94 protein-coding genes (1 of these 94 running past the window's edge) are annotated in these 88,286 nt (G+C 71.9%); 65 read left to right on the forward strand and 29 right to left on the reverse strand.

The window, feature by feature from the left end:
• The 5 genes in view from aceB to BLA60_RS23785 are tightly spaced (at most 42 nt apart) and all read left to right on the forward strand, a layout consistent with a single transcriptional unit that may run on beyond the window.
• On the forward strand, positions 1 to 838 hold the 3' portion of the coding sequence (gene aceB / locus BLA60_RS23765; RefSeq protein WP_075135172.1) for a malate synthase A. Its footprint begins 740 nt before the window's first position; only the last 838 of its 1,578 coding nucleotides appear in the window; its start codon lies beyond the left edge, outside the window; the stop codon is at positions 836 to 838.
• Between the two features lie 3 nt (positions 839 to 841).
• On the forward strand, positions 842 to 2,077 hold the full coding sequence (locus BLA60_RS23770) for a DUF6986 family protein (RefSeq protein WP_075135173.1): 1,236 nt from the start codon (positions 842 to 844) through the stop codon (positions 2,075 to 2,077).
• Positions 2,074 to 3,387, forward strand: a complete 1,314-nt coding sequence (gene allB, locus BLA60_RS23775) for an allantoinase AllB (RefSeq protein WP_075135174.1) — start codon at positions 2,074 to 2,076, stop codon at positions 3,385 to 3,387. Before BLA60_RS23770 ends, allB begins: the two co-directional genes overlap by 4 nt.
• A complete protein-coding gene (alc, locus tag BLA60_RS23780) occupies positions 3,384 to 4,469 on the forward strand; it encodes an allantoicase (RefSeq protein WP_075135175.1) in 1,086 nt (361 codons plus the stop codon). The genes allB and alc overlap by 4 nt, the downstream gene beginning before the upstream one ends.
• Positions 4,470 to 4,511: 42 nt before the next feature.
• Positions 4,512 to 6,002 carry a bifunctional phosphatase PAP2/diacylglycerol kinase family protein gene (locus BLA60_RS23785; RefSeq protein ID WP_075135176.1) on the forward strand — a complete coding sequence of 497 codons (1,491 nt, stop codon included), beginning with the start codon at positions 4,512 to 4,514 and terminating at the stop codon, positions 6,000 to 6,002.
• On the opposite strand, the gene BLA60_RS23790 is transcribed toward BLA60_RS23785, so the two are convergent.
• Positions 5,981 to 6,514 carry a (2Fe-2S)-binding protein gene (locus BLA60_RS23790; protein ID WP_245812111.1) on the reverse strand — a complete coding sequence of 178 codons (534 nt, stop codon included), beginning with the start codon at positions 6,512 to 6,514 and terminating at the stop codon, positions 5,981 to 5,983. The genes BLA60_RS23785 and BLA60_RS23790 overlap by 22 nt on opposite strands.
• A 289-nt stretch (positions 6,515 to 6,803) precedes the next feature.
• On the opposite strand from BLA60_RS23790, the gene BLA60_RS23795 reads away from it, so the two are divergent.
• From BLA60_RS23795 to BLA60_RS23890, 20 genes are all read left to right on the forward strand, one after another.
• Positions 6,804 to 8,141, forward strand: a complete 1,338-nt coding sequence (locus tag BLA60_RS23795) for an ammonium transporter (protein WP_075135178.1) — start codon at positions 6,804 to 6,806, stop codon at positions 8,139 to 8,141.
• The gene (locus tag BLA60_RS23800) at positions 8,138 to 8,476 is read left to right on the forward strand and encodes a P-II family nitrogen regulator (RefSeq protein ID WP_075135179.1); all 339 of its coding nucleotides are present in this window, start codon (positions 8,138 to 8,140) and stop codon (positions 8,474 to 8,476) included. Before BLA60_RS23795 ends, BLA60_RS23800 begins: the two co-directional genes overlap by 4 nt.
• A complete protein-coding gene (locus BLA60_RS23805) occupies positions 8,476 to 10,845 on the forward strand; it encodes a [protein-PII] uridylyltransferase (protein WP_075135180.1) in 2,370 nt (789 codons plus the stop codon). The genes BLA60_RS23800 and BLA60_RS23805 overlap by 1 nt, the downstream gene beginning before the upstream one ends.
• Positions 10,846 to 11,047: 202 nt before the next feature.
• Complete coding sequence (ffh, locus tag BLA60_RS23810) at positions 11,048 to 12,619, forward strand: signal recognition particle protein (RefSeq protein ID WP_075135181.1); 1,572 nt, start codon at positions 11,048 to 11,050, stop codon at positions 12,617 to 12,619.
• Between the two features lie 6 nt (positions 12,620 to 12,625).
• Positions 12,626 to 13,687: an amidohydrolase family protein gene (locus tag BLA60_RS23815; RefSeq protein WP_075135182.1), complete on the forward strand. Its 1,062-nt coding sequence runs from the start codon at positions 12,626 to 12,628 to the stop codon at positions 13,685 to 13,687.
• A 73-nt stretch (positions 13,688 to 13,760) separates the two neighbouring features.
• Complete coding sequence (locus BLA60_RS23820; protein ID WP_084735214.1) at positions 13,761 to 14,516, forward strand: CPBP family intramembrane glutamic endopeptidase; 756 nt, start codon at positions 13,761 to 13,763, stop codon at positions 14,514 to 14,516.
• A 149-nt stretch (positions 14,517 to 14,665) separates the two neighbouring features.
• Positions 14,666 to 15,121, forward strand: coding sequence for a 30S ribosomal protein S16 (gene rpsP, locus BLA60_RS23825; RefSeq protein WP_075135184.1), 456 nt, complete (start codon positions 14,666 to 14,668; stop codon positions 15,119 to 15,121).
• A complete protein-coding gene (locus tag BLA60_RS23830) occupies positions 15,118 to 15,357 on the forward strand; it encodes an RNA-binding protein (RefSeq protein ID WP_075128707.1) in 240 nt (79 codons plus the stop codon). Before rpsP ends, BLA60_RS23830 begins: the two co-directional genes overlap by 4 nt.
• The gene (gene rimM, locus BLA60_RS23835) at positions 15,358 to 15,876 is read left to right on the forward strand and encodes a ribosome maturation factor RimM (protein WP_075135185.1); all 519 of its coding nucleotides are present in this window, start codon (positions 15,358 to 15,360) and stop codon (positions 15,874 to 15,876) included. It begins immediately after the preceding gene.
• The gene (trmD, locus tag BLA60_RS23840; RefSeq protein WP_075135186.1) at positions 15,877 to 16,653 is read left to right on the forward strand and encodes a tRNA (guanosine(37)-N1)-methyltransferase TrmD; all 777 of its coding nucleotides are present in this window, start codon (positions 15,877 to 15,879) and stop codon (positions 16,651 to 16,653) included. It abuts the gene before it with no gap.
• 130 nt (positions 16,654 to 16,783) lie between these two features.
• Entirely contained in the window at positions 16,784 to 17,143 is a 360-nt protein-coding gene (rplS, locus tag BLA60_RS23845; RefSeq protein WP_075135187.1) for a 50S ribosomal protein L19, read from the forward strand.
• Positions 17,144 to 17,190: 47 nt separating this feature from the next.
• The gene (gene lepB, locus BLA60_RS23850) at positions 17,191 to 18,189 is read left to right on the forward strand and encodes a signal peptidase I (RefSeq protein WP_154814542.1); all 999 of its coding nucleotides are present in this window, start codon (positions 17,191 to 17,193) and stop codon (positions 18,187 to 18,189) included.
• A gap of 85 nt (positions 18,190 to 18,274) precedes the next feature.
• Positions 18,275 to 19,201, forward strand: coding sequence for a signal peptidase I (lepB, locus tag BLA60_RS23855; RefSeq protein ID WP_245812112.1), 927 nt, complete (start codon positions 18,275 to 18,277; stop codon positions 19,199 to 19,201).
• A gap of 47 nt (positions 19,202 to 19,248) precedes the next feature.
• On the forward strand, positions 19,249 to 19,980 hold the full coding sequence (locus BLA60_RS23860) for a ribonuclease HII (protein ID WP_075135269.1): 732 nt from the start codon (positions 19,249 to 19,251) through the stop codon (positions 19,978 to 19,980).
• Positions 19,977 to 20,300, forward strand: a complete 324-nt coding sequence (locus tag BLA60_RS23865) for a DUF2469 domain-containing protein (RefSeq protein WP_075135190.1) — start codon at positions 19,977 to 19,979, stop codon at positions 20,298 to 20,300. The genes BLA60_RS23860 and BLA60_RS23865 overlap by 4 nt, the downstream gene beginning before the upstream one ends.
• Before the next feature lie 119 nt (positions 20,301 to 20,419).
• Positions 20,420 to 20,800: a YraN family protein gene (locus BLA60_RS23870; protein ID WP_075135191.1), complete on the forward strand. Its 381-nt coding sequence runs from the start codon at positions 20,420 to 20,422 to the stop codon at positions 20,798 to 20,800.
• 85 nt (positions 20,801 to 20,885) lie between these two features.
• Entirely contained in the window at positions 20,886 to 22,400 is a 1,515-nt protein-coding gene (locus tag BLA60_RS23875; RefSeq protein WP_075135192.1) for a YifB family Mg chelatase-like AAA ATPase, read from the forward strand.
• A 458-nt stretch (positions 22,401 to 22,858) separates the two neighbouring features.
• Positions 22,859 to 23,956, forward strand: coding sequence for a DNA-processing protein DprA (gene dprA / locus BLA60_RS23880; protein WP_075135193.1), 1,098 nt, complete (start codon positions 22,859 to 22,861; stop codon positions 23,954 to 23,956).
• Positions 23,957 to 24,032: 76 nt separating this feature from the next.
• Positions 24,033 to 25,139 (forward strand): tyrosine recombinase XerC, encoded by a 1,107-nt coding sequence (locus BLA60_RS23885; protein WP_075135194.1) that lies wholly within the window; start codon positions 24,033 to 24,035, stop codon positions 25,137 to 25,139.
• Positions 25,111 to 26,034: a FliA/WhiG family RNA polymerase sigma factor gene (locus BLA60_RS23890; RefSeq protein WP_075135195.1), complete on the forward strand. Its 924-nt coding sequence runs from the start codon at positions 25,111 to 25,113 to the stop codon at positions 26,032 to 26,034. Before BLA60_RS23885 ends, BLA60_RS23890 begins: the two co-directional genes overlap by 29 nt.
• Positions 26,035 to 26,158: 124 nt before the next feature.
• On the opposite strand, the gene BLA60_RS46440 is transcribed toward BLA60_RS23890, so the two are convergent.
• Positions 26,159 to 26,947 carry a peptidoglycan DD-metalloendopeptidase family protein gene (locus BLA60_RS46440; protein WP_170108409.1) on the reverse strand — a complete coding sequence of 263 codons (789 nt, stop codon included), beginning with the start codon at positions 26,945 to 26,947 and terminating at the stop codon, positions 26,159 to 26,161.
• 347 nt (positions 26,948 to 27,294) lie between these two features.
• Here BLA60_RS46440 and rpsB point away from each other — a divergent pair, with 347 nt between their 5' ends.
• From rpsB to BLA60_RS23925, 6 genes are all read left to right on the forward strand, one after another.
• Positions 27,295 to 28,146: a 30S ribosomal protein S2 gene (rpsB, locus tag BLA60_RS23900; RefSeq protein WP_075135196.1), complete on the forward strand. Its 852-nt coding sequence runs from the start codon at positions 27,295 to 27,297 to the stop codon at positions 28,144 to 28,146.
• A gap of 45 nt (positions 28,147 to 28,191) precedes the next feature.
• Positions 28,192 to 29,007 carry a translation elongation factor Ts gene (gene tsf / locus BLA60_RS23905; RefSeq protein ID WP_075135197.1) on the forward strand — a complete coding sequence of 272 codons (816 nt, stop codon included), beginning with the start codon at positions 28,192 to 28,194 and terminating at the stop codon, positions 29,005 to 29,007.
• Between the two features lie 96 nt (positions 29,008 to 29,103).
• Positions 29,104 to 29,835: a UMP kinase gene (gene pyrH, locus BLA60_RS23910; RefSeq protein ID WP_075135198.1), complete on the forward strand. Its 732-nt coding sequence runs from the start codon at positions 29,104 to 29,106 to the stop codon at positions 29,833 to 29,835.
• Between the two features lie 34 nt (positions 29,836 to 29,869).
• Positions 29,870 to 30,427 (forward strand): ribosome recycling factor, encoded by a 558-nt coding sequence (gene frr / locus BLA60_RS23915; protein ID WP_075135199.1) that lies wholly within the window; start codon positions 29,870 to 29,872, stop codon positions 30,425 to 30,427.
• Between the two features lie 357 nt (positions 30,428 to 30,784).
• Entirely contained in the window at positions 30,785 to 31,576 is a 792-nt protein-coding gene (locus BLA60_RS23920; RefSeq protein WP_425427085.1) for a phosphatidate cytidylyltransferase, read from the forward strand.
• Between the two features lie 28 nt (positions 31,577 to 31,604).
• Positions 31,605 to 32,351: a class I SAM-dependent methyltransferase gene (locus tag BLA60_RS23925; protein ID WP_075135200.1), complete on the forward strand. Its 747-nt coding sequence runs from the start codon at positions 31,605 to 31,607 to the stop codon at positions 32,349 to 32,351.
• A 28-nt stretch (positions 32,352 to 32,379) separates the two neighbouring features.
• Here BLA60_RS23925 and BLA60_RS23930 read toward each other — a convergent pair whose 3' ends face one another.
• The 3 genes from BLA60_RS23930 to BLA60_RS23940 all read right to left on the reverse strand — a co-directional run bounded on the left by BLA60_RS23930 (position 32,380) and on the right by BLA60_RS23940 (position 34,455).
• Positions 32,380 to 32,874 (reverse strand): hypothetical protein, encoded by a 495-nt coding sequence (locus BLA60_RS23930; protein ID WP_245812113.1) that lies wholly within the window; start codon positions 32,872 to 32,874, stop codon positions 32,380 to 32,382.
• 235 nt (positions 32,875 to 33,109) lie between these two features.
• The gene (locus tag BLA60_RS23935; RefSeq protein ID WP_084735215.1) at positions 33,110 to 33,862 is read right to left on the reverse strand and encodes a PadR family transcriptional regulator; all 753 of its coding nucleotides are present in this window, start codon (positions 33,860 to 33,862) and stop codon (positions 33,110 to 33,112) included.
• 173 nt (positions 33,863 to 34,035) lie between these two features.
• On the reverse strand, positions 34,036 to 34,455 hold the full coding sequence (locus BLA60_RS23940) for a cold-shock protein (protein WP_342744773.1): 420 nt from the start codon (positions 34,453 to 34,455) through the stop codon (positions 34,036 to 34,038).
• A 220-nt stretch (positions 34,456 to 34,675) separates the two neighbouring features.
• On the opposite strand from BLA60_RS23940, the gene rlmN reads away from it, so the two are divergent.
• A complete protein-coding gene (gene rlmN, locus BLA60_RS23945; RefSeq protein WP_075135202.1) occupies positions 34,676 to 35,782 on the forward strand; it encodes a dual-specificity RNA methyltransferase RlmN in 1,107 nt (368 codons plus the stop codon).
• A gap of 34 nt (positions 35,783 to 35,816) precedes the next feature.
• Here rlmN and BLA60_RS23950 read toward each other — a convergent pair whose 3' ends face one another.
• Complete coding sequence (locus tag BLA60_RS23950; protein ID WP_075135203.1) at positions 35,817 to 36,863, reverse strand: S1C family serine protease; 1,047 nt, start codon at positions 36,861 to 36,863, stop codon at positions 35,817 to 35,819.
• Between the two features lie 119 nt (positions 36,864 to 36,982).
• Between BLA60_RS23950 and BLA60_RS23955 the strand changes: the two genes are divergently transcribed.
• A complete protein-coding gene (locus BLA60_RS23955; protein ID WP_245812114.1) occupies positions 36,983 to 37,576 on the forward strand; it encodes a TetR/AcrR family transcriptional regulator in 594 nt (197 codons plus the stop codon).
• Here the strand turns inward: BLA60_RS23955 and BLA60_RS23960 are convergent.
• The 4 genes from BLA60_RS23960 to BLA60_RS23975 all read right to left on the reverse strand — a co-directional run bounded on the left by BLA60_RS23960 (position 37,552) and on the right by BLA60_RS23975 (position 41,158).
• Positions 37,552 to 38,658 (reverse strand): Gfo/Idh/MocA family protein, encoded by a 1,107-nt coding sequence (locus BLA60_RS23960; protein WP_075135204.1) that lies wholly within the window; start codon positions 38,656 to 38,658, stop codon positions 37,552 to 37,554. The two genes, BLA60_RS23955 and BLA60_RS23960, sit on opposite strands and share 25 nt — an antisense overlap.
• Complete coding sequence (locus BLA60_RS23965; protein WP_075135205.1) at positions 38,655 to 39,389, reverse strand: sugar phosphate isomerase/epimerase family protein; 735 nt, start codon at positions 39,387 to 39,389, stop codon at positions 38,655 to 38,657. The genes BLA60_RS23960 and BLA60_RS23965 overlap by 4 nt, the downstream gene beginning before the upstream one ends.
• Positions 39,390 to 39,503: 114 nt before the next feature.
• Entirely contained in the window at positions 39,504 to 40,772 is a 1,269-nt protein-coding gene (locus BLA60_RS23970) for a multidrug effflux MFS transporter (RefSeq protein WP_075135206.1), read from the reverse strand.
• 122 nt (positions 40,773 to 40,894) lie between these two features.
• Entirely contained in the window at positions 40,895 to 41,158 is a 264-nt protein-coding gene (locus BLA60_RS23975; RefSeq protein WP_075135207.1) for a DUF2631 domain-containing protein, read from the reverse strand.
• A gap of 103 nt (positions 41,159 to 41,261) precedes the next feature.
• Between BLA60_RS23975 and dxr the strand changes: the two genes are divergently transcribed.
• The 5 genes from dxr (at position 41,262) to BLA60_RS46280 (ending at position 47,694) form a co-directional block, all read left to right on the forward strand.
• On the forward strand, positions 41,262 to 42,503 hold the full coding sequence (gene dxr, locus BLA60_RS23980; protein WP_075135208.1) for a 1-deoxy-D-xylulose-5-phosphate reductoisomerase: 1,242 nt from the start codon (positions 41,262 to 41,264) through the stop codon (positions 42,501 to 42,503).
• A gap of 6 nt (positions 42,504 to 42,509) precedes the next feature.
• The gene (locus tag BLA60_RS23985; protein ID WP_075135209.1) at positions 42,510 to 43,718 is read left to right on the forward strand and encodes a M50 family metallopeptidase; all 1,209 of its coding nucleotides are present in this window, start codon (positions 42,510 to 42,512) and stop codon (positions 43,716 to 43,718) included.
• A 40-nt stretch (positions 43,719 to 43,758) separates the two neighbouring features.
• Positions 43,759 to 44,916: a flavodoxin-dependent (E)-4-hydroxy-3-methylbut-2-enyl-diphosphate synthase gene (gene ispG, locus BLA60_RS23990; RefSeq protein WP_075135210.1), complete on the forward strand. Its 1,158-nt coding sequence runs from the start codon at positions 43,759 to 43,761 to the stop codon at positions 44,914 to 44,916.
• Between the two features lie 83 nt (positions 44,917 to 44,999).
• A complete protein-coding gene (locus BLA60_RS23995) occupies positions 45,000 to 45,854 on the forward strand; it encodes a GNAT family N-acetyltransferase (RefSeq protein WP_075135211.1) in 855 nt (284 codons plus the stop codon).
• A 43-nt stretch (positions 45,855 to 45,897) separates the two neighbouring features.
• Positions 45,898 to 47,694: a penicillin-binding transpeptidase domain-containing protein gene (locus BLA60_RS46280; protein ID WP_211288828.1), complete on the forward strand. Its 1,797-nt coding sequence runs from the start codon at positions 45,898 to 45,900 to the stop codon at positions 47,692 to 47,694.
• Here the strand turns inward: BLA60_RS46280 and BLA60_RS24005 are convergent.
• The 4 genes from BLA60_RS24005 to BLA60_RS24020 are packed head-to-tail and all read right to left on the reverse strand — an operon-like array spanning position 47,678 to position 49,060.
• Positions 47,678 to 47,851: a DUF397 domain-containing protein gene (locus BLA60_RS24005; RefSeq protein ID WP_075135212.1), complete on the reverse strand. Its 174-nt coding sequence runs from the start codon at positions 47,849 to 47,851 to the stop codon at positions 47,678 to 47,680. The two genes, BLA60_RS46280 and BLA60_RS24005, sit on opposite strands and share 17 nt — an antisense overlap.
• On the reverse strand, positions 47,844 to 48,023 hold the full coding sequence (locus tag BLA60_RS24010) for a DUF397 domain-containing protein (RefSeq protein ID WP_075135213.1): 180 nt from the start codon (positions 48,021 to 48,023) through the stop codon (positions 47,844 to 47,846). The genes BLA60_RS24005 and BLA60_RS24010 overlap by 8 nt, the downstream gene beginning before the upstream one ends.
• A complete protein-coding gene (locus BLA60_RS24015) occupies positions 48,016 to 48,195 on the reverse strand; it encodes a DUF397 domain-containing protein (RefSeq protein WP_075135214.1) in 180 nt (59 codons plus the stop codon). Before BLA60_RS24015 ends, BLA60_RS24010 begins: the two co-directional genes overlap by 8 nt.
• A 1-nt stretch (position 48,196) precedes the next feature.
• Positions 48,197 to 49,060, reverse strand: a complete 864-nt coding sequence (locus tag BLA60_RS24020; protein ID WP_075135215.1) for a helix-turn-helix domain-containing protein — start codon at positions 49,058 to 49,060, stop codon at positions 48,197 to 48,199.
• A gap of 167 nt (positions 49,061 to 49,227) precedes the next feature.
• Between BLA60_RS24020 and BLA60_RS24025 the strand changes: the two genes are divergently transcribed.
• Both BLA60_RS24025 and map read left to right on the forward strand, forming a co-directional pair.
• Positions 49,228 to 49,425 carry a hypothetical protein gene (locus BLA60_RS24025; protein WP_154814543.1) on the forward strand — a complete coding sequence of 66 codons (198 nt, stop codon included), beginning with the start codon at positions 49,228 to 49,230 and terminating at the stop codon, positions 49,423 to 49,425.
• 43 nt (positions 49,426 to 49,468) lie between these two features.
• Complete coding sequence (map, locus tag BLA60_RS24030; RefSeq protein WP_075135217.1) at positions 49,469 to 50,326, forward strand: type I methionyl aminopeptidase; 858 nt, start codon at positions 49,469 to 49,471, stop codon at positions 50,324 to 50,326.
• Here map and BLA60_RS24035 read toward each other — a convergent pair.
• The gene (locus BLA60_RS24035) at positions 50,313 to 51,026 is read right to left on the reverse strand and encodes an alpha/beta fold hydrolase (RefSeq protein ID WP_075135276.1); all 714 of its coding nucleotides are present in this window, start codon (positions 51,024 to 51,026) and stop codon (positions 50,313 to 50,315) included. The two genes, map and BLA60_RS24035, sit on opposite strands and share 14 nt — an antisense overlap.
• A 262-nt stretch (positions 51,027 to 51,288) precedes the next feature.
• Here BLA60_RS24035 and BLA60_RS43540 point away from each other — a divergent pair, with 262 nt between their 5' ends.
• A complete protein-coding gene (locus tag BLA60_RS43540; RefSeq protein WP_154814544.1) occupies positions 51,289 to 51,435 on the forward strand; it encodes a hypothetical protein in 147 nt (48 codons plus the stop codon).
• A 475-nt stretch (positions 51,436 to 51,910) separates the two neighbouring features.
• Positions 51,911 to 53,476: a cobyric acid synthase gene (locus BLA60_RS24040; protein ID WP_075135277.1), complete on the forward strand. Its 1,566-nt coding sequence runs from the start codon at positions 51,911 to 51,913 to the stop codon at positions 53,474 to 53,476.
• On the opposite strand, the gene BLA60_RS24045 is transcribed toward BLA60_RS24040, so the two are convergent.
• Positions 53,427 to 54,815: a mycothione reductase gene (locus BLA60_RS24045; RefSeq protein WP_075135218.1), complete on the reverse strand. Its 1,389-nt coding sequence runs from the start codon at positions 54,813 to 54,815 to the stop codon at positions 53,427 to 53,429. The two genes, BLA60_RS24040 and BLA60_RS24045, sit on opposite strands and share 50 nt — an antisense overlap.
• Before the next feature lie 44 nt (positions 54,816 to 54,859).
• Positions 54,860 to 55,396, reverse strand: coding sequence for a YbhB/YbcL family Raf kinase inhibitor-like protein (locus BLA60_RS24050; RefSeq protein WP_075135219.1), 537 nt, complete (start codon positions 55,394 to 55,396; stop codon positions 54,860 to 54,862).
• A gap of 114 nt (positions 55,397 to 55,510) precedes the next feature.
• Between BLA60_RS24050 and BLA60_RS24055 the strand changes: the two genes are divergently transcribed.
• Positions 55,511 to 56,584 (forward strand): M48 family metallopeptidase, encoded by a 1,074-nt coding sequence (locus BLA60_RS24055; protein ID WP_245812115.1) that lies wholly within the window; start codon positions 55,511 to 55,513, stop codon positions 56,582 to 56,584.
• On the opposite strand, the gene BLA60_RS24060 is transcribed toward BLA60_RS24055, so the two are convergent.
• Both BLA60_RS24060 and BLA60_RS24065 read right to left on the reverse strand, forming a co-directional pair.
• Positions 56,581 to 57,174: a YHS domain-containing protein gene (locus BLA60_RS24060; RefSeq protein WP_075135220.1), complete on the reverse strand. Its 594-nt coding sequence runs from the start codon at positions 57,172 to 57,174 to the stop codon at positions 56,581 to 56,583. The two genes, BLA60_RS24055 and BLA60_RS24060, sit on opposite strands and share 4 nt — an antisense overlap.
• Positions 57,171 to 57,692, reverse strand: coding sequence for a peroxiredoxin-like family protein (locus BLA60_RS24065; RefSeq protein WP_075135221.1), 522 nt, complete (start codon positions 57,690 to 57,692; stop codon positions 57,171 to 57,173). Before BLA60_RS24065 ends, BLA60_RS24060 begins: the two co-directional genes overlap by 4 nt.
• A gap of 68 nt (positions 57,693 to 57,760) precedes the next feature.
• On the opposite strand from BLA60_RS24065, the gene BLA60_RS24070 reads away from it, so the two are divergent.
• The 3 genes from BLA60_RS24070 (at position 57,761) to BLA60_RS24080 (ending at position 59,732) form a co-directional block, all read left to right on the forward strand.
• The gene (locus BLA60_RS24070) at positions 57,761 to 58,390 is read left to right on the forward strand and encodes a TetR/AcrR family transcriptional regulator C-terminal domain-containing protein (RefSeq protein ID WP_075135222.1); all 630 of its coding nucleotides are present in this window, start codon (positions 57,761 to 57,763) and stop codon (positions 58,388 to 58,390) included.
• Positions 58,391 to 58,493: 103 nt separating this feature from the next.
• On the forward strand, positions 58,494 to 59,267 hold the full coding sequence (locus tag BLA60_RS24075) for a S1 family peptidase (protein ID WP_075135223.1): 774 nt from the start codon (positions 58,494 to 58,496) through the stop codon (positions 59,265 to 59,267).
• Positions 59,268 to 59,279: 12 nt separating this feature from the next.
• Positions 59,280 to 59,732: a GNAT family N-acetyltransferase gene (locus tag BLA60_RS24080; protein ID WP_075135224.1), complete on the forward strand. Its 453-nt coding sequence runs from the start codon at positions 59,280 to 59,282 to the stop codon at positions 59,730 to 59,732.
• Here the strand turns inward: BLA60_RS24080 and BLA60_RS24085 are convergent.
• Positions 59,695 to 60,900, reverse strand: coding sequence for an 8-amino-7-oxononanoate synthase (locus tag BLA60_RS24085; protein ID WP_075135225.1), 1,206 nt, complete (start codon positions 60,898 to 60,900; stop codon positions 59,695 to 59,697). The genes BLA60_RS24080 and BLA60_RS24085 overlap by 38 nt on opposite strands.
• A 136-nt stretch (positions 60,901 to 61,036) precedes the next feature.
• Between BLA60_RS24085 and BLA60_RS24090 the strand changes: the two genes are divergently transcribed.
• The 8 genes from BLA60_RS24090 (at position 61,037) to BLA60_RS24125 (ending at position 70,105) form a co-directional block, all read left to right on the forward strand.
• On the forward strand, positions 61,037 to 61,852 hold the full coding sequence (locus tag BLA60_RS24090) for an ABC transporter ATP-binding protein (protein WP_245812117.1): 816 nt from the start codon (positions 61,037 to 61,039) through the stop codon (positions 61,850 to 61,852).
• On the forward strand, positions 61,840 to 62,616 hold the full coding sequence (locus tag BLA60_RS24095; RefSeq protein ID WP_075135226.1) for an ABC transporter ATP-binding protein: 777 nt from the start codon (positions 61,840 to 61,842) through the stop codon (positions 62,614 to 62,616). Before BLA60_RS24090 ends, BLA60_RS24095 begins: the two co-directional genes overlap by 13 nt.
• Entirely contained in the window at positions 62,613 to 64,439 is a 1,827-nt protein-coding gene (locus tag BLA60_RS24100; protein WP_084735216.1) for an AMP-dependent synthetase/ligase, read from the forward strand. Before BLA60_RS24095 ends, BLA60_RS24100 begins: the two co-directional genes overlap by 4 nt.
• Complete coding sequence (locus tag BLA60_RS24105; RefSeq protein WP_075135227.1) at positions 64,436 to 65,332, forward strand: branched-chain amino acid ABC transporter permease; 897 nt, start codon at positions 64,436 to 64,438, stop codon at positions 65,330 to 65,332. Before BLA60_RS24100 ends, BLA60_RS24105 begins: the two co-directional genes overlap by 4 nt.
• Positions 65,332 to 66,438 (forward strand): branched-chain amino acid ABC transporter permease, encoded by a 1,107-nt coding sequence (locus BLA60_RS24110; RefSeq protein ID WP_075135228.1) that lies wholly within the window; start codon positions 65,332 to 65,334, stop codon positions 66,436 to 66,438. The genes BLA60_RS24105 and BLA60_RS24110 overlap by 1 nt, the downstream gene beginning before the upstream one ends.
• Positions 66,439 to 66,456: 18 nt before the next feature.
• The gene (locus BLA60_RS24115; protein WP_075135229.1) at positions 66,457 to 67,737 is read left to right on the forward strand and encodes an ABC transporter substrate-binding protein; all 1,281 of its coding nucleotides are present in this window, start codon (positions 66,457 to 66,459) and stop codon (positions 67,735 to 67,737) included.
• A gap of 59 nt (positions 67,738 to 67,796) precedes the next feature.
• Positions 67,797 to 69,053, forward strand: coding sequence for a bifunctional cobalt-precorrin-7 (C(5))-methyltransferase/cobalt-precorrin-6B (C(15))-methyltransferase (locus BLA60_RS24120; RefSeq protein ID WP_075135230.1), 1,257 nt, complete (start codon positions 67,797 to 67,799; stop codon positions 69,051 to 69,053).
• 314 nt (positions 69,054 to 69,367) lie between these two features.
• On the forward strand, positions 69,368 to 70,105 hold the full coding sequence (locus BLA60_RS24125) for a S1 family peptidase (RefSeq protein ID WP_245812118.1): 738 nt from the start codon (positions 69,368 to 69,370) through the stop codon (positions 70,103 to 70,105).
• Positions 70,106 to 70,161: 56 nt separating this feature from the next.
• On the opposite strand, the gene BLA60_RS24130 is transcribed toward BLA60_RS24125, so the two are convergent.
• On the reverse strand, positions 70,162 to 70,713 hold the full coding sequence (locus BLA60_RS24130) for a thioredoxin family protein (RefSeq protein WP_075135232.1): 552 nt from the start codon (positions 70,711 to 70,713) through the stop codon (positions 70,162 to 70,164).
• 39 nt (positions 70,714 to 70,752) lie between these two features.
• Here BLA60_RS24130 and cobA point away from each other — a divergent pair, with 39 nt between their 5' ends.
• Entirely contained in the window at positions 70,753 to 71,985 is a 1,233-nt protein-coding gene (cobA, locus tag BLA60_RS24135) for a uroporphyrinogen-III C-methyltransferase (RefSeq protein ID WP_245812119.1), read from the forward strand.
• Positions 71,986 to 72,042: 57 nt separating this feature from the next.
• On the opposite strand, the gene BLA60_RS24140 is transcribed toward cobA, so the two are convergent.
• The 3 genes from BLA60_RS24140 to BLA60_RS24150 all read right to left on the reverse strand — a co-directional run bounded on the left by BLA60_RS24140 (position 72,043) and on the right by BLA60_RS24150 (position 75,733).
• Positions 72,043 to 73,344: a DEAD/DEAH box helicase gene (locus tag BLA60_RS24140; protein WP_075135282.1), complete on the reverse strand. Its 1,302-nt coding sequence runs from the start codon at positions 73,342 to 73,344 to the stop codon at positions 72,043 to 72,045.
• Between the two features lie 802 nt (positions 73,345 to 74,146).
• Positions 74,147 to 75,160, reverse strand: a complete 1,014-nt coding sequence (locus BLA60_RS24145) for a serine protein kinase RIO (protein WP_084735217.1) — start codon at positions 75,158 to 75,160, stop codon at positions 74,147 to 74,149.
• Between the two features lie 222 nt (positions 75,161 to 75,382).
• Positions 75,383 to 75,733, reverse strand: a complete 351-nt coding sequence (locus BLA60_RS24150; RefSeq protein WP_075135233.1) for a VOC family protein — start codon at positions 75,731 to 75,733, stop codon at positions 75,383 to 75,385.
• Positions 75,734 to 75,772: 39 nt separating this feature from the next.
• Here BLA60_RS24150 and mtnA point away from each other — a divergent pair, with 39 nt between their 5' ends.
• Both mtnA and BLA60_RS24160 read left to right on the forward strand, forming a co-directional pair.
• A complete protein-coding gene (mtnA, locus tag BLA60_RS24155; protein WP_075135234.1) occupies positions 75,773 to 76,756 on the forward strand; it encodes an S-methyl-5-thioribose-1-phosphate isomerase in 984 nt (327 codons plus the stop codon).
• A 66-nt stretch (positions 76,757 to 76,822) separates the two neighbouring features.
• Entirely contained in the window at positions 76,823 to 78,571 is a 1,749-nt protein-coding gene (locus tag BLA60_RS24160) for a proline--tRNA ligase (protein WP_075135235.1), read from the forward strand.
• On the opposite strand, the gene BLA60_RS24165 is transcribed toward BLA60_RS24160, so the two are convergent.
• On the reverse strand, positions 78,568 to 79,146 hold the full coding sequence (locus BLA60_RS24165) for a TetR/AcrR family transcriptional regulator (protein ID WP_075135284.1): 579 nt from the start codon (positions 79,144 to 79,146) through the stop codon (positions 78,568 to 78,570). The two genes, BLA60_RS24160 and BLA60_RS24165, sit on opposite strands and share 4 nt — an antisense overlap.
• Positions 79,147 to 79,225: 79 nt before the next feature.
• Between BLA60_RS24165 and BLA60_RS24170 the strand changes: the two genes are divergently transcribed.
• Positions 79,226 to 80,422: an MFS transporter gene (locus BLA60_RS24170; RefSeq protein WP_162293002.1), complete on the forward strand. Its 1,197-nt coding sequence runs from the start codon at positions 79,226 to 79,228 to the stop codon at positions 80,420 to 80,422.
• Here BLA60_RS24170 and BLA60_RS24175 read toward each other — a convergent pair.
• Positions 80,348 to 81,043 carry an HAD family hydrolase gene (locus BLA60_RS24175; protein ID WP_245812120.1) on the reverse strand — a complete coding sequence of 232 codons (696 nt, stop codon included), beginning with the start codon at positions 81,041 to 81,043 and terminating at the stop codon, positions 80,348 to 80,350. The genes BLA60_RS24170 and BLA60_RS24175 overlap by 75 nt on opposite strands.
• A 112-nt stretch (positions 81,044 to 81,155) precedes the next feature.
• On the opposite strand from BLA60_RS24175, the gene BLA60_RS24180 reads away from it, so the two are divergent.
• Positions 81,156 to 82,208 (forward strand): YhgE/Pip domain-containing protein, encoded by a 1,053-nt coding sequence (locus BLA60_RS24180; RefSeq protein WP_075135237.1) that lies wholly within the window; start codon positions 81,156 to 81,158, stop codon positions 82,206 to 82,208.
• Here BLA60_RS24180 and BLA60_RS24185 read toward each other — a convergent pair.
• Positions 82,197 to 82,607: a YjbQ family protein gene (locus BLA60_RS24185; protein WP_075135238.1), complete on the reverse strand. Its 411-nt coding sequence runs from the start codon at positions 82,605 to 82,607 to the stop codon at positions 82,197 to 82,199. The genes BLA60_RS24180 and BLA60_RS24185 overlap by 12 nt on opposite strands.
• A gap of 23 nt (positions 82,608 to 82,630) precedes the next feature.
• On the opposite strand from BLA60_RS24185, the gene BLA60_RS24190 reads away from it, so the two are divergent.
• Positions 82,631 to 83,659 carry an aminotransferase class V-fold PLP-dependent enzyme gene (locus tag BLA60_RS24190; RefSeq protein ID WP_075135239.1) on the forward strand — a complete coding sequence of 343 codons (1,029 nt, stop codon included), beginning with the start codon at positions 82,631 to 82,633 and terminating at the stop codon, positions 83,657 to 83,659.
• A gap of 62 nt (positions 83,660 to 83,721) precedes the next feature.
• Positions 83,722 to 84,462 carry a hypothetical protein gene (locus tag BLA60_RS24195; protein ID WP_154814546.1) on the forward strand — a complete coding sequence of 247 codons (741 nt, stop codon included), beginning with the start codon at positions 83,722 to 83,724 and terminating at the stop codon, positions 84,460 to 84,462.
• Between the two features lie 4 nt (positions 84,463 to 84,466).
• Here the strand turns inward: BLA60_RS24195 and BLA60_RS45675 are convergent, their stop codons facing one another.
• Together BLA60_RS45675 and BLA60_RS45680 are read right to left on the reverse strand one after the other, a co-directional pair.
• A complete protein-coding gene (locus BLA60_RS45675; RefSeq protein WP_245812121.1) occupies positions 84,467 to 84,931 on the reverse strand; it encodes a ferritin-like domain-containing protein in 465 nt (154 codons plus the stop codon).
• On the reverse strand, positions 84,928 to 85,410 hold the full coding sequence (locus BLA60_RS45680; RefSeq protein WP_245812122.1) for a hypothetical protein: 483 nt from the start codon (positions 85,408 to 85,410) through the stop codon (positions 84,928 to 84,930). Before BLA60_RS45680 ends, BLA60_RS45675 begins: the two co-directional genes overlap by 4 nt.
• Before the next feature lie 147 nt (positions 85,411 to 85,557).
• Here BLA60_RS45680 and rimP point away from each other — a divergent pair, with 147 nt between their 5' ends.
• From rimP to BLA60_RS42350, 4 genes are all read left to right on the forward strand, one after another.
• Positions 85,558 to 86,100: a ribosome maturation factor RimP gene (gene rimP, locus BLA60_RS24205; RefSeq protein WP_211288835.1), complete on the forward strand. Its 543-nt coding sequence runs from the start codon at positions 85,558 to 85,560 to the stop codon at positions 86,098 to 86,100.
• Complete coding sequence (nusA, locus tag BLA60_RS24210; RefSeq protein ID WP_075135240.1) at positions 86,097 to 87,155, forward strand: transcription termination factor NusA; 1,059 nt, start codon at positions 86,097 to 86,099, stop codon at positions 87,153 to 87,155. Before rimP ends, nusA begins: the two co-directional genes overlap by 4 nt.
• Before the next feature lie 130 nt (positions 87,156 to 87,285).
• On the forward strand, positions 87,286 to 87,561 hold the full coding sequence (locus BLA60_RS24215) for a DUF448 domain-containing protein (protein WP_245812123.1): 276 nt from the start codon (positions 87,286 to 87,288) through the stop codon (positions 87,559 to 87,561).
• Between the two features lie 83 nt (positions 87,562 to 87,644).
• Positions 87,645 to 88,286 (forward strand): translation initiation factor IF-2 N-terminal domain-containing protein (locus BLA60_RS42350; protein WP_342744776.1); only part of this gene is annotated, 642 nt, incomplete at its 3' end.

An 88,286-nucleotide genomic window follows, 5' to 3' on the forward strand; every position in this document is an offset into this window, starting at 1 on the left:
CCCGGCGGCCTTCGAGATGGAGGAGATCCTCTACGAGCTGCGCGAGCACGCCTCCGGGCTCAACGCCGGCCGCTGGGACTACCTGTTCAGCCTGATCAAGTACTTCCGGGACGCCGGCTCGGGTTTCGTGCTGCCCGACCGCAACGACGTCACGATGACCGCGCCGTTCATGCGTGCCTACACCGAGCTGCTCGTGCACACCTGCCACAAGCGGGGTGCGTTCGCGATGGGCGGCATGGCCGCGTTCATCCCCAACCGGCGCGACCCCGAGGTCACCGAGAAGGCGCTGGCGAAGGTGCACGAGGACAAGCGGCGCGAGGCGGCCGACGGGTTCGACGGGTCGTGGGTGGCCCACCCTGACCTGGTGGGCATCTGCGCCGAGGAGTTCGACGCGGTGCTCGGCGACCGGCCCAACCAGCTCGACCGGCTGCGCGACGACGTGTCGGTGTCCGCCGCCCAGCTGCTCGACGTGGCGGCGACCCCGGGCGCGGCGACTGAGGCAGGTCTGCGCGCGGCGGTCGATGTCGGCGTGCGGTACCTGGCGTCGTGGCTGTCGGGCAACGGCGCGGCGGCGATCCACAACCTGATGGAGGACGCGGCCACGGCGGAGATCTCCCGCTCGCAGGTGTGGCAGTGGGTGCACAACGGCGTCGTGCTGGACACCGGCGCGAAGGTCACCACCGAGCTGGTCCGCTCGGTGCTCGACCAGACCAGGACGGCTCTGGCCGGTGAGCTGCCGGCGGAGTTCCTCGACCCGGCCGTCGAGCTGTTCGAGCAGGTGGCGCTGGCCGACGAGTTCCCCGACTTCCTCACCCTGCCGGCCTACGAGCGGATCTGAGGCGTGCCGACCTCGCTGGAGGGCCCGGCCGTCGCGGCGTTGGCGGCCCGTCTCGTGCCGGTGGACGCCGCCCGCGCCGCGCACTACCCGGGCGACCGGGGTGAGCGGCAGCCGGTGCACACCTGTTACGTGCCGGCCGACCAGGTCGTCGGCGACCTCGCCGGAACCTGGGGCGCGGCGGCGTTGGCCGCGCTGGCCGAGCACGCGCCCGACCCGGCGGCGCTGGCCGCGCTGCTGGGTCTGCCGGAGGAGCTGGCGGAGTCGGTGTACGGCAAGGTCGTGGCGAAGCTGCGCCGCGAGCCGGTCGAGGACCTGCGGGTGGACTTCGAGGACGGCTACGGCCGGCGCCCGGACGCGCGGGAGGACGCGGACGCGGTGCGCTGCGCGGCGCTGGTCGCCGGCTGGCGGTCGGGCCCGCCGTGGGTGGGGCTGCGGTTCCGGCCGTTCGACACGCCGGAGTCGTTCGCCAGGGGAGTGCGCACGCTGGACCTGTTCGTCACCGGGCTTGGCGCCGCGCCGGTGCTGACCTTCCCCAAGGTGACCGACGTCGAGCAGGTGTCGGTGCTGGTGGAGTTGCTGGAGCTGCTGGAGTCCCGGGTCGGACTGGACACCGGCGCGCTGCGCTTCGAGATCCAGATCGAGACCACCCAGTCCATTGTGGACAGCGAGGGTCGGTTCGCGGTCCCCCGGCTCGTCGCCGCCGGGCGCGGACGGGTCAGCGGGCTGCACTTCGGCACCTACGACTACACCGCCGCCTGCGGCCTGTCGGCCGCCGACCAGCACCTCGCGCACCCCGCCTGCGACTTCGCCCGCCACGCCATGCAGGTCGGCGCGGCCGGCACCGGCGTCGCCCTGTCCGACGGCTCGACGAACATCCTGCCGGTCGGCGACCGCGACGCCGTGCACGCGGCCTGGCGCACCCACTACGCCCTGGTCCTGCGCTCCCTGGAACACGGCTTCCACCAGGGCTGGGACCTGCACCCGGCGCAGCTGGTCACCCGCTACGCCGCCAACTTCGTCCACCACCTGCGCAACGCCCCGGCCGACGCCCGGCGGCTGCGCGCCTACCTCGACCGCGCCGACACCGGGATCCTCGACGAGCCGGCCACCGCCCAGGCCATGGCCAGGTCCCTGCGCCGCGCCCTGGACTGCGGCGCGCTGAACGCCGCCGAGGTGCACGCCCTGTGCGGCCTGTCCGAACCCGAGCTGGCCGCCGTCGCCCGCCGGGAGAACCCGTGACCGACACCGTCTTCCGGGCGTCGAGGATCCTCACCCCGGACGGTGAGGTCGCCGGCTGGGTCGCGGTCGACGACGGGGTGATCACCGAGATCTCCGACTCGCCGCTCACCGGCCGCGACACCGTCGAACTGGCCGACGACGAGGTCCTGCTGCCTGGCCTGGTCGACACCCACGTGCACGTCAACGACCCCGGCCGCACCGAGTGGGAGGGCTTCGAGACCGCCACCCGCGCGGCCGCCGCCGGCGGGATCACCACGCTGGTCGACATGCCGCTCAACAGCGTCCCGCCGACCACCGACCTCGCCGCGCTGGCCGTCAAACGCGCCACCGCCCGTGGCCGGGTGCACGTCGACGTCGGCTTCTGGGGCGGCGCCGTCCCCGGCAACCTCGGCGACCTGGTGGCCCTGCACGAGGCCGGCGTGTTCGGCTTCAAGTGCTTCCTGCCGCCCTCGGGCGTCGACGAGTTCGCCAACCTCGCCCCCGACGAGCTGGCCGCCGTCCTGCGTCTGCTGCACGGGATCGGCGCGCTGACGATCGTGCACGCCGAGGACCCGGCCCGGATCACCGAGGCCACCGGCCGGCACTACGCCGACTTCCTCGCCTCCCGCCCGCGCGCCGCCGAGAACACCGCGATCGCCCAGCTCGTCTCGCTGGCCAGCGCCGCCGACGCCCGGGTGCACGTGCTGCACCTGTCCTCGGCCGAGGCGCTGCCGGTGATCGCCGCCGCCCGCCGCGACGGGGTCGCGATCACCGCCGAGACCTGCCCGCACTACCTGACCCTGCGCGCCGAGGACGTCCCCGACGGCGCGACCGAGTTCAAGTGCTGCCCGCCGATCCGCGAGGCCGCCAACCAGGACCTGCTGTGGCAGGGCCTGGCCGACGGCACGATCGACTGCGTGGTCAGCGACCACTCGCCGTCCACCGCCGACCTCAAACGCTTCGACACCGGCGACTTCGGCGCCGCGTGGGGCGGCATCGCCGGCCTGCAACTGGGCCTGCCGGCGATGTGGACCGAGGCCAGGGCGCGGGGCGTGCCGCTGGAACGGGTCGTCGGCTGGATGTCGGCCGCCCCCGCCGACCTGGTCGGCCTGCGCCGCAAGGGCCGTCTCGCCGTCGGCCACGACGCCGACCTGTGCGTGTTCGCCCCGGAACACTCCTTCACCGTCGACGCCGGCCGGTTGCACCACCGCAACCCGGTCTCGGCCTACCACGGGCGCACGCTGACCGGCGTCGTCCGCTCCACCTGGCTGCGCGGCGAGCCGGTGACCGGCCGCCCCCGCGGCCGGCTACTGGTACGGGGGTTGGCATGAGCGACTGGACGGCCCTACCCGACCTGGCCTCGCGCCGCCTCGGCGGCGGCGTGCCGTGGGCCAACGACGAGGCGTTCGCCGAGCGGGAGAACCTGATCCGCCCGACCGACCCGGTGTTCTCGCCGGCGACCTTCGGCCACAAGGGCCAGGTCTACGACGGCTGGGAGACCCGCCGCCGCCGCGAACCCGGCTCGGACCAGGCGGTGGTGCGCCTCGGGCTGCCCGGCGTGGTGCGCGGCGTGGTCGTCGACACCGCGTTCTTCACCGGCAACTACCCGCCGTTCTGCTCGGTCGACGGGTGCGCCGTCGAGGGCTACCCGAGCCCGGCGGAGCTGGCCGACGCGGACTGGCGCCCGCTGGTGGCCCACTCGCCGCTGGCCGGCGACACCAGGAACGTCTTCGACGTCACCGACCCGCACCGCTTCACCCACGTGCGGCTGACCATCCACCCCGACGGGGGCGTGGCCAGGCTGCGGGTGCACGGCGAGCCGGTCGCCGACCCGCGCCTGCTCGAACCGGGCTGGCTGGACCTCGCCGCGCTGGACAACGGCGCCGCGATCACCGGGTGCAGCAACATGTTCTACTCCTCGCCGGCGAACCTGATCTCCCCCGGCTTCGCGTCGGTCATGGGCGAGGGATGGGAGACCGCGCGCCGCCGCGACGAGGGCAACGACTGGGTGTCGGTGCGCCTGGCCGGCGCCGGTGTGCCGCGCGTGGCCGAGCTGGACACCAGTCACTTCAAGGGAAACGCCCCCGGCTGGGCGTCGCTGACCGCCGGCGGTGAGGTGCTGCTCGACCGCGTCCGGCTGCAACCCGACACCCGCCACCGGTTCCCGCTCACCACCGCCGTCGAGGCCACCGACGTCCGCCTGGACGTGTACCCGGACGGCGGTATGGCGCGGCTGCGCCTGTGGGGCGCGCTCAGCGACACCGGCCGGGCGGCGTTCACGCTGCGCTGGTTCAACCTGCTGCCCGCCACCCAGGCCACCGCCGTCCTGGCCGCCGCCGGTCTGTCCGAGCGGGACATCCGGGCGACGGTCGAGGCCCGCCCGGTCGACGCGCTGCCCGCCCTCGGGATCTGAGGCGTTCTGCCGCCCCACCGTCAGCCGGCTACCGTTCGGTGGGTGATCAGACGCCTTCACCGTTCCCGCTGGCGGGTCGGCCGGTTCGACGCCGAACTGGTGCGGCGCAGCGGTGAGTTACCGCCGACCCGCTTCGACGACCTGTGCCGGCGCGTCGGGCACGCCGCCGACCACAGCAAGCTCTGGTTCGCCATCGCGGCCGTGCTCATCGCCCGCAAGGGCGCCACCCGCCGCGCCGGCCTGCGCGGGATCGCCGCCATCAGCGGCGCGTCGGTGTCGGCGAGCCTGGTCGGCAAGCGGCTGTTCCCACGCCGCCGCCCGGCCGCCGAACTGCTGCCCGAACCCCGCCGGCTCGTCCGCCGGCCCACGTCCTCGTCGTTCCCCTCCGGCCACGCCGCGTCGGCGTTCGCGTTCGCCGCCGCGGTCACCATGGAGCACCGGGGCGCCGGCGCGCTGGTGACGCCGCTGGCCGCCCTGGTCGGCTACTCCCGCGTGCACACCGGCGTGCACTGGCCAAGCGACGTCGCCGCCGGCGCGGCCATCGGTGTCGCCGCCGCCCGCGCGACCCGGCACTGGTGGCCGCACGGCACCGGCCTGCCCCAGCAGAGCGAACCGCCCGTCGAGGCCCCGGAACTGGAGTCCGGTGAGGGCCTGCTGATCCTGGTGAACCCGGCCTCCGGCGACGAGGACGTCGACCCCAGCGAACAGATCCGCGCGCTGTGGCCCAAGGCCGAGCTGATCCGCCTCGAACCCGACACCGACGCGGTCGCCGAGTTCGCGCTGCGGGCGGCGGCCGGTGACCTGCGCGCGGTCGGCGCGGCCGGCGGCGACGGCACCGTCACCTGCGTCGCCGAGGTCGCCGTCCGCCACGGCCTGCCGCTGCTCGTCGTGCCGGCCGGCACCCTCGACCACTTCGCCCGCGACCTGGGCATCGACGGCCCGGTCGACAGCGCCGCCGCCGCCGGGGCTGGCGCCGCGGTGCGCGTGGACGTGGCCAGGGTGTCGCTGGAACGCCGGGGCGGCGACCCGCGCCGGCTCCAGTTCATCAACACCGCCAGCCTCGGCGGCTACCCGGAAATGGTGCGGCTGCGGGAGAAGCTGGAGACCCGCTGGCCCAAGTGGCTGGCCGCCGCCCTGGCCATGGTCACCGCCCTGCGCAGTGCCCAGCCGATGCCGGTCATGATCGACGGCCGCCGCCGGCTGGTGTGGATGCTGTTCGTCGGCAACGGTTCCTACGAGCCGAAGGGTTTCGGTGCCGCCCGCCGCGCGAGCCTGGCCACCGGCCTGCTCGACGTCCGCTACCTGCGCGCCGACCTGCCGTACTCGCGCGCCCGGTTCGTCGCCGCCGCCCTCACCGGCACCCTGCGCACCAGCCACGTCTACCGCCACTTCGAGTCGCCGCGCGTCGAGGTCCGGTTGCTCGGAGGCCCCCGGCGGATCGCCACCGACGGCGAGGTCGGCCCGCTGGGCCGGCGGTTCACCTTCCAGCTCGACCCTGGCGCGCTGAGCGTCTACCGGCTCCCACCGCCGTGAGCGTCGTCCTGACCGAACGCCGCCCGCAGCCGGCGCTGCCGGTCCGCCGGCAGCTGGCGCGGGCAGCTCAGACACTTGTCCTGGCCCGGCCCCTGGTAGATCAGGCAGCACGACGCGCGGCGCACCACCGGCGTGCCGCCGACCGACACGTACCGGGGCGCCGGCAGCGCCGGCCCCACCCGGGCCGCCAGCTCCCCGGCCACCGCCGGGTCGCCGCCCGACCACAGCACCTGGTTGGCCAGCGAGTCGGTGGCGATCGCCCACAGCGCAGGCTCCGGCGCGCCGCTGGCCGCGGTGACCTCGCCGATCGCCGTGCCCAACGCTGTCCGCAGCCGTGAACCCAGCTCCGGTTCGGCGACGTGCGCACGGGACCGGGCGTCGAGCACCCGCCCGTCCGGGTGCAGGAACAGCACCACCGACGCCAGCGCCGGGTCGGCCACCGGCCCGCCGCGTACGAACGAGGACACCGGCGGGCCCAGCAGCACCGAGCTGACCGAGTACCACCACAGCACGCCGGCCGAGGCCGGGCGCGCCAGCCGGTAGCGGGCGGCGGTCTCGGCCAGCCGCGCGTCCAGCCAGGCCCGGTCGGTGACCGAGGAGGCGGGGGCGGGGACGAGACCGTCCGGTTGGGCTGCGATACCGCGAGACTAGCCCGGTCCACGCCGGAAACCTGCTCGTAACACGAACAACCGGACAGTTCACGGCCGTGAAACGTGGGACGCGATCCTGCGAAACGTGACTTCTCGATGCTCCTCCGCAAGGTCGACGGCCGTCCGGGGGCAGGACAAGAGGAGGACAAGCGTGGAAGGGAATACGGCCTGGGTGCTCACCAGTGCCGCCCTGGTGCTGTTGATGACGCCGGGTCTGGCGTTCTTCTACGGCGGCATGGTGCGTACCAAGAGCGTGCTCAACATGCTGATGATGTGTTTCGGCGCGATGGCCGTCGTCGGTGTGCTGTGGCTGGTGTTCGGGTACTCACTGGCCTTCGGCGACGACGTCGCCGGCGGTCTGCTCGGTGACGTGTCGCAGTTCCTCGGGCTCAGCGGACTGCTCGGAGCCCCCGAGGACGGCTCGACGCTCGCCTTCGTGGCGTTCCAGGCGATGTTCGCGATCATCACGGTCGCGCTGATCGCCGGTGCGGTCGCCGACCGCGTCCGGTTCGGCGCCTGGCTGCTGTTCGCCGCGCTGTGGGCCACGGTGGTCTACTTCCCGGTGGCGCACTGGGTGTTCGACTTCAGCAACGAGGACACCGGGCACGTCGGCGGCTGGATCGCCAACAACCTGGGTGCCCTGGACTTCGCCGGCGGCACGGCGGTGCACATCAACGCCGGTGCGGCCGCCCTGGCCCTGGCGATCGTGGTCGGCAAGCGGCGCGGCTGGCCCAAGGAGCCGATGAAGCCGCACAACCTGCCGTTCGTGATGCTCGGCGCCGGCCTGCTGTGGTTCGGCTGGTTCGGTTTCAACGCCGGGTCGGCGCTGGCCGCCAACGGCCTGGCCGGTGTCGCGTTCATCAACACCATCGGCGCGACCTGCGCGGCGATCCTGGGCTGGTTGCTGATCGAGCGGCTGCGCGACGGGCACGCCACCAGCCTCGGTGCCGCGTCCGGCGTGGTGGCCGGGCTGGTCGCCATCACCCCGGCCTGTGCGTTCGTCGACGTCTGGGGCGCGCTGGCGATCGGGCTGGTCGCCGGTGGGCTGTGCGCGCTGGCCGTGGGCCTGAAGTACCGCTTCGGCTACGACGACTCGCTCGACGTGGTCGGCGTGCACCTGGTCGGTGGCCTGGCCGGCACCCTGCTGATCGGCCTGTTCGGCACGGTCAACGCCAACCCGGACGGTGTCGACGGCCTGTTCTACGGCGGCGGCGTCGAGCAGTTGGGCAAGCAGGTGGTCGGCGCGGTCGCGGTGATGGCCTACTCGCTGGTCCTCACCTTCGGCATCGCCTACCTGATCAAGATCACGATCGGCCTGCGGATCCCCGACGAGGCCGAGGTCAACGGCATCGACGAGGCCGAGCACGCGGAGACGGCCTACGAGTACTCGGCGCTGCGCAGCGGCGGCGCGTCGTCGATCGGCCGCGCAGCGGACACCCTCGCCGGCAAGGTCCCGGCGAACGCGAGCAAGGAGGGCGCCACGTCATGAAGCTGGTCACGGCGATCATCAAGCCGTTCACGCTCGACGACGTGAAGGCGGCGCTGGAACAGGTCGGCGTGCTGGGCATGACCGTCAGCGAGGTCCAGGGCTACGGCCGGCAGAAGGGCCACACCGAGGTCTACCGGGGTGCCGAGTACTCGGTCGACTTCGTGCCCAAGGTCCGGATCGAGGTCCTGGTCGACGACGCCCTCGGGGACAAGGTGGTCGACGCCGTGGTCGAGGCGGCCCGCACCGGCAAGATCGGCGACGGCAAGGTCTGGGTCACCCCGGTGGACACCGTGGTCAGGGTGCGCACCGGAGAGCGCGGCACCGACGCGCTCTGATGGCCTCCGGTCCCAGCGTCGACCCCGGAACCGACCCGACCGCCGCGGACCTGGTGCTGGCCCGCGACCGCCTGCTCGGCGGTCGCGGGCCGCACCAGGCCGGGCGGCTCGGGCCGGAGGCGTTGCGCGAGGCGCTCGCCGACCTGCACGAGTTCTGGCTGACCGTGCACGCCGCGCACGCCGGGATCGGCGCCGGCCGCCAGGGCCTGGCGCTGGTGGCGGTCGGCGGCCTCGGCCGGCGCGAGCTGGTGCCCTACTCCGACCTCGACCTGGTGCTGGTCCACGCCGGCCGCGACTCCGACGCCGACATCGACGAGATCGCCGGCCGGCTGTGGTACCCGCTGTGGAACGCCGGCATCGGGCTGGACCATTCGGTGCGCACCGTCGGTGAGGCGATCGACGTCGCCGGCCGCGACCTGCGTACCGCGTTGGGCCTGCTCGACGCCCGTCACCTCGCCGGCGACGCCACCCTCAGCCGCGCGCTGGCCGACCAGGCCCGCGAGGCCTGGCGGACCGGCGTCCGCAAACGTTTCGACGAACTGCACGACTCGGCCCGCGAACGGTGGCGGCGCACCGGCGAGGTCGCCCACTGGGTGGAGCCCGACCTCAAACACGGCCGGGGCGGCCTGCGTGACCTGGCCATCCTCGACGCCCTGGCATTGGCCCAGCTGGTCGACCGCCCGGCCGGCGAGGTCGCCAAGGCCCGCCGCCTGCTGCTGGACACCCGCACCGAGTTGCGTCGCCTCGCCGGCCGCCCCCGCGACGTGCTGATGCCCCAGGACGGCGACGAGATCGGCGCGGTACTGGGCATCGGTGACCGTTTCACCCTGGCCAGGGCGCTGTCCGGCGCCGGCCGCTCGGTCGCCTACGCCGTCGACGTGGCACTGCGCGCCGGCCAGCAGGGCCGCCGCCGGGTCCTCACCGTGCTGCGCCGCGCCCCGGCCCGCCGACCGCTGGCCGAGGGCGTGGTGACCACCGCCGAGGAGGTGACGCTGGCCCGCGACGCCGACCCCGGCCGTGATCCCGGCCTGCTGCTGCGGGTCGCCGCCGCCGCGGCCCGCACCGCCCGCCCGATCGCCCCGGGGGCCCTCACCCGCCTCAGCGAGTCGGCGCCGGAGCCGCGCGGCCCGTGGCCCGCCCAGGTCCGCCAGGAACTGGTGTCGCTGCTGGGCGCCGGCGACGGGCTGGTCGACGTGGTCGAGGCCCTGGACCGGACCGGCCTGTGGGCCCGCCTGTTCCCCGAGTGGGGCGCGGTGCGCGACCTGCCGCCGCGCGACGCCGCCCACGTGTGGACCGTCGACCGCCACCTGATCGCGGCGACCGCCCACGCCGCCCGGCTGGTCACCGCCGTGTCCCGCCCGGACCTGCTGCTGATCGGCGCCCTGCTGCACGACCTCGGCAAGGGCCGCGACGCCGACCACTCGATCGTCGGGGCGGCGCTGGCCACGCAGGTGGGGGAGCGGCTCGGCCTGCCGGAACGCGACGTGGCGACCCTCTCGGCGATGGTGCGCCACCATCTGCTGCTGCCGCACACCGCGACCCGCCGCAACATCGAGGACGAGTCGACCGTGCGACGCGTCGTGGACACCCTCGACGGTGACCCGGTGCTGCTGTCGCTGCTGCACGCACTGGCGGAGGCCGACTCGCTGGCCACCGGCCCCGGCGTGTGGACCGACTGGAAGGCCACCCTGGTCGCCGACCTGGTGACCCGCTGCCAGGCCATGATGGCCGGTGAACGTCCGCAGGCGCCTCGCCCCATCGACCCGGCGGCCCGCGCCGTCGCCGAGTCCGTCGCCGCCACCGGTCGCCCGGACGTGCTCATCGACACCGGCGGCCCGGTCGCGACCATCACCATGGTCGCCCCGGATCACCCCGGGCTGTTGTCCATGGCCGCCGGTGTCCTCGCCCTGCACTCGCTGCGGGTCCACGCGGCCGAGCTGCGTTCGCACGCCGGCGTCGCCGTGGACACCTTCGCGGTGTCACCCCGGTTCGGCTCCCTGCCCGACGTCGCCCTGCTGCGCGAACGGTTCGGCCGGGCCGTGTCCGGGTCGCTGCCGTTGGCGGAGAAGGTCGCCGCCAAGGAACGTGACTACGCCGACCGGCTCGACGACCCACCGCAGCCCCGAGCCCGCTGGTTCGACGACGAGGCCGTCGGCGGTGTGCTGGAGCTGCGGGCCGCCGACCGCCTCGGTCTGCTCCACGACGTGGCCGCCGCCCTGGAACGGTGCGGCGCCGACGTCGTGTGGGCACGGGCCCTTCAGGTCGGTGGGACGGCGATAGCGTCGTTCTGCCTGGCCGGAGTGGGCCCTGACCAGCGAGTTCAATTGCGACAGGCTGTTGTCGAGGCATGCCGTTCGGTCACTGAGTAGTTCTCCTCATGAGCAATGGGGGGCGATCACGCTCCCTGGGTCGGGCCGAGTCGACGAGGCTTCCTCGTGCGCGCCGGGGAGGGCGCGCATCAGGAAGGGGCGGGGCTCGTCGAGGGGTCGAGGCCCGCCCCGGCTCCTGGTCGGGTCGGGTCAACCTTCACGTACCGGGAGTGCGGTGTCGGTGAGCGGCTAGGCTCGACGTGTGTTCGACACTCTCTCCGATCGGCTCACCTCGGTTCTGCAGAACCTGCGCGGCCGTGGCCGGCTGTCCGAGGCCGACATCGACGCCACCGCGCGCGAGATCCGCATCGCGCTGCTGGAGGCGGACGTCGCGCTGCCCGTGGTGCGGACGTTCATCGCGAACGTCAAGGAACGGGCGAAGGGCGCGGAGGTCTCCGGCGCGCTGAATCCGGCGCAGCAGGTCGTCAAGATCGTCAACGAGGAGCTCGTCGGCATCCTCGGCGGTGAGACCAGGCGGCTGAACCTGGCCAAGACCCCGCCGACCGTGATCATGCTCGCCGGTCTCCAGGGTTCCGGTAAGACGACCCTGGCCGGCAAGCTCGCCCGCCATCTGCTCACCCAGGGGCACACCCCGATCCTCGTCGCCTGTGACCTGCAGCGGCCCAACGCCGTGACCCAGCTCCAGGTCGTGGGGGAGCGCGCGGGCGTGACGACGTTCGCGCCGGAGCCGGGTAACGGGGTCGGTGATCCGGTCGACGTCGCGCGGCGTTCGATCGAGGAGGCCAAGCGGGCCCAGCACGACGTGGTCATCGTCGACACCGCCGGTCGGCTGGGTGTCGACGAGGAGATGATGCGGCAGGCCGCCGACATCCGCGAGGCGGTCCAGCCCGACGAGGTCCTGTTCGTCGTCGACGCGATGATCGGTCAGGACGCGGTCACCACGGCCGAGGCGTTCCGTGACGGTGTCGGGTTCACCGGTGTCGTGTTGACCAAGCTCGACGGTGACGCCCGAGGCGGCGCGGCGCTGTCGGTCCGCGAGGTCACCGGCCAGCCGATCCTGTTCGCCTCCAACGGCGAGAAGCTTGAGGACTTCGACGCCTTCCACCCCGACCGGATGGCCAGCCGCATCCTCGGCATGGGTGACGTGCTGACCCTGATCGAGCAGGCCGAGCAGGCCTTCGACCAGGAGCAGGCCGAGGCTGCCGCCGCCAAGATCGGCACCGGTGAGCTGACGCTGGAGGACTTCCTGGAGCAGATGCTCGCGGTCCGCAAGATGGGCCCGATCGCCAATCTGCTCGGCATGCTCCCCGGCGCCGGCCAGATGAAGGACCAGCTCGCGGCCGTCGACGACAAGCACCTGGACCGCCTGCAGGCGATCATCCGGGGCATGACCCCGGCCGAGCGCACCGACCCCAAGATCATCAACGCGTCGCGCCGGCTGCGGATCGCCAAGGGCTCCGGCGTGGCCGTGCGCGAGGTCAACGACCTGGTCAACCGCTTCTACGAGGCGCGCAAGATGATGCAGCAGATGGCCGGCCGCTTCGGCCTGCCCGGCTCGAACCGGGGCAGCAAGTCCCGCAAGGGCAAGAAGGGGAAGAAGGGCAAGAACCGGGGCCCGACACCGCCCAGGATGCGCGGCGGCCTGCCCGGCATGATGCCCGGAATGCCCGGCGGGATGCCCGATCTGTCCAAGATGCCCCCCGGCCTCAACGAACTTCCTCCCGGTCTCGCCGGTCTCGACCAGCTGCCGCCCGGCTTCGACCCGAAGAAGTTCACGCTGCCCAAGAAGAACAAGGACGACAAGGACAAGTAGCGCCTGATGACGGCACTGCACCTGCGCGGCGTCGTGCTCCCGGAAGGCGAGGAGCGCGACCTGTGGATCGTCAACGGACGCATCCGCACCCAGCCGGTGCCCGGCGCGCGCACCGTCGTCGACGGCGGCTACCTGCTGCCCGGGCTGGTCGACGCCCACTGCCACGTCGGCATCGCCGAAACCATCGACCAGGCCGCCGAGCAGGCACTGGCCGACCGCGACGCCGGCACCCTGCTGCTGCGCGACTGCGGCGCCCCGCTGGACACCACGCCGCTGCAGGAACGCCTCGACCTGCCCCGGATCATCCGCGCCGGCCGGCACATCGCCCGCCCCAAGCGCTACATCCGGGGTATGGCCGAGGAGATCGACGACCCGGCGCTGCTGCCCGAGGTGGTGGCCGAGCAAGCCGCCATCGGCGACGGCTGGGTCAAGCTCGTCGGTGACTACATCGACCGGGAGACCGGTGACCTGGCCCCGCTGTGGCCCGACGACGTGCTGGCCGACGCGATCGCCACCGCCCACGACGCCGGCGCCCGGGTCACCGCGCACATCTTCGGCACCGACGGCCTGCTCAACCTCATCGAGGCCGGCATCGACTGCGTCGAGCACGGCACCGGCCTGACCGACGAGACCGTCGCCGCCATGGTCGAGCACGGAACGGCCCTGGTCCCGACGCTGATCAACATCGAGACGTTCCCCGGGATCGCCGCCGGCGCCGGCAAGTACCCGCGCTACGCCGAGCACATGCGCGACCTGCACCGCCGAGTCCGCACGACCGTGTCCACGGCCATCGAGGCCGGGATCCCGGTCTACGCGGGCACCGACGCCGGCGGCGGCATCGCCCACGGCCGCCTCGTCGACGAGATCATCGCCCTGCACGAGGCCGGCATGTCCCGCGAGCAGGCGCTGGCCGCCGGCTCGTGGCAGGCCCGTTCGTGGCTGGGCTGGTCGGGCATCCAGGAGTCGTCGGCGGCCGACGTCCTGGCCTTCGCCACCGATCCGCGTGAGGACCTGGCGACCCTGCGTGAGCCGACCCGGCTGATCCTGCGCGGTCGCGTCATCGCCTGACCGAGCCCGACTGGCCGTTGATTGGGTACAGCTTGTCCAGTTACCACGAGAAATACGGACTACTCTGAAACGAGTGACTACCGAACGGGAAGCGACCGAGGCCACACCGGACCTCGACGAACCCCCGGTACGCACCCACCGTTGGGGCTTCGGCGCCTTCCTCGTCGTCTACGCGGTCTTCGTGCTCTCCGCCGTGCTGATCGCCGCCCTGGTCGGCACCGTCGCCCCCGACGCCGTCTCCTCCGGCACCGTCGTGATGCTCGGCACGATGCTCCCCACGGTGCTCGCGACCCTCACCGCCCTGCTGGTCACCAAGGTGCGCGGCAACGGCCCGAAACGGGACCTGCGCTGGTCGTTCACCCGCTCCGACGTGCGCGCCGGCTTCCGGTTCGGCGTGCTCGGCCTGGTCTGCACCACGGCCGCCGCCGTGCTGTGGACCAACTTCGTCGGCGAGGAGAACGCCTCCTCGGCCGTCGGCCGGCTGGTGGAGAACGACCGGATGCCGCTGGCCGCGGCGATCATCATGTTCCTGTTCGTGTGGCTGGTCGCCCCGGTCTGCGAGGAGATCATCTACCGGGGTCTGCTGTGGGGTGCCCTGGAGCGGCTGAAGTGGGGCCGCTGGGCGGTGTTCACCCTCACCACGGTGATCTTCGCGATCAGCCACCTCGAACCGCTGCGCACGTCGCTGCTGTTGGTGATCGGCATCCCGATCGGCCTGGCCAGGCTGTTCACCGGCCGTCTGGGGGCGAGCGTCGTGGCCCACCAGATCAACAACTTCCTGCCCGCGCTGGCGGTCCTGCTGGTCGCGGTCGGGGCGATGCCCGCCTGAGCGAACCTGTCTGGCAGAATGTACGGCTGTCCGTCGTGACCGGACCCTCTCACCGTGCCACGACGCCACCGCACTTCGGGAATCAGTGTTCCGCAACCCCACGCGGCACGCCGGCACCCAGACATCACCGACAGGGAGCACCACAGCCAGTGGCAGTCAAGATCAAGCTGCAGCGCCTCGGCAAGATCCGGGCGCCGTACTACCGCGTCATCGTCGCCGACGCCCGTACCCGCCGTAACGGCCGGGCGATCGAGACGATCGGTCGGTACCACCCCAAGGAGGAGCCGAGCCTCATCGAGGTCGACTCCGCGCGCACCCAGTACTGGCTGGGTGTCGGTGCACAGCCGACCGAGTCGGTCCAGCGCATCCTGGAGATCACCGGCGACTGGCAGAAGTTCAAGGGCCTGCCGGGCACCGAGGGCACCCTGAAGCACGCCGAGCCGAAGCCGACCAAGCAGGAGCTGTTCGAGGCAGCCCTCAAGGCCGCCGGCGAGGAGCCGACGACCGAGGCCACCACCCCGAAGAAGAAGGGTGGCGCCAGGAAGTCCGAGGCCAAGAAGGCCGACGACAAGCCCGCGGATGAGGGTGCCAAGGACGAGTCGTGAGTTTCCTGGCTGATGCTTTGGAACACCTCGTGCGCGGCATCGTCGACAACCCGGACGACGTTCGCGTCGAGCTGGTGACCACGCGCCGTGGCCGCACGCTCGAACTGCACGTCAACCCGGATGACCTCGGCAAGGTGATCGGCCGGGGCGGGCGCACCGCCACGGCGCTGCGCACCGTCATGGCCGGTATCGGCGGCCGCGGCATCCGAGTGGACGTCGTCGACACCGACCAGTAGATGGCGGATCTTCTCCTGGTCGGCCGGGTGGCCAAGGCGCACGGCATCGCCGGCGAACTGGCCGTCGACATCCACACCGACTCGCCGGACGAGCGTTTCGCTCCCGGAGCCGTGCTGTCCGCACGGCTCCGGGACCGCTCGGTCCGCCCGGTCACCGTGGCGACCGTGCGCGCGCACTCCGGTCGTCTGCTCGTGCGCTTCGACGAGGTGCCCGACCGCACCGCCGCGGAGACCATGCGCGGCGCCCAGCTGCTGGTCGACGCCGCCGACCTGCCGCCATCGGAGGACCCGGACGCGTTCTACGACCACGAGCTGGAGGGCCTGGCCGCCGTGCTGGCCGACGGCACCGAGGTCGGCACGGTCCGCGAGATCGCCCGCAGCCCCGGCGCCGAGCTGCTGGTCATCAGCCGTCCGGACGGCACCGAGTCGCTGGTCCCGTTCGTCCGCGAGATCGTCCCCGAGGTCGACGTCCGGGGCGGCCGGGTGGTCCTCGACCCGCCGGAAGGCCTGCTGAGCTAAGTGCGCATCGACGTCGTCACGATCTTCCCCGAGTACCTCGACCCGCTGCGCCAGGCACTGCTCGGCCGCGCGATCGACCGTGGCCTGCTCACCCTGGACGTCCACGACCTGCGGGCCTGGACCCACGACGTGCACAAGGCCGTCGACGACAGCCCCTACGGCGGCGGCCCCGGCATGGTGATGAAGCCGCAGGTCTGGGGGGAGGCCCTGGACGAGCTGTGCGCGTCCGGCACGCCCCGGCTGGTCGTCCCGACCCCGGCCGGCCGCCCGTTCACCCAGGCCGTGGCCAGGGAGTACGCGGCGCAGCCGTGGCTGGTGTTCGCCTGCGGCCGGTACGAGGGCATCGACCAGCGGGTGCTCGACGACGCGGCCAGGCGGATGCCCGTCGACGAGGTCTCGATCGGCGACTACGTACTGGTCGGCGGCGAGGTCGCGGTGATGGTGATGGTCGAGGCCGTCGCCCGGCTGCTGCCGGGGGTGCTCGGCAACCCGGCCTCGGCCGAACAGGACTCCTTCTCCGACGGACTGCTCGAAGGCCCGAGCTACACCCGCCCCGAGGTCTGGCGCGATCTCGCGGTCCCTGACGTGCTGCGTTCCGGCAACCACGGCGCGATCGACCGCTGGCGCCGTGACCAGGCCCTGGCCAGGACGTTCCACCGCCGACCCGACCTGCTCGACGCCCTGCCCGAGGGCGCTCTGGACAAGCACGACCGCGCCCAACTGGGACGTCTGGGCGAGGCTTCCGGTCCCCCCGGATCTTCCGTTCCGGGGACGTGACATACTTGGCCAGTTGCTGCGACCGGGTGGCGCCTGGGCGCACTCGACGTTGACTTCCCCCGAGGTTGGCTTGAGACATTGAGTCGCCGCGCCCTGGGGACGCACGAACGACACGAGGACGGATACACCGATGAACACCCTGGATGCCCTGGACGCCAAGTCGCTGCGCTCCGACATCCCGGACTTCCGCCCGGGCGACACGCTGAAGGTCCACGTCCGCGTCATCGAGGGCTCCCGCGAGCGGGTTCAGGTCTTCAAGGGCGTGGTCATCCGTCGTCAGGGCGGTGGCATCCGGGAGACCTTCACGGTCCGCAAGATCTCCTTCGGCGTCGGCGTGGAGCGCACCTTCCCGGTGCACTCCCCGAACATCGCCAAGGTCGAGGTCGACCGCCGTGGCGACGTCCGGCGCGCGAAGCTGTACTACCTGCGCGAGCTGCGCGGCAAGGCCGCCAAGATCAAGGAGAAGCGCGAGACCGCGCCCACGTCCTGACCGGCGACGACGCGACGAACCTTCGCGGTCTCCCGTAGCCTGGTTTTGTGGTCACCCCTGTGCACGCGCCATCGCCTGAGGATGATCCGGAACGCACCGACGAGATCGCGAAGGCGGACGTCGGATCCGGGAGCCCGCGGGAACCGGTGCCGGAGGTGTCCGACGACGGCGATGGGGACGATCGTGGTTCCAGACGCCGAGGTCGGCACCGTCGCCCGCCGAAGAAGCAGCCGCTGTGGCGTGAGCTGCTGACGCTGGTGGCGGTGGCGCTGCTGCTGACCTTCCTGATCCAGCAGTTCCTCGGCCGGGTCTACTCGATCCCGTCGGGGTCGATGGAGCGCACGCTGCACGGCTGTCCCGGCTGCACCGGTGACCGGGTGTTGGTCGACAAGCTCGTGTACTTCTTCGGTGACCCCGAACCGGGTGACGTCATCGTCTTCAAGGGCCCGACGTCCTGGACGGAGAACGACGTCGAGGTGCCGCGTTCGGGCAACGTCGTCGTCCGGGCGCTGCAACAGGTCGGCGCGCTGATCGGCCTCGCCCCGCCGGACGAGCGTGACTTCGTCAAACGGGTGGTCGCCGTCGGCGGCCAGACCGTCCAGTGCTGCGACGACGAGTGGCGTGTCCTGGTGGACGGCCGCCCGCTGGACGAGCCGTACATCTTCTGGCAGAACGGGAAACCGGACGGCCGTCAGCGGTTTGACCCGGTCCTGGTGCCGGAGGGATCCCTGTGGGTGATGGGCGACAACCGCAGCGACTCCTGTGACTCCCGCTGTCAGGGCGGCGGCGGGGTGCGCGGGGTGGTCCCGGTGGACGACGTCATCGGCAAGGCCCGGTACATCGTGTTGCCGCCCTCGCGCTGGCAGGGCGTCGGCGACCACAACCCGCAGGGCGGCATTCCGCTCGCGTTGGGCGCACCGGCGTGGCAGGAAGGCCTTCCGGCGGCGGTGGGACTGCTCGCGGCGTGGCCCGTCGTGCTGGCCGGGCGGGGCCTGCGGCGGCGACGGTGGCGGTGGCGTCGGCCGCCGGGCCGAACCCCTGGCTGAGGCCGTCGACAACACCGGAAAGATACCTCCGCCACGCGGGCCGCGTGGCGGCGAGTGGCCCGCCGGGCACCGGTAGTCTGCACTGGTGGCCGACGTCGCACATTCCGGGAACAGTATGGACAACGAGGACGATGGGGACCGGCCTGAGCCGGATCAGGAACCTGTCACCGGGCGTGGTCGCCGGCGCAAGAACAAGAAACAGCGCTCGTTCTGGAAGGAGCTGCCGATCCTGATCGGGGTCGCGCTCCTGCTGGCGTTGGTCATCCAGACGTTCATCGCGCGGGTGTTCGTGATCCCGTCGGAGTCGATGGAGCAGACCCTGCACGGCTGCCCCGGCTGCTACGGCGACCGTGTGCTGGTGGACAAGCTGGTCTACAACTTCACCGAGCCCGAGCCGGGCGAGGTCATCGTGTTCGAGCGGCCGTCGACCTGGAACCGTTCGGAGTTCCAGGCCGACCGTTCCAGCAACGGGTTCGTGTCGTGGCTCCAGGACGTCGGCGCGGCGTTCGGCCTCGCCGCCCCGGACGAGGACGATGTCGTCAAGCGCATCGTGGCGGTCGGTGGCCAGCGGGTCGAGTGCTGTGACGACCAGAACCGGGTGCTGGTGGACGGCAAGCCGCTGGACGAGCCGTACATCTACTGGTCGGGCGGCCCGCGTGAGCAGGAGCCGTTCGAGCCGGTCACGGTGCCCGACGGGCAGCTGTGGGTGCTGGGTGACAACCGCAACCGCTCGTGTGACTCCCGCTGCCAGGGCGGCGGGGGGACCAACGGCCTGGTTCCGGTGGACAATGTGATTGGCAAGGCGCGTTACATCGTGCTGCCGCCGTCGCGCTGGCGGGGCGTGGGCGACCACGACCCGCAGGTGACGGACGTGGCGCTGCGGTTCGGCCTGCCGCTGGGTGTCGGGTTCGCGGCCGCGTTCCCGACCCTGTGGCTGGGCCGACGGGTACGCACCGCCGTAAGGTCCATCCGATCGGGCGAATCTTCGGGATCGGCGGGAGACAAGCAGTGACCCTGGCCCACCTCGACTGGCTGGAGTCTCGCCCCCCGAGGGCGATCATGCGTCGCGACTCCGGCAACTGGGGCTTACAGGCGGCGCTGGACCGCCGTGGTCTTGGCCCGGTGGCCGGTGTGGACGAGGCGGGCCGTGGTGCCTGCGCCGGTCCGCTCGTGGTGGCCTCGTGTGTGCTGCGTCCCGGCGACGCCGGCCGTTTCGAGGGTTTGACCGATTCGAAGTTGCTCACCGCCGCCGCGCGCGAGCGGATGTTCGACCTGATCCTCAAGCGGGCGGTCGACTACGCGGTGGTGATCGTTCCCGTAGCAGAAGTTGACCTGATCGGTGTACACGTGTCCAACATCGAGGGAATGCGCCGGGCCATCGCCCAGCTGCGTACACACCCTGGGTATGTGCTCATCGACGGCTTCCGGGTCCCCGGACTGACCGCCCCGAGCATGCCCGTCATCAAGGGTGACCGGGCGGTGGCCTGCGTCGCGGCCGCGTCGGTGCTGGCGAAGGTGACCAGGGACCGGATCATGACGGAGTTGCACGAGACGCTGCCGGAGTACGGGTTCGACGAGCACAAGGGCTACTGCACCGGCACGCACAGCGCGGCGCTGGCCGAGCACGGTCCCAGCGACGTGCACCGCTGGTCGTTCGTGAACGTGGCGTCGGCCGGGTTGGCGCATGGTCGGCGCGCGCCGCATCCGGTGGCCTTGAGTGTGGCCGCGACCGCCGTGGTTCAGAATGGGAGGTCGACCCCCGTCGAGCTGGAGGAGCGCGAAACCGTATGAGCGCGGAGGATCTCGAGAAGTACGAGACCGAGATGGAGCTGCAGCTCTACCGGGAGTATCGCGACATCGTGAGCCAGTTCTCCTACGTCGTCGAGACCGAGCGCCGGTTCTACCTGGCCAACGGCGTCGACGTGCAGGTGAGGGACTCGGACGGCGAGGTCTACTTCGAGGTGCGGATGTCGGACGCGTGGGTGTGGGACATGTACCGGCCCGCCCGGTTCGTCAAGAACGTCCGGGTGATCACGTTCAAGGACGTGAACGTGGAGGAGCTGGACAAGCCTGAGCTGCGGCTTCCTGAAGAGGGCCCCTTCGGCACCTGATACCACACCGGCCCGCTCCCACCGGTCGTTCACCCCCGAGTTGTCCACAGCTGGGCCGGTTGTCCACAGTTCGCCACCACCCCCTGGCATCACCGTCCGCCGGCCGGGACCGTGGACGCATGACAACCAGCAACCCCCGCTCCACTCCCCGTCACCTCACCACGGGCGCACAGGGCGAAGACCTGGCCGCGCGCTACCTCCGGAACCAGGGCCTGGTCCTCCTGTCCAGGAACTGGCGCTGCCACGAAGGTGAACTCGACCTGGTGGCCACCGACGGACGAAAACTCATCGTCTGTGAAGTGAAAACAAGGACCACCACCGACTACGGCCACCCCGCCGAGGCGGTGACACCGGAGAAGGCCAACCGCATCCGCCGCCTGTCCAGGCGGTGGCGGGCAGCCCACCACGTCCGCTGGTGCCCCGAACGGTTCGACATCATCGCCATCACCTGGCCGAGAAACGCCGAACCCACCCTCCAACACTTCCCGGCAGCCTTCTGATGGGCGGCCCTGTCATCACCCCACCCGCCGCCGTTGGCGGCGGCCTCCACGACCGAGGGCCGCACACCCGGATCGGCGGCCGGTGATGGCTCTTGCCCGTACCTGGTCGGTGGCCCTGTTCGGCGTCGACGGCCTGGTCGTCGAGATCGAGGCCGACATCGGCGGCGGCCGTCCCCGGACCCAGATCGTCGGCCTCCCCGACGCCTCGCTCAACGAGGCGAAGGAACGCGTCCGTGCCGCCATCCGCAACAGCGGCGAGGAGTGGCCGACCGAACTGGTCACCCTCGCCCTCTCACCAGCGGCCCTCCCCAAGGGCGGCTCCAGCTACGACCTGGCCCTGGCGTGCGCCGTGCTGACCGCCGGCGGCCGGGTCCCGCCGGACAGGCTCCCCGGCACCGCCATGATCGGTGAGCTGGCGCTGGACGGCCGGCTCCGTGCGGTGCGCGGCGTGCTTCCCGGTCTGCTGGCCGCCCGCAGAGCCGGTCTGGGCAGGGCCATCGTCCCCACGTCGACTCTCGCCGAAGCCGCCCTCGTCACCGACCTGGACGTCAAGGGAGCCGACCATCTCCACGACGTCCTCGTCTGGCTCAGGGGCGACCGCGACGCCCTCCACGACCCGTCACCCGACCGCACCCCACCTCACCAGGAGATCCCCGACCTGTCCGACGTCGTCGGCCAGACCGAGGCCCGCTGGGCGCTGGAGGTGGCCGCCGCCGGCGGCCATCACCTGCTCCTCACCGGCCCCCCGGGCACCGGCAAGACGATGCTCGCCGAGCGCCTCCCCGGCCTCCTCCCACCCCTGACCACCGAACAGTCCCTGGAGGTCACCGCGATCCGGTCGATCGCCGGCACCCTCACCCAGGAATCCCCGCTGATCACCGTCGCTCCCTTCGTGGCACCCCATCACACGACGTCGATCTCCGGCCTCATCGGCGGCGGTACCGGCCTGGCCAAGCCCGGGGTGATCAGCCAGGCCCATCACGGCGTCCTGTTCATGGACGAAGCCTGCGAGTTCGGAGCCCGCCACCTCGAATCCCTCAGAACCGCCGTGGAACAGGGCGAGATCCGCCTCGCCCGCCGTGACGGCGTCTGCCGCTATCCCGCCGCGTTCCAACTGGTCCTGGCGACCAACACCTGCCCCTGCGCCCCACCGAGGGAGGTGGACTGCACGTGCTCGCCCCACACCAGACGCAGGTACCTGGGTCGCCTGTCCGGTCCGCTGCTGGACCGGGTCGACCTGAGGGTCCGCATGCGCCCCGTGACAGCCCTGTCGGCGGCCGACCGCATCACCCCGGAGTCCAGCGCCACGGTCCGAGCCAGGGTGATCAGGGCCAGGGCGAAGGCCGCGACCCGCTGGCGCCCCCACGGTTGGCTGACCAACGCCCAGGCCCCGGGCCCGTTCCTCCGTCGAGAGTTCGCCTTACCCCGACAGGCGACAGCCCTGCTCGACCGAGGCCTGTCGACAGGCGCGGTCACCGCCCGAGGCGCCGACCGCTGCCTCAGAGTCGCCTGGACCCTCAGTGACCTGGCCGACCTGGACCACCCCGAAGCCGACCACGTAGCCACCGCCCTCGAATTCCGCGACCGGAGAGCCGCATGACCCCCCAACCTCCCAGCCTGATCGAACGCCTCCTGACCAGGCAGTGCACCAACACCCACCAGAAATGGTCAGAACCGGATGCCGACGAGCAGCCAGTGCTGGGCCGCGAGGAACGGAACGACGTCCGAGCGGCCGCCCCCGCGTCCACCGCCCAACCGCCAGCGGGCCTACCGGAGATGTCCACGGCCGCAACGGTTGTGCTGAGCGCCGTCGACATCGAACCGCCTGTTTCCGTGGCACTGTCTCCCGGAGCGGCCTTCACCTACCCAGGCACCGCCGGCGCCGAACCTGGCCCGACCAGTACCGAGATCCACGCCGCCTCAGGCGCCGACACCGCTGGTCCGACGACGTCCGGTCCCTCCAGGAAGAAGCCTCGGAGCAGGTCCGGTTCGTCGTCGCCCGCCACCAGGACGACGGCCGACAAGGTCGCCGAGTGTCGGCTTGCCCGCGCGTACCTGATGCGGGTCGCCGAGCCACCGGCCACGGCTCTGCTCGCGTTCGTCGACTCCGTCGGGCCGGTGGAAGCGGCGGCGGCGGTCCGTGCGGCCGCCGTTCCCGAGCGGGTCCTCGCCGAGATCTCCGCCCGCCGCCATCTCGAACTGGCGGAGAGCGACCTGGCCGACGCCCGTCGGATCGGTGCCCGGCTGGTCGTCCCGGAGGACGAGGAGTGGCCGGCGTGGCCGCTGCTCAGTCTCGCCGCCGCCAGTGACCGGGGGCAGCGGTGGTCCGGTTCGCCGCTCGGCCTGTGGGCGAAAGGCCCCGTCCGCCTGGCCGACACCGTCGAACGCGCCGTGGCGGTCGTCGGCGCGCGGTCGGCCTCCGGGTACGGCGAGTACGTGGCCGCCGAGATCGGTCATGACCTGGCCAACGCGGGCATGACCGTCGTGTCCGGTGCCGCCTTCGGGATCGACGGCCAGGCCCACCGTGGCGCGCTCGCCGCCAAGGGCACCACCGTCGCCGTGTTGGCGTGTGGGGTCGACCTGCGTTACCCGGTCGGGCATTCCGACCTCATCGACGAGATCGCCGCCACCGGGCTGATCCTCAGCGAGTACCCGCCGGGCACCCCGCCGGCCCGTCACCGCTTCCTCGTCCGCAACCGGCTGATCGCGGCGCTGTCGAGCGGCACCGTGGTCGTGGAGGCCGGTGTGCGCAGCGGTGCGCGGAACACCGCGACGACGGCCGCCGCGCTCGGCAAGGTCGTGCTCGCCGTGCCGGGGCCGATCACCTCCGCCACCTCGGCCGGTTGCCACGACCTGCTCCGCGCCGGCACCGCGATGCTGGCCGGGTCGGTGCCGGAGATCCTGGAGGCCGTCGGCCCGGTCGGGGAGCATCTGGTCGAACCGCCCAGCGGCCCGGTTCGCCGCACCGACGGTCTCGGCGGTCAGGCGCTGCGCGTCTACGAGGCCCTCAGCCGGCGCACCGCGCGCACCCCGGCGCGGGTCGCGGTCGAGTCCGGGGTGCCGATCGACCGGGTCCGCGCGCTCCTGCCCGAACTGGAGCTCACCGACCTGGCGCGCCGGTGCGACGAGGGCTGGCGCCGGGCACCGGACACGTGAGCCGGACACGTGAGCCGCCACGTGCGGGCGTGGCGGTGCTTGACGCGGTCCCCGTCCATGGCGGAGCGTCGCCGGCATGGCGGGGCGACGATCTACCGGCAGGCGGTCCACCGGCACGCGGGTCGATCTCCACCGGGTCCGCGACCGGCTCCCGGCGTCGATCCAGGACGTGGTGCGCGACTACGAACGCCACCTCGCCCTCGAACGCGGCCTGTCGCCGCACACGGTGCGCGCCTACGTCGGCGACGTCGTCTCCCTGCTGGGATTCCTCCACTGCCTGCCGATCACCACCCCCGACCAGAACAACGACCAAGGACGCGACGACCAGGGAGACAGCGACGAAAGAAACAGTGCTGAAGGAAAAGATGACAAAGGAAAAAGTGACAGTTCACGTGAGGTGAGCACCGGAGGGATCGCGGCTCTGGATCTCCAGGCGCTCCGGGCGTGGCTGGCCGCGTTGCGGACAGCGGGTACCGGCCGGACCACGCTGGCCCGCCGGGCGGCCTCGGCGCGCACGTTCACCGCGTGGGCGCACCGGCGAGGGCATCTGCCGGCCGATCCGGGCGGTCGGCTGGCGTCACCCCGGGCGCGGCGGACGTTGCCGTCGGTGCTGCGCGAGGACCAGGCCAACGAGGTGCTGACGGCCTCCGCCTCGGGAGCCGCGCAGCGCGATGCGGTCGCTCTGCGTGATCACGCTCTACTCGAACTGCTGTACGCGACCGGGGTACGGGTGTCGGAGCTGAGCGGGCTCGACCTCGACGACGTCGATCTTGAACGACGAGTTGTAGTCGTTCTGGGAAAAGGAGGCAAGGAACGGACGGTGCCATTCGGACAACCGGCGGAACGGGCGGTGCGCGAGTGGCTCGAACACGGGCGCCCGAGTCTCGCAAGGCCCGTCTCACCACCTGCTCTTCTGCTGGGGGCCCGCGGCGGCCGGTTCCAACCGAGCAGCGTTCGACGTATCGTGCACGAAGCGCTGAGTAGTGTTCCGGGTGCTCCCGTCATGGGACCGCACGGTCTGCGTCACACTGCCGCGACTCATTTGCTCGAGGGGGGTGCCGATCTTCGTAGCGTCCAGGAACTGCTTGGTCACGCTACGCTCGCTACCACCCAGCTATACACACACGTGACCGTCGAACGGCTGAAGGCAATTCATGACCGAGCCCACCCCCGCTCCCAGTGATCTCGGGGACGTCTTCGGGACACCGGGACCGACGCACACCGGCACCGCCGCCGGTGCGTCGACCAACGGTCATGTGATTTCCTTCGGCGTCGGCGACACCGCCGGCGTCCTGCCGGGCGACCAACGCACCTTCGACGACGTCGAGGCGGGCATCGTCGCGCTGTGGCGGTCCTTCGGCGAGCGCCGGGAGCAGACGCTGCGCGACCGGCTCGTGTTGCACTACGCGCCGCTGGTCAAGTACGTCGCCGGCCGGGTCGGCACCGGGCTGCCGGCGCACGTCGAGGTGGCCGACCTGATCCAGTCGGGCATCTTCGGCCTGGTCGACGCGATCGAGAAGTTCGAACCCGAGCGCGGGCTCAAGTTCGAGACCTACGCCATGCAGCGCATCCGGGGCGCGATCCTCGACGACCTCCGCGCCCAGGACTGGGTGCCGCGCTCGGTCCGTGGCCGCGCCCGTGAGGTCGAGCGCGCCCTCGAACGCCTCGGCGCCCACCTGCGGCGCACCCCCACCGACGCCGAACTGGCCGCCGAACTCGGCATCACCGTCGACGAGCTGCGCGACATCTACGCCCAGCTTCAGCTCACCAGCGTCGTCGCGCTGGACGAACTGGCCGCGGCCGGCCGGGGCACCCCGCTCGCCGACATCCTGGAGGACCAGGAGGCGCTGGACCCGGTCGCCCTCCTCGTGGACCAGGACAACCGCAGACAGCTCGCCGAAGCCATCCGCCACCTCACCGAGCGTGACCGAGTCGTGGTGACCCTCTACTACTTCGAGAACCTCACCCTCGCCGAGATCGGCCGGGTGCTCGGCGTCACCGAGTCCCGTGTCTGCCAGCTCCACACCAGGGCCGTCCTGCGCCTACGCGCCAAACTCCTCGAAAAGTCCGAGGTCTGACCCGCGCCGCACCCGCCAGGCCGACGGCGCGAACGACCGCCAGGCTGGCGGCGCGGCCGGCGGCGCGAACGACGGCGCCGTTGGCCGCCCGGACGTGATCGCCCAGGCTCCGCGAGGCAGGTCATCAGCGCGGTTCGTGATCCTCCTTCCAGGGCAGGAGCCGTACCCGGCCGCCGGCGGGCGGGACCAGGGTGAGCGGGTCCAGGTACTCCCCGCCCTTCCGCACGCCCCAGTGCAGGCACGCGGGCACCGTCCGGCAGTGGCCGGGGCGCAGGACACCCAGCACCTCACCGGCGGCGACGTGCTGGCCGGGCTCCACCGACGGGCCGATCGGCTCGTAGGTCGTGCGCAGACCGCCCGGGTGGTCGACCGACACCACGCCACGACCCGCCAGTTGACCGGCGAACACGACCACTCCACCGGCGGCGGCGACGACCTGGTCACCCGTCGCGCCGCCGAGGTCGACGCCGCGATGGCCAGGTCCGTACGGCGTCGCCGGCGGTTCGAACGGCCGCAGCACCGGGTGCGGGGGCGCCAGCGGCCACGCGAACCAGCCCAGCGGCGTGCCGGGCACGTCCGGTGGCTGGCGGACGCGTCGCGGCCCGCCCCCGGGCAAGGACGGCGCGTGCCCCGACAGGGCCGGCGCGCCCTCCTGTATCGCCCGCGCGCCGCCGGGCGCCGGTTCGCCCTCGGGCTGCGGCGCGCCCGCCGACAGGTGCGGCGCGGCGCCAGGCGGCGCCGAGAACGGAGACAGGGCCGAAGACGGAGACAGCGCCGAGGACGGAGGCAGGGCCGCGGACAGCGGCGGGGCGGCCGGCGGTACCGCGGCCGAGGCGGTCACGCCCAGCAGGAAAGGGGCCGTGAGCAGGGCAAGGACGGCGGCGAGCAGCGGGTGGGGCGGGGTGGGAGCCATGCCGTCAACCCTGCCCCGGCCGGCGGCCCGGTGACGGGCCGTGAGGGAATCTGTGGACAACCGGAGCGGTTGTGGACAACTGGCAGGTGGAAGGACGGGTCTGTCCTGTTGAGGGCGACCCGACCGCGTACACTTCCCATCGCGGTCCGTGTGAGTACGGATCGACTTCGCGTGCCAGTGCACCAGCCATGCGCTAACGGCATCCGGCGGTCCCACAGCAGAGTTCGTTGCGGGTCCGGCTGCCGGCACCGGCACCAGGGCGGCACCCGAACACGGGCGCCGCGACAACCGACATCGTGCCTGGTGGACGCCAGGCGCGCTGAGCAGAAGAGGGTGCGAACCAGGCCATGGCCGTCGTCACCATGAAGCAACTGCTGGATTCCGGCGTGCACTTCGGGCATCAGACCCGCCGCTGGAACCCGAAGATGAAGCGCTACATCCTCACCGAGCGCAACGGCATCTACATCATCGACCTCGAGCAGACGCTGTCCTACATCGGGCGCGCCTACGAGTTCATCAAGGAGACCGTCGCCCACGGCGGGTCGATCCTGTTCGTCGGCACGAAGAAGCAGGCGCAGGAGGCCATCGCCAACGAGGCGCTGCGGGTCGGCATGCCCTTCGTCAACCAGCGCTGGCTGGGCGGCATGCTCACCAACTTCTCCACCGTCCACAAGCGCCTCCAGCGCCTCAAGGAGCTGGAGTCCATGGAGCAGACCGGCGGCTTCCAGGGTCTCACCAAGAAAGAGATCCTGATGCTCACCCGCGAGAAGGACAAGCTCGAGCGCACGCTGGGCGGTATCCGCGACATGGCGAAGGTTCCCTCCGCCGTCTGGATCGTGGACACCAAGAAGGAGCACATCGCCGTCGGTGAGGCGCGCAAGCTCAACATCCCGGTCGTCGCGATCCTGGACACCAACTGCGACCCGGACGAGGTCGACTACCCGATCCCGGGCAACGACGACGCGATCCGGTCGGCCGCGCTGCTGACCAAGGTCGTCGCCGAGGCCGCGGCCGCCGGTCTGATGGCCCGCTCCGGCGTGCGCAACGGTGTGCCGGACGGCGAGGACAAGCCGGCTCCGGGCGTCGCCACGGACGAGCCGCTGCCCGAGTGGGAGAAGGAGCTGCTCGTGGGTCAGAACGCGCCGGCCGCGCCGGCCGCTGAGGCCGCCGCGCCCGCCGAGCAGCCGAGCGAGTCCTGACCAACCGCGCCCCACTCACCGAAAGAAGGAATGGACAGAGCCACGATGGCTAACTACACCACGGCCGACCTCAAGCGGCTCCGGGAGCTCACCGGCGCCGGCATGATGGCCTGCAAGAAGGCCCTCGACGAGGCCGACGGCGACTTCGACAAGGCCGTCGAGATCCTGCGCATCAAGGGCGCCAAGGACGTCGGCAAGCGGGCCGAGCGCACCACCGCCAACGGTCTGGTCGCCGCCGCCGCCGGGGTCATGGTCGAGCTGAACTGCGAGACCGACTTCGTCGCCAAGAACGCCGACTTCCAGGGCCTGGCCGACCGCGTCATCGCGGTCGCCAAGGACACCAAGCCGGCCGACCTGGACGCCCTGGCCTCGGCCGCGCTCGACGGTGGCACGGTCAGCGACGCCGTCCAGCAGCTCTCCGCCAAGATCGGCGAGAAGCTGGAGCTGCGTCGGGTCGTCGCCTACGACGGCCCGGTCGCGACCTACCTGCACCGCCGCGACCCCGACCTGCCGCCGACCGTCGGCGTGCTGGTCGAGTACACCGGTGATGACGCGGAGGCCGCTCGCGGCGCCGCCATGCAGATCGCGGCGATGAAGCCCCGGTACGTCACCCGTGACGAGATCCCCGAGGACGTCGTCGCCACCGAGCGGCGGATCGCCGAGGAGACCGCGCGCGAGGAGGGCAAGCCGGAGGCGGCGCTGCCCAAGATCGTCGAGGGCCGGGTCAACGGCTTCTACAAGGACTCGGTGCTCCTTGAGCAGTCGTCCGTGCAGGACTCCAAGAAGACCGTCAAGGCCCTCCTCGACGCCGCTGGCGTGACCGTCACCCGGTTCGCCCGCTTCGAGATCGGCCAGTCCTGACAGGGAAATCTCGATCCCGGGCAGTGCCCCGCCCTCGCGTTCGCCGAGGGCGGGGCACAGTCCTGTAGTCACTCGCACGCGAGAGAGGACGTCGTGATGGAAGGCCGCGGACACGGGTTCCGCCGGGTGTTGCTCAAACTGGGCGGTGAGATGTTCGGCGGCGGCGAGGTCGGCGTCGATCCGGACGTCGTGCAGACCGTGGCGCGCCAGATCGCCGAGGTCGTGCGGGACGGCGTACAGGTCTCGGTGGTGATCGGCGGCGGCAACTTCTTCCGTGGCGCCGAACTCTCCCAGCGGGGCATGGACCGGGACCGTGCCGACTACATGGCAATGCTCGGTACCGTGATGAACTGCCTGGCGTTGCAGGACTTCCTGGAGAAGCTCGGCATCGACACCCGGGTCCAGACCGCGATCACCATGGGTCAGGTCGCCGAGCCCTACATCCCGCGTCGTGCCGAGCGGCACCTGGAGAAGGGCCGGGTCGTGATCTTCGCCGGCGGCGTCGGCATGCCCTACTTCTCCACCGACACCGCGGCCGCCCAGCGAGCGCTGGAGATCGGCTGCGAGGTCGTCCTGATGGCCAAGTCGGTCGACGGGGTCTACACCGACGACCCCAAGACCACCCCGGACGCCGAGATGTTCGAGCACATCACGCACCGGGAGGTGTTGGAGCGCGGCCTGAACGTCGCCGACTCGACGGCGTTCAGCCTCTGCATGGACAACAACATGCCGATCATCGTCTTCAACCTGCTTGTCGAGGGGAACATCGCGCGCGCGGTGCGTGGTGAGAGGATCGGCACCGTCGTCAGCACTCCCGGGCAGCGCTGAGCCGCCGCCGGGAAGCCAACCACAGGAGCACGCTTTGATCGACGAGACACTCCTCGACGCCGAGGAGAAGATGGAAAAGGCCGTGTCGGTGGCCAAGGAGGAACTCGGCACGGTGCGGACCGGACGCGCGAACCCCGCGATGTTCGCGCGCATCGTCGTCGACTACTACGGTTCGCCGACCCCGCTCAACCAGATCGCCGGGGTCAGCATCCCCGAGGCCAGGATGGCCGTCGTCAAGCCCTACGACGTGAGTCAGCTCGCCGCTGTCGAGCGCGCGATCCGCGACTCCGACCTGGGGGTCAACCCGTCCAACGACGGCACGATCATCCGCGTGGTGATCCCGCAGCTGTCCGAGGAGCGTCGCCGCGAGATGGTCAAGGTGGCCAAGAGCAAGGGCGAGGACGCCAAGGTCTCCATCCGTAACGTGCGCCGCAAGGCCAACGAGGAGCTGCACCGCATCGCCAAGGAGGGCGAGGCCGGTGAGGACGAGGTCGGTCGCGCCGAGAAGGAGCTCCAGCAGGTCACCGACAAGTACGTCGCGCAGATCGAGGAGCTGGTCAAGCACAAGGAAGCCGAGCTGCTCGAGGTCTGAGCCAGCTCGATCGGGTGAATCATGACCAGCGACATGTCCAGTGGCATCACCAGCGACATCACCAGCGACATCACCAGCGACACGGCCAGTGAACTGGCCGATCCGCCCGCCGGCCCACCGGCGGCGCCGGCCGAGAGGAGCCGAGTGACGACCGGGTCCACACCCGACGGGTCATCGCCCGACCGGCCGTCGCGCGCGGAGCGTGCTGGACAGTCACCCACCGGGTCGTCCCCCGACGAGCCTCCGGCCGATCGTGGGGCCGCCGGGAACCCGGGGGAGCGGACGACGTCGCCAGCTGGTCAGGAGACCGGCGGGGCGTCGGCGGCCAAGGCCGCCGGGTCGCGGGCCGGGCGCAATGTGCCGGTGTCGATCGCCGTCGGGGTGGCGTTGGGGGCCACCGTGTTGGTGGCGTTGCTGACCGTGCGGCATGTTTTCGTCGGGGTGGTGGCGGTGGCGGTGGCCATCGGCACCGTGGAGTTGGCCGGGGCGCTGCGGCGGGCGGCGGACATCCGGATCGCGTTGCCGACGGTGTTGGTCGGCGGGCAGGCGATGGTGTGGCTGACCTGGCCGTTCGGTCTGGACGGGCTGCTGGCGGCCTTCGTGCTGACCGTGTTGGCGAGCATGGTGTGGCGTTTCCGCGGCGGGATCGACGGGTACGTGCGTGACCTGTCCGCGTCGGTGCTCGCGGCGGCCTATGTTCCGTTGCTGGCCTCGTTCGCGGCGATGTTGGTGTTGCCCGAGGACGGCGTGGACAGGGTGCTGTGCTTCCTGATCCTGGTCGTCTGTTCGGACACCGGCGGGTTCGCCGCCGGGGTGCTGTTCGGCAGGCACCCGATGTCGAAGGTGATCAGCCCGAGGAAGTCCTGGGAGGGTTTCGGCGGGTCGATGGTCGCCGGCATCACGGCGGGCGTGCTGTCGGTGACCCTGCTGCTGGAGGGCCAGTGGTGGCAGGGCGCCCTGTTCGGCGCGGCGCTGGTGCTCACGGCCACCATCGGCGATCTGGTCGAGTCGCTGATCAAGCGTGACCTCAAGATCAAGGACATGGGCACGTTGCTGCCCGGTCACGGTGGTCTGATGGATCGGCTGGACTCGCTGCTGCCCTCGGCTGTGGTGTCCTGGCTGCTGCTCAGCCTGTTCATCCCGGCCTGATTCCTGGTTTGCTGGAAGTGTGGGATTGATGTCCAGGGCGCGGGAGCGCATCGCCGCCGTGCGCCGGGGCGTTGACACGTTGCCGAGCCCGAACATCTGGCACTGGCCCGAGGTCTACGAGGTGGAGAACCGGGCCCAGGACGTCGACGGCGAGATCTGGCGGGTCCTCGCGGGCCTGGTCGACTGGACCGGCCGCGACGTCGCCGACGTCGGCTGCGGCGACGGTTTCCACCTGCCGAGGTTCGCCACGACGGCCCGCCGGGTGGTCGGTGTCGAACCGCATCCGCCGCTGGTCGAGCGGGCCAGGGCGAGGGTGGCGGAGCTGCCCACCGTCGAGGTGCTGGCCGGGGCGGCGCAACGGCTGCCGCTGCCGGACGCGAGCGTGGACGTGGTGCACGCCCGCACCGCCTACTTCTTCGGCCCGGGGTGTGAACCGGGCCTGGCCGAGGCCGATCGCGTGCTGCGGCCGGGCGGCCGCCTGGTGATCGTCGACCTGGACGTGCGGCACCGGCCCTACGGCGACTGGATGCTGGCCGACCTGCCGAGCTACGACCCCCGCGAGATCGACGAGTTCTTCGCGCGCCTCGGGTTCGGGATCAGGCACGTGCCGACGCTGTGGCGGTTCGACAGCCGCGCGCAGCTCTCGGCGGTGCTGCGGATCGAGTTCTCGGCGGCCGTGGCGGCGCGGGCGCTCACCGAGATCCCCGGCCTGACGGTGCCGGTCGGCTACCGCGTGCTGTACCGCGACAAGCCGACCGGCCTGGTCAGACCCTGACCGCACCGATCAGACGCCGATCAGTTGATCAGTCGGCGATCCGTGCGAACTGGTAGCGGGTCTGGCCGGTCTCGTCGCCGGAGTGCTGGCGGCCGACCATGACCTCGTAGTCGCCGGCCTTGGCGTAGCTGCCGCTCTCCCGCTGGGCCGGGGTCCAGCGGTAGGAGGCCAGCTCCACCGTTCGTCCCCAGGCGCTCAGGGTGGCGGTCGCGTACCGCGTCGAGCCGTTCTCGTCACCGGTGTGCTGGCGGCCGACCAGGACCTGGTCGGCGGGAGCCGTGAAGAACGAGTTGCTCTCCCGCTGGTCGGTGCTCCAGGTCGGCGCGCTGACCTGGGCCATCTGCCCGTCGATGAGGAGCAGGCCGCAGTAGTAGGTGGTGCTGCCGTTCTCGTCACCGGAGTGCGACTGGCCGAGCAGGACCTGGTTGGCGGGGCAGAGGACCGGGGTGCCCGAGGACTCCACCACAGTCTGGGTGTACCCGTCGATGACGATGGTCTCGGCGGCGGCCTCAGCCGCGGTCACCGTGACCAGCCCTGCGCAGGCGAGACCGACACCGACCAGGGCGCCGGCCCGTCTGGCCAAACGAGAGAAAAGCTTCACGAATCATCCTTTCGAAACAACTCAGCGTACAAACGCGATCACGCTAAGGCTTGGAGAGGTGATCCACCGGCTCGCGGGGCCGCACGGGTTCGAAGATCACCCGGCGGTGTGGTCTGGTCCGCTGGCCGACCGTCACGGTCGGCCAGCGGGTGGGGAACTACTCCTGTTCATCGTCGGTCGGCGCGGGTTCGGTTTCGCCGAGGAGGGTGTACAGCTCGCGGCGGGCGGTGTTGAGCACCTCGATCGCGCGCTTCTTCTGGCCCTCGGTGGCGGCGTTGGCGACCTGGACGGTCGCGCCCATCAGTTGGCCGATGGCGTCGCGCAGGGACACGTCCGTCGGGTCGACGTCCTGGGCGATCTGCTCCCACGGGGGGTTGCCCTCGTGTTTGGCGGCGGCCTGGCGGCCCTCGTCGGTCAGGGCGTAGTGGCGTTTGCTGCCGCTGCCCTCGGTGATCTCCACCAGGCCCTCGTCGGCCAGCAGCTGGAGGGTCGGGTAGACCGAGCCGGGGCTCGGGCGCCAGTACTGGCCGCTGCGTTCGGTGATCTCCTGGATCATCTCGTAGCCGTGCATCGGCCGTTCGGCCAGCAGGGCCAGGATCGCGGCGCGGACGTCGCCGCGGCGGCTGCGCCGGCCGGGGCCACGCCGGTGTCCCCGGCCTCGGGGCCCGCCGGGCTCGCCGAAGGACGGGCCGGGCGGCCAGCCGAACGGGGGGACCGGCGGCATCGGCGGGAACGGGCCGCGTGCCTGCGGCGGCGCGAACGGGCCGAACCCGCGCTGGCCGCCGAAGTGGCCGCCGGGCTCGTCGCCGAACGGGTGGCCGCCGGGCTCGCGGTGGCCGGGGTGCCGGTCGTGGTGTCGGCCGGGGTGAACGTGCTGGTCGTGCTCGTGGTGTCCAAAGCTGGGACGCATGATGTCCTCCTGTTGTCGATCATCGCGCTGTATCGCGATAGGTTTACGATATATCGGAACATGTCGCGATGCAACGTTATTCCGCGTGGTGGTCAACCCAGGAGGTCGCCAGACGACTGTGGGCGGGCCGGATGATCCGGCCCGCCCACAGGAACGCTGAGTGTGTCGTCGAGTCAGCCCTCGACCCAGCCGTGGTCGGTGGCCAGGGAGATCATGCTCCGCCTGACCTGCACGATCTGCTGCGCGGTGAGCGTCGGCACCGCCGCCAGCAGGGCCTCGGTGACCTCGGACGTCAGCTCGGAGTGCGACATGATGTCGCACATTCCGTCGTCGCTCCCGCCGTCGTCGTGGGAGTGGCTGGTGACGCGGGGCGCGGGCAGGGGCTGGTCGACGATCTGGACCCGGGAGGCCTTGAGTCCGCGCTGCCCCTCCTCGGCGACGAACTGCACCCTGGTGCCCGGCGTGAGCAGCCGCTTGTCGAAACTCAGGTCGTTCACGTGCAGGAAGACGTCCTCGCTGCCGGTGTCCGGGGCGACGAAGCCGTAACCCCGGGCCTCGTCGAATCGGATCACCTTGCCGGTCAACACTGCCATCTCCATAACCACACCACCCAATTCCAGGTTCTGCGAGCCTCGTGGCCGGTACCACCCGACCCGTGCTCCACTGAGCGCCCCACCGATTCGCTGATTCACCAGCCTACCCGGGCCTGTCCGACAGGCCACAAACTGTGCACGACCGGTCGCTGTCAGGGGCCGGCGGCCCGGTCGCGGGCTGGGTGAAGGGCACTTTCCGGTCATGGGACCATGGACGGTTGTGAAGTCCCTTCCGCTGGTCCTCGACGCGCCTCGGCGCGGGCTGCCGCCGTCGCACCTGGTGGATCTGTCCCCTGACGAACGCCGCGCGGCGGTCGTCGCGCTCGGCGAGAAACCGTTCCGTGCCAAGCAGTTGGAGAACCACTACTTCCGGCGCCTGAACGTCGACCCGGGCGCCATGACCGACATCCCGGCGGCCAGCCGCGACGAGCTGGTGCGCCAGCTGCTGCCCCAGCTGGTGACCGTCGTGCGCACGGTCAGCTGCGACGACGACCAGACCCGCAAGGCGCTGCTGCGCGCGCACGACGGCACGCTGATCGAGAGCGTCCTGATGCGCTACCCGGACCGCGCCACGGTGTGCGTGTCCAGCCAGGCCGGCTGCGGGATGGCGTGCCCGTTCTGCGCCACCGGCCAGGGCGGTCTGACCAGGAACCTGTCGACCGCCGAGATCGTCGAGCAGGTCCGCCTCGCCGCCGTCGCCGCCCGCGACGGTGACCTCGGCGGTGACCCGGTGCGGCTGTCCAACATCGTGTTCATGGGCATGGGTGAGCCGCTGGCCAACTATCGCCGGGTCGTGGAGGCCGTGCGCCGGATCACCGAGCCGGCGCCGCATGGCCTCGGCATCTCCCAGCGTTCGGTGACCGTGTCGACCGTCGGCCTGGCACCGGCGATCCGCAAGCTCGCCGACGAGCGGATGCAGGTCCGCCTCGCCGTCTCCCTGCACACCCCCGACGACGAACTGCGCGACACCCTGGTGCCGGTGAACAACCGCTGGTCGGTCGACGAGGTCCTGGAGGCCGCGCGGTACTACGCCGACGTCACCGGCCGCCGGGTGTCCATCGAGTACGCCCTGATCCGCGATGTCAACGACCAGCCGTGGCGGGCCGACCTGCTGGCGAAACGTTTGCGCCAGCACCTCAACCAGCTGGTGCACGTCAACGTCATCCCGCTGAACCCGACCCCCGGCAGCGAGTGGGACGCCGCGCCCAAGCCGGTGGAGCGCGAGTTCGTCCGCCGGGTCAACGAGGGCGGCGTGGCCTGCACGGTCCGCGACACCCGGGGCCAGGAGATCGCCGCCGCCTGCGGCCAACTCGCCGCCGAGGGCTGACCCGACTCACCCCTACGGCCTCACTTTCTCGCTGTCAGCGGTCGGCGAGGGTGACGTCCTTGGTCATGGTCTCGGTGCCTCGGAGGAAGGTGACCTTGACCTTGTCGCCCGGGGACAGGGACACCAGGACGGCGTTCAGTTCCGCGACGGTCGTGGTCGCGGTCTCGTTGAGTTTCGTGATGACGTCGCCGGCCTGGATGCCGGCTGCCGCCGCCGCGCCGCCGGGGGTGGCCTCGACGACGCCGACGCCGACGGGTTGGGCGTCGCGGTCGGCGACGGTTCTGGCGAGGATGTCCAGCGCCGCGCGGCCGGTGTCGGTCACCTTTCCGTCCCGCACGATCTGGTCGACGATCCGTTTGACCGTGTTGCTGGCGATGGCGAAGCCGATGCCTGGCGCGGCCCCGCCGAGTTCCTGGTCGGTGGCCGCCAGCGTCGGGATGCCGATCACCTGGTTGCTCATGTCGACCAGCGCACCGCCACTGTTGCCGGGGTTGATCGGCGCCGAGGTCTGGATCATGTCGGGAATCGTGGTGGCGGGTGAGGTCGCGGTGGCGGGTTCGGTGACGGTGCGGCCCATGGCCGACACGATGCCGTTGGACACGCTCGCTGACAGCCCCAGCGGGTTGCCCATGGCGAGCACCAGCTGACCGACGGCCAGCTTGCTGGAGTCCCCGAAGCTCGCCGGGCCGACCGGCAGGTCACCGTCCACTTTGATCACCGCGAGGTCCTCCGGCTGGTAGCTGGCCACCAGCGTCGCCGTGACCGGGTTACCGCCGGTCACGAAACTGACCTCGAAAGTGTTACTGGTCCCCACGACGTGGGCGTTGGTGACGATGTGGCCCTGGTCGTCGTACACCACGCCGGATCCCAGCCCGTCGGCGGTGTTGATCTGCACGATCGAGGGCAGCACCTTGTGCGCCACCTGCTCGAAGCTCTGCTCGGTGTCCGACGCCGGTTCGGCGGGAGCCGCGCCCGACGAGCCGCCCGATTCGCCCGATCCGTTCGAGTCGCCCGATGTGCAGCCGGCGAGCAGGACGCCGACGGCACCACACGACACCACGAACCGAATCCCTCTGCGCATGTCAGCGTCCCCTCGGGCCTCACCGGCTGGGTCAGCCCAGGGTCGCCCCGCGACGTCCTGGCCCGCAGCCGGAGACCGGGAAACCCACTCGAACAGGTGGCTGGGGCATGATGGGGCGGGTGAGCACCGACTCCGTGACCGGGGGCTACCTCAAGGGGCGGATCCGCCGGGAGGACATCCTCACCGCCGCCGTCGCCGTCTACGGGGAGGCCGGGTACCACGGGTCGTCGCTGCGGGAGGTCGCCAAACGTGCCGGGATCACCCACGCCGGGCTGCTCTACTACTTCCCGACGAAGGAAGCGCTGCTCGCGGCCGTGCTGGAGCGGCGTGACGCCGAGGACGCCGAGCGGGAGCACCTCGGGGCCCCGCCCGGCCTGGAGGTCCTGCGCAACCTGATCGCGCTGGCCGAGTACAACGTCGCCCATCCGGGGATCGTGGACCTGTACTCGCGGCTCGCGGCCGAGGCGGTGGCGCCCGACCATCCGGCGCACGACTACTTCGTGCGGCACTACCGGCTGGTGCGGACCTCGGCGTCGGAGTCGTTCCGGGTGTTGGCCGGGCGGGGGGAGTTGCGGGCGGGGATCGACCCGAGGGTCGCGGCGACGACGTTCGTCGCGTTGATGGACGGGTTGCAGGTGCAGTGGCTGACCACGCCGGACGAGGTGGACCTCGTCGCGACGTTGCGCCGCTACCTGGACAGCGTGCTCGCGTAGGGGTCCCAGGTCGCCGGCAGGGCCGGTGGGACCTCGACGCTGCTGGTCACCTCGACCGGGCGGTGGGCGGTCAGCGACTCGTCGATCGAGAGCATGGTGTCCAGCACGTGGTAGGCCACCTCGCCGGACGCACGCTCGGGGACACCGGCCCGGACCGCCCTGGCCAGTTCGAGCGCGCCGGTGCCCCGGGAGGCGCCGTGACCGGTCGGGGACAGCTCACGCGGCTCCTCGGACTCGGGCGTGTACAGCAGCGTGGTGCCGGTGAACGTGTTCGGGTCGGGGAGCACGGCCGCGCCCAGCGTGCCGGTGACCTCCAGGGTCACCCGGCGCAGCGCCGAGTCGAAGCTGAGCACCAGTTGGGCGGCGCCGCCGCGTTCGAACTCGACCAGCGCGCTGACCGTGGTCGGCACGGCGACCGGGAACTCGGTGCCGGCCCGGGGCCCCGAGCCGATGACCCGGGTCGCGCGGGTGGCGCCGCCGGCCGCGCTGACCCGGCCGACCGGTCCGAACAGCTGCACCAGCTCGGTCAGGTAGTAGGGGCCCATGTCCAGCAGCGGGCCGCCGCCGGCCGCGTAGAGGAACTCCGGCGCGGGGTGCCAGCTTTCCGGGCCGGGGGTCTGGAACACGGCCAGCGCGGCGCGCGGCTCGCCGATCCGGCCGGCGTCCACGGCCCGGCGCGCGGTCTGCAGACCGGCGCCGAGCACGGTGTCCGGCGCGCTGGCCACCCGCAGACCTTTCTCGCGTGCCCGGTCCAGCAGCTTGCGGCCGCTTTCCCGGTCCAGGGCGAGGGGTTTCTCGGCCCACACGTGTTTGCCGGCGTCGAGGGCGGCGAGCCCGACCTCGACGTGCGCGGCCGGGATCGTCAGGTTCACCACCAGCTCGATCTCCGGGTCGGCGAGCAGTTCGGCGACGCTGCCCGAGCGGGGGACGCCGTGGTTGGCGGCCTGGGTGTTGGCCCGCTCCAGGTCGAGGTCGGCGACCATGAGCACCCGCAGGTCGGGGAAGCTGGTCAGGTTCGTCAGGTACGTGTCGCTGATGACGCCGGCGCCGATGACGCCGACGCCGACCTGTCCGGTGCTCACCGCGTGCCCCCGTTCAGGTAGGCCCGGCTGGCGGCCAGGCCGTCGAAGATGTCCCCGGCGTACTGGTCGAACTCGACGACGCGCAGGGCGTCGGGCGCGGCGGCGAGCACGTTGGCGATCGGCATCCGGCCTTGGCCGGCGGGGACCTGGCCGGTGGCGTCGGTGGCCAGGTCGCCGTCCTTGACGTGCAGTGCGCGGACCCGGGAACCCAGGCGCCGCAACAGGTCCGGGGCGTCGGCGCCGCCGGCGGCTGCCCAGTAGGTGTCGACCTCCAGCACCACCTGGGGGTCGAGGTGGTCGACGAGCACCTCGAGTGCGGTGCGCCCGCCGAGCTGGATCTCCAGCTCCCACCAGTGGTTGTGGTAGCCGACGGTCAGGCCGTGGCCGGCGGCCAGTGCGGCGGCCTCGTTGAGTGCGGTCGCGGTGGCCGCCACGTCGGCCTCGGTCCGCCAGTGTTCGGCGGGCACGTGCGGTTCGATGACCAGCTCCACGCCGCACTCGGCGGCGGCGGCGAACACGGCGGGCTGGTCGGCGTCGACGAGCGCGGCGTGGGTGGTCGGGGCGGTGAGTCCGGCCGAGGTCAGGCCGGTGCGCAGGATCTGGGCGTGGTCGAGCAGCCGGAAGGGCTCGACCTGGGTGAACCCCAGGCCGGCCAGCCGGTCGAGGGTCTCGGTCGGCCGGTCCGCGAACGCCTCGCGGACCGAGTACAGCTGGACGGACAGATTGCTCATGCCAAACCCCCTGGCCTCGGCAGAGTGGGTGATGGGAGCGCTCCCATACATTTCTACCACGTGGTAGAAATTCACACCAGAGTCTTGCCGTGACCGCCCGCTCGGACCCCCGCCTCAGACCGCCGGGGCCAGCTCCAGCCGCCGTTCCCGGCGCAGCGTCGCCGCCAGCGCCAGCCAGCCCACCGCCGCGCCGCCGGTCATCGTGATCGCCATCGCCGGCCCGTTGTTGCCCAGCACCCCGACCAGCGGCGCGATCGCCGCGCCGAGCCCGAACTGGGTCGCCCCGAGCAGCGCCGCCGCCGTCCCGGCCGCCTCGCCGTGGCGCGACAACGCCAGCGCCGGGGCGTTGGGCAGCACGAACCCGATCGCGCCGAGCAGCACGAACAGCGGCACGACGAAACCGACCAGGCCGCCCGTTCCGGTCGCGGTCAGCACCACCAGCACCATGCCCGAGCCGACGGCCGCGCTCAGCGCGTGCAGCACGATCCGCGCCGGGGTCAGCCGGTTGAGCAGTACCACGTTGAACTGGGACGCCGCGATGATCGCGATCGCGCCGATGCCGAACACCAGCCCGAACTCCTGCTGGTCGAGCCCGTAGTGGTCCTGCAGCACGAACGACGAGCCGGACACGTAGGAGAACAGCGCCGACATCCCCAGCGCCGCCACCAGGGCCAGCACCACGAACTCACGGTCGAGCACCAGCGAGCGGTAGGTCGCCAGCACTGGCCGCAGCGCGCCCGTGCGGCGCCGGTGCGGCGGCAGCGTCTCCTTCAGCAGGAAGATCGCGACCAGGACCAGCACCACGCCGAGCGCGGCCAGCACCGCGAACACGCCCCGCCACGACCCGCGCAGCAGCACCGCCGCGCCCAGCGTCGGGGCCAGGATGGGCGCGACGCCCATCACCAGCATCAGCCTGGACAGCACGGTCGCCGCCGCGCGCCCGCTGAACAGGTCACGGACGACGGCCATCGCGACGACCATCGCCGCCGCCGCGCCGACACCCTGGAACAGGCGGAACACGCCGAGTACGGCCACGTTCGGCGCGACCAGGCACAGCACGGAGGACACGATGTGCAGCACCGTGCCGGCGATCAGCGGTAGCCGGCGGCCGACGGCGTCGGAGAGCGGGCCGACGATCAGCTGACCGAGTCCCAGGCCGAGCAGCGTTCCGGTGAGGGTGAGCTGCACGGCCGAGGACGTGGTCATCAGGTCGTCGGCGATGGCCGGCAACGCCGGCAGATACATGTCGATGGTCAGGGGACCGAGGGCGATCAACGCGCCGAGCACGAGGATCAGCCGGAGCCGGGCAAGCCCGGTCGGGGCTAACTCGCCGTCAGGCGCGGTGTCCGAAGTGGACTTTGTGGGCAGCGTGGCGTGCGCCATCAACGAGACCTTTCACAACAGGGAGAACCGTGGACAGACGCCGGTGTCTCCCTGGATCAGCAACCCGGTCCGGACGTTTGTTCCAAGATCCCAGGATGTGATTCGGTCTCAGGTGGGAGGAATCAGCGACGCCAGGCGGTGCGCTGCCGCACGCGCGACCAGACCAGGCCCGCGACCAGCGCGACGCCGATCCCGATCAGCCAGATCTGCTCGGTGGCGGCCACGTGGTTGCCGATGAAGGCCATCAGGAACATCGCGATCGCGGTGAACCAGCCGGCGATCTCACGGCCACGCGGGAACCGGCCGTGCCAACCCCACTCCGCGGACGGCTCCTCGTGGGGGTCGACCGCGTTCTTCGGCCGCTTCACCAGCTGTGCGCCTGCCACGTTCCCTCCCGGCACCCGAACATTCCTTGCCCGCACATGCTCCCACACCGCCCCGACCGGTCGCGCGCACCATCCGCGAGCCCCCCGCCGGCCATCGGGAACAATGTGCCCGGTGACCAGACGTACCGTCCTCGTTCTCGGTTCGACCGGCTCGGTGGGCGTCCAGGCACTGGACGTGCTGACCGCCAACCCGGACAGGTTCGAGGTGGTCGGCGTCGCGGCCGGCGGCGGGAACCCGCGGGCGCTGGCCGCGCAGGCGGTCACGAGCGGTGCGCGAGCGATCGCCGTGTCCCGCCCGACCGCCGCCGAGGACGTCGCGCTCGCCCTCTACGCCGAGGCCAAGAAGCGCGGCTACGAGTCCGGCGACTTCCCGATGCCGCGCATCCTCGCCGGCCAGGACGCGATCGGTGAGCTGATCGACAGCACCCCGGCCGACATCGTGCTCAACGCCATCACCGGCTCGATCGGCCTGGAGCCGACGCTGCGCGCGCTGGCCACCGGCTCGACGCTGGCGCTGGCCAACAAGGAGTCGCTGATCGCCGGCGGCCCGCTGGTGCTGCGCGCGGCGAAGCCGGGGCAGATCGTGCCGGTCGACTCCGAACACTCGGCGATCGCCCAGTGCCTGCGGGCCGGCTCGGCCGCCGAGGTCGAGCGGCTGGTGCTGACCGCGTCCGGCGGCCCGTTCCGTGGCCGCCGCGCCGAGGACCTGACCGACGTCACCGTCGCCGACGCCCTGGCCCACCCCACCTGGAACATGGGCCCGGTGGTCACGATCAACTCGGCGACCCTGGTCAACAAGGGCCTGGAGCTGATCGAGGCGCACCTGCTGTTCGGGGTGCCCTACGAGCGGATCGACGTCGTCGTCCACCCCCAGTCGATGATTCACTCGATGGTGGAGTTCGTGGACGGCTCGACCATCGCCCAGGCCAGCCCGCCGGACATGCGGCTGCCGATCGCGCTGGCGCTGGGCTGGCCCGACCGGGTCCCCGGCGCGGCCCGCCCCGCGCGCTTCGACACGGCCTCGGCCTGGACGTTCGAGCCGCTGGACGACGTGAACTTCCCCGCTGTCCGGCTGGCCAGGCAGGCCGGTGAGGCGGGCGGCTGCCTGCCGGCGATCTACAACGCCGCGAACGAGGAGGCGGTGGCGGCCTTCGTGGAAGGACACACCACCTTCACCGCCATTGTGGACACTGTGCACCGGGTACTTGACGACGCCGACGACTGGCGGACCGACCCGTCCGGCGTCGACGAGGTGCTCGCCGCCGAGACCTGGGCACGGGCCCAGGCCGGCAGGCGGCTCGGGGCGACAGCGCGGCTCGGCACGTCCGGGCGGGGAGAGGACTGACGGAACGTGCTCGTATGGATCCTGGGGATCATCCTCTTCGCGCTCGGAATCTGTATCTCGGTCGCCCTGCATGAGGCTGGTCACATGTGGGCGGCCAAGGCGTTCGGCATGCGGGTGCGCCGCTACTTCGTCGGCTTCGGCCCGACCCTGTGGTCCTTCCGCCGGGGCGAGACCGAGTACGGCCTCAAGGGCATCCCCTTCGGCGGCTTCTGCGACATCGCCGGCATGACCGCGATGGACGAGGTCACCCCGGAGGAGGCGCCCCGGGCCATGTGGCGCTTCGCCACGTGGAAACGCTTCGTGGTGATGGTGTCCGGTTCGATCACCCACTTCATCGTCGGCTTCGTCATCCTCTACCTGATGGCGGTCACCATGGGCCTGCCGAACACGGAGGTCAACACGGTCGCCGAGCCGCCGAGGGTGGCCACGGTCAACGACTGCGTGGTCGACAAGGGCTCCAGTTCCGCCGACGGCTGCGCGGCCGGCGCGCCGGCGCCCGCCAAGGACGCCGGCCTGCGCCCCGGTGACCTGGTGGTCTCTGTGGCCGGCACCCCCACGCCCACCTGGGGCGACATGGTGAAGAAGGTCGAGGGCCTGTCGGGCCCGACCGACTTCGAGGTCCGCCGGGGCGACCAGACCCTGAACCTGACGGTGGACGTCGCCCAGGTCACGGCCGCCAACGGCGGTAAGGCGGGTGCGATCGGCGTCACCGTCCAACTGCCGCCGGCGATGATCGCCTACAGCCCGCTGGACGGCTTCGGCGGTGCGATCAGCTACACCGGCGACATGTTCGTCGGCGTGTGGAACGGCCTGCTGGCGTTCCCGGAGAAGATCCCGAAGGTCATCGAGGCCATCGGCGGCGGGGAGCGGGACCCGGAGACCCCGGTCAGCGTGGTCGGCGCGTCCATCATCGGCGGCGACGCGGTGGAGCGCGGCATCTGGGAGCTGTTCCTGATCGTGCTGGCCACGCTGAACTTCTTCATCGGCGTGTTCAACCTGCTGCCGCTGCTGCCGCTGGACGGCGGGCACATCGCGGTCCTGTTCTACGAGAAGATCCGCGACTGGCTGCGCAAGCTGCGCGGCAAGCCCGCCGGCGGCCCGGTCGACTACAACCGGTTGTCGGCCGTCACCATGGTGTTCGTCCTGATCGGTGGTGCGGTGGTCGTATTGACCGTCACCGCTGACATTGTGAATCCGATCCGACTACCTCAGTAGCGATGAGCGCCCCGCGAGCATCGATCGTTAGGCTGAAAGCATGACCGAGAGCATCATGTTGGGAACGCCCACGCCGCCGCCGCTGCTGGCGGAGCGGCGCAAGACCCGACAGCTGATGGTCGGACGCGTGGGCGTCGGCAGCGATCACCCGGTCTCGGTGCAGTCGATGACCACGACGCTCACCGCCGACGTCAACGCGACGCTCCAGCAGATCGCCGAGCTGACCGCCGCCGGCTGTGACATCGTGCGGGTGGCCTGCCCGTCGGCCGACGACGCGCTGGCGCTGCCCGCGATCGCGGCGAAGTCGCAGATCCCGGTGATCGCCGACATCCACTTCCAGCCCAAGTACGTCTTCGCCGCCATCGAGGCGGGCTGCGCGGCGGTCCGGGTCAACCCGGGCAACATCAAGAAGTTCGACGACAAGGTCGCCGAGATCGCCCGGGCCGCCCGCGACCACGGCACCCCGATCCGCATCGGCGTCAACGCCGGCTCGCTGGACCCTCGGCTGATGGCCAAGCACGGCAGGGCCACCCCGGAGGCACTGGCCGAGTCGGCGCTGTGGGAGGCGTCGCTGTTCGCCGAGCACGACTTCCACGACCTGAAGATCTCGGTCAAGCACAACGACCCGGTGGTGATGATCCGGGCCTACGAGATCCTCGCCGAGCAGTGCGACTACCCGCTGCACCTGGGCGTCACCGAGGCCGGCCCGGCGTTCCAGGGCACGATCAAGTCGGCGGTGGCCTTCGGCGCGCTGCTGCGCCAGGGCATCGGCGACACGATCCGGGTGTCGCTGTCGGCGCCGCCGGTCGAGGAGGTCAAGGTCGGCACGCAGATCCTCCAGTCGCTGAACCTGCGCCCGCGCAAGCTGGAGATCGTGTCCTGCCCGTCCTGCGGGCGCGCCCAGGTCGACGTCTACAAGCTGGCCGACGAGGTGACCGCCGGGCTGGAGGGCATGGAGGTCCCGCTGCGGGTGGCCGTCATGGGCTGTGTGGTCAACGGCCCGGGGGAGGCCCGCGAGGCCGACCTCGGTGTCGCCTCCGGCAACGGCAAGGGCCAGATCTTCGTGAAGGGCCAGGTCATCAAGACCGTGCCCGAGCACCAGATCGTGGAGACGCTGATCGAGGAGGCCATGCGCATCGCCGAGGAGGCGGGCGAGACCGCCGGGTCGGCCGGCTCCCCGGTCGTCACCGTTTCCTGATTTCTGCCCTCAAGGGACACACCAGGCGTACTGGTGTGTCCCTTGACTGTCACTGGAGCCAGACTTCTGGCACGCTGGACGATGTGTTGCGGCTTGCTGGAGCGCGGCTGCTCGACGAGCGTGATCGAATGGCCGTGCGCGCGATGCTCACGGCGGATCCGGTCTCGTCCTGCATGGTCGCCTCGCGCATCGAGACCCTCGGCATGGACCCGTGGCGGCTGGGCGGTGAGCTGTGGGGCTGCGAGCCCCGCGGGTTCCGCGGCAGCCGCCTCGACTCGCTGTGCTTCGCCGGGTCGAACCTGATTCCGTTGCAGGGCAACCGGGCGGCGCTGCGCGCGTTCGCCGACCGGGCCCTGCGTCGCCGGCGGATGTGTTCGTCGGTGGTCGGGCCGGCCGAGCAGGTGCTCGGCCTGTGGGAGGAACTGGAACTGGACTGGGGGCCGGCCCGCGAGGTGCGGGCCGAACAGCCCCTGATGTCGATGGACCGCCCGGCGGCGATCACCGCCGATCCGCTGGTCCGGGCGGTGCACCCGGCGGAGCTGGACCGGTACCTGCCGGCGGCGATCGCGATGTTCATCGAGGAGGTCGGCGTCGACCCGCGCACCGGCGACGGTGGCGCGAGCTACCGGGCGCGGGTGGCGGAGCTGATCGCCGGCGGCCGCGCGTTCGCCCGGTTCGAGGGCGGCGAGGTGGTGTTCAAGGCGGAGATCGGCGCGCTGTCGAACACCGTCGGCCAGATCCAGGGCGTGTGGGTGCACCCGGACCGGCGTGGGCAGGGCCTCGGCTCCAGCGGCACGGCCGCGGTGGCCAACCGGCTGGTCTGCGGGCTGGGCCGGACGGCGAGCCTGTACGTCAACGGGTACAACGTGGTCGCCCAGGCCGCGTACAAGCGGATCGGCTTCGCCACGACCGGGCAGTACGCCACGGTGCTGTTCTGACGGTGCTGTTCCGGGTGTCGGTGTGCTCAGCCATACTCGCCGGGTGCGTGCCCTCCGTCTGATCCTGGCTGTGCTGCTCACGGCGTCGCTGGCCGGCTGTGGCCTGTTCGGTGACTCGGGGCCGGGGCCGGCCGACGCGGCCAGCGACTATCTCGGGGCGTTCGCGGCCGGCGACAACGCCCGGGCCGCCGGGGTGACCGATTCGCCCGAGTCGGCGCAGGCGCTGCTCGACGAGGTCCGGGCGAAGCTGTCGCCGGAGAAGGTGTCGGCCCAGCTGGGGAACGTGGCCGCCAACGAGGACGAGACGTCGGCGTGGGCGAACTTCGAGGTGGCGTGGGATTTCGGTCACGGCCGGGAGTGGCGGTACGGCGGCCGGATGGAGCTGCGGTCGCGCGACGGCGCGTGGCAGGTGCACTGGACCAGCAAGGTCGTGCATCCGGAGCTGCAGGCGCAGCAGTCGATCGCGTTGGAGAACGAGCAGCCCGACCTGGCGCCGGTGCTGGACCGGGACAGCGCACTGCTGATGTCCCCCGAGCACGTGGTGTCGGTGCTGCTGGAGCCGGCGAAGGCCGGTGACGTGCGGGCGGTGGCCGGGGCGCTGGCGACGTCGCTGGCCAGGTTCGACAGGGCGATCACCCAGAAGTCGATCCTCGACGGCGCGGCGAAGGCCAAGGAGGGCCAGCCCTACCAGGTGGTGACGCTGCGTGCCGGGGACTACGAACGGGTGAAGCCGAGGATCTACGACCTGCCGGGGGTGCGGTTCACGTCGTCGCCGAGGCTGCTGCCGGTCGACAAGGCGCTGGCGCCGACGGTGTTGCCGGGGGTGCGCAAGCTGGTCGAGGACGAGCTGATCGGCAAGTCGGGTTGGCGGGTGTACACGACCGACGTGTCGGGGGCGGAGGTCGCGGAGCTGCACGCCCAGCCTCCGCAGCCGGCGGAGGCCGCGCGGGTGACGTTGAGCCGGGCGGTGCAGGGCGCGGCGCAGGCGGCGCTGGCGGGGGAGCGCACGGCGTCGATGATCGTGGCGATGGAGGCGTCGAGCGGGGAGTTACTCGCGGTGGCGCAGAACCCGGTGGCCGACAAGGAGGGGCCGGTGGCGTTGACCGGCCGGTACCCGCCGGGGTCGACGTTCAAGATCGTGACCACCATCGCGGCGGTGGAGGAGGGCAAGGCGCGGCCGGACCAGCCGGTCGGTTGCCCGCCGACGGTGGTGATCGACGGTCGGGAGATTCCCAACAACGACCGTTTCGACAAGGGGACGCTGCCGCTGCACAGCGCGTTCGCCTACTCCTGCAACACGACGTTCGCCACGCTGGCGGCGGAGCTGCCCGCGTCCTCGATGACCGACGTGGCCCGCCGCCTCGGCCTGGGTGCCGATTTCGTCATGCCCGGCGCGACCACCGTCACCGGCTCGGTCCCACCGGCGACGAACGTGGTCGAACGCGCCGAGGACGCCATCGGCCAGGGAAAGGTCGTGGCGAGCCCGTTCGGCATGGCCCTGGTGGCCTCGACGGTGGCGTCCGGAACGATGCCCACCCCGAGCCTGCTGTCGGGTTCGGAGACCGAGAGCGACACGGAGAACCCGGACAAGGTCGACCAGGCGTTACTGACGTCGCTGCGGTCGATGATGGCCGAGGTGGTCGCGCTGACGCCCGCGCTCAAGCCCTACCCGGGCGTGCACGGGAAGACCGGCACGGCCCAGTTCGGCGACGGGAAGCGTTCGCACGGGTGGTTCGTCGGGTTCCGGGGGGACCTGGCGTTCGCGGTGCTGATCACCGATGCCGGCACCTCGGCCAAGGCGGTGACCGCGGCGACGAAGTTCCTCAACGGAGTCCGCTGAGGAACCCCCTGAACGCGGAGGCGGGGAGGACCAGCTGCCCGGCGGCGGGCTCCTTGGAGTCCCGTACCCGCGCCAGGCCCGGGGTTAACCGCACCTCGACACAGTTGTCACTCGCGGCTGAGCTGTAGCCGCTCTTGAACCAGCCGGTGTCACGCATCTCGGGTCTTGCGAAGCAGGGCCGAGAACGCCGAGGACGGGACGGACAGCTGTCCGTCGCTGGGGTTCTTGGAGTCACGGAGACGGGCGAGGGTGTCGGTTAACCGCACCTCGACGCAGTTGTCGCTGCCGGAAGTGCTGTGGCTGCTCTTGAGCCAGCCGGTGTCACGCATCTCGGGTCTTGCGAAGCAGGGCCGAGAACGCCGAGGACGGGACGGACAGCTGTCCGTCGCTGGGGTTCTTGGAGTCACGGAGACGGGCGAGGGTGTCGGTTAACCGCACCTCGACGCAGTTGTCGCCCCCGGACGAACTGCGGCTGCTCTTGAACCACCCGGTGTCACGCATGTCAACTCTCCTTCTCGATCCGGCGAATCAGCCTGGCAGAGCTGTCGCGGTCCAGCGCCAGATCCATGACGCTCCGGAAGGCACGCGACAGTGCGGCTGTGTCGGACTCCTGGTGGTAGTAGGTCGACGGGCCGAAGACGGACGGGAGGAAGCCTACGGGCTTTCCCTTGTCGCCGAACCCAAGCAGCGCGATCCCACCTCCGCGAGCCGGGTTGTCCACGGCTGTGTCAGGCAAGACGTGCACGTCCAGATTCTGCCGCTTCTCCAGGAGCGTGAGAATATGCCGACGTTGGTCGTGCATGACGTCGGGGTGGAAGCCGGCGCGCAGGGCGTTCTCGGTCACGATGAAGGACAGAGCCTTTGGCTCGGCGGCGTCCAACACTCGATCCTGCCTGTCAAGCCTGAACTTGATGCGTTGCTCACGCTCGCGATTCGAGGCGGGCCACCAGATGCCGTCACCACAATCGATGGTGGCGCGCACGTAGCCCAGTGACTGCAACAGACCTGGGACGAGGCCGAACTCGTAGGTTTCGATCTCGGTAGCGCTCATCTCCAGGTCGGCCAACCGCTGAAACGAGCCGGGAAGAAGGTCGGTGTAGGTCCTGTACTTCGGCCTCGCCCTGGCCAGCGCGCCCAGTTTGAGCGCGGTGTGGCGCTCTTCGCCGGTGACGCCGTACAGGTCAAGAAGGTTCGAGAGGTGGTCGATGGTGACGGTGAACTTGCCATCCTCCAGCTCGCCGATCCGTGTGCGTGCCTTCTTCACCACATGCGCTGCCTCCAGCTGGGACTTTCCGGCCTGCTCCCGGAGCCGCCGGAGCATGAGGCCCAGCTGGCGTCGCTCGAACGTCTGGCGGGCCTGAGCCATCTCTACTCGCTTTCACTCGAATGAACCTGGCTATCTGTCGTGCCATGTACCAAAATTTACCGTGCTGCACGAGGAAATATCTCGTGTCATGCGTAACTCTAGCCATGGAGGTTGTCACTGTGAGTATGGGTCTGTTTGGGCAGTCGGGCGTCTACCAGGAGTCCTGGGTGGAGATGCGTGCCGATGTCACCATGAGCTACGAAGTCGACCGGGACAACAAGATCGCCACCCTGACCTTCGGGTCGCGGAACGAGTACAGCCTTGCCATCGGGCTGCGTAATCTCGAACAGCTTCTCGAACTCGCGTCGGCGGCTCGGCTTGATCTCGTGGCCCACGCCGAGCGGGAACCGGTCCTGGAACGGTAGATCCGGTTCTGGCGCCCCGAATTTGCGTCGTAGGGTGGAACCCATGCCAGTTCGTGCACCGTTGCAGCCCGGCGTCCAGACCCCACGCCGGGCCGTTCCGTCCGTCATCGTGCGGCCGGAGTACGTCGACAAGCCAGCGCCCAAGCGCAACACCGAGCCCTGGGTGCAGACCGACGAGACCATCGAGGCCATGAGGGTCGCCGGGCGGATCGCCGCGCAAGCCCTCCAGGAAGGCGGCAAAGCCGTCAAACCGGGCGCGCTGACCGATGACATCGATGCCGTGGTGCACGAGTTCCTCCTCGACCACGGGGCCTATCCGTCGACCCTCGGTTACCGGGGATTCCCCAAATCGTGTTGCACGTCCCTCAATGAGGTGATTTGTCACGGGATTCCGGATTCGACGGTGATCGAGGACGGCGACATCGTCAACATCGATGTCACCGCCTACCTCGGCGGTGTCCACGGCGACACCAACGCGACGTTCCTCGCGGGGGACGTCCGCGACGAGGTCCGGCTGCTCGTGGAACGCACGCACGAGGCGACCATGCGGGCGATCAAGGCCGTCCGGCCGGGGCGCGCCCTCAACGTCATCGGCCGCGTGATCGAGTCCTACGCCAAGCGCTTCGACTACGGCGTCGTCCGCGACTTCACCGGGCACGGGATCGCCCGCTCGTTCCACAGCGGGCTGGTCATCCTGCACTACGAGGAGCCGTCGGTGGACACCGTGATCGAGAAGGGCATGACGTTCACCATCGAGCCGATGATCACCCTCGGCGGCATCGACTACGACATGTGGTCCGACGGCTGGACGGTCACCACCAAGGACAAGAGCTGGACCGCGCAGTTCGAGCACACCATGGTCGTCAACGACGACGGCGCGGAGATCCTCACCCTGCCGTGAGCAGCTCGCCGAGCACCTCCAGCACGGCCCGCGCCACCGGCTCCGGGTCGGCGGCCGGCGCGAGGTGGGTCGAGTCCAACACCCGGACCGGCCAGCCACGCGCCGTCGCCGCCTCGGCGTCGGCGGCGTAGGGCGCGGACAACGCGACATAGCCGGCGGGCCCGGTCCACGCGACGTCCGGGCGGGGCTCCTTGAGAAACGCCACCGGCACCTCGGGAGCCTCGTCGGCGATCTCCGAACGCAACTGTTCGTCGGCGACCAGTTCGGTCAGCGGATCCGCGTCGAACCAGCGCTGCCAACGCGGCAGCTGCCCCTCCCGCGCCATGCCCTTGAGCTGCCCGTACAACTCCGGCGGCGCGTTGTCCCGCCAACTCCGGCCCGGGGTCGGCAGCCCGGCGTCCACGAACACCAGCCCGGTGACCGTGTCCTCCAACGCGTCGGCGAACGCCGGCAACAGCGGGCCGGCGCCGCTGTGCCCGATCAGCACCACCTCGCCGGCCAACTCCTCCTCGCTCATCGCGTCGGCGAACGCGCCGAGCAGCACCTGGTGCACCGGCGGCGCGACCACACTGGGCCGCAGGTCCAACAACACCGCCGGATGCCCGTGCGCGGCCAGCGCGTCGGCCAACGGACGCAGGCTCGCCGGCCCCAGAAACGGGCTGTGCACCAGAACCGCGGTGAGCGGCGATACGGGGTCCACGTCCCCCACCCTCCTCGGCAGGGCGCCGTCAAAGTCGATCACCTGTGTGAGGGCGGGCACGACCTCTGGTTGATCATGTGATCGTCGCCGTCCCATGATCCAGTGCGAGCTCGCGCCTGCCGTGCCATCATCTCCGATCCCCGCGACATCCGATCGACTGGGGCGGTCACGCTGAGGACTGCCAACCGGGTGCCGGGTACGCCAGCACAGAAGTCGGCGCTTTGGCCTGGCGACCCGGGGCCGCTGTTCACGGCGACAACGAATGTCGGTGCTGCTGTGGCTTGGCGAACGGCAACCGTTGATCGCGGCGGCAACAGAGGTCGGCGCGGTGTTGGCCCGGCGTGCCGGGACCGCCGATCACGACCACAACAACCCGGCGCGGCCACAGCCGGCGAACCGGGGCCGCTGATCACGACCGCAACATCCTCGGCGCGGCCGTGGCCTGGCGTGCTGGGAGCGGTGAGGGCGTTGGGGTTGTCGGCGGGCCACGGTGGGGCAGGGCGCCAGCCCTGCCCCTTGAGCCCTGCTTCAGGGCGGCGGAGGCTCACGGGTCAAGAGGCCCACAGGTGAACACGAACCCAGACCCCAGCCCATGTCAGGGCCTCTTGAGGCGTGAGTGGCCGCCCGGACAATCCGCCGACAACCCCAACCCCACCCCGCACAAAACCCACCACCCAGACCCCCGGGCGAACCCACCACCCCGACCCCTCAAACACCCCACAACCCCAACAAACCAACCCCACCCAACAGGTAGGTAGACCCCCACCCACCACGGGGGGCGTCCCTTGGCCAGTCTATCGGGGAGAAGGGGGTGGGGGAGGGGGTGTTGGTCGTGGTTGTGGATAACTGGGGGCGTGGTTGGGGGTGGCGGTGTGGCCGCGATGATGGTGGGCGTGCGTGGAGGATTGCTGGTCGCCGGTACGTCGTCGGATGCCGGTAAGAGTGTGGTGGTCGCTGGGGTGTGTCGGTGGCTGGCGCGCCAGGGGGTGCGGGTGGCGCCGTTCAAGGCGCAGAACATGTCCAACAACTCGGCGGTGACGCCCGATGGCGGCGAGATCGGGCGCGCGCAGGCGATGCAGGCCGCCGCGTGTGGGTTGGAGCCCAGTGTGCGGTTCAACCCCGTCCTGCTCAAACCTGGGGCGGACAACAGCTCTCAGGTGGTGGTCCTCGGCCGGCCGGCGGGGCAGGTCGGCGCACTGTCCTACCGCGACCGGCGGGCCGCGCTGGCCGACGTCGTACTGTCCACATTGGACGAGCTGCGGGCGGAGTTCGACGTCGTGGTGTGTGAGGGGGCCGGCTCCCCGGCGGAGATCAACCTGCGGGCGGGGGACATCGCCAACCTCGGGCTTGCCCGGGCGGCGGGTCTGCCGGTGCTGGTCGTCGGCGACATCGACCGGGGCGGCGTGCTGGCCCACCTGTTCGGCACGCTGGCGATCCTCGACCCGGCTGACCAGGCGCACCTCGCGGCGTTCGCGATCAACAAGTTCCGGGGCGACCCCGCGCTGCTCGCCCCCGGACTGACCAGGCTGACCGAACTGACCGGGCGCCCGGTGCTCGGCGTCCTGCCCTGGCACCCCGACCTGTGGCTGGAGGCCGAGGACTCGCTGTCCTACACCGCCGACGGTGTCATCGGCCGTCCCGCGCCGCCGGTGGGGGAGCAGTGGCTGCGGGTCGCGGTCGTGCGGTTGCCCCGGATCTCCAACGCCACCGACGTGGAGGCCCTGGCCTGCGAGCCGGGGGTGTCGGTGCGGTTCGTGACCGAACCGTCACGGTTGGCCGACGCGGACCTGGTCGTCCTACCGGGCACCAAGGCCACCGTTGACGACCTGCGCTGGCTGCGCTCCCAGGGGCTGGCCGACGCGATCACCAGCCACGTTCGCGCCGGCCGGCCCCTGCTGGCGATCTGTGGCGGCTACCAGATGCTGGCGGGCACGATCGTCGACGGCGTCGAGTCGGGCGCTGGTGAGGTCCACGGACTCGGCCTGCTTGATCTCACCGTGACCTTCGCGACCGCCAAGACCCTCGCCCGGCCCAGCGGAACCGCGTTCGGTGAACCTGTCTCCGGGTACGAGATCCACCACGGGCAGGTCACCCGCCGGGGGTCGGTGCCGCCGCTGGTCGACACCGCCGACGGGCCCGAGGGCGCGTTGTCCGGCGCGGTCGCCGCCACCCACTGGCACGGGCTGCTCGACAACGACCCGTTCCGCCGCGCCCTGCTGCGCTGGGCCGCCGCCCACGCCGGCCGCCACCGCTTCCGGCCCGCCGAGGACACCGACGCCACCGCCACCCGCCAGGCCCAGCTCGACCTGCTCGGCGACCTCGTCGCCGAGCACCTGGACACCGACGCCCTCACCAGCCTGATCGACCACGGCGTGCCCGCAGGCCTGCCGACACTGACGGTCAGTCCAGGGGAAGATCCAGGGGGAGGGCCAGCAGCGCGTTCTCGATGAGTTCCGGCACCGACGGGTGGATCCAGTACTGGCCCCGCGCCATGGACCGCGCGTCCAGGCCGAAGCTCATCGCCTGGATCAGCGGCTGGATCAGCGTCGCCGCCTGCGGGCCGATGATGTGTGCGCCCAACAACAGGCCGGTCGCCGGGTCGGCCAGCACCTTCGCGAACCCGGTGGTGTCCTCCATCGCCCAGCCGTAGGCGATGCCGGCGTAGTCCCGCGTCCCGGTCACGTACCGGACCCCGGCCGCCCGCGCCTGCTCCTCGGTCAACCCCACCGACGCGACCTGCGGCGAGCTGAACACCGCGTGCGGCACGAACCGGTGGTCGGCGGTCACCGGCTCGTCGGGGTGCAGCAGGTTGTGCTGCACGACCCGCGCCTCGTGGTTGGCGACGTGCTTGAGCTCGTAGTGCGACGAGACGTCGCCCAGCGCCCACACGCCCCGCGCCGTGGTGGCCTGGGTGTCGTCGACGACCACGTGACCGGTCGGGTCCACCTCGACGCCGGCGGCCGGCAGGTCCAGCAGGTCCGAGTTGGGCACCCGGCCGACGGCCACCAGCAGCAGGTCGGTCTCCAGCGACGTGCCGTCGGTCAGGTCCACCCGGATCCCGCCGTCGACCGCCCGCGCGCCGGTGGCGGTCGTCGACGCCCGCAGGTCCCAGCGCTCGCGGGCCAGCTCGGTGAACCGCGCGCTGATGTCGGCGTCCTCGTGGCGCAGCATCGCCCCCGAGCGGCCCAGGATCGTCACGTCCACACCGAACGACGAGAACACGTGCGCGAACTCGGCGGCCACGAAACCGGTGCCCACGATCGTCATCCGCCGGGGCAGCTCGTCCAGGCGCATCACCGTGTCGCTGGTGTGGTGGGGCGCGTCGGCCAGTTCGTCGGGCACGACCGCGCGGCTGCCCGCGGCGATCACCACCCGGTCGGCGGTCAGGTCGGCGGTCGACCCGTCGGCCAGGTCGACGCGCAGCGCGCGCGGGCCGGTGAACCGGGCGGTGCCCTCGAAGACCGTGACGTTCTCGTTGTCCCGGTGCGTGCGGCGGTACTCGCGGCCACCCCGGGCGATCGGGTCGATGCGGCCGAAGATCCGGTCACGCACCTCGGCCCAGCGCACGTCCCGCAGCTCCAGGTCGACCCCCAGCTTGCCGGCCGAGGCCGGGGTCGACGCCAGGTCGGCGGTGTGCACGAACATCTTCGTCGGGATGCAGCCCACGTTGAGGCACACGCCGCCGAACGTGCCCTTCTCCACGATCGCCACCCGCCAGCCGGCGAACCGCTTGTCGAGGATCGAGTTGCCGGAACCGGTGCCGATGATGACCAGGTCGAAGTGCGTCACACGTCCTCCAACCCCGTCACCACCGGCGGGCATTCCCGGGTGGCTCAGTGCTGGTAGGTCGGCGTGATGATCGCGCGGGCCAGGGTGTGGAAGGCCAGGTTGAAGCTCACCACGGCGGCCGACGCGTCCGGCGTGACGTCCAGCGCGTCCACGTCGACCGCGTGCACCACGAAGTAGTACCGGTGCACCTGGTCGCCCTGCGGGGGAGCGGAGCCGCCGTAGTCGCGGGTGGAGAAGTCGCTGCGCACGTGGAAGGCGTCGCCGGGCAGGCTGTCGTCGCCGGCCCCGGCGCCGGCCGGCAGCTCGGTGGTCGACGCGGGCAGGTTCACCGCGATCCAGTGCCAGAAACCGCCGGGGATCGGCGCGTCCGGGTCGTAGCAGGTGACCACGAAACTCTTGGTGTCCGCGGGGAAACCCGACCAGGACAGCTGCGGCGAGAGGTTCTGGCCGCCGGCGCTGTGGTGCACCGCGCTCATCGGCAGCTGCTGCCCGTCGGTCACGTCGGTGGAGGTCACGGCGAACTCGCCGACGGCCGGCAGCAACGTGTAGGGGTCAGGCGAAACGGGACGCTCCAGGCTCATCGTCGTCTCCCGGTGGTGATCTTTTGGTGAGCGCCGTTCACCCTAGTCTGCCCGCATCGGCCCCGCCGGGTCCGGATCCGGCCTACCCTGGCCGTGACCGAGGGAGTGGTGTCAGTGAGCGACGAAGACGCGCGGGCCGACGAGTTGGAGCCCACGACCAGGGTGCGGTTCCCGGGGATCAGCCCGAGGGCCTACGAACACCCGGCCGACCGGGGAGCGATGGCGACCTTACGGGCGGTGCCGGGGGTGACCTCGGTGCTCAAGGCGGTGGCCGGCATGTGGAACGAACGCGCCGAGCGGTTGTTCGCGGTGGCCTCGTCGATCCGGGTCAGCGACAACCAGTACCCGAGGATCAACCGGATGCGGGTGGACTGCGCCGAGACCCTCGACCTGGACACCACGCCGGACCTGTTCGTGGCGCGCAGCCCGATCGCCAACGCCTACGCGATCGGCATCGACAAGCCGTTCATCGTGCTGACCACCGGGCTGGTCGAGGCCATGGACCGGGACAGCCTGCGGGTGGTGATCGGCCACGAGACCGGGCACATCCTGTCCGGGCACAACGTCCTGCGCACGCTGCTGATGCGGCTGCTTCGCCTGCAGGCCACCGTGTCCTGGATGCCGATCGGCGCGCTGGGGCTGCGCGCGGTGATCGCCGCGCTGCTGGAGTGGTACCGCAAGGCGGAGCTGACCGCCGACCGCGCGGGCCTGCTCTGCGGGCAGGACCCGGCGGCGGCGTTGCGCCAGCACGTGTACATGGCCGGCGGCACCAGCATGGACGACATCGACATCCCCGAGTTCATGGCGCAGGCCAAGGAGTACGAGGAGGTCGACGACATCCGCGACAGCATCCTCAAGCTGTTGACGGTGGAGAACATGAGTCACCCGTTCTCCGTGGTCCGGGCCGCGCAGTTGCAGCGCTGGGCGGCCTCGGAGGAGTACCGGGCGATCCTCGCCGGGGACTACCTGCGCCGCGACGACGACGCCCCGTCCAGCTCGATGATGGACGACATCAAGTCGGCCGGACGCTCCTACAAGGACTCCTGGTCGAACTCGACCGACCCGCTGACCAAGGTCCTCAGCGACGTCGGCGAGGCCGTCTCTGGCGCGGCCGGCAAGGTGTTCAACCGGTTCGGCGGCGGAGGGTCCACTTCGGACACCGACAACGAGGGGAACGACCGGAACTAGACCGTGATCCCCCGGTCCTCGGCGAACACCTTGCGGCACACGGAGGCGCAGAAGCCGTAGGTCCGGCCGTCGTGGGTCAGGGTGAACGGCGCCTTCGCCAGCTCGATCGTCATGCCACACACCGGGTCGATGACGCTTCCCTCCGGTGCCTCGTCCCGCTGGCCGGAGGAGCGGTACTCGTCGGTGATCATCCTGGTGACATCACTGCCGGTCGTCACGCGGCCGAGTGTGCCGAGGTTGTGTTCGCGCAGGTCGACGACGTGCACGACGCAGTGCGGCTCCCGGCTCAGGCGCTCGGGGTCGTCCTCGAAGGACGCGATGATCTCGCTGATCCTCGGGACGGCGTACTCGCCGAACTTGTTGCTGCTCCACGAGCCGGGGATGGTGAGCCGGACGAGGTAGCGGGTGCCGTCCGACCCGCCGGTCGCCCAGGTGACCGGATCGTGCACGAGGACGTGGGTGAGTTCACGGGCGTTGGCGACCACCGAGTCGGGTGCGCCGCCCTCGCCGACGAGATCGTGCAGCAGCCGCTCGGCGAGTTCGTGCTTGTGTGGCAGGGCGCGGTTGGTGAACACCTCGACGGTCATCATGGGTGGACCTCCTTGGGTACCAGGCTGAGCAGTTCGTCGACCGACCACTGGTCGTTGGCGTGCACCCCGAGCTTGCTGGCGAGGTGGGTGCCGTCGGGGGCGATCAGGAAGTCGCCGGGCAGGCCGAGCCGGCCGCCGGCGACGCGCAGCGGCGGTGGCCGGTCGCCCCGGCGCAGCAGGGCGATGCTTCCGCGCACCATGCCCGGCCAGGCCCCGGGGTGCAGCAGCGAGCGGGGCGCGGACTCGACGCCGTACTCGCGGTAGAGGTGCCGCCGCGGGTCGGCGATCACCGCGAACGGCAGGTCGCCGGCGTGGACCAGCAGTTCCTCGGTCGGGGAGTGGAACACGACGACCTCGCGGAGGCCGGCGGCCTCGATCTGGTCGTGCCGGGCGACGATCGAGCGCAGGTGCAGGTTGCAGATCGGGCAGCCGGCGAACCGGCGGAACTGCAGGTGTACGAGGCGGTCCGGATCGGGTAACGGCACCGGGGTGCCGTCGATGGCGGTGAGTGTGCGCAACGGGTCCTCCCGCGTAGGTGTACAACGTACATCTACGGTTTAGCGCGTACCTTGTACGCTGTCAACTCGTGCCCCGACCACGCTCGCTGACCAGGCAGGGAATCGCCGCCGCCGCGCTCGCGGTGATCGACCGCGACGGCCTGGACGCGCTCACCATGCGCACCGCCGCCAGGGAGCTCGGCGTGGCGACGATGTCGCTGTACCGCTACGTCGCCGACCGCGACGAGCTGGAGGTGCTGGTCATCGACCACGTCGTGGCGGACCTGGACCTGTCGGTGCCGGACGCGGGCTGGCGCGAGCGGCTCACGGTGCTGGCCGGGCGGCTGCGGGCGGCCAGCTGCGCGCACCGGGGTGTGGTGCCGCTGCTGCTGCGCCACCGGCACACCTCGCCGGCGGCGCTGCGCTGGATCGAGGCGACGCTCGGGGTGCTGACCGAGGCCGGGTTCACCGGCCGGCGGCGGGTCGTCGCCCAGCGCACGCTCGTCGCCTTCGTGTTCGGGGCGTTGCAGAACGAGTACTACGGCCCGCTCGCCGGTGCCGGTACCGCCGCCATGGCCCAACTGTCCATAAAGGACTTCCCGGTACTGGCGGCGACCGCGAGGCAGGCCAGGGAACTGTCCCCGGAGGAGGAGTTCCACGACGGACTGGCCGCCGTCCTGGTCGGCCTGGAACGCTCGGGCGTCGAAGAACCCAAATAGCGCAACGGTTTTCACCACATCGGGCGACATGGTCAACTTGCTCGTGCGGACGCCCGCGCGAAACTCTTGGCGGCGCACTGTCGACCATCATGAGGAGTTGGACATGGGAGTAACCTCCCGGTTCGCGCGGCTGTTGCTGGCCGCGGTCGTGGCCGCCACCGGCGCGGTCGCCGCAGGAGTGGCCCAGGCTGGTGCCGAGGAACGGATCGTCGGCGGATCACTGGCCAACATCGAGGACTACGGGTACACCGTCTATCTGTCCACACAGGACGGATTCCAGTACTGCGGCGGCACGCTGGTCAGCCAGGACAAGGTGGTCACCGCCGCGCACTGCTCCGCCGGCAAGGCCGCCTCGGAGATCCTCGTGGTCGGCGGACGGGAGGACAAGGACAGCGTCGAGGGCACCGTCTCCCCGGTGCGCGGCATCTGGGTGCACCCCGGCTTCACCGACATCCGCTCCGGCGCGGACATCTCGGTACTCACGCTGGCCACCCCCATGCCCTACGACACCGCCCCGCTCGCCACCCCCGACGACACCCCGCTGTACAGGCCGGGCGTGGTCGGCGTGATCCTCGGCTGGGGCCGCACCGCCGCCGACGGCGCCGTGTCCCCCCAGCTGCGCAGGGCGAGCGTGCCGCTGGTCGCCGACACCAGCTGCCAGCAGGCCTACCCGTCGTTCCTGCCGGCGTCGATGGTCTGCGCCGGGCTGCCCCAGGGCGGCATCGACACCTGCCAGGGCGACTCCGGCGGACCGCTGACCGTCAGCGGCGTGCTCGTCGGCGTCACCTCCTGGGGCGAGGGCTGCGCCGAACCCAACCGGCCGGGCGTCTACACCCGCGTCGCCGCCTATGCGGATGAACTCGCCGCCCAGATCTGATATCCAGCAGGGGTGACCGATCTGCGTTTCGCCGGGGGCGACGAACTGACCGCCGCCGAACTGTATGCCCTGCTCACCCTGCGTACGCGGGTGTTCGTGGTCGAGCAGCAGGCGCCCTACCCCGAGCTGGACGGGCGCGACCTGCTGCCCGACACCGAACACATCTGGTACCCGTCGTCCGGCGAGCCGCAGGCCTACCTGCGCCTGCTGCGTGAACCGGACGGCGGGTGGCGGATCGGCCGGGTCTGCACCACCCGGGCCACCCGGGGAACCGGCCTCGGCGCGCGGGTGATGACCGCCGCCATGGACCGCATCGGCGACGACCCGGCCGTGCTCGACGCGCAGACCTACGCCACCGACTTCTACGCCCGCTTCGGCTTCACCACCGAGGGCGAGCCCTACGCCGACGAGGACGGCATCGAGCACATCACGATGCGCCGGCGCGCGGTGGAGCGCAGCGGGTGATCACCTCGACCGCCCGGTCGACCTCGCCCTCGGTCAGGTCGGCGCGGGCGGTCAGCCGCAGCCGGGACACCCCGTCGGGCACCGACGGCGGACGGAAACAGCCCACCCACACCCCGGCCGACCGGCAGTCCTCCGCCCAGCGCAGCGCCGCCTCCGGCGTCGGCGCGAGCACCGACACCACCGCCGCGGCCGGCTCGGTCGCCCGCAGCCCGGCCGCGCGCAGCCGCTGGGACAGGGCCAGCGCGTTGCCCCGCACCCGGCCCGGCAGGTCCGGCTCGTCGCGCAGGATGTTCAGCGCGGTCAGCGCGGCGGCCGTGCTCGCCGGCGCCAGACCGGTGTCGAAGATGAAGCTGCGGGCCGAGTCGACCAGGTGCTTGATCACCCGCCGGGGCCCGAGCACCGCCCCGCCCTGGGCGCCCAGCGCCTTGGACAGGGTCACCGTGGTCACCACGTCCGGCTCGCCGATCAGGCCGGCGTCGGCCACCGCGCCCCGCCCGCCCTCACCCAGCACACCGAGGCCGTGGGCGTCGTCGACCACCAACGCGGCCCTGGTCTCCCGGCACGCCGCGTGCAGCGCGGGCAGCGCCGCCAGGTCGCCGTCGACGGAGAACACCGAGTCGGTGACCATCAGCGCGCGCTCGGTGCGCCGGGTGCGCAGCGCGTGCGCCGCCGCCGAAGGGTCGCCGTGCGCGACGACCGCGACGTCGGCGCGGGACAGCCGGCAGCCGTCGATCAGCGAGGCGTGCAGGTAGGCGTCGGTGACGATCGCGCTGCCCTTGCCGGACAGCGCGGTGACCGCGCCCAGGTTGGCGGTGAACCCGGAGGAGAACACCAGCGCCGCCTGCGTCCCGCAGAACGAGGCCAGCTCGTGCTCCAACTCGGTGTGCGCCTCGATGGTGCCGGTGACCAGCCGCGAGCCGGTCGCGCCCGCGCCCCAGCGCAGGGTCGCCGCGGCCGCCGCCCCGGCCACCCGCTTGTCCCGGGACAGGCCGAGGTAGTCGTTGCCCGCCAGGTCGAGCAGGTCGGAGTCGGGGCGGCGGGGGCGCAGCGTGCGGGTCAGGCCGGCCCGCCGCCGCTCGTCGGCGCGGGTGTCCAGCCAGTCGAAAACCGAGGTCACGGGCACGAGTCTGACATTGCGCCGATCGGTCCCGGCTCGAGGCTGGCACATCGCGCCGCCGGTAACGGTTCGGCATGATCCTTGCCCGATTTCGCCGAGAGCCGTTACCGTCCGTTCCGGACGTGATCGACGTCACGTGCACAGGGTCGGGGATGGTTCGGGGTCAGGGGCTCATCGCGGAGCGGCCGTGCCGACGAACGTGCCAACCTCACCGCCGGTCCTGGCGGTGGCCAACCTGGAGGTCGTCTACGACGACGTCGTCCTGGTCCTGCGCGGGCTGTCCCTGGAGGTGCCGGCGGGCGCGGTCGTCGCGCTGCTCGGGGCCAACGGCGCCGGCAAGACCACGCTGCTGCGCGCGGTCACCGGCCTGCTGATCGCCCACCGGGGCCGGATCGTCAAGGGCTCGGTCACCCTCGACGGCACCGACGTCACCGGGGCCGACCCGGCGCGGGTGGTGCGCGGGGGCGTCGCGCAGGTCATGGAGGGTCGGCGGGTCTTCGCCGAGATGACCGTCGAGGAGAACCTGCGGGCCGGCGCGCACAGCCGCCCGCGCGCCGAGTACCGCGAGTCGCTGACCAGGGTGTTGGACCTGTTCCCGGCCCTGGCCTCCCGGCGGCGGTCCACCGCCGGCTACCTGTCGGGCGGCGAGCAGCAGATGCTGGCCATCGGCCGCGCGCTGATGGCCAGCCCGAGGCTGCTGCTGCTCGACGAGCCCTCACTGGGTCTCGCGCCCCGGCTGGTCGAGCAGGTCCGCGACATCGTCGAGCGGATCAACCAGCAGGGCACCAGCGTGCTGCTGGTCGAGCAGAACGCGGTGATGGCGCTGTCGATCGCGCACCACGGCTACGTGCTGGAGGTCGGCAAGGTCGTGCGCGACGGCCCGGCGGCCGACCTGCTGGTCGACGAGGACATCCGCGAGTTCTACCTGGGGTCCACCGAGGGTGGGCGGCGCTCGTTCGCGCAGGTCAAGAGCTACCGGAGGAAGAAGCGATGGAGCGCGTGAGCCCGCTGCTGGCGGTGGCGGACCTGAGCCTGCGTTTCGGCGGGGTGACCGCGCTCGATGGGGTCGGCTTCGAGGTCGCCCGGGGCGAACTGTTCGCGGTGATCGGCCCCAACGGCGCCGGCAAGACCTCGATCCTCAACTGCCTCAACGGGGTCTACCGCCCCCAGCGCGGCACGATCACCCTGGCCGGGGAGCGGATCGACGGCCGCTCACCGGCCGCGATCGCCGGGCTGGGGGTGGCCCGCACGTTCCAGAACCTCGGCCTGTTCGAGCAGCTGACGCTGGTGGAGAACCTGATGCTGGGCCGCCACCACCTGATGCGCACCGGGATGCTGGCCGGGATGGTCTGGTGGGGCCGAGCCAAGCGCGAGGAGATCACCCACCGCGCGGCCGTCGAGGAGATCGTCGAGCTGCTGGAGTTGGAGCCCTACCGGCACACGCTGGCCGGCCTGCTGCCCTACGGCGTGGCCAAGCGCGCCGAGCTCGGCCGGGCGCTGGCGATGGCGCCGACACTGCTGCTGCTCGACGAGCCGGTCGCCGGGATGAACGTCGAGGAGACCGAGGACCTGGCGCGGTACCTGGTGGAGGTCCGCCGCGAGCTGGGCGTGGCGATGATCCTCGTCGAGCACGACATGCGACTGGTGATGGACCTGGCCGACCGGGTGCTGGCGCTGGACTTCGGCGTGCCGGTCGCCACCGGCACCCCGGCCGACATCCAGCGCGACCCGAAGGTGATCGAGGCCTACCTCGGGGGTGGCGTGTGACGCTGACCGATCCGTCCGCCGCCGACCAGCTGACCGACGCCGCGACCCTGCCGGCGCGGCTGCTCGAGCACGCCGCCGCCACGCCGGGGCGGGTGGCGCTGCGGGACAAGCACCGGGGGCGCTGGCGGCAGTGGACCTGGGCCGGCTACGCCGAGCGGGTCGCCACGGTCGCCGCCGGCCTGCGCACCCTGGGCGTGGGGCCCGGTTCGCGGGTGGCGATCCACGCGGGCAACCGGCCGGAGTGGGTGATCGCCGACCTCGCCGCGCAGGGCCTCGGCGCGTGCGGTGTCGGGGTGTACCCGACCTCGCCGGCCGCCGAGGTGTCCTACCTGCTGGCGCACTCGCGGGCCGAGGTGCTGATCGCCGAGGACGAGGAGCAGCTGGACAAGGCGCTGGCCGTGCGGGCCGACCTGCCGCTGCTGCGCCACCTGGTGGTGATGGACCCGCGCGGGCTGGACCTGACGGCGCTGCCCGGCGTGCTGACCTTCGCCGATCTGGAGGCCCGGGGCGCCACCCCGGACGCGGTGCCGGCCTTCGCCCGGTCGGTCGCCGCGCTCGACCCGGACGCGACGGCCGTGCTCGTCTACACCTCGGGCACCACCGGGCCGCCCAAGGGCGCGATGATCTCGCACGCCAACCTGGCCGCCGCCGGCCGCTCGTTCGTCCAGCTCGGCGCGGTCCCGGGCGACGAGGTGCTCAGCTACCTGCCGCTGTGCCACGTCGCCGAGCGGCTGATCTCGGTCATCGACGCCGTGTGGGCCGGCCTGGTGGTCAACTTCGGTGAGGGCGGAGCGTCGTTCCCCCAGGACCTGCGTGACGTGCAGCCGACGTTGTTCCTCGGCGTGCCCCGGGTGTGGGAGAAGATGCTGGCCGGCGTCGAGATCCGGATGGCCGACGCGTCCCGGCTCAAACGTCTGCTCTACCGGGGGTGCCTGCGTCAGGGCCGGCGGATCGCGCCCCGGCGGATGCGTGGGCGCGCCGGTCCCGGCGACCGGCTGGTCGGCCTGCTGTGCGAACTGCTGGTGTTCCGCGCGCTGCGGGAGAAGCTGGGCATGGTCCGGGTGCGGGCGGCGATCAGCGGCGCCGCGCCGATCGCCCCGCAGGTGCTGGAGTTCCTGTGGGCCATCGGGATCCCGGTCCGCGAGGGCTACGGGCAGACCGAGAACACCGCGTTGGGCACGCTCAACCCCGAGGGCGACATCCGGCTGGGCACCGTCGGCCGGCCGCTGCCCGGCGTCGAGGTGCGCATCGCCGACGACGGCGAGATCCTCACCCGCTCGGCCGGGGTGTTCGGCGGCTACCTGGACGACCCCACGGCCAGTGCCGAGACCGTCGACGCGGACGGCTGGCTGCACACCGGCGACGTCGGCGAGCTGGACGCGGACGGGTACCTGCGGATCACCGACCGCAAGAAGGACATCATCATCACCGCCGGCGGCAAGAACGTGTCCCCGTCGGAGATCGAGAACCTGCTGAAGGTCTCGCCGTTCGTGCGGGAGGCGGTGGTGGTCGGCGACCGGCGCCGCTACCTGAGCGCCCTGGTCGGCATCGAGCTGGACACCGTCGGCGACTGGGCCGCCCGCCGGGGCCTGGCCTACACCACCTACGCCGACCTGTCCGCCAAGCCGGAGGTGGTCGCGCTCATCGACGAGGTCGTCCGCGCCGCCAACGCCCAGCTGGCGGCCGTCGAGCAGGTCCGGCGCTGCACGCTGCTGACCAGGGAGCTCGACCACGAGGACGGTGACCTGACCGCCACCCAGAAGGTCAGACGCGCGGCCGTCGCGCGGCGCTTCGCCACCGAGATCGAGGCGATGTACCGATGAACGCCCTGCTCACCAACGTGTTCGCCGGGCTGGCGCTCGGGTCGACCTACGCCCTGGTGGCCCTGGGCTTCGTGGTGATCTTCAAGTCCACCGGGGTGATCAACTTCGCTCAGGGCGGCCTGCTGGCCCTTGGCGCCTACCTCGGCTACACCTTCGCCGGCGACCTCGCCCTGGCCTTCGGCGTCGCGGTCGTGCTGGCCTGCCTGGCCGCCGCGGTCGCCGGCGCCAGCGTGGAACGGTTGGTACTGCGGCGAATGGTCGGCCAGCCGCCGTTCGCGGTGATCATGATCACCATCGGGCTGCTGTTCGTCATCGAGCCGCTGATCACCGCGATCTGGGGCTTCCACACCCTCAACGTCCCCAACCCGTGGAACATCCGGACCGTCGAGATCGGCGGGCTGGTGCTCGGCGTACGGGACCTGTGGACGATCGGGCTGACCGCCGTGGTCGTCGTCGGCTTCTTCCTGTTCTTCCGGTACACCGCCTTCGGCCTGGCCATGCGGGCCACCGCGTTCGACCCGGAGGCCGCGCTGGCGCAGGGGATCAGCGCGCGCCGGGTGTACGCGGTGTCCTGGGCGATCGCCGCCGCGCTGGCCGCGCTCGCCGGGATCACGCTGGCCGCCGGGCCGGGCGGGCTGTCGCCGTCGATCAGCTTCATCGCGCTGGCCGCGTTCCCGGCGATGATCCTCGGCGGGCTGGACTCCCCGTCCGGCGCGGTGCTCGGCGGCCTGATCATCGGCCTGGCCGAGGCGCTCACCCGGGGCTACCAGGACCAGCTGTTCTCCTGGGCCGGCTCGAACGTGTCGGTGATCGTGCCCTACGTCCTGATGATCGTCATCCTGCTGATCCGGCCCTACGGGCTGCTGGGAACCAAGGACGTGAGGCGGATCTGATGGCACGGGCCGTGAAACCGCACCGCAACCTCGTCCTGGACTACTCCCAGGACCTCCGGTTGTTCGGTACCCCGTTGGCGCGCACCGGACTCGGGCTGATGCTGGTCACCCTGCTCGTGCTGCCGACCGTGGTCCAGGACGACTTCTGGCTGTCGGTGCTGATCTACTCCGGGATCACCGCGATCGGCGCGATCGGGCTGAACCTGCTGACCGGCTACTGCGGACAGATCTCGCTCGGGCACGCGTTCTTCATCGGCGCCGGCGCCTACTGCGCGGCACTGGCCGGCGGCCGGGCCGGGTTGCCGCTGCCGCTGTGGCTGCTGGTCTCGGCGCTGGTCGGTGCGGTGCTCGGCGGCCTGATCGGGCCGTTCGCGCTGCGGCTGCGCGGGCACTACCTGGCGATCATCACCCTCGGGCTGGTGTTCATCGGCGAGCACCTGTGGCGCAACCTGCGCGAGGTCACCGGCGGCAACAACGGCACCTCGGTCCTCGCCCAGGCCACCATCGGCCCGGTCGACCTCGGCGCGCTGGAACTGGCGGGGGAGAGCTACTCGCGCAACCAGGGCTGGTTCTGGCTGGTGTGGGTGCTGGTGGCGGTGATCGCGTTGCTGGCCAAGAACATCGCGCGCACCCGGCCCGGCCGCGCGTTGCGCGCGGTCCGCGACCACGACCAGGCCGCCGAGGTGATCGGCGTGCGCGCCGGCCGGTACAAGGTCGGCGCGTTCATGGTCTCCAGTGCGATCGCGGCGGTGGCCGGCGCGCTGTTCGGCGCCTACCAGCAGCACGTCACGCCGGACGAGTGGACCCTGCTGCTGTCGATCCAGTACATCGCGATCATCATCGTCGGTGGGCTGGGCACGGTGTTCGGCTCGATCCTGGGCGCGGTGTTCGTCGGCGCGCTGCCGGCGCTGATCGAGGAGTACTCCGAGTACATCCCCGGGGTGGCCGACTCGGCCGGCGGTGACGGGTTCATCAGCGTGTTCGCGCTCAACCAGGCCATCTTCGGGCTGCTGATCGTGGTGTTCCTGGTCTTCGAACCCCGGGGGCTGGCCGGCATCTGGTTCCGGGTCAGGGCCTACTTCAGGACCTGGCCCTTCTCCTACTGAACGCTTGGAGGCGTCGACATGCGGACGAGGTGGCGGGGGCTGGCGGCCGGGTTCACCGGCCTGGTGTTGGTGGTGAGCGCCTGCGGCGGCGCGGGGCAGGACGACGACGGGGGCGGCGGCCAGGCGGGGGAGCCGGTGCCCACCACCGGCTTCGACGGCACGACCATCAAGCTCGGTGTGCTGACCCCGCTGTCCGGGACGGTCGCGGTGATCGGCCAGCCGCTGACCGCCGGCAACGAGGTGTGGTTCGAGGCGCTCAACGCCCAGGGCGGCGTCGCCGGCAGGTACCCGGTGGAGCTGGTGCAGGAGGACACCCAGTACCAGCCGGACGTCGCCGTGCAGCGGTACAACAAGATCAAGGGTGACGTGGTGGCGTTCACCCAGGTCCTGGGGACCGCGCCGACGCTGGCCGTGCTGCCCCAACTGCGCACCGACCGGATCCTGGCGGCGCCGGCGTCGCTGGACGCGTTGTGGGTGCGGGAGGAGAACCTGCTGCCGGTCGGCGCGCCGTACCAGGTGCAGGCGATCAACGCGATGGACTACTGGTTCGCCGACGGCGGCGGGTCCACCAGCGACCGGATCTGCACGATGATCCAGGACGACGTGTACGGCGAGGCCGGCCAGCAGGGCATCGACTTCGCCGCCGACAAGTACGGGTTCTCGGTCACCAACACGCAGAAGTTCAAGGTGGGTACGGAGAACTACGCCGGGCAGATCGGCGCGCTGGCCGGCGCGGGCTGTCAGGTCGTGTTCCTGGTGGCGACCCCGTCGGACGCCGCGCGGATCTGGGGGACCGCCGCCCAGGCCCGGTTCGCGCCGCAGTGGTTCGGCCAGTCGCCCAGCTACACCGGGGCGCTGGCGCAGTCGGCGATCGCGCCCTACCTCCAGCAGTCGGTGCTGATCGTGGCCGAGGGCACGGAGTGGGGCGACGAGTCGGTGCCCGGCATGAAGCGGATGGTCGCCGACCTGGAGGCGCACGCGCCCGACGAGCCGCCGGACTACTACTTCGCGTTCGGCTACAACCAGGGCCGGGCGATGACCGAGGTGCTGGAGAAGGCGGTCGAGCTGGGTGACCTGTCCCGCGACGGGATCCTGGAGGCTTCCCGCCAGCTCGGTACGGTCGGTTTCGACGGTCTCACCGGCGACTACCGCTACGGGCCGGCCGCCGAGCGGAATCCGCCCAGGTCGACGACCATCTTCCGGGTCGACCCGAGCAAGCCGTTCGGCCTGGCCACGGTGGCCTACCTGCTGGAGTCGGAGGCGGCCCGGCAGTACGAGTTCAAGAAGGCCGATCTCTGATACTGATTACTTGGAAATTTTCCCCCACCGATCCTTTCGGGCATGGTCGAATTGGTCGCATGACGGCAACCGTGACCGTGGTCGGCGTGAACGGGCACAACCTCCCGCCAGGGGTGGAATCCGCCATCGCCGCCGCCAGGCTCGTCGTCGGCAGCCGCCCGGCGCTCCAGCGCTGGTCGGCCACCGCACGAGCCGCCGGCGGCGGCAGCGCGGCGATCCACGACCAGCCGCGCACCATCGAACTGACCACGCCCGACGTGATCCCCGACCCCACGCTCGCCGAGCTCGCCGCCGCCGTCGAGGCCGACGAACCGGTCGTCGTGCTGGTCGCCGGCGACCCCGGCTACTTCGGCGTGCTGCGCGCGCTGCGTGGCCACCGCCTGCCGACCGTGTGCTGGCCGTCGGTGTCCTACCTGCAGCGGGTCGCCGCCATGATCCAGCGGCCGTGGGACGACGTCACCGTCGTCAACGCCGGCGACGGCGGCCTACGCCGCGCGGTCAACCTGTGCCGCGCCCGGCCCGCGGTGTGCGTCTACACCGCGCCCGGCGCCGGCCCGGCCGAACTCGGCACCGAACTGGTCGGCTGGCGCCGCACGCTGGTCGTCGTCGAGGACCCCGGCGGGCCGGCCGAACGGCTCTCGATCGTCGACCCGGCCGAGGCCACCGCCCGCACCTGGGGCGAACCGGCCGTCGTGCTCTGCCTCGCGGACCTCGACCAGGTCGGCACCGCCGGCTGGCTCGCCGGCGGCGAACCGGTGCCACCGGCCAACGGCTGGGCGCTGCCCCAGGACGAGTTCACCCACCGCGAGGGCTTCGGCAGCCAACCCGAGCTGCGCGCGCTGGCCCTGGCCAGGCTCGCGCCCCGCCCGGGAACACTGGTGTGGGACGTCGCCGCCGGCTCCGGCGCGCTGGGGGTGGAGGCCGCCCGACTGGGCGCGGCGGTGATCGCCGTCGAGCACGACCCCGGCCTGTGCGTGCGGATCATGGCCAACGCCAAGCGCTACGGCGTGGACGTGCGCCTGGTGGACGGCCAGGCCCCCGAGTCGCTGGCGGGGCTGCCCCGGCCGGACGCGGTGTTCGTGGCCACCACCAGACCCGACGTGCTGGCGGCCTGCGCGGGCGCCGGCGCGCACCGGATCGTCGTCGAGGTCCGCGACTTCGGCGGCATCGGCCCGGCCCGCGACGTGCTCGCCGACGCCGGCTACACCGTTGATGGACGGCTGCTGTTCGCCGCGCCGATCGAGGGCCTCGCCAGGGGATCGGCCGGCATCGAACAGGCCGCCTCGACCCTGCTGCTGTGGGGAACCCGCCGCTGAACCGACCCGGTTGTTCCTGACCGTCACAGGCTGTTGGTGGTGAAGTTCAGCCGATCGTCTGATGGTCGTTCACGTTCGTGTTTGCCCTGGTCGTAGCGCGAAAACCGACGCAACTACCCCGATCGGACTACTACGAACGGGCGTTGTGGCTAGTGGTGAGCGCCTTGTAGCCATGAGTCAACCCGTGAGGACTCGCGCTCGCGGGAGCGAACAAGGGAGAAGAGACTATGGCTGAGGCAAGGCGCCTACGCCGCCTGGTCGGGGTTGCCACAGCGGTTCTCGCGTCGGTTCTCGCGTCGGTCGGAATGTCGGCCATGTCGACCGCGAGCGCGGACGACGTACCGGACACCGTGCAGCCGTTGATCATCGGTGGCGAGGAGACCACCACCGAGGAAAACCCGTTCGTGGTCGCACTGACCACGCCGGACGGGTTCCAGTTCTGCGGCGGCACGATCGTCGCACCGACGAAGGTGCTCACGGCCGCGCACTGCACCGAGGGAACGGACCCGGCCGAGATCCAGGTGGTCGCCGGCCGCACCGATCTCACCGGCGACGCGGGCACGGTCGCCGGCGTGACCGACATCTGGATCCACCCGGAGTGGGACTCCGCGGCGCTGACCAACGACGCCTCGGTGCTCACCCTGGACGCCAGCCTCACCGAGACGCCGATCGCGCTGGCCTCCCCGGAGGACACCGACCTGTACCGGGAAGGCGCCGACTCGACGGTCTTCGGCTGGGGCGTGACCGACACCGGCTCGCCCTCCGACACCCTGCGCAAGGTCACGATCCCGGTGACCGCCGACGACACCTGCGGTGAGTCCTACCCGGACTCGTTCGTCGCCGAGTCGATGGTCTGCGCCGGGCTGCCCGAGGGCGGCAAGGACAGCTGCCAGGGTGACTCCGGTGGCCCGCTGGAGGGCGTCGCCGCCGACGGCACCCGCAAGCTGATCGGCATCGTGTCGTGGGGCCAGGGCTGCGCCGAGGCCGGCTACTACGGCGTGTACGGCCGGGTCGCGGCCTTCCACGACCTGATCCAGGAGCAGATCGGCTGACACCGCCGCGTCCTGCCGGGGCCGTTCCCGTTCGCGGGGGCGGCCCTGTCGGCTGCCTAGGCCCACTTGACCGAGCAGCCGACGCTGGGCAGCTGACCGACCTCGACCGGCTCCCCGGCGACCACCGAGGCGACGGCCGCGTCCAGCTCGTCGCCGGTGACCGGGACGCCGTTGCCGGGGCGGGCGGCGTCGAACCGGCCCCGGTAGACCAGCCGGCGGCCGGCGTCGTAGAGGAAGAAGTCCGGGGTGCACACCGCGCCGTAGGCGCGCGCCACGACCTGCTCGGGGTCGGCGAGATACGGGAACGTCCAGCGCCAGGCCGCGGCCCGCTCGGCCATCCGCGCGGGCAGCTCGTCGGGGTAGGCGTGCGGGTCGTTGGGGTTGATCCCGGCGACGCCGAGGCCCTGCTGGCGCCAGCGGGCGGCGGCCGCGCCGAACGGGACGGCGATGTGCCGCACGAACGGGCAGTGGTTGCACAGGAAGGCGACCAGCGTGCCGCGCGGGCCGGCGACCCGGTCCAGGGTCCAGGTCACCCCCTCCGGGTCGGGCAGCGCGAAGGCCGGTGCCTCGGTGCCCAGCGGGACCATGCTGGAGTTCAACGCGACCATGTGCCGACCGTACCGGGCCGGCCGGGCATGCTGGTGACCATGACGGAGCTGCACTACCTGGCCGGACTCGACCTGGCCGGCCGCCGTGTCGTGGTGGTCGGCGGCGGGACGGTGGCCGCGCGCCGGCTGCCGCGACTGGTGGAGTCGGGCGCGGCGGTCGAGGTGATCTCGCCGGACGCCACGCCCGCCGTGGTCGGCCTGGCCGACGGCGGAGCGCTGGTCTGGCACCAGCGCCCCTACGCCGAGGGCGACCTCGACGGCGCCTGGTACGTGCTGTGCTGCACGTCCGCGCCGGAGGTGAACGAGGCCGTGTCGGCCGAGGCGCAGGCCCGGCGGGTGTTCTGCGTGCGCGCGGACGCCGGCTCGGCCGGCAGCGCGGTGACCCCGGCGACCGGCAACCACGACGGCCTGCTGGTCGGCGTGCTGGCCGGCGGCGCGCACCGCCGGTCGGCGACCGTGCGGGACGGGCTGTTGCTGGCGCTGCGCACCGGCGCGGTGTCGGCGTCGGTGCCGGCCGCCGCGCGCCCGACCGGGGTGGCGCTGGTCGGCGGCGGGCCGGGCGACCCGGACCTGATCACCGTGCGCGGCCGGCAGCTGCTGTCGGTGGCCGACGTGGTGATCGCCGACCGGCTGGCGCCGGGGTCGCTGCTCGACGAGCTGCCGCCGGGCGTCGAGGTGGTCGACGCGGCGAAGATCCCCTACGGGCGGGCGGCGTCCCAGGACGCGATCAACGCGCTGCTGGTCGACCACGCGCGTGCCGGCCGGTTCGTCGTCCGGCTCAAGGGCGGTGACCCGTTCGTGTTCGGCCGGGGCTTCGAGGAGGTCCTGGCGTGCGCGGCGGCCGGTGTACCGGTGACCGTGGTGCCCGGGGTGACCTCGGCGTTCGCCGTGCCGGCGGTGGCCGGGGTGCCGGTGACCCACCGCGGGGTGGCGCACGAGGTGGTGGTGGTCTCCGGGCACCTGCCGCCGGGCCACCCGGAGTCCCTTGTGGACTGGCCGGCCCTGGCGGCGCTGCGCGGAACACTGGTGCTGATGATGGCCGTGGAACGCGCGCCCGCGTTCGCCGAGGTCCTGATGGCCGGCGGACGCGCACCGGACACGCCGGCGGCGATCGTCCAGGAAGGCACCACCCGGGCCCAGCGCGTCGTCCGGTCCACGTTGTCCACCCTGGCCGACGACGTCGCGGCCCAGGGCATTCGCCCACCGGCGGTGATCGTGGTCGGCCCGGTGGCGGCACTGTCGGTCAGCCACGCCTCGTCGCCACCGGCCTGACGGTCACGCTGACGACGACGCGGGGTGCGGTTTCCCGCACCCCGCGCCGTCGGGTGGTCAGCGGTCGGTGCGGCGGGGGCGGGGACGGCCGGGGCGGTTGCCGAAGCGGCCGCGCTGGCCCGCCGGCCGGGACGGGCGGCGGACCGGCTCCGGGTCGACCACCGGGTCGCCCGAGGGGATCCGGGCGCCGGTGATGCGGACCAGGTCCGCGTCGCCGGGGGTGACCTTGGTGCGCTCGGGGGAGACGCCGGCCTGCTCGGTCATGCGGAAGACGGTGCGGCGTTCCTGGTGGGTCACCAGGGTGACGACGGTGCCCGTCTCGCCGGCCCGGGCGGTGCGGCCGGCGCGGTGCAGGTAGCCCTTGGCGTCGGCCGGCGGGTCCACGTGGACCACCAGGCTGATGCCGTCCACGTGAATGCCCCGGGCGGCCACGTCGGTCGCCACCAGCACGGGCAGCGAACCGTCGCGGAACTCGCCCAGGACGCGGTTGCGGGCGCCCTGGGGCTTGCCGCCGTGCAGCGCCCCGGCGCGCACCCCGACCGAACGCAGCTGCTTGGTCAGCCGGTCGACGTGGTGCTTGGTGCGCAGGAACAGGATCGTGCGGCCGTCACGCGCCGCCATCTCGGTCACCACCGCCTGCTTGTCCTCACGGGACACCAGCAGCAGGTGGTGGTCCATCGTGTCCACCGCCGCCGTCGCCGGGGAGACCGAGTGGGTCACCGGGTCGGTCAGGTAGCGGTTGACGAGCTGGCTGACGTCCTTGTCGAGCGTCGCCGAGAACAGCATGCGCTGGCCGTCGTCGGGCACCAGGTCCAGGATGGCGCGGACCTGGGGCAGGAACCCCATGTCGGCCATCTGGTCGGCCTCGTCCAGCGCGGTGAACCGCACGTCGTCGAGAATCAGGGTGCCCTGCCGCACGTGGTCGGACAGCCGGCCGGGGGTGGCGATCAGCAGGTCGACGCCCCGGCGCAGCTGGTCGACCTGGCGGGAGAACGACATCCCGCCGACGACCGTGCGGCACCACAGGTCAAGCGACCTGGCCAGCGGACGCAGCGCGTCCTCCACCTGCATCGCCAGCTCACGGGTCGGCACCAGGATCAGCCCGCGAGGCCGCTGCGGGCGGCTGTTGCCCCGGGCGAGCCGGGTCAGCAGCGCCAGCCCGAACGCCAGCGTCTTGCCCGACCCCGTCTGCGCGCGGCCCAGCACGTCCCGGCCGGCCAGCGCGTCGGGCAGGGTCGCCGACTGGATCGGGAACGGTGCGTCGATACCGGCGGCGGACAGCGCCTCCAGCAGCGGGGTCGGCAGACCCAGCTCGGCGAAGCCGACCGACTGGCGGCGGCGCTGCGGCGTGTCGACGATCTCGCCGTCCCAGGCGGGACCGTCCTGCTCACGCCGGGCGGTCGCGGGCGGACGGTCCTGGCCACGCTGGGGCCGCCGGCTGCCCTGCGCACGCTGGCCGTCCTCGCGGCGGTTGCCGCCGAACGAGCGGCCGTCCTTGCGGTCCTGACCGAACGAGCGCCGGTCACCGCCGGACGCCCGCCGGTCCCCGTCGAACGAACGGTCCTGGGAGCGCCGGTTGTCACCGAACGAGCGGCGGTCGTCGCCGGCCGGGCGGCGGTCGCCGTTGAACGAACGACGGTCACCGCCGTAGGAGCGGCCCTCACCGGAGGGACGCCGGTCGCCGTAGGAGCGGCGGTCGTCACCGGAGGGACGGCGGTCGCCGTGGGAGCGGCGCTGGTCGTCGCCGTGGGAACGGCGGGAGTCGGAGTACTGGCCGCGGTGGTTGCCGCGACCGGTGTTCTCGTCCTGCTGGCGCGGCTCGTCCGACCAGGTACGGCGGCGCGGGTTGTCGTGGTGGGACCGGTTGGCCCGCGCTGAGGTGTTCTTGCGCGGCTTGGTGCTGTGCGCGCTGGCGCGCACGGTGCTGTTCGGCACGGATTCCTCTCCGAGTGCGGCACGTCTCGGGAGGCCTCGGTCGAGGCTGCAATCTCGCGCGGACGAGCCCGGTGCCCAGGTGGCACCGTCAGTAGAAACGATCAGTGAATCATCAGGTCCATCGCCTGCCAGCCGACCTCGTCGCCGGGTGGGGTGCGGCACGGACCGCTCGCGATGCTCGATCAAGGCTACCTGATCGGTCGCGGCGGCCCGTGCCCGGTGGCGCTCAGTCGAGGCCGGCGGCGGCCAGCAACCGGCCCGTGACGTGGTCGGCGTCCAGCAGATCCTCCGGCAGACCCCGCGAACGGAACCAGCCCATGACGTTCGCCACGTCGCGGGCCAGGAACTCCGACCCGCGCGGGTTGGCGACCACGTCGACGATCTGCGGCAGGTCGATCAGCACGATCTGCCCGTCGTGCACCAACAGGTTGTACGCCGACAGGTCACCGTGGGTCATCCCCTCGCTGGCCAGGATCTCCAGCGCCGCCAGCAGCTGGTGCCACAGCTCCGTGAGCTCCTCGGGCCCCGGCCGGGTCTCGGCCAGGCGGGGAGCGGCGGTGCCGTCGGCGTCGCCGATGAACTCCAGCAGCAGCTCGGTGCCGCTGCGCTGCACGGGGTAGGGCACCGGCACGCCGATCGACCACAGTCGCGACAGCGCCGCGAACTCGGCGACCGTCCACTGCTCGGCGATCAGGTTCCGGCCGAAGGAGGTGCGGTTCTCGATGGCCCGCATCTCCCGGCTGCGGCGCATCCGCCGGCCCTCGAGGTAACCGGCGTCCCGGTGGAACATCCGGTGCTCGTTGCTGCGGTAGCGCTTGGCGGCCATCACGGCGGCCCGGTCGGTGTCGGGCACCGCCCGGCGGATCAGGTGGACATCGGCCTCCTTGCCGGTCTTGAGCACACCCAGTTCGGTGTCGGCCGCGGCCAGTTCGGTCACGACCCAGTCGGGCCGGGGGTGCGGTCCCTGCTCGCCGTCGCCCCAGGTGCTCCAGCGATCGGCACCGGGGGGCAGCGGCGGGCCGGCGAACGCGCTCTCCCGCACGGCGGCGAGCCGGGCGCGTTCCTGTTCGGTGAGCCGGCCGGAGCGGCGGGACTGCGGGTCGAAGACGTCCTCGGCCTCGTGGGACCGGGCGATCTCCGACTTCTTCGGTCGCCGCGCCCGGCGGCGACCGAAGGAGTGGTCCTCGTCGAGCGAGTCGAACGAATCGGAGTACGAATCGGAAAAGTCGTGCGAACGCACTGGTGGGTTCTCCTCAGGAAAGCGAGTTGAGCGCCCCACCGGCGCGTGGCGAACGAGACCAGGCGACTCTCAGCGGGGCGGGCGGACGAGGGCGAGCCCCGTCCAGGCGACCGTCTTCATCACTGGGGCACCTCCCTGACGTGTCCGCCGGCCAACCACCGGCGCGCGGATCTGTTGTACGCAGGTTGCCCGAGGACAGTCCCCGGCGCAACCGAATTAACGTCAGTGCGGCGAACCGACGCAGAACTCGTTGCCCTCCGGGTCGGTGAGCACGGTCCACTCCAGCCCCGGCACCGCGTGGTCGGCGCCCCGGGAGGCGCCCAGCCCGACCAGCCGGGCGACCTCGCCCTCCCGGTCGTCGGTGGCCAGGTCGAGGTGGACGCGGTTCTTGACGGTCTTGGACTCGGCCACCCGCTGCAGGGCCACCATCGGCCGGCCGTCACCGCCACCCAGCTGGATGTACTCGCCCTCGGCGTCGAAGGCGACCTCCAGGCCCAGTGCCCTGGTCCAGAAGCCGGCGAGGGTGCGTGGATCGGCGCAGTCGATGGTGACTCCGCCCAGGTTGAGGTTCATGGAGGCGACGGTAGGACCGAACACCGACAGAATGGAGGCATGCGCTCCCTCGACTGGCGGGACGGCCACATCGTCGCGATCGACCAGACCCGGCTGCCCGGCGGTCTGGTGGAGATCGTCATCGGCTCGGTGGAGGAGCTGGTCATCGCCATCCAGCGGCTGGCCATCCGGGGCGCGCCGGCCCTGGGGGCGGCCGGCGCGCTCGGGGCGGCGCTGGCCGTGCGGGCCGACCCGGCCCGACGTGACCAGGATCTCGCCGCGCTGCGCTCGGCCAGGCCGACCGCCGTGAACCTGGCCTGGGGTGTGGACCGGGCGCTGGCCCGCGTGGACGACGGCCCGGACGCGGTGCTCGCCGAGGCGCTGACCGTGCTGGCCGAGGACGTCGACCGCAACCGGGCGCTGGGCCGTCGGGGCGCCGACTGGCTCGGGGAGCAGGTCGACGGCCCGGTCTCGGTGCAGACCCACTGCAACGCCGGCAGCCTGGCGTGCGTCGAGTGGGGGACCGCGCTGGGGGTGGTGCGGTCGCTGCACGACCGTGGCCGGCTACGCCACGTGTACGTCGACGAGACCCGGCCGCTGCTGCAGGGCGTGCGGCTGACCGCCTGGGAGCTGGCCCACCTCGGCGTCCAGCACACCGTCGTCGCCGACTCGGCCGGCCCGTCGGTGCTGGCCAGGGGGCTGGCCGACGCGGTGGTCGTCGGGGCGGACCGGATCGTGGCCAACGGCGACGTGGTCAACAAGATCGGCACGTACCCGCTGGCGCTGGCCGCGGCGCGGGCCGGGGTGCCGTTCCTGGTGGCCGCGCCGGAGTCGACGATCGACGCCGCCATCCCGTCGGGCGACCTGGTGGAGATCGAGGTGCGGGACGGGTCGGAGCTGCTGAACTTCTGCGGCACCCGGACCGCGCCCAGCGGCACCCAGGCGCTGAACCTCGCCTTCGACGTGACGCCGGCGGACCTGGTGTCGGCGATCGTCACCGAGGACCGGTTGATCAGGCCGGCACGGGGTGAGCGCCCCGCGTAACCGGGTGGAGCCGCTCGGACGCCGTTCACTACGCTTCCGGCAGTTTCGCCGACAAGGAGTACTGCCGTGATCACCAGGATGTCGTCGCTGTTCCTGCGCACTCTGCGTGACGATCCGGCGGACGCCGAGGTGCCGAGCCACAAGCTGCTGGTGCGCGCCGGGTACGTCCGCCGCGTCGCGCCGGGCGGCTACTCCTGGTTGCCGTTGGGGCTGCGGGTGCTGCGCAGGATCGAGCAGATCGTGCGCGAGGAGATGGACGCCATGGGCGGCCAGGAGATCCAGTTCCCCGCGCTGCTGCCTCGCGAGCCCTACGAGGCCACCAACCGCTGGACCGAGTACGGCGAGAGCCTGTTCCGGCTCAAGGACCGCCGGGGCGCGGACTACCTGCTCGGCCCGACGCACGAGGAGCTGTTCACGCTCACGGTGAAGGGCGAGTACAACTCCTACCGGGACTTCCCGGTGGTGCTCTACCAGGTGCAGACCAAGTACCGCGACGAGGCGCGGCCGCGCGCGGGCATCCTGCGCGGGCGCGAGTTCCTGATGAAGGACTCCTACTCGTTCGACCTGTCCGACGAGGGGCTCGCCGAGTCCTACCAGCGCCACCGCGACACCTATATCCGGATCTTCGACCGCCTCGGCCTGTCGTACGTGATCGTCTCGGCGATGTCCGGGGCGATGGGCGGCTCGGCGTCCGAGGAGTTCCTGGCCGACGCGCCGACCGGTGAGGACACCTTCGTCCGCAGCACCGAGTCCGACTACGCGGCCAACGTCGAGGCCGTGGTGACACCCGCGCCGCCGGCCCGGCCGGTCGAGGACCAGCCCGCCGCGCAGGTCCACCACACGCCGGACACGCCGACCATCGAGACCCTGGTGAACTTCCTGAACGCCGCGGGGCTGGACCGGACGTTCACCGCCGCCGACACGCTGAAGAACGTGCTGGTGAAGGTGCGGGCGCCCGGGTCGGACAAGGCGGAGCTGCTGGCGGTGGCCGTGCCGGGCGACCGCGAGGTCGACGCCAAGCGTCTCGAGGCGGCGGTGTACCCGGCCGAGGTCGCGCTGCTGGAGGAGGCCGACTTCACCGCCAACCCGTTCCTGGTGAAGGGCTACATCGGGCCGAAGGCGTTGCAGGACAACGGGGTTCGCTACCTGGTCGACCCGCGCGTCGTCACCGGGACGGCGTGGGTCACCGGCGCGGACAAGGTCGACCACCACGTGGTGGACCTGGTGTGTGGGCGCGACTTCACCCCCGACGGCACGATCGACGTTGCCGACGTGCGCGAGGGCGACCCGTCGCCCGACGGCCACGGCACGCTGGTGGCCGCGCGCGGTATCGAGATCGGGCACATCTTCCAGCTGGGCCGCAAGTTCGCCGACGCGTTCGGTCTGGACGCGCTGGGCGTGGACGGCAAGCCGATCCGGATCACCATGGGCTCCTACGGCATCGGCGTGTCCCGGCTGGTGGCCGCGATCGCCGAGCAGTCCCACGACGAGCACGGCCTGGTGTGGCCGCGCGCGGTGGCGCCGGCGGACGTGCACCTGGTGATCGCCGGCAAGGACGAGTCGATCCGCGAGGGCGCCGAGCGGCTCGCCGGGCAGTTGGACGCGGCCGGGCTGTCGGTGATGCTGGACGACCGCACCGCCACCCCCGGCGTGAAGTTCGCCGACGCCGAGCTGATCGGCGTGCCGACGATCGTCGTGGTCGGCCGGGGGCTGGCCAAGGGCGTGGTGGAGGTCAAGGACCGGGCGAGCGGGGAGCGGGTCGAGGTCGCGGTGGACGAGGCCGTCGCGCACCTGACCGGTCTGGTGCGCGGCTAGCCGGGCTGCGCCAGGCGCCGCGCGGCGTGCCGGAGTGCGGCCCTGGGGTCCCCGGGGGCGTCGGCGTGTGTCATGCGGGCCATCTGCGGGACGGCGTACCACCAGCCGGCGAGCGCCAGGACGAGGAACGCGAGGTCGGCGGGCGGCAGGGTGTCACTGATCAGGCCGGCGCGCTGGGCGCGGGCGAACGTGTCGACCTTGGCCTGGTAGTACCGGGTTCTGGTCGTCTCGTCCGGCACGCGCGGCAGGCCGGCGAGGCCTTCCCAGAGCAGTAGCCGGGTCAGTTCGGGGTGCGCGGCGTGGTAGTCGTGGACCGCGCCCGCGTAGTCGGCCACGGCGTCCGGCCCGTCGAGGTGGTCGAGGGGGACCGCCGCCGCGACCTTGTTGAGCTCGTCGGCCAGGACCGTGGCGAACAGGCTGTTCTTGTCGCCGAAGTAGTTGTAGAGCCGTTCCTTGTTGACCCCGGCCCGGCGCGCGACGCGTTCCATCGTCGTGCCGCCGGGGCCGTGGGCGGCGAACTCGGCGACGGCCGCGTCCTTGAGCTTGCGCTTGGTCTGCTCGGTGTCCCAGGCCATGGTGGTGAGCATATCCAACGGTTGCGTTGTAGTACCTGTAGCCTCATCTCCAACGTTTACGTTGGAGATGAGGTTTTCCGTGGTCACAACGCGGGCCGTGGTGCCCCTGCTCGTCGCCACCGCGCTGGTGGTGCTGGTCCAGCTCTACCTCTCGATCCCGCTGCACGGCCCGGTGGCCGATGATCTGGGCGACCGGGGCGTCACGCTGGCCCTCGCGGCGGGTTACTCGCTGTGTTACGCGGTCGGTTTCCTGGTCCACGGGCCGCTGTCGGACCACCTCGGCCGGCGACGGGTGCTCCTCGCCGGTCTGGCCGCGCTGACCGTGTCGACAGTGGCCGTCGGCCTCGCGACGTCGGTACCGGCGCTGGGAATGCTGCGCGCGGTGCAGGGCGCGGCCGCCGCGACGTTCGCGCCGACGGCACTGGCCTACCTCGGCGAGGCGTTGCCGCCCCGGCGGCGGGCAGGCGCGATCGGCGCGATGTCGGTCGCCTTCCTGACCGCCGGGATCATCGGCCAGGTCGTCGCCACGGCCGTCGCGGCCGGCGCCGGCTGGCGGTGGGTCTTCGTCGGCGGCGGCATCCTGCTGGCCGCGCTGACCGTCGCGCTGGCCCGCGTCGTGGCCGAACCCGCCGTCGAGCGGGCCCGGCGCCCGCTGGTCACCCGCTACGCCGACCTCGTCCGCTTCATCGTGCGGGGCCGCTCACTGCCGCTGGCCGCCGGTCACCTGGTGGTGCTGGGCGGTTTCGTGGGCCTGTACACCCGGCTCGGGCCGCACCTGGCCGCGCACGGTCTGACCACCGCCGAGGTCACGCTCGTGCGGGCGCTCGGCCTGCCGGCGATGGTCTGCGCGCTGGTCGCCGGGCCGCTCGCGGCCCGCCTGGGCCTGGCCAGGGCCGCGCTGCTCGGCTTCCTGGTCGCGGCGGCGGGGCTGGGGGCCGTGTCCGTGTCCGCGGCGAGCGTCGCCGTGATCGCGGTCGCCGTCACGGTGTTCGTCGCCGGGGTGGCGGTCCTGGTGCCCACGATGATCACGCTCTGGGGCGAGGCCGCCCGGCCGGCGCGGGGCGTCGGGATGGCGGTCAACGGCTTCGTCCTGTTCCTCGGCGCGAGCCTCGGGTCGACCACGACCGCCCTGCCCGGCGGGTTCGCCGGGGCGGTGGCGATCCTCGCCGGGCTCTACCTGCTGGCCGGGCTCGTCGTCCGGTCAGTTCTCGCGCAGCAGCGCGGTGAGCACGGCCGGGGTGTCGCCGAGGTCCGGCAGGACCACGTCGGCGCCTGAGGCCGCCAGGTCGTCCACGGTGAACTTGCCGGTGGCCACGCCGACGGTGACCGTGCCGTGGTGGCGTCCGGCGGCGACGTCGGCGGGGGTGTCGCCGATGACGATCACCGAGCCGGGGGCGAAGGTCCGGCCGTGTTTGGCGCCGGCCTGGGCCATCGCCACCTCGACCAGGTCGTGGCGGTGTTCGGACAGCGAGCCGTAGCCGCCGATCTCCAGGTCGACGTGGTGGTGCAGGTCGAAGGCGGCCAGTTTCCAGGACGCCAGCGACGGCAGGTTGCCGGTGACCAGGGACTGCACGACGTCCTCGCGTCCGCCGAGCGCACCGAGGATCTCCGGCGCGCCGACCAGTGCCCGGCCGAGGGTGGGCAGGGCCTCGCGGGAGGCCAGGGCGATGGCCTCCAGTTCGGCGTAGAGGCGTTCGATGCGCTCGTCGTCGTCGGGTTCGTCGTGGGCGGTGAGGATCTCGCGCACCAGTGACCGTTCGGTGCGGCCGGGGAAGAACGGCAGGTGGTTGAGCTGCTTGCCGACGGCGTTGACCAGTGCCCGCGCGTACCACTCGCGGCCGAGGCCGCTGTAGTCGACGAGCGTGTGGTCGATGTCCCAGAGCACGAGGTTGTCCACCTCGCCATCGTGACACGTTGGATTTCAACACCGGTTGACTTCGTCGCGCGGCCGGGCGTACCTTGGGGCTGAATTCAACGATTGATGAACTCAGTGGAGGGGGAACCACCCGATGAACGTCCGCCGGCCCGTGCTCGTCGCCGTGCTGCTCGGCCTGGTCGGGGCGGTGGTCGCCACCGTGCTCGGCTTCCTGACCTTCGGCGCCCAGGCCACCGCCGCGCCCGACCACGTCCCGGTCGCCGTCGCCACCACCGGCACCGCGCCCCCGCAACTGCGCGCCGCCGCGCAACAGCTCGCCGGCCAGGGCGGCGACGCCGTCGAATGGCGGGTCACCGACGCCGCCACCGCCCGCGAACTGCTGTCGGACAAGGAGGTCTACGGCGTCCTCGAACTCAGCGCCGGCCCCCAGGGCCTCACCCCCACGGTCGTGGTCAGCGGCGCGATCAACCCGCAGGGCACCCAGATCGCCCAGCAGGTCCTCACCGGCGCCGCCCAGGGCCTGGCCGGCGCGCTCGGCCAACAGGGCGTCGCGGTCAGCCCGCCCCAGGTCGAGACGCTGCACCCGTCGAGCACGGCCGCGCGCACCGCGCCGCTGGCCGCCAGCGCCCTGCTCTGGATCGGCGGCCTGGTCTCGGCGATCGCCTTCGGCCTGCTGGTCGTGCGCCAGCGGATGATGGTCGGTCCGCTGGCCCGCGCCACCCTGCTCGTCTCGACCACCGTGCTGACCACCGCCGTCCTGGTCGGCTTCCTGCGGCTGTGGGACTCCGAGCTGGTCATCAGCGGCGAGGTCCTCGGCTTCCTCGCGCTCACCACCCTCGCGTTCGCCTCGGTCCAGGGCGCGCTGCTGCGCCTGCTGCGGCTGCGCGCCGCCGCGATCCTCGGGCCGCTCTACCTGATCGCCCCGGCCGTCGCCGGCCAGGTGCCGGAGATGCTCGACCCGACCTACCGCACGCTGCTCTGGTCGTGGACGCCCTTCCGGTTCTCCACCGAGGGCCTGCGCAGCCTGCTGCTGGGCACCCCCGACGCCCCGGACGTGCGCACCGCGCTGCTGGTGCTCGGCGGGATGGCCGCCGTCGGCCTGGTCGTGATGCTCTGGCCCGGCCGGGCCAACGCCGACCAGGCGCCCGAACCCGAGCCGGCCCGCGAACCGGCGCTAGCCGGCTAGGAAGCTGAACCGCACCCGCCGCACCGGGTTGTCGACGTTGGTGTCCACCAGGCAGATCGACTGCCAGGTGCCCAGGGCCAGCTCGCCGCCGAGCACCGGGACCGTCGCGTAGGGCGGGACCAGCGCCGGCAGCACGTGGTCGCGGCCGTGGCCGGGGGAGCCGTGCCGGTGGCGCCACCGGTCGTCGCCCGGCAGCAGTTCCCGCAGCTGGCGCAGCAGGTCCTCGTCGCTGCCGGCCCCGGTCTCCAGGACCGCGAGGCCGGCGGTGGCGTGCGGCACCCACACGTGCAGCAGCCCGTCGGCCGCGCCGGCCCCGGCCAGGAACTCCCGCGCGTCGCCGGTGAGGTCGTGGACCACCTCACGCCCGCCGGTCCGGACCTCGATCTCCGTGGTGTGCATGCCCGACACGGTATTAGTAGGGCATGCGCGTGGCTTACGGACAGCAGTTCGACGTGCCGGACGGGTACCTCAACACCGCCAGTATCGGCGTGCCCCCGGCGTTCGCGGCCGACATCCTCGACGAGGAGGTCCGGCGGTGGCGAGGCGGGCTGACCCGCCCGCCGCACTACGACCCCTACGTCGCCACCGCCCGCCAGGCGTGGGCCTCGCTGGTCGGCGTGCCGGCCGAACAGGTCGCCACCGGCTCCGGGGTGTCCCAACTGGTCGGCCTGGTCGCGGCCAGCCTGCCCCGGTCGACCAGGGTGCTGACCGTGGGCAACGAGTTCACCAGCGTGACCTTCCCGTTCGCCGCGCACGGCATGACGGTCACCGAGGTGACGCCCGACGAGCTGGCCGGCCGGGTCGCCGACCACGACCTGGTCGCCGTCAGCGTGGTGCAGTCCGCCGACGGCACGGTCATCGACCTCGACGCGCTGCGCTCGGCGCTGCGGGCCGCGTCCACCGAGGTGCTGGTGCTGCTCGACGTCACCCAGGCCGCCGGGTGGCTGCCGCTGGACCTGCCCTGGGCCGACTGGGTCGTCGGGACCGGCTACAAGTGGCTGATGGCTCCGCGCGGCACCGCCTGGCTGGCCGCCACCCCGGCCGCGCTCGACCGGACGGTGCCGGTCGCGGCCAACTGGTTCGCCGCGCCCGACCCGTGGCAGGGCATCTACGGCCTGCCGCTGCGGCTGGCCCGCGACGCCCGCCGGCTGGACCTGTCCCCGGTGTGGTTCGCCCAGCTCGGCTCGGCCGCCACCCTGCCCTGGATCGCCGGCCTGGACCTCGCCGCCGTCCGCGACCACTGCGTCGGGCTGGCCGACGCCGTGCTGCTCGCCAGAGGCGAACGCCCGAGAGGGTCGGCCATCATCGCTGTCGACCTCACCGCCGAGCAGGCCGGACGGCTGGCCGAAGCGGGGGTCGTGGGCAGTGTTCGGGCAGGTCGGACCCGGTTGGCCTTCCACATGTACAACACCCTCGCCGATGTCGATCTGGTGGTCGATAGCACGACCTGATGACGGGCGTCCCGGCACCTCACCCTGGTTAACCCATGGTTTGTCCGGTTACGGTGGCGCCCGTGTCGGCTCCCTATCGCCCAGGGCAAGCACCGTGGCCCGAGAACCAACCGCAGCGACCGGACCGGCCGCCGCCGATCCAGTTCCAGGACGGCCCACCGCCGGGTGGCGGTACCGGGCTGAACTGGCCGGTGCGGATCATCGGTCTGGTGGCCATCGCGGTGGTCTCCGGGTTCGTGTACTGGTTCCTGAACAACGAGTCCCCCCAGGACCCCGCCACCGGCTACGGCGACCAGCCGCCGTCGACCGTGGTCACCACGTCCGGCGAGTTCGACTTCGAGATGCTGGAGATCGACAAGCCGATCGTCGACAAGGACTGCACCAAGCACTCCTACGGCAAGATCAAGGACTTCCTCACCGAGAACCCGTGCACCCAGCTCGTCCGGGCGATCTACCAGGCCGAGATCGAGGACGAGTACGGCGGCTTCCGGACGATCTACACCTCGGTGTCGGTGGTCGAGATGCCCGACGAGGCACAGGCCACCGACCTGCGCGAGCTGACCGACACGGACAACACCGGCAACGTCAACGACCTGGTCCGCGAGGGTGAGGTGACCATCGCCGGCCTCAAGACGCTCAGTGCCGGCGGCGGCTACGACTCCTCCCAGGACGGCCGCGAGGTGGTCATCGTCGAGGCCGACTACGACCCGGAGGCCAGCGACGGCGGCTCGGGCGAGGAGCTCGACAAGGTCTGCGGCGACGCCATCCGCCTGTCGGCCGAGATGCTCGACGCCGTGAGCTGAACCGCTAGGCGGGCTGCCCGGGGAAGGCGCGCGCGGCCGGTGTCTCGCCGGCCGCCCGGCGCCACCGCGTGGCCCGGACCGCCGCCCCGGTCAGCGCCTCCAGCGCCGAGGTCCGCAGCGCCTTGTCGTCGGTGCGCTCCAGCACGGCCCGCCAGGCGACGGCCGTGTCGGACTCGGCGACCACCAGCACGGCCAGCGCCGAGGCCTGGTCGGTCACCGGCTGGGGTGCGACGTAGGCGGGCTCCGGCGGCCGGGGCGTCTGCCCGGCGTCGGCCAGCAGCCGCTCGGTGGTGTCCCGGCGGGCCCGGTGGGCCGTGGTCCCCTCCCCGACCGGCGCCTCGAACTGCTCCGGCAGGAACGCGCTGACCAGTCCGTACACCCAGATCGCCGCGTGCTCGGCGCCCAACGCGGCCTGCACGGCGTCCAGGGACTCGGCCGGCGGCGGCGCCGACGAGGACGGCTGCCTCATCCGAGCACCACCCGCAGGCTCGCGCATCCGGCGGCGACCGAACCGACCAGCCCGGCCCGGTAGGCCGGCAGCCCGGCCACCAGGTCGGCGGCCTGCTGGTGTGCCGCGTCCAGCGACCCGGCCAGCAGCTCGCGGGCGGCGGCCTCGTCGGCCGGCGGATCGGCCGGCGGCGCCGAGGAGGGCGGTGTGCTCGACGAGACCGGCGGGCGCTCCCGGTCGACCTCGGCCCGCAGGGCGGTCGCGTGCTCGTCACGGGCGGCGGCCACCTCGCCGGCCACCGCCGCCAGCGCCGGCACCGCCGAGACGATCGCGGTCGCGGCGTCGGCGTCGGCCCGCGCCGACGCGGCCAGGTCGGCCAGGGGATCCGGTGGGGGCGGCGGCTCCGGTTCCTCGGTACACGCGACCGTGCCCACGGCGAGGCCGCCGGCCACCGGCAGCAGCGCGAGCCCCCGCAGCACGTCACGACGCGCAACGTTCATCACAGCCGGTCATACTGCCAGGCGGCTTCGACACCCGGTCGGACGCACCGGGCCCGCACGGAACCGAGTCGTGGACCATGACGAGATACGCTTGGCAACCACGGTCGGTGAGTGCACCGCCAGGACGACAACACAGGGGAGTGGCACGTGCCCGGTCAGCGACAACGGACCTCCGAGGCCGGCGAGACGCTGGAGCCGGTGGTCGCCGACGCCGTCGCGCGAGCCGGCTACGACCTCGAACATCTCCAGATCCAGCAGGCGGGCCGGCGGCAGCTGGTCAAGGTCGTCGTCGACACCGACGCCGAGTCCGGCATCGGGCTCGACCAGGTCGCCGAGGTCAGCCGGGCGGTGTCCACCGCCCTGGACGCGCTGGAGGGCGAGGGCACCGCGGGCGGCGTGCTCGGCGGCTCCTACACCCTGGAGGTCACCTCGCCCGGGCTGGACAGGCCGTTGACCCGGCCGCGGCACTGGCGCAGGGCGCGCCTGCGCAAGGTCGCCGTGCGGACGGGTGAGGATGCCTTCACCGCGCGGGTGGGGGATGCTGACGACCACGGCGTGCGCCTGTTGGTCGACGGCGACATCAGGTACGTCAGCTTCGCCGACATCGATCACGCGGTGATCGAGATCGAGTTCCGCGAGCCGCCGGCCGCCGAGATTGCCACGTTGGAACAAGAGGAGGGGTCGCGATGAACGTCGATATCGCGGCGCTGCGCGCGATCGAGCGAGACAAGGACATCCCCTTCGACACGGTGATCGAGGCGATCGAGACAGCACTGCTCACCGCCTACAAGCACACCGAGGGCCACCAGGCGCACGCCAGGATCGACATCGACCGGAGGACCGGCCTGGTGCGGGTGATCGCCTACGAGCTCGGCGCCGACGGCGAGACCACCGAGGAGTGGGACGACACCCCGGAGGGCTTCGGCCGCATCGCCGCCACCACCGCGCGCCAGGTCATCCTGCAGCGCCTGCGGGACGCGGAGAACGAGAAGACCTTCGGCGAGTTCTCCGCCAAGGAGGGCGAGATCGTCTCCGGGGTGGTGCAGCGCGACGCGCGGGCCAACTCCCGGGGCATGGTCGTGGTGCAGGTCGGCGACACCGAGGGCGTGCTGCCCTCGGTCGAGCAGGTGCCCGGCGAGCGCTACGAGCACGGCGTGCGGATCAAGTGCTACGTGCTCGGCGTGAGCCGGGGAACACGCGGGCCGCAGATCACGTTGAGCCGTACGCACCCCAACCTGGTGCGGCGGCTGTTCGCGCTGGAGGTCCCGGAGATCGCCGACGGCACGGTCGAGATCCCGGCGGTCGCCCGCGAGGCCGGCCACCGCTCGAAGATCGCGGTCCGCTCGACGGTGCCTGGAGTCAACGCGAAGGGCGCCTGCATCGGACCGAACGGGTCACGGGTGCGCAACGTGATGAGTGAGCTGCTCGGGGAGAAGATCGACATCATCGACCACTCCGACGACCCGGCGACGTTCGTCGGCAACGCGCTCTCGCCGGCGAAGGTCGTGTCGGTGCGGGTCGTGGACGAGCGCGCCAAGACGGCGCGGGTCGTCGTGCCCGATTTCCAGCTGTCGCTGGCGATCGGCAAGGAGGGACAGAACGCCCGGCTCGCCGCCCGGTTGACCGGGTGGCGGATCGACATCCGCAGCGACGCGGCGGCGCCGACACCGGCCGTCGACCTCCCCACGGGGGACGCTTCGGATGTGACACCGACCGGATCTTCGACTGCGGGTTCGGTCGAGTAGGCACGACGGGATAGACTCACCAGTGGTTCACCGTTCTGGACCGGCGTCCGTACGTCCCGAGGCCTCGCGCCCGGTACGTACCTGCGTCGGTTGCCGGGCCAGGGCGGCGGCTGGTGAGTTGCTCCGGGTCGTGTTCGTCGACGGGACCGTGGCTCTCGACCTCCGGCGTCGTGCCGGGGGGCGGGGGGCGTGGATCCATCCCGACGCGAGCTGCCTGGACAAGGCCGAGCGGCGGCGTGCGTTCGCGAGAGCGTTGCGTGTGCCTGGCCCGCTCGACACCGGGACGCTCCGGCGGGGACTGGAGCAGCTGGATCACCGCGTGACCGGACTGGGATCTTCCCGGACCGGGCTGGACAACGAAAGCAGGTCGACCCGTCATGAGTCAGCCGTGAAGCTGAAGCCATGAACGCCAGAGGATAGGACGAGGTCGAGCGGGACCATGCCGCCGGCCTCACTCGGACGAGGAGAGCAGTGGCAGGCAAGGCCCGAGTGCATGAGCTCGCGAAGGAGCTCGGAGTAACCAGCAAGGAAGTACTCGCCAAGCTGAAGGACCTTGGTGAGTTCGTGAAGTCGGCGTCCTCCACGGTCGAGGCGCCGGTCGCGCGTCGGCTGCGCGACGCGTACCCCAAGTCGGACGGTGGCAAGAAGGGCGGCCCCCGGCCGCGGCCCGCCGGTACCCCCGGCCCCAGGCCGGGTGGCGACCAGCGTCCCGCCGCCCCCGCCCAGCAGCCGGCCCAGCCGGCCCACCAGCAGCAGCAACAGCAGCCGAGGCCCGCGATGCCCGGCGCGCCCAAGCCGGGTGTCCGGCCTGGTCCCGCGCGCCCGGTTCCCGGCCCGGCCGCGCCGCAGCCCGCGGCGGCCAAGGCCGAGACCGAGGCCCCGAGCCCGGCGGTCTCGCCTGGTCCGGCGACCCCGGCACCGGCCCAGCCGCAACAGCAGCAGCAGCCCCAGCAGCAGCAACCGGCCCAGCCGCAGCAGCCGCCCGCGCAGGGCGGTGGCCAGCAGCCGGGTCAGGTCGTCCCGCCGCGCCCGCAGTCGCCCAAGCCGGGCCCGCGTGCGCCGAGGGTCGGCAACAACCCGTTCGGTGTCGGCGCCGGCACGCCCCCGCCGCGCCCGCAGGCCCCCCGCCCC

The organism is Actinophytocola xinjiangensis, assembly GCF_001921215.1.
Classification (GTDB): domain Bacteria; phylum Actinomycetota; class Actinomycetes; order Mycobacteriales; family Pseudonocardiaceae; genus Actinophytocola; species Actinophytocola xinjiangensis.

Excerpts from the sequence above, each read along its gene's own strand:
- pyrH (WP_075135198.1), top strand. The coding sequence starts at position 29,104 with ATGGAAGGCCGCGGACACGGGTTCCGCCGGGTGTTGCTCAAACTGGGC.
- cobA (WP_245812119.1), top strand. The coding sequence starts at position 70,753 with ATGACGGAGCTGCACTACCTGGCCGGACTCGACCTGGCCGGCCGCCGT.
- BLA60_RS23970 (WP_075135206.1), bottom strand. The coding sequence starts at position 40,772 with ATGGCGCACGCCACGCTGCCCACAAAGTCCACTTCGGACACCGCGCCT.
- BLA60_RS24185 (WP_075135238.1), bottom strand. The coding sequence starts at position 82,607 with ATGCACACCACGGAGATCGAGGTCCGGACCGGCGGGCGTGAGGTGGTC.
- BLA60_RS24050 (WP_075135219.1), bottom strand. The coding sequence starts at position 55,396 with ATGAGCCTGGAGCGTCCCGTTTCGCCTGACCCCTACACGTTGCTGCCG.
- BLA60_RS24105 (WP_075135227.1), top strand. The coding sequence starts at position 64,436 with ATGAACGCCCTGCTCACCAACGTGTTCGCCGGGCTGGCGCTCGGGTCG.
- BLA60_RS23870 (WP_075135191.1), top strand. The coding sequence starts at position 20,420 with ATGACAACCAGCAACCCCCGCTCCACTCCCCGTCACCTCACCACGGGC.
- ispG (WP_075135210.1), top strand. The coding sequence starts at position 43,759 with ATGACCGAGAGCATCATGTTGGGAACGCCCACGCCGCCGCCGCTGCTG.
- BLA60_RS24180 (WP_075135237.1), top strand. The coding sequence starts at position 81,156 with ATGAACGTCCGCCGGCCCGTGCTCGTCGCCGTGCTGCTCGGCCTGGTC.
- BLA60_RS23860 (WP_075135269.1), top strand. The coding sequence starts at position 19,249 with ATGCGTCGCGACTCCGGCAACTGGGGCTTACAGGCGGCGCTGGACCGC.
- BLA60_RS24165 (WP_075135284.1), bottom strand. The coding sequence starts at position 79,146 with ATGGCCTGGGACACCGAGCAGACCAAGCGCAAGCTCAAGGACGCGGCC.
- BLA60_RS23925 (WP_075135200.1), top strand. The coding sequence starts at position 31,605 with ATGTCCAGGGCGCGGGAGCGCATCGCCGCCGTGCGCCGGGGCGTTGAC.
- BLA60_RS23805 (WP_075135180.1), top strand. The coding sequence starts at position 8,476 with ATGGCCTCCGGTCCCAGCGTCGACCCCGGAACCGACCCGACCGCCGCG.
- BLA60_RS23815 (WP_075135182.1), top strand. The coding sequence starts at position 12,626 with ATGACGGCACTGCACCTGCGCGGCGTCGTGCTCCCGGAAGGCGAGGAG.
- BLA60_RS24150 (WP_075135233.1), bottom strand. The coding sequence starts at position 75,733 with ATGAACCTCAACCTGGGCGGAGTCACCATCGACTGCGCCGATCCACGC.
- BLA60_RS24115 (WP_075135229.1), top strand. The coding sequence starts at position 66,457 with ATGCGGACGAGGTGGCGGGGGCTGGCGGCCGGGTTCACCGGCCTGGTG.
- nusA (WP_075135240.1), top strand. The coding sequence starts at position 86,097 with ATGAACGTCGATATCGCGGCGCTGCGCGCGATCGAGCGAGACAAGGAC.
- BLA60_RS24075 (WP_075135223.1), top strand. The coding sequence starts at position 58,494 with ATGGGAGTAACCTCCCGGTTCGCGCGGCTGTTGCTGGCCGCGGTCGTG.
- BLA60_RS23875 (WP_075135192.1), top strand. The coding sequence starts at position 20,886 with ATGGCTCTTGCCCGTACCTGGTCGGTGGCCCTGTTCGGCGTCGACGGC.
- BLA60_RS23885 (WP_075135194.1), top strand. The coding sequence starts at position 24,033 with ATGGCGGGGCGACGATCTACCGGCAGGCGGTCCACCGGCACGCGGGTC.
- BLA60_RS24095 (WP_075135226.1), top strand. The coding sequence starts at position 61,840 with ATGGAGCGCGTGAGCCCGCTGCTGGCGGTGGCGGACCTGAGCCTGCGT.
- BLA60_RS23890 (WP_075135195.1), top strand. The coding sequence starts at position 25,111 with ATGACCGAGCCCACCCCCGCTCCCAGTGATCTCGGGGACGTCTTCGGG.
- BLA60_RS43540 (WP_154814544.1), top strand. The coding sequence starts at position 51,289 with ATGTCGGTGCTGCTGTGGCTTGGCGAACGGCAACCGTTGATCGCGGCG.
- BLA60_RS24015 (WP_075135214.1), bottom strand. The coding sequence starts at position 48,195 with ATGCGTGACACCGGGTGGTTCAAGAGCAGCCGCAGTTCGTCCGGGGGC.
- dxr (WP_075135208.1), top strand. The coding sequence starts at position 41,262 with ATGTGCCCGGTGACCAGACGTACCGTCCTCGTTCTCGGTTCGACCGGC.
- mtnA (WP_075135234.1), top strand. The coding sequence starts at position 75,773 with ATGCGCTCCCTCGACTGGCGGGACGGCCACATCGTCGCGATCGACCAG.
- BLA60_RS24060 (WP_075135220.1), bottom strand. The coding sequence starts at position 57,174 with ATGATGACCGTCGAGGTGTTCACCAACCGCGCCCTGCCACACAAGCAC.
- BLA60_RS23865 (WP_075135190.1), top strand. The coding sequence starts at position 19,977 with ATGAGCGCGGAGGATCTCGAGAAGTACGAGACCGAGATGGAGCTGCAG.
- BLA60_RS24125 (WP_245812118.1), top strand. The coding sequence starts at position 69,368 with ATGTCGACCGCGAGCGCGGACGACGTACCGGACACCGTGCAGCCGTTG.
- dprA (WP_075135193.1), top strand. The coding sequence starts at position 22,859 with ATGCGGGTCGCCGAGCCACCGGCCACGGCTCTGCTCGCGTTCGTCGAC.
- map (WP_075135217.1), top strand. The coding sequence starts at position 49,469 with ATGCCAGTTCGTGCACCGTTGCAGCCCGGCGTCCAGACCCCACGCCGG.
- BLA60_RS23935 (WP_084735215.1), bottom strand. The coding sequence starts at position 33,862 with ATGCGTCCCAGCTTTGGACACCACGAGCACGACCAGCACGTTCACCCC.
- BLA60_RS23965 (WP_075135205.1), bottom strand. The coding sequence starts at position 39,389 with ATGAGCAATCTGTCCGTCCAGCTGTACTCGGTCCGCGAGGCGTTCGCG.
- BLA60_RS24130 (WP_075135232.1), bottom strand. The coding sequence starts at position 70,713 with ATGGTCGCGTTGAACTCCAGCATGGTCCCGCTGGGCACCGAGGCACCG.
- BLA60_RS24110 (WP_075135228.1), top strand. The coding sequence starts at position 65,332 with ATGGCACGGGCCGTGAAACCGCACCGCAACCTCGTCCTGGACTACTCC.
- BLA60_RS23940 (WP_342744773.1), bottom strand. The coding sequence starts at position 34,455 with ATGGCAGTGTTGACCGGCAAGGTGATCCGATTCGACGAGGCCCGGGGT.
- rimM (WP_075135185.1), top strand. The coding sequence starts at position 15,358 with ATGGCGGATCTTCTCCTGGTCGGCCGGGTGGCCAAGGCGCACGGCATC.
- BLA60_RS24005 (WP_075135212.1), bottom strand. The coding sequence starts at position 47,851 with ATGCGTGACACCGGCTGGTTCAAGAGCGGCTACAGCTCAGCCGCGAGT.
- BLA60_RS24020 (WP_075135215.1), bottom strand. The coding sequence starts at position 49,060 with ATGGCTCAGGCCCGCCAGACGTTCGAGCGACGCCAGCTGGGCCTCATG.
- BLA60_RS45680 (WP_245812122.1), bottom strand. The coding sequence starts at position 85,410 with ATGAACGTTGCGCGTCGTGACGTGCTGCGGGGGCTCGCGCTGCTGCCG.
- BLA60_RS23800 (WP_075135179.1), top strand. The coding sequence starts at position 8,138 with ATGAAGCTGGTCACGGCGATCATCAAGCCGTTCACGCTCGACGACGTG.
- BLA60_RS45675 (WP_245812121.1), bottom strand. The coding sequence starts at position 84,931 with ATGAGGCAGCCGTCCTCGTCGGCGCCGCCGCCGGCCGAGTCCCTGGAC.
- alc (WP_075135175.1), top strand. The coding sequence starts at position 3,384 with ATGAGCGACTGGACGGCCCTACCCGACCTGGCCTCGCGCCGCCTCGGC.
- rpsB (WP_075135196.1), top strand. The coding sequence starts at position 27,295 with ATGGCCGTCGTCACCATGAAGCAACTGCTGGATTCCGGCGTGCACTTC.
- BLA60_RS24010 (WP_075135213.1), bottom strand. The coding sequence starts at position 48,023 with ATGCGTGACACCGGCTGGCTCAAGAGCAGCCACAGCACTTCCGGCAGC.
- BLA60_RS24120 (WP_075135230.1), top strand. The coding sequence starts at position 67,797 with ATGACGGCAACCGTGACCGTGGTCGGCGTGAACGGGCACAACCTCCCG.
- rplS (WP_075135187.1), top strand. The coding sequence starts at position 16,784 with ATGAACACCCTGGATGCCCTGGACGCCAAGTCGCTGCGCTCCGACATC.
- BLA60_RS24190 (WP_075135239.1), top strand. The coding sequence starts at position 82,631 with ATGCGCGTGGCTTACGGACAGCAGTTCGACGTGCCGGACGGGTACCTC.
- BLA60_RS46440 (WP_170108409.1), bottom strand. The coding sequence starts at position 26,947 with ATGGCTCCCACCCCGCCCCACCCGCTGCTCGCCGCCGTCCTTGCCCTG.
- BLA60_RS24085 (WP_075135225.1), bottom strand. The coding sequence starts at position 60,900 with ATGTGCCAGCCTCGAGCCGGGACCGATCGGCGCAATGTCAGACTCGTG.
- BLA60_RS23950 (WP_075135203.1), bottom strand. The coding sequence starts at position 36,863 with ATGCGCAGAGGGATTCGGTTCGTGGTGTCGTGTGGTGCCGTCGGCGTC.
- BLA60_RS24040 (WP_075135277.1), top strand. The coding sequence starts at position 51,911 with ATGGTGGGCGTGCGTGGAGGATTGCTGGTCGCCGGTACGTCGTCGGAT.
- tsf (WP_075135197.1), top strand. The coding sequence starts at position 28,192 with ATGGCTAACTACACCACGGCCGACCTCAAGCGGCTCCGGGAGCTCACC.